Genomic DNA, 115,343 nt, shown 5'->3' on the forward strand with positions numbered 1-115,343 from the left:
CTGGCAGGTGTTGTTTTGGGTCTGATGACGCCGGTATTGTCCGGTCGCCTGAAAGAGCCGCCTTTAATGCTGGCGTCAGAGGCCATTAATACGTTTTCTCAACTCAATAAACAAGACGCTTCTCCCAATCACCTTGCAGAACCTGTGAAGCAGCTTAAGCGTGCCCAGCGTGAACTGATGGCACCGGTGACCCGCGTTCAAATGGCCCTGCATCCGTGGGTGGCTTATGGGGTTATGCCATTGTTTGCGCTGGCTAATGCAGGGGTTACCCTGGATGGGGTGGATTTGGCAATGGGGGGTTCACAATCGGTGTTACTGGGCATCTTGCTGGCATTGGTAATTGGCAAGCCGTTTGGCGTAATTGCCGCCAGTTGGCTGGTCGTCCGTTTGGGATGGTGTGTGCTCCCCCCCGGATTGAGCTGGGGTGGTATCAGTCTGGTTGGGTTGTTGGCAGGAATTGGTTTTACCATGTCGATTTTTATTGCCACGCTTGGCTTGGCAGATCCCAATCTGCTTGGGGCCGCAAAGCTGGGTGTATTATTGGCTTCCCTGACTGCAGCCATCGTTGGCCTAAGTTGGGGGTATCTCTACAAAAAAAGGCATAAGTAAGATACGCTGTTAACGAAAATACACGCAAATATTAAAAGATCTTGCACGGAGCATGCAATAAAATGAGGAAAGCAGTAGATGGCAAGGCCAGCGCAATTATGGTGTTGCTTTGCCTGATATGGGGGCTTCAACAAGTCGCCATCAAAGCCGTTGCCGCAGATATTCCTCCCCTATTGCAAGTTTCCATCCGCTCCGGCGTTGCTGCCGTGCTGGTTTTACTCTTTACCCGCCTGTTTTCACATGCTCAAGTAAACAGTTGGCGTAAATGGGCGTGAGATCATCAAGGCTGATAAAAGTGGCATTTGACTTGGATAATTTCAATAATGACTTGGCAAGGGCAAACTTGTAGGTGGCAGTGTTGGCACCCAATAAAAAAATCGATCGAAAATTGCTTTCTAGTGAGTGATCAGATAAGTAAGCGCTCATAAAACCGGGTTCATTCTTATAAAAAAGTGATTCAAATGCGCATGATTAAGCGCCTGCCTGTTTGCAAATATCTCCCGTCATGTATTTGTAAACTCAAAAGGACTCACCGGCTTGGCCTTATTCGCATCCAGAAAATCAGCCCACCACTGCATCATCAGTCGTCGTTCATCCAAGTGTTCTGCCTTATGAATATACGCCGCCCGGACCGAGTTTCGTTCCTGGTGGCTCATTTGCCGTTCCACCGCATCCTTCGACCACAAGCCCGACTCAATCAGCGCGCTGCAGGCCATTGTTCTAAAGCCGTGACCGCACACTTCCGTTTTGGTATCGTAACCCATTGTGCGTAGTGCTTTGTTTACCGTATTCTCGCTCATGGCAAGTTTAGGATTATGATCACCTGTAAAAATGAGTTCATGGTTACCCGTCCATTCATAAATGCGTCTCAATACGTTTATTGCTTGTTTACTTAATGGGACTAGGTGAGGAGTACGCATTTTTGCACCACGGTGAGAAAACTTGGCACCTTTTATGGCTTCCCGTTCGGCAGGGATGGTCCATATTGCACGATCAAAGTCAATTTCATTCCAGCGGCCAAAACGTAATTCACTTGAACGTATAAACACCAGTAATGAGAGTTCTACAGCCAGCTGGGTTAATGGACGGCCTTTATAGTTGGATATCCGTTCCAAGAGCTCTGGAATGCGTTCAAAATCCAGGGCAGGGCGATGCTTTACTTTGCTGGCAGGAATGGTGCCGGCGATGTCCTGGGCCGGGTTGTAGTCGATTAGGCCGCTTTGAACGGCATAGCGCATGATGGATGTAATACGTTGCTGTAGGCGTGAGGCGACCTCAAGGCGACCGGAGCTTGTGACCTTTCGGATGGGTACAAGGAGGTCACGCGTTTTCAGGTCTTTGATGCTGGCTTTTCCTATTGTGGGAAATACATCCATGGCTAGGCTTTGTAAAATTCGGGCACTATGTGCTTCTGACCATTTTTTATTATTGGCATGCCAGGCACGGGCAACTTCTTCAAATGAGTCGCCGTTGCTTTGTTCAAATTGATCTTGCTTTTTTTGTTCACCCGGGTCTATGTTGACAGCAAGCATTTTTTTGGCTTGTGCCCGTTTCTCGCGAGCAGCTGCCAGGGTGGTGGTGGGGTATACGCCAAGCGCCAGTGTTTTTTGTTTACCGCCAAAACGATAATTCAGCCTCCAATATTTGGAGCTGTTGGAATGGACTAACAAATACAGTCCTTCGCCATCCGTTAGTTTGTATTGTTTGTCGGTTGGTTTGGCTGCTCTGATCTGAACGTCGTTTAATGCCATATTGTGGTCCAATTGTTGGTACAAATAATATCGAACCAGTTTATACCAACATTTATACCAACAGCAAGTGCTTGATGCCGGTAGACTTCAATTGACTTCAGTAGACTGAAAATGCCCTGAGAGCCGCATAAATAAAGGGTTTTAGGCAAAAAAATAGACGTCTGTTGACGTCCATTGATTATCTTGTGGTGCCCGGGGCCGGAATCGAACCGGCACGCCTCGCGGCGGGGGATTTTGAGGGTTATAACACAAAACATAACATATTGATTTAATTGATTATATGCGTTTGCACATACAGCCTAAAACAGCATAATAACGCCTAATTCAGTCACATATTTGACACAAGAATGAACACCCCTACGGGTGTTTTTTTTCGTCTATAGGAAATGGAACAGATGAAAGAAGCGCATTTCAGGATTCGTAACCTGACAAGTGAGGAGTATCAATCATTAAAAAAACTGGCCAAACAAAACACTGGTAAATCTAGTATAGCCCAGCTTGCAAAACAGCTGTTAATGAAGCAGTTGGGTAAGCAGGGTTGCTTGTTGCCAGACGCTAACTTACAGGATACAGGTAATCGGATTGAGGTACGTTTGCAATCCTCTGATTTAAATGAGCTTCGGAACAGAGCGTTTAAATCAAAAATGACGGCCAACAAATATTTGGCAATGTTGTTCCAAGCGCATATACAAAAAACACCTGTAGTATCCACGAAACAAATTGAGTCGTTGTATCAATCAAATGCTCAGATGTTAAGGATTGGCCGGAACCTTAACCAGATAGCCAAGGCTTTAAATTCTGGTGCTCAAGCTGCTGTATCTACGCAAATGCTGGCAAATATTAAAGATGAACTGGATAAGCATACAGAAAAAGTGGCTGATGTTATTCAAGCAAATTGGGAGAGGATGCCGTAATGGGGTTTAACTATAGAGTAGATAACTGGTTTCTGGGCTTTGAGCGAAGTATAAAACCTAAAAAAAGTGGTGGGGGTAGTCATGGATTCAAGCCTGGTACCGGAATAACAAACTTAAAGGCAGCCGGGTTAAAAAAACCAGAGGTCATGATCAAAATCCCCAAACGTACAGGCAATTCTTCGGGGATGAAAGGCGTTAAGAGGCATCTTGAATATATCAGCAGAAATGGTTCTCTGGAACTTGAAAATCAGGATGGCCATAAAATCAACGGTACAAAAGAAATAAAAGAAACCCTGAGCGATTGGCGTAAGTTTGGGATACCGGAAAATAGTCCAAAAAGGGAAGCTTTAAATCTTGTTTTGTCCATGCCGCCCGGTACCGATCCGCAGGCTGTAAAGGATGCGGCCAGAGAGTTTGCCAAAGAACAATTTAATGGGCATCAATATGTATTTGTGTTGCATACTGATGAACAGCATCCACATGTACATTTGGCTGTAAGCATGCGTGATGAGCTGGGCAAACGTATGAACCCCAGGAAAAATGACTTATTCCACTGGAGGGTACGTTTTGCTGAAAAAATGCGGGAGCAGGGGGTGGATTGTGCAGCAACCAAACGGCAGCATAGAGGAAAGGTTCAGAAGGGAGAAAGTGCCATTGTTCGGAATATGCAAAAAAGAGGTGCTGTGTCTGAAGTTCAAAAACTACAGATCCAAGAATTGCTTATGGCCATTAAAGATAATAAACGTCCATTGCATCCTTTTTTGAAAGAGCATTTGGAAACGAAGAATATTATTATGAGCGAATACGCAAACTTAGCTAAAGAATTGTACAGAGCAGGCCATAAAGCAGAAGCAAAAATAATCTCACAACTAAACAGGGATGTATTGCGGGCTGAGATAAATACAAGGATACAGGATCGTTTTGATAATGTTATTGAACTTGTGAAAGAGCATGAACTAAATAGATGATGATTTAAATTATAAAGCCCGGTCAGTGTGTCGAAAGATGCGCTGGCCGGGCTTTTTTTGATTTTCAAGATTTAAGAAGGAGTCCTGAAGTTATTATTTTGTATGGTAATAAACTTACCTTGAGATGAAAAAATTACTATTAAAAGTTCAATGTGTTAAATATACCTTAAAAAAATAGAATAATTTTGTTTGTTTTTGATGCATTTGTTAATATCAAATAATGATCTAGGTTAATAAAATTTTTAATAAAACAGTGAGGTGTATTAGTGGATACAGGTGATGATGGATACTTACAGCAACTTGATGAGTTCTTAAGTAGACCGGATCAAATATGGCTACTTGGTGCTGGAGTAAGTTACAGCGCTGGAATACCTCTGATGCATCCCTTGACAGAGCGAATAATGCAACTGGTAGCTAAATCTATTCATAAACCATTATTAGATAAATTATTAGATGAGCTTCCAGAAAATACCCATATTGAGCATCTTTTAAGTCATCTTGGAGATTACGCCACATTAGCTAGTAGAAGTCGTTCTCAACAAGTCACTATCTCTGGCTCTATATACAGCATCAAGAATTTAGAAGATGCACATTTCGAAGTCTTGAAATACATATCTGAAACCGTACGTTGGGGTTATCGCGCTGCGGATGACAAAAAGGATGCTGACATTGGTTCATTTAAAAATCCTATAGTCTCTGCAGATTATCATTTGGGTTTTTTGAATGCTCTTCTTGGAAAACGACAAGCAGGGCTAGATAGTAGACGGCCACCGATTCGTTTTTTCACCACAAATTACGATACGCTTTTGGAAGATGCCTTGGCTCTTGGGTGCTTCCCATACTGGGATGGGTTTGTTGGAGGAGCGGTTGCCTTTAGAAATTATAGATACGGTGATAAAGAACCAACAACTGGTTTTCGCGGCCATGTTATTAAGCTACATGGTTCGATTGATTGGTATTTGGGTGATGATGGTAAGGTCTGGAGAGTTCGGGATCAGGATCTCTACCCTGATCGTGCAGGCAGGGTATTGATTTATCCGCAAGCAACCAAATACATTGCTACTCAAAGAGATCCTTTTGCTGCTCAATTCGATCTCTTTCGTCGTGCGTTATCTAATGGCAACGATAATATTTTTGCATTATGTGGCTATAGTTTCGGTGATGATCATATTAATCAAGAAATTGAGTTTGCATTATCAATGCCTGGAAGTAAAACAACTGTTCTTGCCTTTTGTTTTGAGTCTGATGGATTGCCATCTGTGCTTGAATCATGGCGTCAATCTTCTTGGGGAAAAAGGGTGTACGTTATGACTCAAAATGGTTTGTATGTTGGCCCGATTGGACCAATGCACAGTCGAAATGATGGAACATTGTTGGATTGGTGGACTTTTGAAGGTGTTACCAATGTACTTAAAAATGGTGTGGAAGGAACTGTGTAATGGTGAATTTTGAGGTGGTGCCTGATCTGAAAATAGGTAGTATTGTAGAAGTCACAGGAACAGCAGTTCGAGTAGAGTTAAGCGGTGAGGTCACTGAGCTAACTCGTAGTTATCAAGGCCGAGTTTATTCAATTGGGCAGATTGGTAGTATTGTCAAGGTTCATTTCGGACGTAGAATAGTGTTCGGATTCGTGACTTTGCTACGGATGCGATCAGAAGAATTAATAGAAAAGGGGCTACCCATTCCTCCCGAAGCAGATCAACGAGTCATGGAAATTGAATTGTTCGCTGAAGGGGTTTGGAAGGTTGCTAATAATGCACTGAAATTTATCCGGGGAGTCTCCACTTACCCATTGCCGCGCCAAGGCGTATATTTACTTACGCGTGATGAATCTGTTAATTTGTATAAATCAGCTGAAGGTGAATTTCACAATGATAAAATTGATCCATTAGTACCATTCGCCACATATGTTGGTGCTGAATCAGTTAGCTGTAGAGCTAACATAGATAAAATGTTCGGTATGCATTGTGCTGTCTTAGGATCTACGGGGTCCGGAAAATCGGGGGCAGTCGCCGCATTACTACATAGTGTTCTAGAGCACAAACCGAATAGCCAAGATATTTGTCGTCCTCGTATTATCGTTATTGATCCGCACGGTGAGTATGGACAAGCATTTGGGGATAGAGCTATTGTGTACCGAGCCTATGATCCTATTGGACATGATCAAACCCAAGGTGAGCCAATTAAACTACCTTATTGGTTGATGTCAGCTGATGAGTTTAGGTTCCTCGTAATTGGAAAAACGGAATTCGAAGCAACTTCCCAAAACAATGTTCTTTATAAAGCACTAACTCATGCAAGATTGGTTGCTGCTGATTTAGTGGAACCAGCACCTATAAGTTACGGTGGGGAAGCTCCCAACGATGGCAGTGCTCATGATGATCCGCGACCCAAACAGGGAGTTGATCTGCAAGATATTATTGAATTTGATCGAGATAAACCCTGTCCTTTCTCTTTGGATGAGTTAATTAATCATATAGTTTACTTGCAGGGGGCACGTATAAGCAAAACTAATGTTTTAGAACGTGTTCCAGAAGGTGATTTCACAAAAAATTTTAAATCTATATTGGATAAGCTCGCGATATTGCGACGCGATATGCGAATTAATTTTTTAATGACCAATTATGATGTGAATTCACCAACTCTTTCGCAGATTCTTTCACAGTTTGTTAGTGAAATTCAGCTCGGTGAGGAAAATAAAAAAGATATCCGCATATTAGATATTTCGGGCTTACCAAACGAAGTGGCAGGCCCACTTACGGGGATGCTAGCGAGATTATTGTTTCAATATAAGCTGTATCAGACGTTAGATGAGAGGAAAAGGGACCCAATTTTATTGGTTTGTGAAGAAGCTCATAGGTATGTTCCCGATCGAGGAGAGGCTGAGTATGCTACGGCACAGGTAGCAGTGCGAAGAATTGCAAGGGAAGGACGAAAATATGGCCTTGGATTGATGCTGGTTAGTCAACGTCCAGCTGACGTAGATAGTACAGTGATATCACAATGTGGCACGTGGCTTGTTTTACGGTTGACTAATCAAGCTGATCAACAACACGTTGCTCGCTTTCTACCTGATGGTCTTTCAGGAATGACTAAAGTGCTCTCAAATCTTGCACAACAAGAAGCTATTTTTGTCGGTGAAGGAGCGTCGCTACCCGCCAGAGTAAGGATACGAAATCTTTCAAATGAAAAGCTTCCTCGGTCACAGAGCGCAAAGTTTGCCGAAGGCTGGTCAGGTCAGGGATTAAGTTTGATTGACTTAGAAGTAGTCGCTAAACGAATGTCTGGTTTTGAATGACCAGTTATATGGTAACCCCTTTATTAATTCTCAATGATTTAAGGTGTATATCTTGTAATCAGATAATCGATTAATAAATTTATTTTAGAGAAATCAATGAGTTTCAGAACTGTAGAACCAGCCTTGAAGGATGTGTTAGATGACATCGCTAAAGGTATTATCCAACTACCAGACTTTCAGCGTGGTTGGGTTTGGGATGACAATCACATCAAATCGCTTATAGCTAGCCTATCAATGTCTTATCCGATTGGTGCAGTAATGTTCCTCGAGGCTGGAAGTGTTCCATTCAAACCACGCCTATTTGAGGGAGTTAGTTTACAACCGGCCCCTAAACCAAAAATCTTTGTTTTAGATGGACAGCAGCGTTTAACTTCGATGTATTTATCCCTACGTAGTGGCTTATCTGTTAAAACGAGAACAGAAAAAGGTGCGGAAACTCATCGAGTTTACTTCCTCAATATGATCAAATGTCTTGATCAAACAGTAGATCGTGAAGATGCCATTGTCTCTGTCCCTGAAAGTTTGAAAATCATATCTAATTTTGGGTATAAGATTGAATTGGATCTGAGTACTCCAGAACTCCAATATGCCCAATTTATGTGCCCTACTAGTCTAATTTTTGATCCCACTGGTTATATGAATTGGAAAATGGGATTTGCTAAATATCATGCAAAAAATCCAGATGCAGCGATGTTTTTGATGAAATTTGATCAAGAAATTTGGCTACGTTTTCAGCAATTTAAAGTGCCTGTTATTGAGCTGACGCAAGATACTCCTCGAGAAGCCGTCTGCCAAGTATTTGAAAAAGTGAATACTGGTGGCGTTACGCTGACAGTCTTTGAGCTCATGACGGCAACATTTGCTGCAGATGTGGGTGAGTTTAGTTTACGAGAGGACTGGGATGCCCGTAAAGAGCGTCTAATTGCTAAATATAATGTCTTAGAAGCTGTGGATGGAACAAATTTTCTGACTGCGGTAACGCTACTCAATAGTTATCGAAGACACCTCAAAAAGCAAACCACAGTGTCCTGCAAAAGAGCAGAAGTTCTTAAAATAACCTTACAAGAGTTCAAGGATCAACAATCCTTGGTTGAATTGGGATTTAAGCGAGCAGCAGAGCTGCTAGCCGAAGAAAAGATATTTGATGCGCGTAGTCTTCCTTATGCTACTCAATTGATTCCCCTAGCTGCTATTTGTGCTCATTTGGGTAACAGAACGACTGAGCACGGAGTCAAACAGAGTTTGCTACGTTGGTACTGGTCAGGTGTATTGGGGGAACAGTATGGTGGAGCCAACGAAACTCGTTTTGCTATGGATATTCAGGACGTGGTGGGATGGGTTAATGGTGGGTTAGAGCCACGAACTGTTCGAGACGCTAATTTTGCACCTGTACGATTGTTGACTTTACAAAGTCGATTATCTGCTGCCTACAAAGGGCTTGCAGCCCTTTTGATGAAGCATGGTGGCAGAGATTTCATTAGTGGAACTCCTATTGATATAAATTCTTATTTTAACAATGCAATTGACATACATCATGTATTTCCTCGATCATGGTGCGAGAATCAAAAATCACCTAAAGAGAAATGGAATAGTGTTATTAATAAAGCTCCATTGGCCGCGAGTACGAATCGATTTATTGGTGGTGATGCCCCAAGTTTGTATCTCTCACGCATCCAGAAAGTCAAAGGCATTAATTCGGTTAACCTCGATGAATTCTTAAGCTCTCATATTATTCCCGTGCAACAACTTCGTAGTAATGACTTTGATGGTTTTATTCGGTTGCGTGCCATCTCATTTTTAAACCTTATTGAACAAGCAATCGGTAAGACAATACCTGGCCGTGATAGTCAGGAGACCGTGAAGGCATTTGGTGGTTTTTTAATCGCGTAACGAAAGTAATTTGGTCTTGATAAGTAATTAGCCAACACATCTCGAAGATTTTCGGTCAGTACATTTAAATTATGTTAATTACATTTTTTAGCTGTACGATCGGAAAGCCTATCCGCTTGCTGATGGGGGCTGCTGAAAACTTGGACTGTTATATATCCCAAATGCGGTATACTTACTGGTACTTTCTATGTCTTTCTCTCGCTAAAGTGCTTTTATGTCCTCTAGAAATCTAAATAACGTTCAGGAGCAGACCAGATTTTCAAATGCGGAAATCGATACTATAGCGAAATTTGTTAAAGACCGCCTTTTTCAACCTAAAAACAAAAAGAAAATATCCGCATTTGTATGTGGTGCGGATATTAAGAATTCAGATACGGCTAGGTCGAGAATGGCTAAGATATTTTCTGAGTACCCCCGCTATGAAGTTCATTACCCTGAGAATATTTTTGACAATCTTCTTATGGGCCCAAAAGCACATAGTTTACTGAGTTTGGAGAATATATTAGCAGATAGTGTGGATGTGGTTATTATTTTTCCTGAAAGTGCGGGGTCGCTTGTGGAACTTGGAGCATTTGCTAATCATGAGAGATTGGTTGGTAAATTAATTTGCTTGCCAGAAAAGAAGTTTAAAAATAAAAAAAGCTTTATTAATTACGGACCCCATCGACTTATTCGCTCGTCAAGAACAGGGAAGATTATTCCTATAGACTATAACGATCTTATATGCCCACATAAAAAGTATGACATTTATAGGGAAATTGATGATGCTGTAACAAAAATAAAAAAACACCATCCTGCCAAGACTGGCATTTCCAATATCCTTGAGACAGAAGGCTTTATTCTTTCATTAATATTTATCGTAGATAATATTGGAAATATTGAACTATACAAACTTCTCAAGTCTGCTACATCACATGATGAGGGATTATGTGAAATTGCAGTGAAATCTTCATTAAGTCTACTTATTTCAAAGAGATTAATAACTCGGACTGCTTCCGGTTATTTGATTACCAATCAAGGGTCAATGCAAATTCGGAATGAATTTAAGCGTTCAGTTTTAGACGGAGCACGTTCAGAGCTTATGAATAAACTTTTTCGTAGAAATAGTGTTGTCATATATGATAGAATGCGAGATGATGCGCATCTTTAGCCGAGCGAGTTGTTCTCGCTGGATAGTGTTTCGCTGTCCTGCATTAAATCCAACTTTATGCCGCATGCAAATCTTCACAATACCTCGCCTGAGGTATTGCCTCAGATTTGCATACGTGCTTTTAAGACGTAAGGATGCGTATCACTATGAAAACTGAATCTACTGCGAATATATATAGACTAAAAAATCTCGGCCTGCCTCCTCTTGCAACAATAGAGGATATTGCAAATGCAACCCGCCTATCGCCTGAGTATATAAAATATCTGGCCTTCAGAACAAATTTTTTATATAAAACTTTTACAATACCAAAGAGATCTGGTGGTAATAGAAAAATTGCTAATCCATCACGTGCATTAAAAGGCATTCAGGGTTGGATACTCCGAAATATTCTTGATAAGCTGTCAAGTTCAGAATTTTCAATGGGGTTTGAGAAAGGAACATCGATTCTCGATAATGCGTTACCGCATACCGGTTCAACCTTCATCTTGACCATTGACCTAGAGGATTTTTTTCCTAGTATAACTGGGGAAAAAATATTTGGTGTTTTTAATTCTATCGGGTACAGCAGGTCAATAAGTCATATACTAGCCAACTTGTGTTTATTTGAAGGTAGACTTCCACAGGGTGCACCTACATCTCCAAAACTAGCAAATCTGGTATGTTCGCGTCTTGACTCAAGAATTAACGGATACACGGGGCCGAAAGGTATCGTGTATACGCGTTATGCTGATGATATTACGCTATCTAGCCAATCTCTGAACAAGCTGTATAAAGCGTATAATTTCATCCCGTTTATTCTTCAAGACGAAGGATTTTCCTTAAATCCAAATAAAACTATATTTTCTGGAACTAGGAAAAAAAAATCTGTGACTAGCTTAATTATTTCTGGAGATACTGTCGGAATTGGAAGAGAAAAATATAGAGAAATTAGATCCAAATTTCATAAGGAATTTACGGGCATAACTACAAATAAAGAACATTTGCATGGATGGATTTCATTTATTAATTCCGTTGATCGGAAATCATCTATAAAACTAAAGAATTATATTGCATGCCTGATAGAAAAATATCCAGATTCTGAAGCATCGAAGAACTTTCTAAAAATTACAGAAAAGAATAAAACCCAATAAGATTAAGTTAGTTTTTACTCTTCAAAGACTGCTTAACAGATAAATGCATTTCCATTGTCATAAAAAAGAATTAGTGTGATTACCGAGGGAAACATGACAGTTCATGTTTGAGTTGGTACAAAGAATATGAGCCAAATCTAATCTGACAGGCACTGGATAAAAAACGGGTAACTGTCAGATCATGTTTTAGCTAGTATAAGTTAGGTAATGAGCGGACAATTTTCATTGTTTCCAGACTGACAGTGATGACACGCAAGAAAAGCTCAAGCGGATATTTAGGATTGCCCATGGTTTCAATGGCCCAATCATTGGCATCGTTCACGATGCCGCTGTCTTTATGGGTACTTACGCCCTGGCGTTCAACAATCCAATCTAATGCCGGTTTACCGTTGACAACATATTCATACGCTTCCAGGGGAATACCGGTCACTGTAATTTTGCTGTTGTAGTGCAGAGTGGTTAAATCTTTTTTGGCCCCGTATTTCATTTTTTCAACGTAATAATCTTCTGGGTCGTTACCTGCGCCGATTACTGTTGCTGGGTATTTAGCCACTGTTTCATAATTTAAGTGTAGATCTGCCAACGCCTGGCCAGCTTTGCTAAATACCCAAAAGTCCTCTGCGGTTTTTACCCGTGGGATACGGGGTAACTCTTTTGAAAGGTTGTCCGCGTACCGGGATCGGTATTCTTCGGAATGAAGAAGGCCATACACGTAGTAGAAAATATTTTCTTTAGTAATTTCTTCACCCGGATAAGCTTCTTGAAAATGAGCAAGACCTTCATTTGTTATTGCATCCCGCTTTTTACGAGAACTTTCATTTCCTCCTAGTGCTTCAAATAGATCCTGAGTTTGGAATTCAGTAGAAATATCATTTCCTGTTTCAGCATCGTACAGGTAGAGGGGGAAGCATTGGGTCCCTCCATCTGATTGCAATTCAGGAATGCAATCTACCATCAGAGCAAAGCCACTGCCTTTTTGGGGACGTTGCTTCACCATAATCACCAAATTACTTGCCTCCGCATTTGGGAAGATGCGAGGCATTTGTCCAGTGCGATGATTAAAATCACCGTTGTAATATACAAATTGTTTTGTAAATGGACGATATAAACTTTTGGTAATATTTTTTAAATTAAATTTAAACTGATTCTTTTTAAGAAGAGCTTGTTTTAAGCTACTTGTCCAGCTAATTAATTCAGGATTATTCTCAATAAAATTATCAACTATTGAAATTGCCGATTTAGCATCAATCCCCTTATTTGTTTTCCAGAATTCTTGTACTTGATCATTATAAAAATCAATCATGCGAGACATATTATTGGAAACAGCCTCTTTACTGTAGTTATAACACCAGGCATCCCTGCCTGTTTCCAAACCTCTTGTATAGTTTTCAAAAAGACTAAGAACTAACTTATCCTTCTTATCACCCATAACAATATACTCATCAAAGCTTTCATCGCGCTGGTTTAGCCAGTCACCATGCTTGTCAGGAACAATCTGCTTCCAGCTTGGAATACCCTCAAGGCTTTTGTAGTCAGCAATCATTTTCAGCTTTTCAGGACGGTTCAGGTAATCACCAATGTCATGGAACAGAATGCGCCCGTGCTTTGCCGCTTTGGGGTTTTTGACCAAAATAGATATTGCTACCCCAGTCATTATGTTGAAGATATTTTGACCTTCCTTTTTCGCCAAGTCTCCAGATTTTCCTCTGATAGAGCCCCGCAAGTGGAAGATGTGAATGCTACTGAATTCATCTGCCAGGCATTTCCGTAAGCCATCTGCTGTATTCGCTTCTAAGAAACCTGCGTTCGTTACAAAACCAATAACACCGCTATGACCTATACGGTCACTGGCCCAACGAATGGCACGAATATAACTGTCGTAAAGTCCATTTTTGTTTGTAGCAGTCGATCTTTCCGCATAGGTTGTGCGAATTTTTTCATCTAGTAAAGGATAGGAGGTATTTGCATTATTATCATTGGCACTGGCTTGGCGGGCGCTGTAGGGTGGATTTCCAAAAATTACTCTAATATCCAATTTGCGTTGTCGCTTACGTCTTATGCTATTATCTTCCAGCAATTCACTAACCAGATCGTCCCTTTCGTACATTTCAAAGGTATCTGTCAAGCAGATCCCTTCAAATGGAACATATTCACCGCCTACGATGTCATGGTAAACCGCTTCAATATTAATGGCTGCAATGTAATAGGCCAGGAGAACTAACTCATTGGCATGAATTTCGTTTTTGTATTTCTTCTTCAATTGATCTGGAGTGATTAGCCCACTTTGTAGTAATCTAGTTACAAATGTACCTGTGCCGGTAAATGGGTCAAGTATATGGACTCCCTCACTTCCCAACGTCTGTCCAAACGTTGTCTTCAGAACGTCATTAACGCTATGGATAATAAAATCAACAACCTCAACAGGCGTGTAAACAATCCCCAGTCGTTCCTTCATGCGCGGGAAAGCATTACGAAAGAATTTATCATACAGCTCTACAACAATCTTTTGCTTTCCAATGGCACTATCAATGCCTGAAGCACGAAGTGCTACACTGTCATAGAATCGTTGAAGCGTATCCGCTTCTTTATCCAGCCGGTGTTCATTCAGGGCATCTAAAACACCTTGCATGGCCAATGACATCGGATTGTGTTCAGTAAAGCGATAAGACTCAAATAAGGCATCAAATACTGGCTTGGTAATCAAGTGTTGTGCTAGCATTTCAATTATTTCACCATCCGTAATACTATCATTCAGGTCATCACGAATAGCCACTGCAAAATTATCAAATGCCGCACGTTCACGGGTATTTGTCGGTTCCTCAATAATGGCGGTGATGCGGTCAATATGGGTCCTGGCAATTTTGGCAATATCATTAGCCCAATCTTCCCAATGGTGACGATTACCGATTTTCTGAACCAGCTTGGCATAGATGGCGCGTTCTATTTCACCGATTTCAAATTGAAGATCAAACTGCTCCTGGGTGGGTTGAGCAGACGCTTCACTGCCGATGGCATATTTCCCTTTTGCGTTTGGTTTGCTATTGAGTCCTTTTTTCTTTTCTTGTCTGCGCTGGATTTTATCTGTGATAGCAATGACTTCCATTTTGCTATTGTCTTTTCCAATCAAATCCAGTTTATTGATCATGGCATCAAACCGGTCATCATGGGAACGCAATGCTTGCAAGACTTGCCAAACGACTTTATAGGTCTGGTTGTCATTCAAAGCTTCGTGAGCTTCCACCCCTGCCGGGATCACTACCGGCAAAATAACATAGCCGCGTTTTTTTCCTTCTGCCCGGCGCATAACCCGGCCAACTGACTGAACGACATCAATTTGGGAATTACGGGGGGTCAAGAAAAGCACGGCATCCAAGGCCGGTACATCCACGCCTTCCGATAAACAGCGTACATTGCTTAAAATGCGACAGGTGTTGTCCGGTGCCTCAGCCTTAAGCCAGTTCAGTTTTTCTTCCTTTTGGCTGGCATTCATACTGCCGTCAACGTGTTCAGCTTCGCATTGCAGAGCGGCCACGGTTTCAAACTCTTCCGTTTTTTGATATTCCTCTAAAACTGCCTGAAACATGGACGCAATGTTCTTGGAGCTGACTTTGTGGGTCTTGCCTTTGTGGTTAGGTTCAATAACCTGGCAGAAGGCTACCGCCCGTTTCATGGGGTTTGGATCTTCGGCCAGGTCTTCGCTTAACCCCTGTTTGGACAAGGCTTTCCAGCACCCGATGATCTTGGCGGCATCGTCAACCTTTAATTGGTTATTGCCATCTGCCAAGAGCTTTTGAATTCTGCGGTTAACGTGCGTTTCTTCCACCGCCAGGACAATGACTTTGTAGTCAACTAACAAATCCAGTTTAACGGCATCAGAAAATGTAATTACGTATAATTCCCTGCCAAATAAGGCTTCATCATCCATTGAGGCCAGGGCTACATTATCCTTGTCGGCACTGGCCTTGGCTGAATCACCATAGATTCGTGGGGTGGCCGTCATGTAGATACGTTTGGCCGAACGAATAAAGTCTGAATTATGTACCCGGACAAACGCGCTTTCTTCCTGGCCATCAAAAGTAGCACCGGTCGTGCGGTGCGCTTCGTCACAGACAATCAGATCAAAGTCAGCTAAATCATATTCCTTTTGTGCCTGACTAATAACATCAATGGAATGGTAGGTGCCAAACACCACGCTCATGTGCTGGTTATCATGCCGTTTAGCCATTTCACTGGCCAGATTCTCTGGCTTGGTGGTGGCCGGGTAACGCAATTCATGGGTAAAGGTCTGAACTACATCATCATCTACTTTGCGTTTTTTACCAACATCAGTATCAGAACAGACCGCAAAACTGTGTAAGGGTATTGCAGACTCTTGTGTCCACTCGGTTAAGGTTTGTGAAAGCAAAGATAAACTAGGCACCAAAAACAATACACGACCACCTTCACCAGCAACCTGTTCGGCAATCTTTAAACTGGTAAAAGTTTTACCGGTACCACAGGCCATAATCAATTTGCCGCGATCAGCCGTTTTCAAGCCAGATACCACGGCTTGCAGTGCACTTTTTTGATGCTGTCTTAAGGTTTTCTTTTCCTGTAGTACAGGTGCCTTGTTGGGCTGGTATTTGGCCCAATCAATCTGACTGTTTTCTAAATCGTATAAGTCGATCTTGCTGACGGGAGGGTTCTGGTCTTGTAGGGCATCTTCAGCGTGGGTACTCCAATTGTTTGTTGTACTGACAATGATGCGGTGTTTGAAAATTGTCTTTCCGGAAGCGGTAAAGAAACTGTCTATATCTTTTTTCTCTATCCGCTCGTTTTCTCCATAAAATTTGCATTGAATGGCATGGTATTCATTGGTGCCGTGTGTTTTGGCTACCAGGTCTATACCGGCATCACGCGCGTCAAGTCCTTGTTCTTTTGCCCAATCCGCATAGGTACATACATCACTGTACAAATCGCGGTAGGTCGCCTCATTTCGCAGATACGTGAGCATCAGCTCTTCAAAATAAGTACCTTTTTCACGCTCGGAAACGGCAGCGTGGCGATAGGTGTTCAACAGGTTTGTAAGTGCGGACATAAATTTATCTCTCTGATTCTGGCCTGTGGTAGTTTACAGTTGTTTCAAGTGCTTTTCATTAGTAAACCCAGCTTTTGCGTGAACAGGTTATATTTCGCTTTAATACATGGTCTGAGGTCGCGTTGTTCTAAAAGAGAAGGGCGATTGTTGTCTAAAAGAACAATAGCCACGTAGTGACGTTTCTGGCTTAGAGCGGAATTTATTAAAAGTGTCCACTTTTAACGGCTTCAGCCTATCCTGCATGTAGTCTTAAAGGTCTGTCAACTTGGAAATAATTGCTTGTATTGTTTGAGGATGCTTGATTTTGGTTGAATTTGATTGTTTATGATTGAATATTATTTGAATTTGATTGTTTTAAGGTTGTTTTTATTTGATTTTATGTTGTTTATAGTTGTATTTAATTTATTTGTTATTGAATTTAGTTGATTTGTAATTGCATTTGGTTGATTTTTGATTGAAAATGATTGATATGTTTAATTTTATTGTTTTAATCAGAAATTATGATTTCAGCAGATGACTTTTTAAAAGAACGAAACCAAATTCAAGGCAAAGGCAAACTTCTCAAATTTAAAAATGACATACTGAAACTGAGAAAAGCAGGTTTAACATTGTCTGAAATTTGTGATTTTCTTGAACAAAATAATGTCTCCTCTTCGATTGAAGCGGTAAGGGTTTTTTGTAAAAAACATTCTGCTAGCTTCGAGTCCACCATCACACCACCGAAAAATAATAAAGTAGAGTTAGTAAAGCCTGCTACAGAAAAAAGATCTGTAAAGTCTGTGGTGCCGGACACCACAACAGTTAAGCCAGAAAGTTCCAAATCAAAGTCAGATTGGACGCCGCCATCCTGGGCACCAAAAGACTTAAATCTTGATGACTATATTTAAGAATAATTATGCTGACTGAAATTCACTCTGAGCTTTACCATGGTACGGCTGAATACTTTGATTCTTTCCGAGAGCCAGGCATTAGGAGAGATCGAGGAGCAGGGTATGATCACCAGGGAAGAGCAGTTTACCTAACTAGTGATCCAAACGGATATGGTCGTTTTTTTGCACGAGAATCTTCAGCAAAATTGGTAGTTAAGTTGCAAGCACAGAAAAAATACAAAGAAGCGGAAAAACTCTACGTTTCAGATGGAGTAGTTTTGTCAGTAAAAGTGAATGAAGGTGCTCGTATATTGGATATTACTCAGGCACCTGATTCTATTAGGGCATTGTTTGATAGTAGCGTAGGAAATGAGGGAGTTGGTCACCAATTACGTCAGGCTGTTTTAGAAGCAGGTTTTGACGGCATTGCTTTTAAAGAACCTAACTTTCCTGAAGGATGGGAAGTTGCTCATAACGCTATGACAGTGGTTGTATATAACCATAGTCAATTAACAATTACTGGCTGTAAAGAGGCAGATTTGTATGAGTTGCCTTCAGGGTGGGCACTACGTGAAGATAGCGGATCAAGACAATCAGAGCCAGTATTTGATAAATTTGATAATAAAACCTTTACTGATGAGATGTTCGAGGAGGCCCGTCGAGCGATTTTGGCAAACTTGAATGATCAGCGTCGAAGTGAAGTGCAAATTGAGTTTTCCCCTGGACTTGAAGATTAATCTGATTTGTAAATTCAAGCAGACCCCCTAACCAACCTGTCTGTAAAAAGTGGCATAATATACTGTATAAATAAACAGTATATTAAATCATGAATATTCCTTCAGAACTTTTACCGCTTGCTTCTAGCCCTGTAGCTATTAGGAAAATAGACGCCAAAACTCCAGCTGGGTTTCCTTCTCCGGCCCAGGATATGGCCGTTAATCGGATAGACATTGGTGAAATCCTGGTCAAGCACCCAACGTCCACCTATTACATGTGCGTCAAGGGTAACTCCATGGTGGAAGCAGGCATTGAAGATGGTGATCATCTCATTGTGGACCGCTCCCTTACCGCCAGGCATAACCACATTGTGATTGCCGAAATTAACGGAGAGGTCACGGTTAAGCGTTTGTTCAGCCGCAACGGCATTATCCGGCTAAAGGCGGCCAATGCCACTTACCCGGATATTGCACCCGAGCCAGGCCAGGAATGGACAATTTGGGGAGTGGTAACGCATGTTATCAAAGACCTTATATGACCTTCGCACTGATTGACGGCAATTGTTTTTATTGCTCCTGTGAGCGTGTTTTTCGTCCTTCCCTCAAGGGCAAGCCTTTAATTGTCTTAAGCAATAACGACGGCTGTGCCATTGCGCGAACCGATGAGGCCAAAGCCTTAGGGATTAAAATGGGCGATCCTTGGTTTAGGCTCAGGCATCTTGAAAACTCCCGTGGCCTAGTGGCGCTGTCGGCCAATTTTCCTCTGTATGGTGATATGTCAGACCGCATGATGACGGTTGTTGGGCGATTTTCACCCAAACAGGAAGTTTATTCAATTGATGAAAGTTTTATTGATTTATCCGGTTTTAACGTGGATTTGGCTGAATATGGCCAACGTATCCGGGCTGAAGTATTACGCGATACCGGTATTCCAACCTGTGTGGGTATAGGTTCAACCAAAACGCTGGCCAAGCTGGCTAATCATATTGCAAAAAAACAGCCCAAGTGGAAGGGCGTTTGTGATCTTACCCAATTGAATCGTTATGAACTGGCTGCGCTGATGCAAAGTATTGATGCCAAAGAAGTATGGGGTATAGGGAGAAAAATATCTAAGCGGTTAGAGGAAATGGGGGTGCATACTGTACTGGATTTGGCCAAAGTGAATCCCGATGCAGCCCGGGCGGAATTTTCTATTGTCACTAGTAAAACCATTCAGGAATTGCGGGGTATTTCACGTTTAGAACTGGAAGAAATGGTGGTGCCAAAAAAACAGATTATTTCTTCCCGCTCTTTTGGTTTTCCCATGACTGATTTTTTACAATTGCAAAGTGCTTTGTCAGAATTTATAGCCATTGCTTGCAACAAATTAAGGTCCCAAAATTCCATTGCAGGCTGCATGCAAATTTTTATTACCACTAGTCCCTTTGATAAGGATAGGCAATATGGGAATAGCAGAATGGTGATACCGCCTTGTCCAACCGCAGATAACCAGATTTTTACCAAGTATGCCCTGAAAGCCCTAGAAGCCATTTGGCGTCCCGGCTATAAATACAAAAAAGCTGGTGTGATGTTAATGGACATTTTGCCGTCACAACCAGTTCAGGGTGAGCTGTGTTTGGGGTATCCAGAGCAGGAAAAGCGGGCACAATTAATGGCAACGCTGGATAAGATCAATGCCAATTTCGGACGTGGTACTGTAAAAACGGGTAGTATTGGTTTTCATGAAAGAGAGCATTGGTATATGCGACAGGAACGAAAAAGCCCAAGCTACACCACCAATTGGTTGGAGGTGCCCATTGCCCGGGCTTGAGGTTTTTGTCATGTAAACAGTAGATATGGTGCGTAGAATTCAAATTAGAAAATAATAAACCCCCGATCTTCAGGCTCCCATTCGTGTATTGCAGCCTGTTTTGCCAGATTGTATTGGTTTTGGAGAAAGTCTTTGCGTTTCTGTTCATTGTTACCAGTTTGCAAGATTAGGGTTTCTCGCAACGGCAAATGACTATTAATGAAATATTCGTTTCGTTTATGTAATCTAGATAACAACTTAACGCTTGGTACTTTTGCAAATTTGCCATCAGCACCACGATTGCACTCGGCGCAGGCGAGCACTAAATTCCATACGCCATCTATATTATTAACAATATCTCGCAGCATCCAAGGAAAAAAATGATCAACGTCAGCCAGGTTAGGAGAACTTGGTTCAACACTAATACTGTCATGACAATAAAAGCAATGCCCTTTTTGATAACCATTTAAACTATCCCTGCAGCTGCTTATATTTACGCGACGTTCTTTGTCGGTTGTAAACAGCAACTTGAGATCTTGGTCATATTGAACGCCAATCAAATTGTGAGAGATTCCCAACTTCCATCCATGTTCAACCAGACGCCAACGAGCTTCGGTTTCATTTTTAAAACTTTCAAATTGCATACTTTCAGAAAGATTGAAAAAATTATCCGTTAAACGAATTCCTTTGTGAGTTTTGCGTTCATCAATAAAAAAACGATTAGAAATTTCTTGATTGTTAACAACATGAAAAGCATCAATTACGTTAATAAAACCAAGTTTCATCGTGGCGGAAATTAATGTATCTTGACTGATTGTGCCTTTGTTATAAGATAAACAATGATCAATAAATTTGCTCGAATTGGACGTTACTTGTTTTGGTGAGTGCTTTAAATGTTCACAAATATGACGGCTGAATGGTTCTGCCAATTCCTCTAATGTTATCAATTCATTAGACACCTTTTTAAGTTCATATAACGATCGTGCTAATGCGAATTTATACGAAGCAACGTTACGACCAAATAAAATGATGGCTCGCCAATAGTTTTCTAGAGAGGGATCAACTTGATAAAATTCCATATCAAACCAGGTGGTAATTGGTTGTCTGCTTTATTTAAATAAATATTATTTTAAGCATATCATGCCATTGAGAATTGAAGAGAGCTGACAGTTATTTGGTTGGAACTCTTTTGTTAATGGCCATTGACATCTTTCAACTGGCAAGACTAATTTAATTTTAATTTGATAGACGAAATCAATGAATTTCCTAACCAGCCATAAAAACTGAGTATTAGTTCATCGCTTGGCGCGCTTGTGATGCTGTATGCATGAATGACGGCCAATTCAAAAAGCTGAGATGCAGTCTCTTCATCAATTAACTTAAGAATATTTAATTTCATCCAGAGAGTATGGATTAATTTTTTATTTGATGAAATTCGTAATTTCCGATGATGATAAATTTGTAGACGTCTTGTTGATTTTTTTTTAAATTCAGCAATATTGGCTTTTAGATCTCTAGATCAGGACATGCCTATTGTTTGTTGGATATGAGATACTTGCCTTCGTTTTTGACATTACCCACCGCTTTATTGGCCTCATGAAACTGCATTTTTTCAGAGGAATATTGTCCGGTTATTTGTCTTAATAGCGCATTGTTGTCATTGGTAGCTTTCAACCAGTCTCCATAAGAGGCTGGTTCAAGAATGACAGGCATCCGGTCATGAATTTCTTTAGTCAAGGCATTTGCGCTGGTGGTTAAAATAGTAAAGTTCGGGATCTCTTCATAGTATTCAAGAAGACCAGCAAATCCAAAAAGGCCACTCCTCGGGTAAATAAAGTATGGTTGCTTTCCTGCAGCTGTGGTTTTCCATTCGTAGTAACCGCTTGCAGGGACAATAATTCTAGATCTTTTCCATGCATTCCTGAAAAAAGGTTTTTCAGCTGCGGTTTCCACTTTAGCGTTAATAGGCTGTGGCATAGCTTCAGTGGCCCAGGAGGGCTTCAAACCCCAAATGGCATGTAGTAGGCTGGGTTTTCCATTAATTTCCTTGATGACAGGTGCTATTTGGTGTGGAGCAATGTTGTATCGTTCCGGCATTTGTATGTCTGAATCTATATTGAATTGATTGTGCAGGTTTTTAAATTCAAACAGGGCATATCTTCCACACATTGTTGCCTCGCGATGTAATTAAGTTAACAACAATTATTAAGCCTGGTTCATCTTGTCAATCTAAAAATAGTGATTATTCTTACAGGTGTTTGGTTGTTGGTAAACAAGATAATAAGTAAGGGTAGTTGATTGGTAACAGGACAGGGTCAGGTTAAATGATAGCTGTTTGAGTATTTTTTGATCAATGTACACCAGTTAAGCTATTTGTTATTTACTTGTATATTACTTGCCAAAAATAATTTCTACGTAACTTACTGATTATAAGAAACAAAAATCTATTTATTCATGTTTTTGCGTGACCGATCTTACGTAATACCGTGACCGATCTTACGTGGATATCTTTTTGAGAAGCTCTTGAAAACGTTGCTGCATATAGCATTGAGCCATTTTGAAATATGCGTGACCGATCTTACGTGGAGAAAAAGAAAAATCCACAAACTTATGAACAGATTTTGTGGATAATTATTGTTTGATTCTGGCCAGGTTATTTGATGCCCGATGGATGTGTAGTTTTGCTGATCTTAGAATTAAAAAGCATTCATCGTGATCAATGCAATTGGCAATTTCAGGATAGAAAAGAATAACTTCTTTTAGGCGAATTAAAAATTTATGCCTAAAATCGCGCAGAGCCTGTTGCTCAATTTTTTTCTGATTGTTGGCAGTTAGTTTTTTACTATTTGACCCGTAGCCAGAACCAAACTGGGCTTGTAGGGCTTTCCAAGGTATTTTTACCTGAGGTTGTTTTTTCATTCGAAGTAGGAAAATACGATAAATTAACCAGGCATAAATATCCATTGCAAGAGGGGACTTTTTAAGCGCTTGCATTACTCTTAAATCGAGTGGCACTGGTGCTTGGGTGATCTCATCATAGAACTCGTTTGTGAGCATGATTTGCCCACCCCAAACCGGTTTGTCAGTTGTTTTGTCCCAGCATAATACGGCCTTTTTAGCGATCAGAATGTTATCAACCATGAATTTATCGTTATCAGAATATTCGATACTAATCAGTGATGAAAATAATCGCCTGGCTTGCTCATCCAATTGCTTGATATAGTAACCAGTGTTTTGCATGCCTAACATCCTTAAGAATTCGGCCTGTGAAGAACCGATATTTAGAATTGGACTTTGGGTTTTCACTGCTTGTGTGCATATCCAAGTTAATAGTAGTCTTGGAATTGAACCGTACGGCAATCCAATTTTGGGTTTTCCTGTAATCGATAAAGTTGTTAATCCGTTAGTTCTCTCGTAATAGTTCGTTTTGGGATCAGAATGGGGTATTGAGCTTTGAGCAAGCGTGCGTGCTAAAAAACCGATCATGCCGGTTTCTTTTGCTGCCTCTCGTTGGATCAGAACAGCTGTATTGATAAGGCTGTCCTGACGTTTAGTCATTTTTTACTATGTTATCTGGGTGAGGAATTTTTTCAGGATCCATATAATGAAATGCCAGCATCCAGGATCTAGGAATTTCATTATTTTTTACCCATTGTGAAATTCTACCTTTACTTAAACGTGTGATAGTTAATACTTTTTGAGCACCTCCCAGAGTTTGAATGATTTTTTTTGCGTCCATTTTTTGTTTCACTTATTAATCCATACAAAAGTTTAGAGTTTTCTAAACTTGAGGTCAAGAATTTTCTAAACCACAGACGAGCAATAGTTGTGTTTAATTAGGATATGGATAAAAGATATATGATTCGCCGAACTAGGTTACGCCAGCTCATTGATGAAAGAGCTGACGGAGTCATTGTTCGCTTTGCGGAAATGTATGAGTATTCAAAGTCCCAAATTGGTCAGTACTTATCAACCACATATAACAATGGTAAAAGCATAGGGGATAAAGCAGCCAGGGCTATTGAACAAAGGCTGGGCTTAGAACCTTTGTGGTTAGATGGGGATCAACATTCAGTTGAAACTAAAGATTGGCCTTTTATTGTTTCTTATGATGATTACATGTCATTGAGTGAACAAGATAAAAATGAAGTCAATACGTTGTTAAAACTTAAAGTAGATGCTGCCAATTCTCAAAAAACAGTAAAAAAAACTGCTTGAGCATACGTGTTTCTACTATGTAGATAAAAATGTCTACTACGTAGATTTCGTTGATTAAGAATCAATTTTCAAAATATTTGGATTAAAACAACAACAAAAAAACAAAGTTACAAAAAAGTTTAGAAAATTCTAATTAAAAGTTTAGAAAATTCTTGACCTAAAGTTTAGAAAATTCTAAACTTGAGTTATCGAGTAATCGGTAGCTCTTTAAAAATTAATTCAGGAATAACCGGTAGTCGTACCGGTGAAGCAGACACCATTCATATGTGAATCTGGGTGAAGTGATGCCCGTTTATATGTGAATGACGATATGCAGCGGTTCTGTCCGGATGGCCGCAACCAAACATCGTATTTGTGAAAAATAGCCACGCACAATGTGCCTGGTCGGAAAACACCAGTAAGACGATACTGACACGGAAAAAACAGCTGTGAACGTGAATATTCACGGTATGAAATAACCTGACAACCAGCAGTGTGAAACGTATTAATCTGTTTGACTGGCCGGAAAAGACGGCAGAAAAGCCCCTCATAGCGAGGGGGGCTTTGGTAAGTTCTTTTATTTAAAAGAGAATTTACAGAAGCAGGACACTTAGAGCAGCTAAGACTCTTGATGCAATCCGAGAAGGAATGATTGGGACGAATGCTGCTTTCCAGCGGAAAAAGGGAAATATGATGGAAAACTTTGATAAAAATTTTTTTGATAAAGAAAAATGCCATTCAAAAGGCATTCCTGCGCTTAAACGTTTATTGGCTATTGCACAGGGAAACTCAGGGCAATGCCGTATTGTCGCTAATTTTTTGTTAAGTCTTTATAACGGAGACCGGTTTAAGTTTGATCTAACTGATTTCCGTAGTTTGGATATCTCCATTTTTATAGATAGCATTGCTGTTTTAGGGATGGACTATAGACCAAAACAAGAGGTGCATTGTTATTTTGAAAATGGTGGAAAAATCTGGGAAGATTTGGCTGAAAAATGGAAATTAAATAAATAGTAATCAGGTGCTCATACCTGATTTTTTTTAGGGAAAAATATGAAAGCAGTTCATTTTGTTTTACAGGGCAAAGGTGGTGTTGGAAAATCGTATATTGCTTCTTTACTGGCGCAATTCATTAATCAAATCGAATTCCAAGCGCATTGTTATGATACTGATCCGGTTAATACAACATTTTCAAAATACAAAAAACTGGGTGTTGAAGTGGTCAATATTTTGACTGAACATCAAAGTATTGATGCCTCAAAATTTGATAGTTTAATTGAAAAAATTATTGAAAAAGATGGTGTGTCAGTGATTGATAATGGGGCAGCAACATTCATACCACTGATGCAATACCTGCGTGAAAACGACGTTGTTGGTCTTTTGGAAGAATCAGGTGTTGATGTCAATATTCACGTACCAATAACATCAGGGCAGGCAAGCAAGGATACATTAACTGGTTTGATTACAGTATTACAGCAATTGAATACTCACGTCATTGTATGGCAAAATAATTACTGGGGTAATGTTGAGCTGGATGGTAAGGAGTTTTTAGATTGGAAAGTTTACCAGGACAACGTTGAACAGATAGTAGGTGTTATTCAACTTGAAAACCTGAATCCTGATACGTTTGGCAAAGACATCAAACAAATGACGAGCGAGCATTTAACATTTGATGAAGTTATGCAGTCGTCCAATTATACGTTAATGCCTAAGCAACGGCTAAAACGGGTACAGCGTGATGTGTTTAACCAGCTGGCACAACAAACTATTTTTGTCCGGCAAGAAAGCCTTGGAGGGTTAGGATGAATATACGTTTAAGGACATTGATAATGCTGCCATTGGCGGCATTTTTTTTGGCTAGTGCGAATACGGTATATGCCCAGAATGAGCTAACAGGAGATACTCGACTTGCATGTGAAGCGGTGCTTTGTTTGTCCAGCAGTACTCAACCTGGCGAATGTGCACCATCGTTAGCTCGGTACTTTGGTATCAAATTCGACAAACCATGGGAGACGATTAAAGCCAGAATCGATTTTTTAAGTATGTGCCCAGCTCACAATGAACCAGGTATGTCATCACTAATTGTTGCTATTGCAAATGGGGCAGGGAAATGTGATTCAGCGTTTTTGAATCGGTTCAATAAAATTGAAATGGTTCGGAAAGAATGCAAAAAAGTCGGATGGTATGACCATGATCAAAGTTGCACAACAACTCAAGTTGAATTAATTAGTAATAAAAAACCAGACTATTGCTTGGTTTATGAAAACCATGAGTACACGGATTTAAATACTGGTTACGTAGGAGATATGTTGACTGGTGGTCGTTGGGCGGATGTTGATGAGTACGATCAGGCGCTGCAGCGCTATAAAGATAATTATCAGCCTATCCCTAGAGGAGTAACCTATTCCCCCCTAAATGACGGTAAATCTGAAAATGACAGTTGATAAAAACCTTGTGCCTGAAGCTATTGAAAAGGTTGATCCTGTAAATGCCGACATCAAACAGATTATTAGTGACGTGTTTAGCATTAGTGGTCTTAAAATTTCAGCAGATGATCCTATTGTTGCTATTTTGCTTTATCAAAAAAAACAGCTGGCCATAAACAGAAAGGGATTGGAAGAACATGATAATGCATTTTTTATAAATCTTGATCAGCGGTTTCAGAAAATAAGCCAACACTACGAAGAAATGCAAAATCAGAAAAACATCATATTGACCGAGCTGATGCAAAAAAATGAACGATTGGTAAAGGACGAGCTGCAAAAGCAAAAACCAAACCATGAAACCGTTTTTTTTGTCGTGCTGGGTATTTTGGTGACCTTACAGTTTTTGTTAATTCTATTGACACTATTCAAACCATGAAATTTAAGATTTTAATTACTCCATTGTTATTGTATGGAGGCACAGCCCTGGCAGCCGTGGAAACGGTTAATTTCAATGCCCTGGCCAAAGAGTGTGCCCCTGGCGTTCATGTTGCTACATTGCAAGCGATAGCACGCACGGAAAGCGGTTTTAATCCGTATGCCATTGGCGTTGTAGGCGGTTCAGTTAAACAGCCACAAAGCTTTTCTGAAGCCGTGGAAACGGCCAATAAACTACACGCACAGGGTAAAAATTTCAGTATGGGTCTTGCCCAGGTAAACCGGCATAACATTGATAAATATGAGCTGGATTATGAAAAAGTGTTTGACCCATGCTTAAATCTGAAAGCCGGTGCAGAAATCTTGGCTGAATGTTTTTCCAGGGCAAGTGGTAAACCACAACAAGCCCTGCAAAAAGCTTTGAGCTGCTATTACTCCGGCAACTTTCGTACGGGATTTACCCAAGACTTTGCCGGATTGCCCAGCTATGTGGACCGGATAAAAAATAGTGCCGTCGAGAATACAGATGGGCAAGTTATTAAACTGGCACAGGCTGATTTAAATAAAGAGCCTGAAACAATCATTCCGGCCATTGATCCAGCGGCACCGGCACCGGTGACCGTAAAAGTCCGGGGAAAGCCAAAGAAAACAGCACATGCACCGGTAAAGCCCGTTACCGAAAATAAAAGAGACCCAGATCAACCCAAGAAAAGCTGGGATGCATTTGGTGAGTTTTAATAATGTAGGAGGTCATCATGAAAGTACCAGCACTGGTGCTGGCAGGCGTGTGTCTTTGTTTTTCTTCATCGGTCTATGCCTGGTACAGCCCACCCTGGAACAACTGGAGCGGTAAAGGTGTTGATGCACACGTAACCATTCCGATTAAAAAACCAGACAACAGTCCGCAGCAGGACAGTTTTAAACAACAAATTGGACGTATTGATACAGGAGTAAGCATATACCCAACATCATATAAAAAAGTAAATGGATATACCCGGTTGTCCTTGGGTGATCTATTTGGCAGTTTTGGTTCACAGGCCGTTATCAACATTAATTGGTAACGGTTTTTTTATTATTAAATTTCAAAAGGTTAAATATGAGTATCGTTGTAAATAAAGAAAACCCTAAATCTCTGGATTTGAAAGCTGTTTTCAAAGAATCCTTGCTGTTTCTGCTTTTAGCCGTTTTCCTTTTTGTGTGTAGTGATGCTATGGCGCAAGTGGGTGGGGGTGGCGGGTTTGCTAATGAAGCTAAAAGAATGATTGAAAATGTACGGGACGGCATTGTAATTATTGTGGGTGTTGTTGCAATGATTGCACTGGTCTGGACAATGGCACAAGGCTTTCAGGGCAAGAAAACTTGGTCTGATGTGCTTGAAATGAGCTTGTGGATTTTTGGCGCTGGGGCGGCAGTATTAGCAGCAACATGGTTTTTTACCTCTGGCCAAAAAGTCACATTTGGATAAGTGAAAAATGCAGATGGAAGAAAAAACATTCCCAACGTATGGGGCTTTGTCTCGGTCTGCAATAGTGATGGGTATTCCATTAGTGCCGATGGCGGCATTAATCGGTTGCACTATGGTGGTAACAATGTTTTTTTTGACCTTTATTGGCGGAAAAGCATTGTTATTAACGGTGATTCCGATACCGATTCTCTTTGTATTTAAAACCGTTTCAAAAAATGATGACAGGGCATTGAATATCCTGGGATATGAATTGCTCTGTTTTTTTTATAGACGCAATGCCCGGCTTTTTAACAAAACAACAACGATTCTGGGCACCAAATACGGACAGAAATTAAATGATTATCAGCGATTTTTTGAACAACGCTCTGAAGCGGCAGGCAGGTCAGTCAGATTTTCTACCGAAAATATCCCAACACGTGACTGAAAACATTGTCCATTATAGTGATGGGTACTTTGCGTTTACGGTACGACTTGAAGGCATACCGTTTGAGTCAGTAAACGATAACTACTTGTACAACCAGTTTCACCAGCTGGCATTAACCTTTTCCGGTGCTGGCAAGAACCTGGGCAACCGGTTGGCGGTCTGGACAACATTGCAACGAAAGAAACGGGATTTCAACAGGCTATATCAACAGGAAAATATTTTTTGCCAGGAGTTCACCGAAAAATATATTTCACGGTTTCAGAAAGGCAGCTTTTTCAGCAATGCATTTTATATAACAGCGTTAATCAAGTATGAGGATTACGATGATGGTCTTAAAGAAATATTGGACCTGCTTGATGCCTTGATGCAAGACCTGCAAACTTATGATCCTTATGTACTGACCGTATATAAAAATAAGTTCGGTATTGTATTTTCTGAAGTTTATGAGTTCTTTGATTCTTTGATTAACTATGAATATGAACGAATACCTTTATCAAATATAGATGCCTGCGAAGTATTGGGTGATTCTGACCTGCATTTTGGTACAGACGTAGTTGAAATACGCACGCCTAACAATACAATGTACGCAACTTGTTGGGACTTGAAAGACTTTGGTGTATCAAAAGTCAAGGTATTGACGGGTGTTCTTGACTTGCCGTGTGAATTTAACTTCACGCAAAGTTTTTCTTACATTGAGAACCAGAAAATTCAGACTACGATAAATAAACAGATCAATAACCTGATTTCAGTTGGTGACCAGGCGCATGATCAGCATGATGAACTGCTGCAGGGTAAAGGCGGGGTGACGTCAGGCGAACTGATGTTTGGTGATTACCATGCCGCTTTGGTGGTATACAGTGACTCGCTGAAAGATGCCACCCGACTGGGCACTTTGGCACGTGCCCGTTTTCAAAACTCGGGCGGTTTTCAATTTAAAAAAGCGGGTTTTTCGGCACCGATTACTTATTTCAGCCAAGTCCCGGGTGCAAAAAAACGGCCACGCAGTGCGCCCAAAACAACGGTCAATCTGGCAACCACATTTGGCATGCATACCCATAGTCACGGTAAAACTATGGGTAATCCGATTGGTGACGGCAGTGCAGTCATGCCTTTGCTAACCAAGTCCAATACCATTTATGACTTTAATTGGCACTTCAGTAGTCCGAAAGAAGATAATACGGGCGATAAACTGGCCGGGCATACGCTTCTGTTAGGTGCTACGGGTGTAGGTAAAACGACCATGGAAACGGCCATGTTAACAATGACCCAACGTTTTAACCCGTTTTTGTTCGTACTTGATCTTGATTATGGCATGCAGATTTTTATGCGGGCAATAGGTGGTCAGTATTTCTCCTTAGAGGCTGGTAAGCCCACTGGCTTGAATCCATTCCAGTTGCCTGATACAGCAGACACCAGAGAGTTTTTAAACCGACTGGTGGGCGTTTGTGGGCAGAATTCAGAGGGAAAACTATCAGCTGAAGAAGAGCATCAAATTAAACATGCGATTGATACGATGTTCAACAACATTAATTTTGAAAATCGTAACTTCAGTGTCCTACTGCAAAGCATTCCGTTTTCTGCGGAAGATAATTCACTTCGTACTCGTCTGACTAAATGGTGCCGTAGTGAAGGAGGCCGTTATGCCTGGTGCCTGGATAACCCGGTTAACAAATTTGATCCTGATACATTCAGCAAGATCGGATTTGACCTGACGGATCTCCTGAAAGAAAACTATGCACCAACCGAACCGGTGCTTGCCTATTTGTTTTATTTACGAAATCTCATGATGCAGCGAATTGCCCAGCATGATGGCTTGATGATGACGGTTGTTGAGGAATGCTGGTGGCCGTTGCGCTTCAATGCAACCAAAGACCAGATCCTGAAAATCCTGAAAACAGACCGCAAGCTGGGGGGCTGGATTTTGCTGACAACCCAAAGCCCTGAAGATGTGATCCAGTCTGACATTTTTCCTGCCATTGTGCAGCAAACACCCACTAAAATCTACTTGCCTAACCCGGATGCCAAATTTGAAGGAGGATATGAAAAATGCGGCATGACCCGCAAGGAATTTGACGAATTAGTCAAGTTAACCCTGGATAGCAGAACATTTCTTGTTAAACAGGGGCAGCAATCATCATTTGCCAAGTTGGATCTGTACGGGTTTTCTGATGAACTGGCCGTGTTGTCCGGTTCAGCCAACAATATTGAAATCCTGAATCAATTGATGAGCGAACGCGATTTTGATAGTCCCAATGACTGGTACCCGATTTTTAAAGAACGGGTAAAGGTAGCCAGGAAAGCAAAACGAAAAATATAACCGTCTATTGGGCGGTTTTTTTTTACTCAAGGAAAGAGAATGAAACTTTTAAACAGTGTAGCCATTCTGGCCATGATGGGTTTTCAAACGGTTATGGCGCAGGGCATTCCCACGATTGATAAGGCCGCTATCCTGAAGTATGGCGAGCAAATCATACAAATGAAAGAGCAGATTGATAATCAGATTCAACAGATCACGGAACTGAAGAGCCAGGTTAAAGCCCTGACAGGAGGCAGGGAAATGGGTAACTTGCTAAAAGATACGGTTAAAGACCAAATCCCTGATGAATGGAACGATATTTATAAATTGGTGAACATAGATACCAGCAATCTAACTGACACTAAAAAGTTTGATCCAGAGGCTAATTTAAAGGCTTTGGCTGGTATCCAACAAATGACGGAAACGGCTTTTTCTGATACTAAAAGTAGGCAGGCCAATATTGATGGCCTTATGCGGGAATTGAATAACACGACTGATATCAAAGCGGCAGCAGACTTGCAGGGACGCATTGCTGCAGAACAGGCCACGATTGCGAATAACCAAACAAAGCTTGATCAAATGGCCCGCATGTATGAAATTCAAAAAGAAGTGAATGCAAGGCAACGGACGGCATACAACCAGTGTGTACTTGAAAATTGGGCGGTAAATGATGATGGTAATTGCAGATAGTTCAAGATGGTTACAAATTGCAATACAATAAGCCTGCATTATTATTACTTAATAAAGGTTTAACGATGAAATTATTTGTGGCAATCGCTTTAAGTGCAACTTTGTTTTTAACAGCTTGCGGTGAAAAAAATGATTCAGCGAAGTCAACAACCGCTGTATCAATCACTATTCCAGAGGGTACTCCAGTACCGCCCGGTGGATTAGGAAATGAAGATGAAATGAAATGCAAAACAAATTCAAATTATCATGGTAAAGACCATGAGCGCACGGCACAACTTTGTAAGTCAAGGTTAGGCCAGGAAAAATGTGAGCAATATTTCACTAAAGCAGCTTGCAATTCACCGCCTGAAAAAGAGGATAGTTAATCATGCATTCTGTTCTGATTGCAATGTCAGAATATATAACAGGTAATCTTGGCAGTAACCTATTTATGAAAACGGGTGCATTTATTTCAAATATTGCGCCCGTTTTTTCTATTGGGTTTGGGTTATACGTTGTTATTCTGGCTTTTTATTATTACAACCGTGGTCTTGATGAATCCATTTTGGAATTGACAAAAAAATCCATTGGCTGGTTGTTAATCATTGCATTTGCTTTTAATGCAAAAAACTATGCCTATCTGGCTAATTTGTTTTATGGGTTACCTGAAGCTATGGCAGGTTGGTTCAGTGGTGAAGAAGTGAATGCAACAGCCATCAAAGCCAGTGTAGGTCATATAAATGACACCATTGCCGCTCTCGACAAACTAATTGATGATGCAAGTTGGTATGAACTGCAACTTCAATTTACCGTGTTTTTAGCTAAAGTTGTGGTGTATTTATGTGGCACTGTACTGGTGTCGTTTGTATTTTTCTTTTACTTGATAGCAAAGTTATGCCTAGCATTAACATTAATGGTGGGCCCATTATTTATTGGGGCGGCTCTATTTCCGGCAACTAGGCAATATGCAATGAACTGGCTGGGACAAATCCTGAATTTTGCAGTCAGCGTAACTTTGTATTCAGTTATTTTTATTTTACAAACAAGCTTTGTTGAAGGGCAGCTTGAAAAATGGGGAACCAGTGGGATTAAAAATATTGCCGGTGCCTATGAAGTGGCATCAATCATGGTGATATTAACGATCTTGTTCATTATCGTGGTCCTGAGCATACCATCAATCACATCAGCCCTGACAGGTGGTGCCGGTGTTGATGGACAGGGCAGAACAATGGGTAGATTGGGTGCAAATGCAATTGGGGCAGGTAAATTTGTTTCACGTTTAGCCAGTAGTCTGCGGTCGAATGGCATGAAAGGGAATTAAAGGAAAACTATGTTGGAAGACAGACGTATCCAAAAGGCAATTAGCAGTTATGAGGTCAGTAAAGGCTGGTCTACGGTTTTTTTATTCTATGGCTTGTTGGTGTCAGGAGTTGTTGGCCAGCTTCTGTATTTGGGCTTACAGTATATTGGTGTTGAAAAGGCAGAGGGATACGCCTGGTTTTTAGGTATTCTGTTTTTTGTGGCCGCTATTTATTTCATAATAAATTTTCCAATTATCGGCTTACTTATAGGCGGTTTTTTAACTGTAAATGTGTCGGCAACAGCAGCCTATTTTACTTATGAATCTGGGGGCTTGGGTAGTTCACTAGCCGTTTTTGCCGTACTGTGTTTGATCAGTAGTGCGATTCATTACACTGCAATTGAAGATCTGAAAAATATCTAGTCTAGCTAAGTGTCCAACATAACCGCCTCAGGGCGGTTTTTTTATGTCCGAAAGGTTTTTATATGAAGATCAAAAAAAAATTGAGTATAGGGCTGTTAGCACTTGTATTAACGGGCTGTGCTGCACCCAAACCACCACCGGAACCCTCCGGTACCCCGTTCCCGATTAATCCAGCAGATTTGAAAAATGAGGCAGGTAATGCAGTCAAGAAAAAATAAAACACCCTCACCAAAACAATCAGCGATTGAATTTATCCAACAAGCCAATGAGTTTGAAAAATCAAGGATTGTGGCGGTCAAGCGCAACAATAAAATTGCCTGGGGCATAACGGGTGTAAGCACGCTTATGACAATTATGAGCGTAGCGGCTGTGATGCTGTTGGCACCGCTTAAAACCGTTGAACCGTTTGTTATTCGGGTAGATAACAATACCGGTGTTACAGATATTGTGACAATCATGAAAGAACAAAATAAAAGCTATGGCGAAATCATAGACCGCTATTGGTTAACCCAGTACGTCAAATTCAGGGAAAGTTACGACTGGTGGACGGTACAGGCTGGCTACGATGCGGCCATGCTGTTAAGTGGTGCGACAGAGCAGGGTGTTATAGGTGGCTTGTTTCAAAGCGAGGGGGCACCCTACAAGGTATTCAAAGATCGTTTCAGGGTTGATGTCAAAATTTTATCGGTTACCTGGATCGGTGAGGTTGCACAAATACGTTTTGAAAAACAGGTCAAACCCTTATCAGAATCAACCCAGCGGCCACCGGTTCAACGTTTAATGGCAACCTTAGGGTACCAATATATAAATACGCCTCAAGCGGATAAAGACCGGGAAATCAATCCGCTGGGGTTGCAGGTAATGCACTATCGTGTAGATACTGAAAGTTAAGGTGTTTTTATGAAATACAAAAATAGGGTAAAGCTGCTGATGGCAGCTGTTTTTTTTAGTACGGCTACTACTTCGGTTCATGCACTGGTAATCCCTAAAGGCTCACAATATGATGCCCGGGTGCAAACCGTGACATACAGCCCGTATAACGTTACGAAAATTACCGCACAAGTTGGTAAAACCGTCTTGGTGCAACTGGAAAAAGATGAGTTCCTAGCCGAAGATGACCCAGCCGCCACGGTAGCCATGGGCGATGCCCTGGGCTGGAATTTGTCGGTACACGGCAACAACATTGTGTTTAAACCTGCCGTTGAAAAATCAGATACCAATATGGTGATTGTCACGAATAAAAGAACGTATGTTTTTCAGCTTGAAGTCAATAATGAGGCATTACATCCTACTTATGTTTTGCGGTTTCATTACCCCGATACCGCAAAACAAAAGCGTGATGAATACAAAGAAAAACAAGATCAAGCGTTTGATATTCTAACTGGTAAAAATATGCGCTTGAATGTCAATATCCAGAATCAGGAATATTGGGGCTTTGGTGATGCGGGTATTGCACCCACGGCCATGTATGACGATGGTCTGTTTACATACTTTGAGTTCAATAACGGCAAGCACCTGCCAACGATTTATAAAAAAATGCCCGATGGCACAGAAGCCTTGGTTAACAAGCACGTACAGGGTGATACCGTCATTGTTCATGAACTGAATAAAGACTTTGTGCTGCGGCTTGGCCAGTCTGTCCTGGGCATCGAAAACCGGGGTTTTAATGAGCGAGGCCGGTTTAATAACCTGGGCACGAATAAAAAGAATGCCGTGCGTATTATCAAAAATAAAGGAACCAGAAAGTGAGTATTTTTGATAGAAATAATATAGAGCCTGTCATGCCTAATGAGTTGTCACCAGAACCGCTTTCTGAACAGCTTAATAATAAGGACGTTGAGCGTGGCATGCCAGAACTGCACATTCAAAAGAAAAGCAATACGGGCAAAGTGTTTATAGCAGCCGTTTTGGTCTTGGGTTTATTGTTGATTATTCTTGGGTATATGAGTTTTGGTGGTGGCGATGAAGAAGTTGTAGAAGAAGCACAGGCAGAACAGGTGCAGATAAGAAACACCCGGCCAATCGACTTTGAAACCGAACAGGCTGGGTTGATTGTCAAGGAACCGGAACAAGCACCCAGTGTCCCAGTTAATTCAGGTCAGTCAGCCTATCAGACTGCTGTCTCTTCAAGTACGGAAAGCTGGAGTGGTGAAAGCACTACCGTTCAAAAAGAACTGGCAGAGCCGGACAGACGACTTCAGGGTAACGCAACAATAGCAATAAGCCGCTCAGGTTCAATAGCATCACAAACCGTTGGAAGCCAGGAAATTGGCCGTGAAACGGTCTTAAGCAATCGGTTAAACCCTACCGTAACCACTTCTGCTGTTGCCCGACAACGGGCTGACTTGACCTATTTACTGAAGAAGGGCACCAACATTTCATGTACCTTGGACACAAAGATTGTGACAACCCATCCGGGTATTACACGTTGTATCGTTAATAAAGACGTGTACTCATCGAATGGCAAAGTATTGTTAATCGAAAGGGGTTCTGAAGTGATTGGTGAACAGACAGCAGCCCTATTGCAAGGGCAGGCACGGGTCTTTGTTCTATGGAATGCGATTGATACGCCCAATGGCGTGGCACTGGATATTAATAGTCCAACGGCAGATTCTTTAGGTGCTTCAGGTCAAGAGGCCCAGGTGGATACGCATTTCTGGAAACGCTTTGGCGGGGCAATCATGCTTAGCCTGATTGATGATGGTCTTGTTATTTTGAGTGACCGCATCAATGACGGCAGCAGTAATGTCAGTTATGACAGCACTTCAGATGCCGTGCAGAACATGGCGGCCGAGGCTTTGAAAAACACGATTAATATACCGCCAACTGGGTACGTTAATCAGGGAACGCTGGTTAATGTCATGGTTGCCCGTGATGTTGATTTCAGGCCTGTCTACGAGTTGGTTGATCCGTATTTTTATACGGTTAAATGATGTTTATGGAATTAAAAATTGATCATATGTAGCTATCAGACAGCTTTTTATGGATAAGAAATGAATGATTATGCACGTGATGTCAGTTCCAGGAACTTGCTGGATAAGCTTGGAATCACTGACTATCTGAACCGGGACGGGGTTACTGAAGTAATGATAAATCGGCCTGGTGAAGTATTTATCGAGACAAGCCAGGGCGTGGAGCGTTTTGAAAACAGGCTGTTAACGTATAACAGCCTGTATGAGTTAGCTAACGTACTGACGATTTACAACAACAAGCACATAACAATTAAAAACCCAATGCATTCCGTCACGCTTCCAGACCAGGAGCGGGGCCATATCCTGATACCGCCCAGTTGTGAGACAGGCACGATTGTATTTTCATTTCGTAAACCGTCTAAAAACCGATTTACATTCAGTGATTATGTTGATTCCGGCAGGTTGTCCGGATTTACGGATACGTCTGATTTAGTCAGAGACTCACGGATTGAAATTGACAGTAGCCAATACCGGGACCTTTCAGACTCTTTGAAAATCCCGGTAGATATTCATCTGGCAGAGTTTGAACTGGAAATGCTTAAGCATAAGGAAAACAGGGATTTGAATGCGTTCTTCCAACTGGCGGTAAAGCACAAACTGAATATATGTATGGTGGGCGGTACCGGTTCCGGCAAAACCACGTTTTCAAAAGCCATTGCAGACATGGTGCCGGTGGATACCCGGATCATAACGATTGAAGATACGCATGAGCTGGATTTACCCAATCACCCAAACCATGTTCATTTGTTTTACAAGGAGCATATAACAGCCAAAGACGTGATTTCATCGTGCATGCGTCTGAAACCAGACCGTATATTTCTGACGGAGCTAAAAGGTGATGAGGCATGGGATTATTTATCAGCCCTGAATACCGGTCATCCAGGAGGTTTAACTTCGGTACACGCCAATGATTCAAAAAGCGTTTTTTATCGGATTGCCCAACTGGCGAAAGAGTCCAGCACCGGCAAAACCATGGACTATGACTATATTTTGAAAACAGTCCAGTCAACCATTGATGTCGTTTGTTTTTTCAGTCAAACCTATATGACAGAGCTTTATTATGACCCTGTTCAAAAAGCACGGGCATTAAGAGGCTATTAATTTTTTAAGGATATAAAAGAATGAGTGCGTTTATTAACGAAATCACCTTGATGGGTAATCTTGGGCGTAAGCCTGAACTGCGTTATTTTCAAAATGGCACGGCTACTTTGCGGGTTTCACTGGCTACTACTGATAAATGGACGGATAAAGAAACTGGGGAAGTCAGGACAGCAACTGAATGGCATTCTGTCCTGTTGCGTGGAGGTCAGGCTGAGCGGGTTGCCGAATATATGGACGCAGGTGATAAGTTATGGGTGCGGGGCAAGGTTAAAGCCCGGCAATATACCGATAATGAGGGTGTTGAGCGGGTGATTAGTGAGATCCATACCAAGGAAATGAAAATTATCTTTACACGGCCACGGAACAAAAATAATGATCCGGTTCACCCTGATGATATTGATAGTCAAGAAGAGCCGATGGACGATGATCCTTTAGAGAGTTATATGTAATATGAAAAAAATATTTACCAGGTTGGGAGTAGCCATTGCGCTACTCCTTTTTTTTGGAACGTTGGGCCAACTGCTTGGAAGCTATGTTTTCATTAAATATGCACCGATGCCCAATGAAACGATTGGGCTAGGGGTGTTATTGCAGTATTACGAGCTTTCAGGCGGTGCCGTTCTACAGCACAACTGGCCGTATCGAATTGGCTTAGGCATAAGTGTCCTGTTGCCTGTCGTTATGCTTCTTGTGGTCATGGCTGCTGTATTCAGTAAGCCGAAACGGGAATTGCACGGTTCTGCCCGGTTTGCATTGCCAGGAGAAATTGCAAAGCATGGTTTATTGGAAGACAAGTATCGAGAACCGGATTTGTTGATTGGCCAACATAACGGCAAATATTTACGCTGGTCTGGAAAGCAGTTTGCCTTTCTTGCGGCACCGACACGGTCAGGTAAAGGGGTAGGGATCGTTATACCCAATTGCCTGCATTACCGTGATTCATTGGTCGTATTTGATCCAAAACTGGAAAATTTCAAGATAACGGCCGGGTTCCGAGCAGCCCATGGCCAGGAAGTTTTTTTATTCAATCCTAGTACAAAAGATTTTAAAAGCCACGGCTGGAACCCGCTTTCATACGTTAGCCGGGATCCAATATTTTCTACGGGCGGGGCATTTAATATTGCCAATATCTTATATTCAACCAATGGTAATGATAGTGGTAATACCCGGTTCTTTAATGAGATGGCGCAAAAACTATTTGTGGGTTTATGCCTTTTCTTGATAGAAACAGAGCATGAAACCGAAATCGTGCCTAGTTTGGCCGCCATGCTTAAACTCGCAACGCCAGAAAATGGTATGTCACTGTCCGACTGGATTAAAGAGCAGGTGTGTAGGCCGGATTTAAGTCCAGAGTGTAAAAATAACCTATTGAGCTATGCCGGGAACAGTGGGCAAACAGCGTCTGGAATTTTAGCCAATTTTCTGGCCCCTTTGTCGGTGTTTTCAGATCCGATTGTGTCTGAAATTACCAGCCGGGATGATTTTGATTTGCGAGATGTACGAAAGAAAAAAATGTCAATTTACATAGGCATCTTGCCAAACGATATTTCAAAGTTTTCCCGGCTTATTAACCTGTTTTTCAGTCAGTTGATTTCTGAAAACACCCAGGAACTGCCAGAAAATAACGTGGTGCTTAAATATCAATGTTTGTTGCTGATTGACGAGTTTGCGGCATTGGGCAAGGTAGATATTATTGAGGCTGGCGTGGCGTACATTGCCGGGTACAACATACGGATATTGGCTATTTTCCAGAATATGAGCCAGTTAAACCGTTTATATACCCAGGACGGTGCCCGGACATTATCCACCAACTTTGAGTGCCAGATTATTTATCCGCCCAGGGACAATAAAGATGCCCAGGAATATTCAGAAATTATAGGGTATGAAACGTTTAAAAGTACTTCGTTTTCCCGGCAAAAAGGAGGCATGGGAGATAAGAGCCAGTCCACCAGTGACCAAAAGCGACCGGTGCTGTTGCCACAGGAAGTCAAAACCCTGCCGACAACGGATTGTGTTGTTTGCCTGACAGGTATCCAGCCGATATATGCAAAAAAAATCGTTTATTACACCGATCCTGTTTTTAAAGCCCGACTAGGTTATCCAGAGCCAACTATTCCAACATTGGCCATTAAACGGTTTAAGCATGATGCTGATCCAGACTTGATTGAAGAAAGTAAACAAGGGAAACCAAATGGTGGGCAAGCCAGTAACAAGCATGAGATTTTAAAGGCATTAATCATGTCATTGTGTCCTCAAAATCCAGATAAAGCTTTTTTACAGGCTTTAAAAGCTGCCGTTGAAAAGACTTATGAAACAGCGGGTGTCAAGGCTTTTGAGTCTCTTTTTCAAGTTTAATAATCAACGATAGGAGTTATTGTCATGAGTGACTATAACGAGATCGAGCGGGCCTTGTCGTATGTGTCCAATTCAGATGACAGGGAATTATGGGTTCGTATGGGAGCTGGAATTAAAACTGAATTGGGTGAAGACGGTTTTGATCTTTGGGATCGTTGGTCGCAAACTGCTGATAATTATCAAAGCCAGTCTGCAAAAGCCGTATGGAAGAGTTTAAAGCCGGGTAGGGTCAACATTGGTTCTGTTTTTCATGAAGCAAAGAATGGAGGATACAAGCCAGATAAAACGCAGTTTAAGCCGGTTGATCCTGAAAATTTTAGGCGTAAGGCACAAGAGAGACAACAACGGGAGCAGCAGGCCATCACTGAAAGGCTGGAGGCAGCAGACAAAGCCAAAGATAAAGCCCAGGTATTATTTAATAAGGGTGATCCGGTTAATCCGAATCACCCTTATTTATTGAATAAAGGCATTGCAGACCCAGTCATTCTGGCAAATTTACGCCAGCAGGGGAATCACTTGCTGGTGCCCGTTAAACAGAATAAAGAGATAGTGGCCGTTCAGAAAATCAACCCTAACGGTAGCAAGTATTTTGGTAAAGATGAGATGTTGACCGGCAGTGCATTTTTGATTGGGGATGCGTCAAAATCCAAAGCCACAGGGCTGATCCTAACCGAAGGCTTGGCAACGGGTGCAAGTCTGCATGCTGCCACTGGTAAGCCTGTTCTGGTTGTGTTTGCGGCTCATAACTTGGTTGCAGTGGCTGAAAATATCAAAAAGGCGGATTTCCCTATTGTCCTGGCCGCAGATAATGATTCAAAAACAAAAAATGCCGGTTTGAAGTTTGCCCAAAAAGCAGCCGAAATTTTAGGTTCCAGGGCAGAAATTAAAATGCCGGTTTTTGATGATAAGGATACGGCCATTTATCAAGATAAACATGGTGTTGGCAAGTATCCATCGGATTTCAATGATTTACACGAAATCCGGGGACTTGATGCCGTCCGTCAAGTGATTGGTGAAACACAGGTTTTAATAAAAAACGATACGGAAAACGAAAAGGAAAGCACAATGAAATTGCAAGAATCTGACTATTTTAAAGGCTTGCCAGAGCCAGACCAGGAACAGAGTGAGCCGGTTGATCGAGGATCGGATCAGGCTGAAAATTATATTGAAGTTGATCTGGAACAGATTAAAGCAAAGGCTGTTCCGCTAAATAAGGAACTGGAAGAGGAGGCACTGACAAACCTTACCGGCAATAATACTAAAACCGCAGAAAAAGAGTCTGTTCAAGAACCGTTAAAGCCATCTGTACAGCCAAATAATCAATCAGTCGTTGAGCAACCGCCGCCGATCACTGATTTACAGTATAAGGCACCACCTGAGAGCCTGAAAAACAAATACCTTTATGCTGATGGAATGTATCTTGATGTCAATGGCCGGACAACCGTTTTTGTGGACTCAGGTAAGCAATTAAAAACATCCAAATCAGATTTGCAAACTGTGCATGACATGGTGGAAGTAGCCAAAGATAAAGGGTGGTCGCACATCAAACTTTTTGGCAATCATGAATTTAAACGCCAGGCATTTTTAGAGGCCGAAAGTCAGGGCATTAAAACAACTGGTTATCAGCCTACCCCTGAAGATTTAGCGGCATTAAAGCACCTGCAGGATGAGCGTGCATTGAATAAGCTGGAAAATATACCTGTCCTTGAAAAGGGGTTGGAAAAACCGGAACAGGGTGTTAAAGAGCGGGTAAGCAAAGAGGACTTGAATGCGGGGGTACTCGTCGATCATGGTGCAGCACCCTATATGCATGATGAAAAAAATAAAATGAATTATTTTGTGACGTTAAAACAAGGAGAAAAAGAGCATACCGTTTGGGGTCTGGGGCTTGAAGATGCACTAAATAAAAGTAATGCAAAAGTAGGTGATGAACTGTCTCTGAAAAATATTGGCAGGCAGGCTGTGGAAGTTGATGCCCCTATTTTTGATACAGACGGCAAAACGGTTATATCTCATGAAAAAATAGTTTCTCACCGTAATGAATGGGAAGCGACCATTTTTAATAAAAAGGAAGTGGAAACCGAAAAACAAGAGCCAATAATAAACAATCAATCGGATAAGCAAAACGATAAGTCGTTACAAGCCCAGGCTGCGGCCGAAGCGGATAAACTGAAAGCGCAAAACCAAATGCCAACGGCCGCACAAATTGAATCTTCACCCAAAGCAGACATTGACTCTGACGTAAGAATGACGGATATTGGCGGCCAATCGGTTAACAGTGAAGTCAAGATTATGGCTGATAAAATGGTCCAGTCTGGCGGTGTTAAGGGCTTGAATAAGGCTAATCTGGCCAAGTTCCAGGTATATAAAAGCATGGCCAAAGAGGTGGTGGCAAATATGAAGACCGATCACCGGAAAGATGCTATGCGTAATTTTGATACCAATATGGATAAGGCAATAAACGGTACAGCATTGAATATGCCTGACCCATTGCAAGCTAAAGTGGAAAAACAGCAGCAAAGGGAAAGGGAACAAATCAAACAAAATGAAATGGAGTTAGAGCGATGAGTATAGATAATGAACAGGACCAGCTTGATAACACAGAGCCTAAAGAAGAAACAGACGAAAAGCTGTTGGAAATTCTACTTCAAAACCCGGAATACCTTGCAGATGAATATGATCATCTAACCGAAGAAGAAAGAGACGCCTTGGCCAATAAAAATTAAGCCGGTCAAAACTGTTAAACGAAGCTGCCTTTAAGGCGGCTTTTTTTATGGATAAAAATTATGTCAGTATCAAAAAAATCACCACTTTATGAGCAAGTGGCCAATCGAATCATCGAGCAACTAAAACAAGGGACAGCACCTTGGCAAAAGCCGTGGGGTGAGGCGGCACTATCACGGCCATACAATGCGTTGACCGGCAAAGAGTACCAGGGCATGAACTCAATGAGTTTAATGAGCAGTGGATTTGAAGATCCCCGGTGGATGACTTTTAACCAGGCAAAAAATGAAGGGTACACGGTTAATAAAGGCTCAAAAGGCAGCCATATTCAATCAATCCGCTTTCATGATGAGCAAATTAAACGTGATGCAAGCGGTGCAGTGGTTAAAGATAGTACCGGCCAATCGGTTAAAGAAATGGTGAAATTGGATAAACCGATTATTAGAACTTTTGTTGTCTTCAATGCAGAGCAAATTAACGGTATTGCACCACTGGAAAAGAAAGTGCAGGAATGGAACCCTGTGGAAAGAGCAGAAAGTCTTCTGCAAGCCTCTCAAGCCGATATAGAGCATAAATCTGGTGATCGAGCTTATTACACCCCGATGCGGGACAAGATCGTTTTGCCAAACCGTGGGCAGTTTACCGATGCTGAAAAATATTATTCAACAGCGTTACATGAACTGGGGCACTGGACGGGGCATGAAAGTCGTCTTGATCGTCCGCTGATGAACGCTTTTGGTACTGAGGCCTATGCAAAAGAAGAGCTAAGGGCTGAAATTGCATCAATGATGTTGGGTCAGGAACTGGGTATAAGCCACGATCCGGGGCAACATGTGGCTTATGTGGATTCATGGATTAAAGCATTACAGGATGATCCTTATGAGATTGTTTTGGCCTGCCAAGACGCTGAAAAAGTTCACGATTATGTCATGGCTTTTGAGCGTACGAAAGCGCTAGAGCCGGTTGAAAATTTGTCTGCTAATCATATTAAGGAACATAAGAATTTAGAACCTACGGTAGCAAGCCAAATAGCAGGCATTGAATGGGAAATTTAAGATGTTGAAAACCTTAAATGTGGAAGATGTGGCGCAATATTGCCATTGCCATCCTGAGACTATAAGGGAGCATATTAGATCAGGAAAATTATTGGCCTGCAAAATTGGCCGTAGATACTTTGTAGAACAAGAGTCCTTGCAAAAATATGTTAAAAATAATCAGGCTGTATTGCTGCAAGCGTCGTACAGGAGAAATAAATGTCACTCGTCCTTAGAAACGGAATTTGGCACATTGACTTTTGCACCGCAAGCGGTAAAAGAATTAGACGTACTACTGGAACAAATTGCAAAAACAAAGCGTTAGAACTCCACGATAAACTCAAACATGAATATTGGCGAGTTGAACGCATGCAGGAGGTACCCAACAAAACATGGGATGAAGCAGCAAAACGCTGGTTGCTTGAAATGCAGCACAAAAAAGATTTACGTAAAGATGCTTCCAAATTGAAAATATTGTCTTCATTCAGAGGCTTATACCTTAAGGATATGAACCGTAATTTTATTATGGAGACCATCAATAATTTGCAGTGTGGCAGCGCTACAAAGAACCGTTATATTGCTTTGGTAAGGGCTATTTTACGAAAAGCCGAAAGAGAGTGGGATTGGCTTGATAAAGCACCTTTTTTAAAGCAGTTTAAAGAACCTAAAAAAAGAGTTCGTTGGTTAACAAAAGATGAGGCAGAACGGCTTATAGAGGCTTTGCCTGAGACGATAGCTGAAATGGTACGGTTTTCTTTAGCCACAGGATTACGTAAATCAAATGTGTTATTTCTTGAGTGGTCACAAATTGATTTAAAACATAAAGTTGCCTGGATACATGCAGATCAAGCAAAAGCTGAAAAGCCAATAGGTGTTGCATTAAATAGATTAGCCATGGATGTTTTAGAAAGACAATGGAAAAAGCACCCCCGACGAGTTTTTACTAATAAGGGAGTACCAGTGAAAGTGGTTAGCAGTACAACTTGGAGCAGAGCTTTAATCAAAGCAGGTATCGAAGATTTCCGTTGGCATGATTTAAGGCATACCTGGGCTAGTTGGTTGGTACAGGCAGGTGTGCCAATTCGTGACTTACAGGAAATGGGCGGTTGGGAAACAGTCGCAATGGTGCAAAAATATGCCCACCTTGCGCCATTTCATTTGCATAAGCACGCGGCATTGTTAGACACAAAAATGACACACGACCAAGTTTTAGTTAACCAAAATGCAATTTGCTCTGAACAAAAATAGAGGTGAATATATGAAAAATTTAATTTTTGCTAAACAAAAAATAGAGGTAACTATATGAAATTTATAATAAAAAAGGCCGTCTCTATTTTTATAGAGACGGCCTTTTAGAAACTGGTGCCCGGGGCCGGAATCGAACCGGCACGCCTTGCGGCGGGGGATTTTGAGTCCCCTGCGTCTACCAATTTCACCACCCGGGCAATCTGACGTTACAGGAAATAAACCTGTAACTGTAGGCAGGAAAGAAAAAATTATACCTGTTTTTTTGTTTTTTTACAGTACTGTTATCTTTATTTGGCTAAAAAATAAAATATTCATGAATAAATGTCGTTTATGCAACACAAAAAAACAAGCCGGCTATAAAGTATGGGTAAAAACATCTACCCCATAACTTCAAACCAGCAGGAAACTCATGGATACCGATCTTCAAGCTGAAATAGACCGTTTACACAATGAATGCCTTTCCCTGATGATGGCAACCAACAATAAGCAGGGAGAGCCAAATGCCAGCTACACCCCTTTCACATGGCTTAATAACCGTTTTTATATTCTGGTGTCCGGTCTGGCCACGCACACGGTCAATTTGCAGCAAAACCCCAATCTGGCTATTTTGCTGGCAGACGATGAAAGCAAAACCAAAAACATCTATGCCCGTGTGCGTTTAAGCTATCAGGCCAGGGCGGAAACGGTTGATAAAAACAGCGAAGAGTATGAAAGCGCACTGGCGGCCCTGACGGAACGGGCCGGTAAAACGGTAAGTTTATTGGCGTCCTTGCCTGACTTTGTTATGGTTCGGCTGCTGCCGTCAAAAGGCACGCTGGTGCAGGGCTTTGGCAAGGCTTTTGTTTTTGATCCACAAAAGCGGGAAAGCGCCACCCAGCTGACAAATCGTAATGTTGCCGATTGGCGCTAATGTATCAGGCATGCCAAGCGCTTGGAAATGATTTTTTGCCTGCCGTGGCTGTTGGGCCAGTGCAGGCAAGGGTGGGGGAGTGAAGCATTGTTTATTGTTTTTCCAGCCTGTCCCGCTCACGGAAAGAAGCAACATGGCGGCCATGCACAATATAAAACAGCAGCATGCATAACAGGGCCAGTCCGGCCATCAGCCAGTACAGGTTACGGTAGCCGGTTTCAGAAATAATAATACCTAACAGGTAAGGGCCAAAACCCAGTCCGGCATCCAGGCAAATATAAAATGTGGCGGTGGCCAGTCCCATGCGATGCGGCTTAACCACTTTAATGGCAACGGCCTGCAGGGCCGATTGCAGGCTGCCGTAACCCAGGCCAATCAGGGCGGCGGCGGTTAGCAGTGTTAAGGCGGAATGGCTTGTTGCCATGGTGGCCATGCCCATGGCAAGTAAAATGCAGCATGGGTACACAATCACGTTTGAGCCTTTTTTGTCCAGGATTTTTCCGGCAACCGGGCGTGAAAACAGGATAACGAAAGAATAAACAACAAAAAAGAAACCGGCTGCCGTAACCAGGTTCAGTTCAATCGAGTAGCTGTTCAGGAAAGTCAACACGCTGGCAAAGCACAGCCCCAGCAGGAACATGACCGTTGACACTGGCAAGGCCTTACGTTCAACAAGATCGCCTAGGGAAAAGCGGAAAGGGATTTCACCGGTGTGCTTGCTTGAGCTGGTTTTCAGGAAGGTTGAGGCCGCCAGGGCCAGCAGGCTGATAAACAGGCAAAATGCAAAAATCCACTGGAAATCAAAAGTCTGGCTCATCCACAACCCCAGGAATGGGCCAATGGCAGAAGCCAGCGTGGTGCTAAGGCTGTAGTAGCCAATGCCTTCGGCCTTGCGATGGGAGGGAATAATATGCGCCACAATGGTGCCGCAGGCGGTACTGGCCACGCCAATGGCCATGCCGTGCAGAAAGCGTGCCACCAGCAAGGAATAGATGGAGTCACTGATAAAATACAGGCCGGTGGTTATCGTGAAGGTAACCAGGCCAATTAACAGGGTTTTTTTCTGGCCAATCACGTCCACCATCTGGCCGATAATCAGGCGGCTGGTTAGGGCGCCAATAATAAAAATGCCTACCGCCAGCCCGGCCATGCTAATAGAAACCCCATAACGTTGGGTGACATAGTCACCCAGGGTAACAATCAGAAAGTAAAAGACGATAGAAATGAGTAAGTTGACCCCCGTGATGATAATAAAATCAGGGGTCCATAGTTTTTTGGATTGCATGTGTTTTAAGAAATAATTACCTGGCTTTTGCAGGAAAACAGCGTGTGCGTTTGCATGGGAAAGAGGGAGCAAACAGCGATGAAATGCTATTGATTATACGCCTGTTTCCCTGTTTACAATAAAATGCCCTTGAAAAAAGGCAGGTAGCCCCCAGTTAACCCGGTAGATTGCAGGTTTTTACTTGCCTGTTTTTATTCTAACTTTTTTCAAGCGAACAATTCTATGAGTCAAGAAGAAGCAACTGTTCAAGCCGGCCCGCAAACCATGGGCTTTCAAACAGAAGTCAAGCAATTACTGCATTTAATGATTCACTCCCTGTATAGCAACAAGGAAATTTTCTTGCGGGAACTGGTTTCCAACGCCTCGGATGCCTGTGACAAGCTGCGTTTTGAAGCCATCGACAACCCTGCCTTGCTTGAAGGTGGGGCGGACTTGCAAATTAAGGTCAGCTATGACAAAGATGCCCGCACCATTACCATTTCCGATAATGGCATTGGCTTAAGCAAAGAAGAAGCAGTGGCCAACCTGGGCACGATTGCCCGCTCTGGCACGAAAGAGTTTTTCTCTCAGCTAAGTGGCGATAAGCAAAAAGACGCCCAGTTAATTGGCCAGTTTGGCGTGGGTTTTTACTCTTCATTTATTGTTGCCGACAAGGTAAGCGTAGAAAGCCGCCGCGCTGGTGTGGCCGCCAATGAAGCGGTGCGCTGGACCTCCGAAGGTGAGGGCGACTTCACTATTGAAACGATTGAAAAGGAAGCACGCGGTACCGAGATTACCCTGCACTTGCGTGCCGATGAAGATGATTTCCTTAGCCACTGGAAATTAAGCGAGATCTTGCGCCGTTATTCCGATCATATTTCCCTGCCTGTGCTTATGCAGAAAGAAGAATATGATGAAGAAAAAAGCGAAATGGTTAAACAGGACGAGTGGGAGGCCGTTAACCAGGCCAGTGCACTATGGACCCGCAGCAAGTCTGACATTACCGACGAGCAGTATCAAGAGTTTTACAAGCATGTCAGCCATGATTTTGAAGATCCGCTGGCCTGGACCCATAACCGTGTGGAAGGCCGTAGCGAGTATACCCAGTTGCTGTATATTCCCAAGCGCGCGCCGTTTGATTTGTGGGATCGCGACGGCAAGCGTGGCGTAAAACTGTATGTGAAACGTGTCTTTATCATGGATGAAGCCGAGCAGTTGCTGCCATCGTACCTGCGTTTTGTGCGCGGTGTGATTGACTCTTCTGACTTGCCACTTAACGTTTCCCGTGAAATTTTGCAGGAAAGCCGCGATGTTCGCGCTATTCGTGAAGGTTCGGTAAAACGTATCCTGTCCCTGCTTGAAAACATGGCCGAGAACAAGCCCGACGATTACGCTGTATTCTGGGCCGAGTTTGGCCAGGTGCTTAAAGAAGGTACCGGAGAAGATCCGTCCAACCTTGAGCGGATTGCCAAACTGATGCGTTTTGCCTCAACCCATACCGATGAGCCTTTGCAGAATGTCTCCCTGGCCGATTACATCTCACGCATGAAAGAAGGGCAAGACCGGATTTACTACGTGGTGGCAGACTCCTTCAATGCAGCCAAGAACAGTCCGCACCTTGAGATCTTCCGTAAAAAAGGCATAGAGGTCCTGTTGCTGTCAGAGCGGGTTGACGAGTGGATGATGTCTCATTTCCGCGAGTTTGAGGGCAAGCAGCTGGTATCGGTTTCCAAGGGGGGGCTTGATCTTGCCGAGTTGGCCGATGAAGCGGAAAAGAAAAAACAGGAAGAAGTGGCCGAGTCCTTCAAGCCTTTGGTGGCGCGTTTGCAGGAAGCCTTGAAAGACAAGGTTAAGGACGTCAGTGTGACGCTGCGTCTGGTTGACTCTCCGGCTTGCGTGGTGGTTGGCCAAAATGAATTAAGTCCGCATTTGCTGCGCATGTTGCAGGCGGCTGGCCAGGAAACGCCCGATTTCAAACCTACCCTTGAAATCAACCCCGAACATGCCATTATTGCCCGTATTCAGGCGGCCGAAGAAGGTGCATTTGAGGATTGGGCCAATGTGTTGCTGGATCAGGCCATGCTGGCTGAAGGCGCTCAGCTGGCCGACCCGGCCGCGTTTGTTAAACGCATGAATGCCCTGTTGCTGAAGTCTGCGTAATCGCGATCTGAAGCAGGCATAATGCCAATGCCCGGCCCCGGTTTTTATTGGGGTTCGGGCATTTCCCGTTTGGTCCAGCCGCTTTCTTTTTGATATTGTTTCCAGTCAAAGTAAGGGCCCGGGTCTGTTTTTCTGTCTGGTGCGATATGTTCATGACCACGTACTGCCCTTAAGGTGTAGCGTGCCCTTAGCACTTTGCTTAACTGGCTTAGGGTTTCATACTGTTCGGGCATGAATGGCTCAAAATCGCAGCCCTCTAGTTCTATCCCGATAGAAAAGTCATTACAGCTTTCGCGGCCGTTAAAACGGGAGACCCCGGCATGCCAGGCACGGTTGTCGGTGCTGACAAACTGGATAGTTTCCCCGTTGCGGCGAATCAGAAAATGCGCCGACACCCGCAAGTGCTTGATGTCTTCAAAGAAGGGATGTACGTGTGGGTTTAGGCGGTTGGTAAACAGCTGCTCTATGTACGGGCCGCCATACTGGTATGGTGGCAGGCTGATATTATGAATTACCAGTAGCGAGACGGTTTCGTTTTTGTGGCGTTGGTCAAAGTTGGGAGATGGGACAAGGCGAATGTTGTCTGTGGGCTTTAGCCATCCATGGCGGTCCAGCTGCAAAAGTGGAAGGGCCATTATTTCTGACCCAGCCGGGCATGCTCTTCACTGCACCAGGTTTTACCGTTTATGAGGCAGGCTTCCGAGCGGGGCAAATGAATATGGCAATGGGCGCATTGCACCATGGATTCACTGGTCTGGTTTTGCCGGGTGGCGGGTGGCGGGCTGGTGTTTGACTGCATGTTCTTGAAAAGTGTCTGAACGCGTCCTGCAAATATGCGGATGGCCAGCATCAGGATAATGACCAGGATGATAAAAAGCAGAAATCTCATCAGACACCTTTGTTTATAACGACATCAAAGATAAAGCGGGTGCCGGTATAGGCCAGCATGAGCAGGGCAAAACCGGTAAGTGTCCAGCGCAGGGCCAGCCTGCCACGCCAGCCCCAAAGGCTGCGTCCAACCAGCAGTGTGCTGAATACCAGCCATGAAAGCAGGGTGAAAATGGTTTTGTGATCCATCGGCAGGAACTGGCCGGTTTTGTTTAGCGAAACCATAATGCCTGTGATAATAGACAGGCTAAGGACGCCAAAACCAATCCAGATTAGCTTGAACAGGATGCGTTCCTGTTGCATGAGCGGTGGCTGGGCTTCAAGGATGCGGGTGGTTAGCGAGGGGTTTTCCTGAAAATTGACAGGCTTGTGCAGGTATTGATCCATTGCGGTCATTAAGAAAGCCTGGATGGCGGCAATCGCAATAAGGCTATAAGCAAACAGGGAGATCAGGAAATGGATCTTGAACAGATGGGTTTGGGACGGAATAATCAGGCTTTGTGAGCCTGAGGGGAACAGGGCGGCCAACAGGCATATAACGCTGGCAATGGGCAGCAGCAGTAAAAGCAGGCCGTCTATTTTGTTCAGCCTGCTTTCTATCCAGAATACGATCATGCCCAGCCAGATGGTAATGGACAGGCCCAAGGACCAGTTTAACTGGATGTGATCTGTATGGACGATGGCCCAGTGCACGGCAATGCCGTGCAACACCAAGGTGGAAAACACACACACACTACGGACCGAGCCCGTTGGGGTGATGGTTTTTTGTTGCACAATGGGGCGCCAAATTGACAGACTAAGCAGAAGATAGGCCAATGCGGCCAGAGAGTGCAATACAATGTCAGCTGACATAAACTGATATCTTGATGGTAGGGGTTAGGTAATTTTTACGTTACAAAAACATAGTATAGCCTCTAATCCTGGTAATTCATTTATTAAAGTGCAAAATTCATGTTCGATAATTTAACTAATCGTTTGTCCCGGGTCATGAAGACCATCCGGGGAGAGGCTCGCCTGACCGAAGCCAACACGCAGGAAATGCTGCGCGAGGTACGTTTGGCATTGCTCGAGGCCGATGTATCTTTGCCAGTGGTGCGTGAGTTTGTTGCCAGGGTCAAAGAAAAGGCGCTGGGTGAAGAAGTTGCCGGCAGTTTAAGTCCCGGCCAGGCCCTGGTGGGGGTGGTTCACGAAGAATTAACCGCGCTGATGGGCGGAGACCTGGGGGCGCAGGCGTCTGAATTGTCGTTGGCAACGCAGCCTCCGGCCATTATATTAATGGCCGGTTTGCAAGGTGCCGGTAAAACCACCACCACCGGTAAGCTTGCCAAGCTAATTAATGCGGGTGATTTACTGCAAAACGGTCGCAAGGCCGGGCGTAAAAAAGTGCTGGTGGTTAGTGCCGACGTTTATCGTCCTGCCGCTATCGAACAGTTGAAAACGGTTGCTGCGCAGGTGGGGGTAGATTTCTTCCCGTCTGACATTAGCCAGAAGCCGCGTGATATTGCCCTGGCAGCGATCGATCATGCAAAACGGCATCATTATGATGTCTTGCTGGTGGATACGGCCGGTCGCCTGGGTATTGATGAGGCCATGATGGCCGAAATCAGCATGCTGCACGAGGTGCTTAAGCCCATTGAAACCCTGTTTGTGGTTGATGCCATGCAGGGGCAGGATGCGGTCAATGTGGCCAAGGCCTTTTCAGAGGCCTTGCCATTAACTGGCGTGGTCATGACCAAACTCGATGGCGATGCCCGGGGCGGTGCCGCCTTATCGGTGCGGCATATTACCGGCAAGCCCCTGAAGTTTATTGGTGTCTCCGAAAAACTCGATGGCCTTGAGGCTTTCCATCCCGAGCGGATGGCCCAGCGCGTGCTTGGGATGGGCGATATTGTGTCCCTGGTTGAGCAGGCGCAGCGCAATATTGACATTGCCGAAGCCCAGAAACTGGCCACCAAGATCAAGTCGGGAGACCGTTTTGACCTGAACGATTTTCGTGACCAGTTGCAGCAGGTCAAGAAAATGGGGGATATGGGTTCCCTGCTTGAAAAACTGCCTGCTCAGTTTGCCCAGGCAGCGGGCCAGCTGCAAGGCGGCCAGGCTGAAAAGCAATTGCGCCGTACCGAAGGTATTCTTAATTCCATGACGCCCCAGGAACGGGCCAAACCCGAGTTGCTGAAGGCTTCGCGCAAGCGGCGTATTGCAGCCGGTTCTGGCGTGCCGGTTCAGGAAGTGAACAAATTGCTTAAACAGTTTGAGCAGATGCAAGGCATGATGAAGCAGTTCAAGAAAGGCGGTATGGGGAAAATGATGCGTGCCATGGGCGGGCTTAAGGGCCTGAAGGGCATGGGCGGTTTTGGCGGGTTCAAGAAGTAAACAAAAAAAGTCCGCCTGTTTGGGCGGACTTTTATCGTAGATTAATGCCAGTGCATTATTGGGGAATGCGCAGAACCTGTCCAGGGTAAATTTTGTCCGGATGGCTAAGCATGGGTTTGTTGGCCTCAAAAATCTTCATGTATTGGTTGGCATCGCCATATAGTTCTTTGGAAATTTTTGAAAGGGTATCGCCTTTTATAACGGTATAGAAATTTGATTCCGCTTCAGCGTTGGCGGTGTTTAGCTGATTGTCTACCGTGGCAACGCCAAGGGTATTGCCCAGGGCAATGGCAATTTTTTCAGCATCGGCGGTTGTGGCGGCATTGCCTTTGACCGTCACTTTATCACCGTCTACAGAAATATCCAGGCCTTCGGCATTCAGACCGTGTTTTTCCAATTCTTTTTGCAGGTTTTCGGGGGAAGCGGCGTTAGCCTCACTGCCCCCAAAAATCTTCTCGCCAACGTCTTTAATGAAGTTTAATAAACCCATAATAACTCCTGATTGCTGATTATCTGAAATAAGAGATGGCAGCTTGTGCTGCCCCTTATGTATTATTCAACGAAAACAGGATAAAGCCCAGCGTGCATTCGTTAAGAAATGTCAGGTAGACCCGTTATCGGCAAATTTGTCGGTAGCGGCAATCAGGGCTTTCAGGATACCGGGTTCATTAAAGGCATGGCCGGCATCGGCAATAATCTGGAATTCGGCTTGTGGCCATGCCTTGTGCAGTTCCCAGGCAGTTTTGGCCGGGGTGCAGGCATCGTAGCGTCCCTGAATGATAATGCCTGGAATGCCATGTAGTTTGTGGGCGTTATCCAGCAGCTGGTTTTCTGTCATGAAACCGCTATTCGAAAAATAATGGTTTTCGATACGGGCAAAGGCAATGGCAAAATGGTCTTCTATATGGCTGCTGACATGGGATTCGTCCAGCAGCAGGCTGATGGTGCGGCCCTCCCATTGGCTCCAGGCCCGGGCGGCCCGGATTTGTTCTTCGTCATTGTTGCCGGTTAGCCGTTTGTGATAGGCGGCAATTAAATCGTCACGCTCTTCAGGTGGAATAGGGGCCAGGTAGTCTTCCCAGTAGTCGGGGAATAGCCATGATGCACCTTCCTGATAAAACCAGCGCAACTCTTCTTTGCGGACGGTAAAAATACCGCGCACCACCAGCTCGCTAACGTGTTTGGGGTGTGCCTGGGCGTAGGCCAAAGACAGGGTAGAGCCCCAGGAACCGCCAAAGACCAGCCATTTTTCTGCACCCATGATGTCGCTGCGCAGGCGTTCCATGTCTTCAATCAGGTGTGCGGTAGTGTTGTTGTGCAGGCTGGCATGTGGACGTGAGCGGCCGCAACCGCGCTGGTCAAACAATAGGACATTGTATTTGGTCGGGTCAAACAGCTGGCGGTGTTGGGCACCACACCCGGAACCCGGCCCGCCATGCAGGAATACCGCCGGTTTCCCGTGGGGATTGCCACAAAGTTCCCAGTAAACCTGATGGCCGTCGGCAGTTTCCAGAAAACCGGTTTTATAGGGTTCGATGGGTGGGTACATAGGGACTAATCCTTTTTCTTTTTAAACACCAGGTCCCACACACCGTGACCCAGACGCAGGCCCCGGGTTTCAAATTTGGTTTGTGGGCGATAGTCGGGTTTGGGGGCGTAATCGTTGGCGGTGTTTTCCAGCTCGGGGTTGGCCGACAAGACTTCCAGCATTTGTTCCGCGTAATTTTCCCAGTCGGTGGCGCAATGAATATAGCCGCCCGGTTGCAATCGGCTAACCAGCAGCTTTATAAATTCGGGCTGGATCAGGCGGCGCTTGTGGTGCCGTTTTTTGGGCCAGGGGTCGGGAAAATAAATATGCACGCCCGCGAGGCTGTTGGCAGGCAGCATGTCCTTGACCACTTCTACGGCATCATGCTGGATAATGCGTACATTGTTCAGCGAAGACGCTTCGATGCGCTTTAGCATGGCGCCTACACCAGCATTGAAGACTTCAACACCCAGGAAGTTTTCTTCATGGCGGGTCAGGGCAATTTTTTCGGTGGTTTCACCCATGCCAAAACCAATCTCAAGAATAGTGGGTGCTTGTCTGCCGAACACTTTTTCGTAGTTCAGGCAACGTGGTTGGTAGGCAAGAGACCATTGGTCCATGAGCCGTTCTATGGCCTGTTTTTGGCCAGGCGTCATGTGAGAGCGGCGGTGAACAAAGCTTTTGATGTGCCCGAACTGTTGTTCGGGCTTTTCGGTGCCTTCGGCAACCAGTTCGGGATTTGTGTTTTCAGTACTCATGTCGATTTCACTAGTTAAGCCGTAATTGTATTTGATACGGACCAACAAGTTGACAATATGGGTACTAAAACTTAAATGTCATGATTTTGGCAGGGGGAATGTTGCCCCAGACAATTTCACTGTGATACTGGCTGGCCTTGATGTGGGTTTTCCATAGGGGTGAGCGCAGGTTGTAGGTAAATTGAATGGCCAGGCCTTGCCCTTTTAAAAGGGTATGCCATTGCTGCAGAATCTGGCTACAGGTGTCGGGAGGCAGGGAAATCAGGGGCAGGCTGGAAACCACCGTGTTTATTTTTGCGTCGTGTGGAATAAGCGCGTCCAGATGGGCGGCATTGCCATTGATGACGGTGATATGAGGAAAACGGGCTTTTAAATGACGGGCGAAAGTGGGAGAAAACTCAACCACATAAAGTTTGTCGGGAGAAATGCCGTGATCCAGGATGGCCTGTGTGATGACGCCAGTGCCCCCGCCCAGTTCGATGACGATGCCATCGTTGTCCAAGGGTATGTGTTTGGCCATTTGCCGGGCCAGCTTTTTGGAGCTGGGGCAAATGGCACCGGTAAACTTAGGTTGGTTGATCAGCTCCTGGAGGAACATGAACGGACCTGCTGTTTTTACGATACTGCTGATCTTTTTGGCTTGTTGCCACCAGACTCCATCCATATGCGCATCCTGTTGCGAGATAAATTGATCTTGCCTTCTTGGTTTAGTGGATACGCATACCGGGTTGCGCGCCTTCCCAGGGCTCGAGGATGTAAATGCCGGGGTTGTTTTTTTCGTCGGCATGGCTGGCTGCAAGCACCATACCTTCGGAAACACCGAATTTCATTTTACGAGGAGCCAGGTTGGCAACCATAACGGTTAGTTTACCCACCAGTTCTTCTGGATTATATGCTTCTTTTATGCCAGAGAAAACATTTCTGTGACGGCCTTCTCCGACATCGAGTGTCATTCGTAACAGTTTGCTTGATCCTTCGACATGTTCGCAATTGACAATTTTGGCAATGCGCAGGTCAATCTTGCTGAAATCGTCAATCTTGATGGTCTCGGCAACGGACTCACCGCCGGGAATAACCACTTCCTCTGCAGGGGGCTCGAACAGGTCGTCCAGCATTTTGGGATCAACCCGTTGCATCAGATGTTTGAAGGGTGCGATGTGTTCGGGCAATTGAGTGGCATTTTGCCAGGTGAAGCCGCTATCCTGCTCGAAAAGTTCGGTTGCAATCTGTTTTGAAAGTGCTGGCAATACGGGCGTGAGCATTACCGACAGGGCTTTGAACCCGGCGAGTGCGCGTGAACAGATATCTTGCAGGTTTTCTTTTTGGGCGGCATCGGCGGTGCTGATGCCTTTGGCCAGGATCCAGGGCTGGGCATTGTCAAAGGCCTGGTTGACCTTGTCGGCATAAGCCATCAGGGTACGGATGGCGCGGCCATATTCGCGGGCTTCGAAATCGTTGCGAACGCTTTCGGTGACACTGGCGATTTCTGTGGTGAACGCGTTAATGTCGCCCTGGTAAGCCAGTTTCCCGTCAAAGTGTTTGCTGATAAAGTTGGCGGCGCGGCTGGCAATGTTAATGTATTTGCCAATCAGGTCACTGTTGACGCGGGCAATGAAATCGTCGGGGTTGAAATCAATATCTTCAACGCGTGCATTCAGTTTGGCGGCAATGTAGTAGCGCATCCATTCGGCATTCATGCCCAGCTCAAGATACTTGATGGGTGAAATACCGGTGCCACGGCTTTTGGACATTTTTTCGCCGCTCACGGTAATGAAACCGTGCACGAACAGGGCATCGGGCACTTTGCGGCCTGAAAACTTAAGCGTGGCGGGCCAGAACAGGGCGTGGAAATAAATAATATCCTTGCCAATGAAGTGAACCTGTTCGGTATTGCCATTGGGATCCAGCAGGCCGTCAAAATCAAGGCCGGTTTTTTGGCAATAGGCTTTTAAAGAGGCCAGGTAGCCAACCGGCGCATCCAGCCATACATAAAAATATTTACCGGGTTCATCGGGAATTTCAATGCCAAAATAGGGCGCATCACGAGAAATGTCCCAGTCGTTCAGATTGCTTTCGCTTTCGCTGTCGTTAGCGTTGCCAAGCCATTCACGGGTTTTGGCCAGCACTTCGTTTTGCAGGCGCTTCTGGCCACGGGCATTGGTACCGTTGGTCCAGTCTTGCAAGAACTCAACGCAGCGCGGGTCGGACAGCTTGAAGAAAAAGTGTTCGGACGATTTCAATACCGGGGTTGCATTGGTCAGGGTAGAGTATGGGTTGATCAGTTCGGTGGGGGCGTAAACGGCGCTACACACTTCACAGGAGTCGCCATACTGGTCTTTGGCATGGCATTTGGGGCACTCGCCCTTGATGTAGCGGTCTGGCAGGAACATGCCCTTGACCGGATCGTAAAACTGTTCAATGGTTTTGCTGCTGATGAAGCCGGCCGCTTTCAGGGCTTTGTAAATGTCGCCAGACAGCTGCACGTTTTCTTCACTGTGGGTGCTGTGCCAGTGATCAAATTTGATATGGAAACCATTCAGGTAGGTGGGGCGTTCATTGGCATAGCGTGCAACGAGTTCTTCCGGGCTGATGCCTTCTTTTTCGGCTTTAAGCATGATGGGGGCGCCATGGGCGTCATCGGCACCGACAAAATGAACGGTATGGCCCGACATGCGCATGGTGCGAACCCAGATATCGGCCTGGATATATTCCATGATATGGCCAATATGAAATGAGCCATTGGCATAAGGGAGTGCAGTAGTAACAAAAATCGTGCGTGTCATGAACAATTACAGTAAAAATTAAACAATTGAGTGAGTTTAGACGAAAATGCCGGCCTGGCGCCAATAAGTGCCTGTGGTATTTACTAAAGCGTGAGTGAAAAACGGTTTTTTATTTGATTTCACGTATTTCGACGTCGGTCACGTCTTTGGCGCTGGTGGAAAATTTGCGTTTGTGGAATTTTTCCTGGAAGTCGGTTTGCGTCTGGCGTGCCCGGGTACGGGATTGTGTCCAGAATTGGCCAGCTGAAAAGTTTTGGCCGCGAACGCGGGCAATAATGTACATGATACCCAGGGCAATGGCGGTTGATGCCATGAAGATGAACGCCATGCACAGGCCGACAATGGCCAGAATGACAAATAGGACGCTTTTCAGGATGCTGTCTAGAAAATCTTTCATTATGTGTGGAAACCCCATGAGAGTGGCAGGTTTATCTTCACCTGCTGATAATAAAAACGGTATGATTGACTATTCTACTCAAGTAAGTTTAAAAGTGATGAAATCATGAGTTTACAAATAAACACCATTCTTTCCGAACTGCAGTCTGTGCAGGATCCGCTTACCGGCACGTCCCTGGCTAAAAAATTCAAGGAAAGGGACCTGGACATCAAGGGCGATACTGTAGAAGTCAAATTGTTTCTGGGTTACTCTTCTGCCGAAGATAAAAACAATATCGAACAGCAGATTAAAGACGCCTGTGCCAGGGCGGGCGCCTCGAAAACCCAAATCAATTACTTAGATGGTATCAAAAGCCATGTAGTTCAAGGAGGCTTGAAACCAATTGCATCAATAAAAAATATTATTGCGGTGGCTTCAGGCAAAGGCGGGGTAGGTAAAAGTACAACTTCTGTTAATTTGGCACTTGCCCTGTCGCAGGCTGGCGCCAAAGTGGGTATCCTTGATGCTGATATTTATGGTCCCAGCCAGCCACTGATGCTGGGTGTTTCAGGCAAGCCAAAGTCCGTCGATGGTAAAAGCATGGAACCCCTTGAAGGGCATGGCATTGCGGTAAACTCGATTGGCTTCCTGATAGACGGCGATGCACCGGCTATTTTGCGTGGCCCCATGGTCGCCCAGGCTCTTGAGCAATTGCTAAGACAAACCAATTGGCCTGACCTGGATTACCTGATTGTGGATATGCCACCCGGAACCGGCGATATTGCCCTGACACTGGCGCAGAAAGTGCCGGTTGTGGGGGCGGTTATTGTTACTACGCCACAAGACATTGCCCTGGCCGATGCCCGCAAAGGCCTGCGCATGTTCCAGAAGGTTGATGTGCCCATTCTGGGTGTGATTGAAAATATGTCCATGCATGTATGTACAAATTGTGGTCATGTCGAGCATTTGTTTGGTCAGGATGGCGGTCGTAAGATGGCGCAGGAGCTGGGCGTGCCGTGGTTGGGCAGCTTGCCACTTACGCTGGCAGTCCGAGAGCAAACAGATTCTGGCAACCCGACGGTGGTGTCAGATCCAGACAGCGAGGCCGCCCGGTCGTATCGTCATATCGCCAGAAAACTGGCCGTTGCGGTTTCCGATTTGGCGGTAGATATGAGTGGCAAGTTTCCTTCAGTAGTGGTAAAACCGTTATAAAATTAAATTATATGTAGTACGAACCTGTTAACCATTTAATCCGATGTACTTTAAAGCCCGGCACGCCACTTTTTTACCGCTCATCCTGTTTGCCACTTCTGTAGTGTTTGCTGCTGGCAAACCCGAGGTGGTGATTGACCCCAGCGGTTTGAGTCCTGAAATTTTGAAAACGGTTAATGATGGCATTAGTGCTGTGGTTCGGCTGGCCGATGACCAGGACGGTGGCGAAGCCGAGCGGATTCGCAGCCGGGGGCGTGATGCCGTGATTTCCGCCCTTGCCACACAAGGATATTTTTCCCCCAAGGTGACCCTTGAAGTGGGTGAAGACGTGGGTGGTGAAACCTGGGATATTTATATAGAACTAGGTAAAGTGGCCAAAGTGGCGTCGGTGGAAAATCGCTTCGCTGGCAGTATTATCGGTGCCCAATATGCACAGCGGGTTGCGTCCCTGAAAAAAAACTGGGGCTTGCCCGTTGATGCCGATTTTATCAATGCCCGCTGGAGTTCTTCAAAAAGCGCTTTGCTTGATGGCGTCATGGGTCGGGATTTTTATCTTGCCCGCATGACGCACTCCCAGGCAGTGGTTAATCCCGAAACCTCAACGGTTAACACGGTGACAGAGGTCGATAGTGGTCCGGCAGTGACCTTGGGCAATATAGAGGTCATTGGCCTGCGTCGAGTTCCCGAAAGCCTGGTGCGTCGTTATATACGGTATAAGCCCGGCGACCCCTACACTCAGGAGCAGCTTGATGACTGGCAGCAGGCGTTGCAGTCAACCAATTTTTTCAGGGGCGCATTCGTTTCCCTTAAAACTCCCGAAGGCTCTGACGTTTACAACAGGGAGCAGGTGGAATTGCCGGTGTCTGTTCGGGTAACCGAAGGCCCGGCAAGTTCTGTTGCCGGCTCCTTGGGGGTGGACGACATCAGCGGAATCCGGATTGAGGGGCTTTATACGAAAAATGTTGTCTGGGGACTGCCGGTTATTATGGAAGCGGGGGCAGGTGCCGACTTTAAAAGCCAGCGTGCCTTTCTTGATTTTACCTTGCCGCCCAATTACGATGGTTCACGGGACAGTTTTGGGGTAATGGCCCGCCATTCCGATATTCAAAATGAAGAGGTCACGCGTTTTGGCTTAGGCTGGAAACGCAAACGTGAATTCAAACTGGACCCTGAAAGCCGGGTTGATTACGAATCCAACTGGGGGGTGTTAGTTGCTTACGACTCAATCAAGCGTGAAAACGAAGCGCGTTATTCTCTGCCAACGGTGGTGGGTACCTGGGATTTTTTACGACGGGATATTAACGACCGTTACGATCCCCGGGACGGTAACCTGATTGCCTTGGGGCTGGGGGCCGGCATGACGTTAAACAAGCAGCAGACTTTTGGCCGGGTTAGTTTACGGGTGCAGAAATGGTGGCCGGTGGGTAAAAGAGATGTCTTTACGCTACGGGCGGAAGCCGGACAGGTAGTGGGCTCTAAAAACACGCCTATCCCAGACGACTTTGGTTACCGGACCGGAGGAGCCCGCTCTATTCGGGGCTATAGATATAATAAGTTCGGTCGTGACACGGGGAATGCCGTTGTGGGCACCCGTTCACTGGGGGTGGTGGGTGCCCAGTACATGCACTACTTTGATGATCGTTTTGGCATGAGCGTGTTTCTTGATGCCGGTGATGCGGCCCCCTCTTTCCGGGAAATGAAAATTGCCGTGGGCTATGGGGTGGGTGCAATTGTCAAGACACCGGCCGGGCCTTTGTCACTTGATTTGGCCTGGGGGCAGCGCGACCGTAAATTAAGACTGCACTTTTCGTTAGGAGTGGCATTTTGAGCAGGGTCCGCAGGCATTTTAAAAAATGGCTTAACTGGAAAGTCACCCCTTTGCTGGTGCTTTTTCTGTTTGCCACTTTTCTGTTCTGGGCGCTGGGTACCAGCGCTGGCAGTAAATGGACGTTGCGCAATGTGCTGGCCCAGGTGGGCGGTGAAATGGGCGAGGTTGAAGGGACCATCTGGCGTGGCCTTAAACTTGAGCGATTGCTTATTGATACCCCCGAGGTTAACGTGGTGGCTACCAATGCCCGTGTGCAGGTCAAGTGGCTGGCGCTCTTTAACCGGCGTCTTAAAATCACGCAGATGGAAGTGGGCGACTTGGATGTTCGCCTGTTATCGGTGGCGTCTCCCGAGCCTGACACGGATACCGGGTCATTTACCATGCCCGGTTTGCCGGTAACCATAGAAGTGGATACGATTCGTATTGGCAGGTTTGCACTCGTGCAGGCCGATGGCAGTGATTTACCCATCGGACTAAGCGGGTTCTGGGTGACCAATTTGCTGCTTAACCAGGAACAGGCCAGGGCAAAAATAGACAGCCTGCATATCGCTCACGACCTGGTCAATAGCGATGTAAGCGGCAATCTTGAAGTTACCCAGCTCAAGTCGCCCTGGCCATTGGCACTGAATTTGCAAGCCAAGGCATCCAGCGAAAACCGGGACTCACCTATTTGCCTGGACCGCTTCCTGGTGACCTCGGTATTTCGGGGACAGCACAGTGGCCGCTGCACCTTTGATCTGAACTTGCAGGCACGGGGTTCGGCCGAAAACCTGGGGATTGATCTGGATGGCAAGGGGCAGGGGGTAACTCTGGACGCCAATACCACCTTAAATCTGTTTGCGCCGGTTCCGCTTGAAAACGCACATTTGGCACTGGCTCTTGAAAATGGTTCTTCACTGTCGCTGGATGCCGAACTGAAAGAAAAACAGGGTATTAATGGCAGTGACCGGTTGGAAGGAAGTTTGCTTAGCAACCGGCTGGCCTTGCATCAAGTACTGGCTGGTTCTGTACCAGAGTCATTATTAACTGCCCGTGTCGATTTTAAGGCAGACCTTGACGGGCCAGATCAACTGCATCAGCTTGACTTGCAGGCCAACATAGATGCAGCCAGTCGCTGGAACCGGCAAACCTTGTCGGGCGATATTAATTTACAGCTCAAGAACCTGTCTTCGGTCGATGGTCTTTATATTGACAATGCGCATATCGATCTGGTTCAGGGCAAGAATAAAATCCGCTCCTCGGGTGGTTTTGGGCATGCCGACAGCCGTTTGTTACTGGACATCAACCTGCCCGAATTGTCCAGCCTGTGGCCTGGTCTTGAAGGTAGGGGCAATCTACATGGTGAGGTAAATGGCTCGTTGGCCAAGCATGACGCGCTCCTGAAAGCCACATTTGCCCAATCGGATTCCCGTCAGTTAGGCAAGGCCCCCGTTAATCTGGAAACCTGGTTAGAAGGTGTATTGGGTCAAAATGAGCAGGGCCAGCCTGTTTGGCGGGCCGATCTGGCCGGCCTGACGGTACAGCATGGCAATATTCGCCTTGAGCAGCAGGACAAACTGGCGCTTTATCTGGCTCCGGATGCCCGTGACCAGGAACCGCAATGGTCAGCGGGTGCCTCGCAATTCAAGCTGGTTTTAAATGGCAAGCCGGGAACCCTGGAACATTTGTTGTCAGAAGGCGGCCAGCGCGGCTGGAAAACGCAAGGAGCGTTCTCTAACTTAACAATCAGTCATCAATTAATGACTGATATCCAGCAGGCATTGGCCAGTGGAAACGACCCCAAACCGGTGGCCGCGGCAAAAGCTAAACAAATAGCCGATGTCATTTACGATGGCAACTGGGATTTCCAGCAAGCGCAGGCCTTGTCGGGTGCGGTCAGTTTGCAGCGTACCGCAGGCGATAGCATCTTGCCGCTGGATGTGAACATACCACTAGATCTCAATACCCTGAGTATCCAGGTGAATGAAACTCAACAAGCTGACGCGCCTGCGCTGATGGTCATTAGCGGTACCGGGCAGGGTAGCCGGTCTTCCCTGGATATGCGCCTGAATCTTGATCTGGATTCGCCTTTTCCTTTACGGGATGGTCATGTCAACCTTGCCCTGACTGATAACTCCCGTCTGCAATTGAAAACCGAGGTGCATAAAAACCAGGGTGAACATAGCGCGGATAAAATCAGCACCACGCTGCGCATGGAAAACCTGGCGCTGGATAAATTGCTGGCGGGTGCGGTGCCCCAGGCCTTGTTGAATAGCGATATCCAGGTTGACATAGACTTGCTGGATCAGCAGGAAATCAAGAATGTGGTACTGGATGCCCGCTTTAACCAGCCAAGCCAGTGGAATAAGCAGTCCTTGGAAGGGCATCTGAAAACCCGCGTCAACACCAGTGGCCTGTTCCCGTCTGCTTCGGTTGTGATTGATGCAACAGCACCGCAACAGGGTAAGGCCAATTTTGAAAACCTGAGCATTTCGGATACCGATATTTACCTGGTGCTGGGCAATAACCGGATTGCCGGTTCAGGCGGTTTTGGTGAAGAACACAGCCAGTTGGCGCTTGATGTGAATGCGCCCATACTGGCCTCATTCTGGCCGGGCTTGCCAGGCAGTATTAATTTTAACGGTGTCCTGGATGGCAATTTGCACAATCACAAACTGGCCTTGCAGGCCATGTATGCCGATGCTGCCGATAATCGTCTTGGCAAGGCACCGGTAACACTGGATCTGGATCTTGGGGGGCGTTGGGCCCGTGCCAACGAAGGTAATAGTTGGGTGGGTACCCTTCATACACTGGATGCCAAACATGCCGGCATCCGTTTGCAGCAAACCTCACCTCTGTCGTTTTCGCTCTTGCCTTCTGCCGTTGGCGACCAAACCCAGTGGACGGTGGGCGCGTCGGCGTTAAGTCTTGAGTTGCCCGATAATCATCGGGTATCTATTTTTCAGGAAGGTGCCCAAGGGGGTGACGGAAAATGGCAAACCAGGGGGGCAATCAGGGATTTGGCGATTAGCCCCGAGCTGATTGATCAGGTCAGGCAATTACTGGACCCGACCCTGAAAGAAAAACGGGTGGCCGTCAATGGTAAAAAGAAAGAGGAACGAAAGGAAGTTGTGCTGGATACCAATTGGGATTTGGCATTTGACCGGGTTTTGCTGGGCAGTTTTAACCTTAAGCGAACCAATGGTACGGGTGTCTTGCCGTTTGCCACTCCGGTACCGCTTGATTTCCATGCGCTAAGCCTGAATATAACGCAGCAGCCGGGTAGCGATGGTAAAGGTGACCTTATTAATTTGACGGCTTCGGGCCAGGGTGAAAAATCAAGCCTTAGTGCCAATATTAATGCCGATATGCTGTCTGCCTATTATTTGCACGATGCCACTATCAGCCTGGGTTTGCCTGACGGCTCTGCTTTGCAGACCGAAGTCACGGTAACACCCAACGAGGCAAACCGCTCTTATCACATCCTTGGGTCATTGGCCACGCAAAAGCTGGCGCTGGGCAAGTGGCTTGAAGGTATTATTCCTCCTTCGGTGCTTAGCACAAAGCTGGCGCTGGATTCGGAGCTGTCTCCGGAGGTCGGCCTTTTGAGTGTGCATGTCAAGGGGGGTGTTGACGAGGGCAGCCAGTGGAACAATCAGAAGCTGGCTGGCAGTGTCGATGTTTCCTTGCTGCGTCAACTGGGTTCATCCGGAGGGGTGGCGCTTGGCGCCATTGATCCGCATATTTATACGATTCCCAAGGCGGATATCAACCTGAGGCTGGGCGGCAGTACCATCAAGTCATCAGGCGCTTTCGGACAAGCGGCAGACAAGCTGGCGCTGGCGGTCAATGCGCCCCGGTTTGCCGACTTCTGGCCTGGCTTGCCGGGTAGCCTGGTTGTAAACGCTAATCTGGATGGTTCACTGGCCAGTCATATTCTTGGGCTTAAAGGCACGTTTTCACAGGGTAAGTCCAAAGAGCTGGGCCAGGCGCCTGTCAGTTTTGATGTAGGCTTGAAGGGTTTCTGGGGAGAATTGTCTGCGGGAACCGATGGCTGGAAAGGTTCTCTTGACCGGTTTCAGGTTTCACATGCCGGCTTCTCGGCCAATCAGGAAAAACCGCTAGATGCCATGTTCCTGCCTGCAGGGGTGAGCGGCAAACCCGAATGGCAACTGGGCGCTTCTATATTGAAAATTGGCCTGCCAGGCAGGCATGATGTTGTGGTCAACCAAGAGGGTGCCAGTGGCCAGGATGGAAATTGGGCCAGCAAGGGAGCCATCAATCGCCTGTTAATTAACCCTGCCTTGGTCAAAGACCTGCAAGATGCACTGGGTATGCTGGAAAACAACAAGAACAGTAACGGCGGTATTGTTGATAATCGCAAGAAGCAGGTCATTGATGAAAACCTGTTCTTTGATCTTGACTGGGACTTGCAATTTAATGGTGCACTGGCGGGTACGGCTAACCTGAAGCGCACGGGTGGGGATTTCGTGGTTCCCCTTCAGAATCCCCTGGCTTTGGGTTTGACGCAAATGTCCCTGGGGGTCAGGGCTAATCCGGTATCGGGAACACAAAGCCAGGTCTTGGCCGATCTGCTGATTGATACCCGGGAAAACGGTACCTTGACGGCTCGCGTTAATAGCCGGATGAATGGTTTGGTGCCAGACCTGAATGGTGGCACCAATGTTGCCGTTAAAGGCAAACTGGGCAACATTGCCTGGCTCTCGGCCTTTACCGGAGATCTGCTTGACCTGGGGGGCAGCGTCAATATAGACATGATGGTGCAAAGCAGTGCGTCCGGCCAATGGGTCTCTTCAGGTACTGTCACGGGCGATAAATTAAGGGTTGTGCAGATTGACAATGGGGTACGCCTGCTTGACGGAACCCTTAGGGGAACCTTCCGTAATAACGAGTTTGTCATCAATTCCCTGCGTTTTCCTTCGGTAATCAGGGTGGTCCCAACCGAGTGGCGTACCCGGCAATGGATTGAAGAAAACCCACAGGCCCAGAACGGCAACATGAATATTACCGGTCAATGGAATCTGATGACAGCCAAGGGCAATGCAAAAGTGGTACTTGACCATTACCCGATTGTGCAAAGGGCAGACCGTTTTGCCATGGTCAGTGGTAATGTTGATATTGATGCCTCCTTGCCGAATATTGATATTGCAGGCAAGGTAACGGTCGATGCCGGTTGGGCCAGTATTGACATTCTGGGAACGGTGCCGTCGGTGGATAGTGACGTGGTTGTGCTGCAGCCGGGTCAGAAAGAAGTGGTGCCAAGCGAATCTACAACAAACCTGGATCTGGATTTTACGGTTGATCTGGGGCCACGGTTTTATCTGGCGGGGATGGGCCTGAACTCGGGTCTGGTGGGTGATCTGAATATTGTACAAAGAGATGGTCGATTGACGGGCTTAGGGGCATTTCGCACCCGTGGTGGTGCCATCGAGGCCTATGGGCAGCGGTTACAGATTCGCCGCGGGCTTATTACCTTCCAGGGTAATATTGCGAATCCTGTGCTGGATATCGAAGCCCTGCGGACTGGCCAAGAGGTGGAGGCCGGCCTGCGCGTAGTGGGTACCGCCCAACGACCAAAAATTACCCTGGTTTCTTACCCCGATGTCAGCGAAGTTGAAAAACTTTCCTGGTTGATTATGGGCAGGGGGCCGGATAGCAACGGCGGTGATATTGCCTTGCTGTTTTCTGTGGGTACCTCTATTTTGGGGGGCGGTGAACCGTTTTACCGGCAACTGGGCATTGATGATATTGCGGTGCGTACCGGTGACCTGGGTAAGTCTGGTAGTGTGCTGCCTGAACAAACCGTGGCTTCCGGCCTTGAATTTGATGCCTCCAGTAACCTGGCCACCCAGTTTTTTGTGGCCAGCAAGAAGTTTGGCAATGGGGTTACCGGTAGTGTAGAACAGGCACTGGCCGGAACCGGTACGGTGGTCAAGGCCAGTTATAAACTGCTTAGATATTTAACGGTTGATGCAAAAGTGGGTACGACTAATGGTATTGAATTGGTCTACCGGCGTTTTTTCAGGGATTAGGGTAAATCAGGGTTGCAGTCCTTCAGGTAAGGCTACAATTCCATTTTAAATTATAGGCTCGGTTTTGTAGAACAAGACGAAACCGGTCTGTGCAATTTCACTGAGAGTAAGGCAATGAGCATAAAGAATGATCGTTGGATCCGGGAGGCATCGGCTGCCGGCATGATCGAACCCTTTGAACCGGGGCAGGTTCGCTCGGTAAACGGTGAAAAAATCGTCAGTTATGGCACCAGCAGTTACGGTTACGACGTGCGGTGTGCCAGCGAGTTCAAGATTTTCACCAATATCAACTCCACGATTGTCGACCCCAAATCATTCGATGAAAAATCATTCGTCGATTTTGAGGGTGATGTATGCATTATTCCGCCCAATTCCTTTGCCCTGGCCCGTACGGTGGAGTATTTCAGGATTCCCCGTAACGTGTTAACCATTTGCCTGGGTAAAAGTACCTATGCCCGCTGCGGCATTATCGTCAATGTCACGCCGCTGGAACCCGAATGGGAAGGTCATGTGACGCTTGAGTTTTCAAACACTACCCCTTTGCCCGCCAAAATTTATGCCGGTGAGGGATGTGCCCAAATGCTGTTTCTGGAAAGTGATGAAGAGTGTGAAACTTCATATAAAGACCGTGGCGGCAAGTATCAGGGTCAACAGGGCGTAACACTGCCAAGAACATAATAGTTGCTCACGGTATTGTGAGTGAAGGAGTTTCGAATGAAGTTTCGCTTTCCCATCGTTATTATTGACGAAGATTTTCGCTCGGAAAGTGCTTCCGGGTTTGGTGTGCGCGCCCTGGCTGATGCCATCAAGGCAGAAGGGGTGGAAGTGCTGGCAGTCACCAGTTATGGTGACCTTAGCTCGTTTGCCCAGCAACAAAGCCGGGCCAGTGCCTTTATTTTATCCATCGACGACGAAGAGTTTGATGTGGACTCTCCCGAAGACGTCGCGTTTGCCATTAAAAACCTGCGTGCGTTTATTGGTGAACTGCGGTTTCGCAATGCCGAAATCCCTATTTACCTGTACGGTGAAACCAGAACTTCCCAGCATATTCCCAATGATATCCTGCGTGAATTGCATGGCTTCATTCATATGTTTGAAGATACGCCCGAGTTCGTGGCGCGTCATATTATCCGCGAAGCGCGCAGCTATCTGGACAGCCTGCCGCCACCGTTTTTCCGTGAATTGGTTAAATACGCCCAGGATGGCTCTTATTCCTGGCATTGCCCGGGCCACTCGGGTGGGGTAGCTTTCCTTAAAAGCCCGGTAGGGCAAATGTTTCACCAGTTTTTTGGTGAAAACATGTTGCGTGCCGATGTCTGCAATGCGGTAGAAGAACTGGGCCAATTGCTGGATCATACCGGGCCGGTGGCCGAATCCGAAAAAAATGCAGCCCGTATTTTTCATGCTGACCATTGCTTTTTTGTCACCAACGGCACCTCTACATCCAATAAAGTGGTGTGGCATGCCAACGTGGCATCCAATGACGTGGTGGTGGTAGATCGCAACTGTCACAAATCTATTTTGCATGCCATTACCATGACCGGCGCCATCCCGGTTTTCTTGCGGCCCACCCGTAATCATCTGGGTATTATTGGTCCTATTCCCCTTGAAGAATTCGAACCCGAAAATATTCTTAAGAAAATTGAAGCCAACCCGTTTGCCCGTAATGCGCTAAACAAGAAACCGCAAATCCTGACACTTACCCAAAGTACTTATGACGGTGTTATTTACAACGTTGAAATGATTAAGGAAAAACTGGGTGACATGGTTGAAAACCTGCATTTTGATGAAGCCTGGTTGCCGCATGCGGCTTTCCATGAGTTCTATAACAATATGCATGCCATTGGTGAAGGGCGCCCGCGCAGCAAGAATGCCATGGTGTATGCCACGCATTCTACCCACAAACTGCTGGCGGGTATTTCACAGGCTTCCCAAATTGTGGTGCAAGAGTCCCAAACCCGTGAACTGGACCGTAATATCTTCAATGAAGCCTACTTGATGCATACGTCAACCTCGCCACAGTACGCGATTATCGCTTCCTGTGACGTGGCGGCTGCCATGATGGAGCCCCCGGGCGGTACTGCGCTGGTAGAGGAAAGCATCAAGGAAGCCCTGGATTTTCGTCGTGCGATGCGCAAGGTGGCTTCCGAGTATGGTAAAGATGACTGGTGGTTCCGTGTATGGGGACCGAATCGTTTGGTGCCCGATGATATAGGCACGCAAGATGACTGGTTTTTGCGTTCCGGTGAAGAGTGGCATGGTTTTGGAGATCTGGCCGAAGGCTTTAACATGCTTGACCCGATCAAGGCCACTATTATTACCCCCGGGCTTAATATTAATGGCAGCTTTGAAGAAAACGGTATTCCAGCCTCGCTGGTGTCCAAGTACCTGACCGAACATGGCATCGTGGTGGAAAAAACGGGTCTGTACTCCTTTTTTATTCTGTTTACCATTGGCATCACCAAGGGTCGCTGGAACACCATGCTGACGGCCCTGCAGCAGTTTAAAGATGATTACGACCGTAATCAACCACTGTGGCGTATCATGCCCGAGTTTTGCGCAAAACATAAACAGTACGAACATATGGGGCTGCGCGAATTATGCCAGATGATTCACGAGGCCTACCGGGAGCATGACGTGGCCCGCCTGACCACCGAAGTGTATTTAAGTGATATGGTGCCTGCGCTTAAACCGTCTGATGCTTTCGACAAGATGGCGCACCGCGATGTTGAAAGGGTGAGTATTGATGATCTTGAAGGAAGGGTAACCGGTGTCTTGTTAACGCCTTATCCTCCGGGCATTCCCCTGTTAATTCCAGGCGAGCGCTTCAATAAAACCATTGTTGAGTATTTGCAGTTTGCCCGCTCCTTCAATAAGAAATTTCCCGGTTTTGAAACGTTTATTCATGGTTTGGGTAGTGAAGTTGATAAAAATGGCAATACCCGGCTTTACGTGGACTGTCTGAGACTTGATGAGTAACGGGGCCGTATTTGATGTTGCCATCATAGGGGCGGGGGCGGCAGGCATGATGTGTGCCGCCGTTGCCGGCCAGCGCGGCCGGAAAGTGGTGCTCATTGATCATGCCACCAAGCTGGCCGAGAAAATTCGCATTTCGGGGGGTGGCCGTTGCAATTTCACCAATCTGGGTACGACGCACCAGCAATTCATTTCCAATAATGGCCGGTTTTGCCGTTCGGCCCTGTTAGCCTATACGCCACAGGATTTCCTGGCTTTGCTGGCAAAATACAAGGTTGCTTGGCATGAAAAGCATAAGGGGCAATTGTTTTGTGACCACTCCAGCGAAGACATTATTCACGTCCTGCGGGCCGAATGTGAGCTGGGCAAGGTGGCCTGGCGCATGGGGTGTACGGTTAATGACATCAACCGGCAGGAAAACCAGTCATTTGTGCTGCAAACATCGACTGGCATCATTCGCGCCGCAAAGCTGGTTGTAGCCACTGGCGGGATGGCGATTCCCCAGTTGGGTGCCAGCGACTATGGCATGAAAATTGCCCGCCAGTTTGGCCTGAAAGTGGTGGAGCCCCGTCCGGCATTGGTACCGCTTACGTTTGATGCTGACACCTGGCGGCATTTTAGTACGTTGGCGGGCGTCTCCCTGGAAACCGTGGTGGCCACCGGCAGCGGAAAAAAGAAACCGCAATTTGATGAAGATTTGCTGTTTACCCATAGGGGTTTGTCGGGGCCGGCCATTTTGCAGATTTCCAGCTATTGGGAACCGGGCACGCCCATTATGCTCAATCTGCAGCCTGCACAAAATCTTGAGTCGGCCTTGATTGAAAAGAAATCGGGCAGCCGGCAGCAGTTGTTAACGGTGTTGGCTGGTATGTGGCCCAAACGGCTGGTAGAGTGCTGGCTTGAAAATATGGGGATTGCCCAGGATACGCGCCTGGCTGATATGCCCGATAAGAAAATAAGGGAGTTGGCCGCCCTGATTCATGACTGGCAATTAATACCCACCGGTACGGCCGGTTATAAAAAAGCTGAAGTCATGAAAGGGGGGGTGGATACCGCCGAACTGGATCAAAAAACCATGCAGGCTAAAAAAATGCCAGACCTGTATTTTATAGGTGAAGTGGTTGATGTAACAGGTTGGCTGGGTGGTTATAATTTCCAGTGGGCTTGGGCATCCGGGGTAGCTTGTGGGCAGGAGCTTTAAAAGCAGGCGGCCCGCAATATCCGTATAAAAGCCTATAAATCTATATTGGCTATTTTGGTGGCTTCAATCTTTATTTCCCGGCCGCTGGGTGAGTAGCCCGTCATTTCAAAGCCGGTTTCGGTTTTGATGCCGGTCAGGGACAGATCGAAAGAATCGTCTATGGTGCCAAATGTTGCATTGGGCTGGGTTTGATAGGCCCTGATTTTCAGGTTGGCAACCACTTCATCAGGGGTTGTTGCCTGAATGGTTCCCGAGTAAAGATAATTGGCGTCACCGCCGCGTATACGGGCATCTTCAATAACCGTAATGCCAGGGTTCGTTTTTGATTCTGCAATCAGGGTTGCGTAAAAACCATTGTCCATAGTTTTCTCCTTTTGGTTGTAATCGGGTCTACAGTAACAGATTTAGCATGACAGGGATATTGCAAAAGTATGTAGGCCCATTAAGTTTTAATGGTTGGTAAAACCAGGAGGTTAGTTTGTATCATGAATTTGTCTATAGGGCATCTCTGGTAAATACCTAGTAAACAGCTTATTTACCCCTGTAAATTAGTAATATAATTTTTAGAAATTTAACCAAGGTTTCCCCATGTCATCTGAAAATCTTCAATCTACCTCCCTGCACGGCATCCATCTCTCACTAGGCGCCAAAATGGTGGATTTCGGCGGCTGGGACATGCCGGTGTCATATGGTTCTCAAATCGAAGAACACCACGCGGTGCGCAATGCCGTGGGCATGTTCGACGTTTCTCACATGCTGAATGTGGATGTTTCAGGGCCGGGCACACTTGATTTTTTGCGTCGCGTGCTGGCCAATGATGTAGCCAGACTCACGGTGCCGGGCAAGGCTTTATATAGCTGCATGCTCAATCCTGACGGGGGCGTGATTGACGACCTGATCGTTTATTTCTTTGCGGTTGATAACTGGCGCCTGGTGGTGAATGCCGGCAGGGCCGGGGTTGATGTGGCGTGGCTGCAGGCGCAGGCCCAACAGGAAGGGCATGGCCGGGTGGTGATTACACCGCGACATGATCTGGCCATGATTGCCGTACAGGGGCCGCATGCCCGGGAAAAAGTCTGGAATATCCGTTCGGGCCTGAAAATGCAAACCGAATCCTTGTCAGCATTTACGGCTGTCTTTGTTGAGCCGGATTTCATGGTGGCCCGTACCGGCTATACCGGAGAGGACGGTTTTGAAATTGTTTTGCCCGCCAGTCAGGTGGTGGATTTCTGGAACGAGTTACTGGCGCAGGGAGTCAGGCCATGTGGCTTGGGAGCCCGTGATACCTTGCGCCTTGAAGCCGGCATGAACTTGTATGGCCAGGATATGGATGAAACTGTTCAACCCGCCCAGGCGGGCTTGAACTGGACAGTTAGTTTTAAAGATGAATCCCGGGATTTTATTGGTCGCCAGGCGATTAGCCAAGCGCCAAAGCGCAATGCCTTTATGGGTATAAAACTGAATGAACGTGGCGTGATGCGGGCACATATGAAAGTCAGGACCGAATTGGGTGATGGCGAGATAACCAGTGGTACCATGTCACCCACTTTGGGTTTTTCTATTGGTTTTGCCCGTTTGCCCGAAGGCGTTCAGGCCGGTGAGCCGGTGCAGGTGGAGTTGCGTGGTAAATGGCTGCCGGCTACTTTGTGCGCCTTGCCTTTTGTGCGTCATGGCAAGCCATTGGTGTCTTGAGGTATCTTGATCCGGCTGTATGACAGGCCATCATACATAAACCTTAAAAGTACATCACTAAAAATAAATTAATGCTAATGTCACGTGTGAAACGTGTTTTTTTATATAAATCAGGAGTTATCAATGAATTTGCCTACCGATCGTAAATACACTAAAACCCATGAGTGGATTTTGGTTGAGGGAGATGTTTTTGTAGTTGGCATTACCGACAATGCGCAAGATCAGCTGGGTGATCTGGTTTATGTGGGTGATGTCAATGTAGGCGAGACCCTGAGTGCAGGAGAAACGGCGGCGGTGGTTGAGTCGGTGAAGGCAGCTTCAGATATTTACGCGCCGGTGGATGGTGAAATTGTGGCTTTCAACCAGTCTCTTGAAGAAGAGCCCAATTTGATCAACGAAGATGCCTATGTAAACTGGATTTTCAAGATCAAACCCAATAATCCGGCCGATCTTGAAGGTTTGCTGGATGCCGCCGGTTATCAGGAACAGGCTGAATAGTCTCCATTTTTATGGGATAGAAAATATGTTGCGTACACATAAGGATGTGTCCCAGGCATTTATTGGTCGACACGTAGGGCCCACCGAGGCCGAGCAGAAAAAAATGCTGTCTGTTATTGGCGCTGAAAGCCTGGATGACTTGATTGAGGAAATTGTTCCTTCGGGTATCCGCCTTGAAGAACCATTGGCTTTGGATCATGCTCGCAGTGAAACCGATGTGCTTGGTGAACTTAAAAAAATCGCATCGGGCAACAAACTGTACAGAAATTATATAGGGCAGGGCTATTACGGCACACACACGCCTAATGTGATTTTACGCAATATTCTTGAAAATCCGGCATGGTATACCGCCTATACCCCTTATCAGCCAGAAATTTCCCAGGGCCGGCTAGAGGCCTTGCTCAATTTCCAGACGATGGTGGCTGACTTGACCGGCTTGCCAGTCGCTAATGCCTCTTTGCTTGATGAAGCAACGGCCGCGGCCGAGGCCATGACACTGGCTAAACGGGTATCCAAATCCAAAAGCAAGGTGTTTTTTGTGTCAATGCACTGTCATCCGCAAACCATCGCGGTGGTTCGTACTCGTGCCGAAGCCCTGGGGATAGAGGTGGTTTGTGGCAATGAGCTGGAAGATATCCCGGATTGTTTTGGGGTATTGCTGCAGTATCCGCATAGTCTTGGTGGGGTGCTTGATTACGTTGGCTTGACCACGGCCCTGCAGGCCAAAGGCACGGTGGTCGCGGTGGCTACCGATTTGCTGGCCCTGGCCATTCTGAAAGCACCGGGTGAATGGCATGCCGATATTGCGGTGGGCAGTGCGCAGCGCTTTGGCGTGCCCTTGGGGTTTGGCGGCCCGCACGCCGGGTTCATGGCTTGTAAAGATGCCTTCAAACGCAATATGCCTGGCCGTCTGGTGGGTGTTTCGGTTGATGCACAGGGTAACCCGGCATTACGGCTGGCTTTACAAACCCGTGAACAGCATATTCGCCGTGAAAAGGCCACGTCCAATATTTGTACCGCCCAGGTTTTGCTGGCGGTAATGGCCAGTATGTATGCGGTTTACCATGGCGCCAATGGTATTCGTGCGATTGCGCAGCGGGTTTATGTTTGCACGCTGGTGTTAAAAGAAGCCCTGGCACGTATGGGCTTGAGTGCGGTCAATGACACTTTTTTTGATACGCTATATATAAAAAACGCCCTGGCGACAGAGGTGATCAACGCGACCCTGAATGCGCAAATTAATATGCGCCAGCCTGACAGAGACAGTTTTGCCGTGTCTTTGGATGAAACGGTTACCCTGGAAGATCTTCAGCAATTGGTGGATGTGATTGCCAAAGGTGTTGAGCAGCAAGCGCCGGATGTGGCCGGGCTTTATGCCGAACTGGATGTTTTTGTGCCTAATAGTGTGGCCAGGCAGTCGGCTATTTTGTCGCATCCTGTTTTTTCCAGTATTCATTCCGAAACCGATATGTTGCGTTATTTGCGCAGTCTGGCCGATAAAGACCTGGCACTGGACCGCAGCATGATTCCATTGGGCTCTTGCACCATGAAGTTGAATGCAACGGCCGAGATGATTCCCATTACCTGGCCCGAGTTTGCGAACCTGCATCCTTATGCTCCCCGCGATCAGGCGGCTGGCTATCAGGCGTTGCTGGAACGCCTGTCACGGGCCTTGTGTGAAATTACGGGGTACGATTCGATTAGCTTGCAGCCCAATTCAGGCGCCCAGGGCGAGTATGCCGGGCTTTTGGCGATTCGTGCCTATCATCAGGCCAATGGACAACATCAGCGCAATGTTTGTTTAATTCCTGCCTCTGCCCATGGCACCAATCCGGCATCGGCCCATTTGGCGGGTATGGATGTGGTGGTGGTGGCCACCGATGAAAATGGCAATGTGGATGTGAGTGATCTTAAGGCGAAGCTGGAAAAGGTGGGTGAGCGGGTTGCTGCCTTAATGGTGACTTATCCTTCCACGCATGGGGTGTTTGAAGAGGCGATTACCGGGATTTGCGATTTGGTGCATCAGGCAGGCGGGCAGGTTTATCTTGATGGTGCAAATATGAATGCGATGGTGGGGCTGGCCAAGCCAGGTTTGTTTGGTTCTGATGTGTCCCACCTTAATTTGCACAAGACGTTTTGTATTCCGCATGGCGGTGGTGGGCCGGGTGTGGGGCCGGTTGCGGTGCGAGCACATTTGGCGCCTTTTTTGCCGGCGGTGTTGAATGCGCAGGGTCAATGTGACGCGGGTTCAGTTATTGGGCCGGTATCGGCAGCGCCTTTCGGATCTGCCAGTATTTTGCCCATTTCTTATGTGTATATTGCGCTAATGGGGGCCGAAGGGCTGAAGCGGGCCAGCGAGGTGGCTTTGCTGAATGCCAATTATATGGCGAAGCGGCTGGCGCCTTATTATCCGGTGTTGTATACGGGGCGTAATGGGCGTGTTGCGCATGAGTGTATTCTGGATTTGCGTCCTGTTAAAGAGAGCAGCGGCATTACGGTGGATGATGTAGCCAAGCGGCTGGTGGATTATGGTTTTCATGCACCAACGATGAGTTTTCCGGTGGCGGGTACGTTAATGGTAGAACCAACCGAGTCGGAGAGCCTGAAGGAGCTGGACCGGTTTATTAATGCGATGATTGCGATTCGCAAGGAGATTGAGCAGGTCGAGAAGGGACAGGTGGATGCGCAGGATAATGTGCTGGTGAATGCACCGCATACGGCGCAGATGCTGGTGGCGGATGTTTGGGAGCATGGTTATTCCCGCGTTGAGGCGGCGTATCCGCATTCGGTGTCGCCCGATGGCAAGTATTGGCCACCGGTGGCACGGGTGGATAATGCTTATGGGGACCGGAATCTGGTGTGTACTTGCCCGCCGCTTGAGGATTATGTTTGATGTTGTTGGTTTGGGTTCGTTCTTTTGGACATCCCCTTTACCTTAAAAGAAAACAGATAAATTCCCCTCCTGCGGAGGGGTGGCAGGCGAAGCCTGACGGGGTGGTTGTTAGCAAACCCCAGTTCGGGATGGTGGCACACAAACCTCAGTGCGAGGTGGTGGCACGAAACCCCAGTCTGTTACGCTTTTTCGTAAATAACAAAATCGTAAGTCAGACCGTTTTCTTCAGGCTGGGTTTGTCTGCTGGTTTCTTTCCAGCGGGTTTTGTCCAGGGCCGGGAAGTAAGTATCGCCGTCTATGTTGGCGTGGATTTCGGTGGCATATACTTTGTCGCATTGGTCCAGGCACAGGCGGAAGATTTGTTCGCCACCAATGATAAAAATGTTTTCTTTCCCGTCTATTGTGGCTGCTTTGATAGCCTCTTCAAGCGTGGGGACGCATTCTGCACCGGTGGCCTGGTAGTCTTGATTACGCGTAATGACGATATTGCGTCTGCCGGGCAGGGGGCGGCCAAGAGATTCCCAGGTTTTTCGGCCCATGATAATGGGGCTGCCCAGGGTGGTTTTTTTGAAGTTGGCCAGGTCGCCCGGGATGTGCCATGGCATGGTGTTGTCTTTGCCGATGACGAGGTTGTCAGTGTAGGCAACGATGAGGTTTAAGGATGTCATATGCAGGGTGTCTGGTGTTTATAGTGTACTTGGTGTAGTGCTAATTAATGATACTGCTGCTGCGCGTGTGTGTCTTGTGTGGGTTATACGGCAACGGGGGCCTTGATGTGGGGGTGGTGCTGGTAGTCAAGAATTTCGAAGTCTTCGTATTCGTATTCAAACAAAGAGGCGGGTTTGCGCTTGATGTTGAGTTTGGGGTAGGGGAAGGGGGCGCGCGACAGTTGCAGCTCGACCTGTTCCAGGTGATTGCTATACAGGTGGCAGTCGCCGCCGGTCCAGATGAATTCGCCCACTTCAAGGTTGCATTGTTGAGCCACCATGTGGGTGAGCAGGGCGTAGCTGGCAATATTGAAGGGCACCCCCAGGAAAATATCGGCACTACGTTGGTAAAGCTGGCACGACAATTTTCCTTCGGCTACGTAAAATTGGAAAAACGCGTGGCAGGGGGGCAGTTTCATTTTACCAATGTCCGCCACGTTCCAGGCGGAAACAATCAGGCGACGTGAGTCGGGGTTGTTGTTGATTTGTTCAATAACCTGACTGATCTGGTCGATGTGCTCACCGTTAGGTGTGGGCCAGGAGCGCCACTGAACGCCGTAAATGGGGCCAAGTTCTCCATTTTCGTCGGCCCATTCGTCCCAAATGCTAACGCCACGTTCTTGCAGCCATTTTACGTTTGAGTCGCCCCGCAAAAACCAGAGAAGTTCTATGAAGATGCTTTTGGTATGCAGTTTTTTGGTGGTTACCATGGGAAAGCCTTCTGCCAGATCAAAACGCATTTGATGGCCGAAGACAGAGCGGGTTCCGGTGCCGGTACGGTCGGTTTTGCTGACGCCTTTTTCATAGACGTGGCGCATGAAGTCTTCATATTGACGCATGGCTCAGTCCTCCAGAATTTTGGTTTCGTGCGTGATGTCGGCCGTTTTTTCCAGCATGGCAACGGCTGAGCAGTATTTGTCGTGAGACAGCTTGACGGCCCGTTCAACGACTTTTTCAGACAGGTTTTTGCCTTTGACGGTAAACACGAAGTGAATTTTGGTAAAAACCTTGGGATCGGTGTCGGCGCGTTCGCTGGTAATGGCGACGTTGCAATGGGCAACGTCCTGGCGGCTGCGTTTCAGGATAAGTACAACGTCGTAGGCGGCACAGCCACCTGCGCCGGTAAGGATCATTTCCATCGGGCGCGGAGCCAGGTTGTTGCCGCCGCCTTCGGGGGCGCCATCCATGGCGACAACGTGGCCACTGCCGGTTCTTGCAACAAAAAGCATGCCCTCGGGGCCATTCCATTCAACTGTACACTGCATGTTCGTAGTCCTGAAAAACGATTTGTGCAAGAACAAGAGGTCTTGCCTGTGTTTGATCGTGTGAAACCTGTAATTTTACCTGTATAAGACCCAAAAAAATGAAAAACACAGGATAAATAGGGGAATGTTAGCTGATTTTGTCCTGGATGTTGGCAGAGGTTCCTTATAACTCCTTATAAAAAGGCAAGATGCAAGATATAAACGGGTTTGTTGAACGGTTTATCGTGAAAGCAGGTTTCAATTGGCTAAAATAGATAACCAGGATTCCGAACCATTCAGGGATTCTGAACCCCTTAGTATTACCGGAGATGATTTTTATGACTCAACCTATCACTAACGCAGGAACCAGGCCCGCTTTTCGTCGCCAGCCATCAGGGCTGGATACTTTATTTATTGAAGTGAACAAGGCGCTCGAGGTGCTTTCGGGAGCGGCGCAGGCTACCCGTGCAAACCCGGCAGGTGAGCCCGACATGACTGATCCTGAGTTGAATGAGTCCGAAAAAAAACATGTGGCCGGTTTAATGCGGGTGAATCATGTGGGTGAGGTGTGTGCACAGGCGTTGTATCGTGGGCAGTCGATAATGTGTAAAGACCCAAAGATCAAGCGGGTGTTGCTGCATGCGGCTGAAGAAGAAGTGGATCACCTGTCCTGGTGCCACGACCGGCTTGGTGAGCTGAAAAGCCATACCAGTTTGTTGAATCCATTGTGGTATGCCGGTTCGTTTACGCTGGGAGTGATGGCCAGTGTGGCAGGGGTGCCTAAAAACCTGGGGTTCATGGCAGAAACCGAAAGGCAGGTTGAGCAACATCTTGAATCGCACCTGGTATCACTACCTGAACAGGATGCGCGTTCACGTAAAATAGTGACCCAGATGCGCGATGATGAAGTAGGGCATAGAACGACAGCAGAGGTAAATGGGGCTGAAGAACTGCCGGCACCGGTGAAACAGGCCATGCGGTTTATGTCAAAAATCATGACGACTTTGGCTTACCGCCTATAAACTTTGTTGTTTTTACAACATTTGTTACGATTTCATTAGGGTTTACCTGTAATTTTTCTTGCATTGCACCATGAGGTTCGGTTATAGTTACTACATCGGATGACGCAACACATTAAGAATTAAGAAAAGCATTCTAATGTGCGCTTTAAAAAAGCAGTCATGCCAAGGTTGTCTCCTCCACCCTCCTCCTTTGGTGGATTTTGCCCAAAATCGTAAGATTTTGGGCATTTTTTTTGCCTGTTCACTATACAATAAGTAATAACTCATTTCGGATTTAAAATATATAAGGGATACCTAGTATTTCCTGTATGATTCGGATTTGTTTTTCGCCAATGGTAAAACCGGGTTTTAACTAAATGGTTTGGTCTTTCATTGGTCCTGAATGTTTTTTTTGCGCCTTGGGTTTACTTTGACTTTTACTTGGCAATATTTATATATCAGCGTAGTGGCATTTATGGTGGGTGGCGTTATCGTTGCCTCCGAACGCTGGCACGGTGCCTACACGGGTGACCATGATCTTAGCAAGCCACAGGCTTCTCATAAGCGCTCAACTCCCCGGATTGGCGGGCTGGCGGTGTTTGCCGGTACCCTGGCCGGGTTGCTGGTGTTGGGCCGCCCCGATAACACCACCCTTAACTGGTTATGGCCTGCCTTGTTTGTGGCCGCCATGCCGGTGTTTGTGGCGGGCCTTTTAGAAGATATCACCAAGGATATTGGTTCGGGCAAGCGCCTGTTAGCCGCTTTTGCGTCGGCCGCCATTGCCTGGTGGTTCTTTGGCGGTGTCAGTCGGGTAGGTTTTGCATTTATAGACCAGATTCTGGCATTTTGGCCCATCTCCCTGTTGTTTACCATGATCGCGGTCGGTGGTTGCACTCATGCCCTTAATATTGTCGACGGTATGAATGGGCTGGCCGGCATGGTTGCCATGCTAATGGCCGCTTCTATTGCACTGGTGGCCTACCAGGTTAATGATTTGGCCATTTTTGCCATTGCGTTGGCCATGGCCTCTTCCATTGTTGGTTTTTTTGTCTGGAATTTCCCGTTTGGCCGAGTGTTCCTGGGCGATGGCGGTGCTTATTTTATTGGTTTCATGCTGGCCGAGCTGGCGGTTCTGCTGGTCATACGTAATCCTTCCGTGTCTCCGTTTTATGCCTTGGCCGTGTTGTTTTATCCTGTCTTCGAAACCCTGTTTTCCATATGGCGGCGCCGCTTCAAACGCGGGGTGCCGGTAGACCAGCCTGATGCCTTGCATTTGCATCAGCTTATTTTCCGTCGCCTGGTACGGGTCACCTTCAGTCGTACGGGGCGCGATGCCGTGCCCGCCTTGTGTAACGCGCTAACATCCCCCTATTTGTGGGTGCTTACCTTAATCGGTCTGGTGCCTGCCACCATTTTCTGGGATAACGCGATTTTGCTTTGTATCAGTATGCTGGTGTTTTCATCGGTGTATGTTTGGCTTTATGCCCGCCTGGTTGCATGGCGTTGTCCGCGTTGGCTGTTGCTGCCCTCGGTTTCACGTAAACGATGAATGAAATGAAAGATATATTTCATCCTCTTATGTTTTCTTGCTTTCCAGGTTAATCCTGATTGTTACAATCAATAAGTCTGCAAAATTATTAAGCTATTCCTTTGGGAGAAATTCGTGCAAGTTCAAGATATTAAATTGGCGGTTATTGGCCTGGGCTACGTTGGGTTACCTTTAGCCGTTGAATTTGGCAAAAAACGAGCGGTATTGGGATTTGATATCAACCAGAAACGTATTGCCGAACTGCAGGGTGGCCAGGATCACACGTTGGAAGTGAGTACTGAAGAGCTTGCCGAAGCGCCACACTTGCAATTTAGTGCCAACCAGGCCGATCTGGCCAAGGCCAATACCTATATCGTGACGGTGCCCACGCCTATTGATGAATACAAGCGTCCCGATCTGACACCGCTGGTCAAGGCCAGCGAAACCATTGGCAAAGTCTTGAAAAAAGGCGATATTGTCATTTATGAGTCTACGGTGTATCCGGGCGCCACCGAAGAAGATTGCGTGCCGGTGCTTGAAAAAGTCTCTGGTCTGACTTTTAATGTGGATTTCTTTGCCGGTTACAGCCCCGAGCGTATCAACCCGGGCGACAAGACACACCGTGTGTCCACCATCAAGAAAGTCACCGCTGGCTCTACCCCTGAAGTGGCCGAGGTGGTTGACCAGTTATATCGTGAAATTATTGTGGCCGGTACTCATAAAGCCAGCAGCATCCGGGTGGCCGAAGCCGCCAAGGTGATTGAAAACACCCAGCGGGATGTGAATATTGCTCTTATCAATGAACTGGCGCTTATCTTCAATAAAATGGGCATTGATACCCAGGCCGTGCTGGAAGCGGCGGGCACCAAATGGAATTTCCTGCCTTTCCGTCCGGGTCTGGTGGGCGGTCACTGTATTGGCGTAGATCCGTATTATTTAACCCACAAGGCCCAGTCTATTGGCTATCACCCTGAAATCATCCTGGCCGGCCGTCGCCTGAACGATAGCATGGGGCCTTATGTGGTTGCCCAGCTGGTTAAGGCCATGACCAAGAAAAGCATTCAGGTGCAAGGGGCCAGAGTGCTGGTGATGGGGCTTACCTTTAAAGAAAACTGCCCCGACCTGCGCAATACCCGGGTAGTGGATATTCTTAAAGAGCTTGACGAATACAACATGGATGTTGATGTGTACGATCCGTGGGTGGATGCCCAAGAGGCGCAACGCGAGTATGGCGTGACACCCGTTAAGGAAGTACAGAAGGGTGTGTATGACGGTATTATCCTGGCCGTTTCCCATCATCAATTTGTGGAAATGGGGGTTGATGCCATTCGCGCCTTGGGCAAACCCGATCATGTGCTGTACGACCTGAAATACGTATTAACGGCAGAACAAGCCGATATTCGCCTTTAATTGGGTAAAAGGAAAACAAAGCATGAGTCAGGCATTTGAAACATTGAAAACCGATTTGCAGCGCCAGCCCCGTACCTGGCTGGTGACTGGTTGCGCCGGGTTTATCGGCTCGAACTTGCTGGAAACATTGTTGCTGCTTAATCAGAAAGTAGTTGGACTGGACAACTTTGCCACCGGCTATCAACATAATCTTGATGAAGTCCAGGGGCAGGTGTCTGCCACGCAATGGCACAACTTCAAGTTTATCGAAGGGGATATCCGCAACCTTGAAACCTGCCGCCAGGCATGTGAAGGGGTGGGTATCGTGTTGCATCAGGCCGCCTTGGGCTCGGTACCGCGTTCCATCAATGATCCCATCACCACCAATGACGTGAATATTGGCGGTTTTCTTAATATGATGGTGGCGGCCCGTGATGCGGGGGTGACTTCTTTTGTGTTTGCAGCGTCCAGCTCTACCTATGGCGATCACCCCGATTTGCCTAAAGTAGAAGATAAAATTGGCAATCCCTTATCGCCCTATGCGGTCACCAAGTATGTCGATGAACTGTACGCCAGCGTATTTGCCCGTACCTACGGTTTCCGCTCTATTGGTCTGCGCTATTTTAATGTGTTTGGCAAACGCCAGGATCCGGATGGCGCTTATGCGGCCGTGATTCCCAAATGGACAGCGGCCATGATCAAGGGTGAAGATGTCCTGGTTAACGGTGATGGGGAAACCAGTCGTGATTTCTGCTTTGTTGAAAATGCCGTTCAGGCAAATCTGCTGGCCGGTGCCAATATGCCCGAAAATGGTTTCGAGGTGTATAACGTGGCGGTTAATGCCAGAACCAGCCTGAATGAGCTGTTTGCCCATCTGGCCGCAACCTTGGCAGCGCATGGTATCCAGTATGATAAAAAACCGGTTTACCGGGATTTTCGCCAGGGTGACGTTCGCCATTCACAGGCCGATATCGGCAAGGCCCAGGCACAGCTGGGTTATGCGCCGGGGCATTCGATTCTTCAGGGTATTGAAGTTGCCATGCCTTGGTATGTTCAGTTTTTGCAATAAATTTTTTTGAAACAGCTACGCACCAGACTTAACCGCCTGCACCCTGATCACAAACGTATTGCCCAAGGCGCAATGCGGGTTGCATTTTTTTTGCTGATCGGGAAAATGGCCGGTGCCATTAAGGAAATTGCGGTTGCCCACCGTTACGGGGTAAGTGATATTGTCGATGCTTACCAATTTACCTTAACGATGGCAAATTGGTTGCCGGTCACCATGGTGGGGGCATTTTCTATTGTTCTTATTCCCGCTTTAGTGAAGGTGCGGTATGCCGGACAGCCCGATCGAGCCCGTTTCATTCGTGAATTGCAAGGCTGGATTGTAGTGCTGGGGGTACTGCTTTCTGTAGTGACTTATTATTTCTGGCCACAAGTATTGCAATATATGGGCGGTAATTTAAGTAGTCAAACCAGACAGGCCAGTACCGAGCTGATTAACGCTTTTGCACCGGCTGTTTTGCTTACCCTTATTATTGGGCTATGCACTGCCCGCTTGCGGGCTCACGAGCGGCACATTAATAACCTCCTCGACAGCATACCTGCCCTAATGATTTTACTGGCTATCCTGATAACACCGGGTAATACCAGTGTTTATCCGCTGTTATGGGGCACGCTGCTGGGGTACCTGGTTCAGGCAGTATGGCTGTCTGCACTGGCCCGCAAGGCGGACGGCGGCAACGGGGGCTGGCCCAGGCCGGGTTTGCAGTCTGCCCAATGGCCCATGTTGCTTAGTGCGGCCGGTATAATGCTGGTTGGGCAAATTGCCATGAGTTTTGTGGGGCCGCTAGACCAAATGACGGCCGCCCGGTTGGGTGACAATGCCAATGCAACCCTGGGTTATGCCACCCGTTTGCTGTCACTGGTTATTGGTATTGGTGCCGCTTCCGTTGGCCGGGCCGCCTTGCCGGTGTTGGCCGATGTACAAAGCCGTGGCAATCCTGCCCAGGCACGGTCCATGGCACTGAAATGGTCTGCCTTAATGTTATTGGTGGGTATTGTAGCGGTGATGGTTGGCTGGCTTCTGGCACCCTGGATGGTAAAGCTGTTGTTTGAAAACGGTGCGTTTACCCCCGAAGACACCCAGAAAGTGGCGTCGGTTTTGCGTTGGGGGCTGTTGCAACTGCCATTTTATTTTGGGGTGTTAATCCTGGTTCAGTTAATGGCAAGCCAGAACCGTTATAAACTGATGGCCATTATTGCCATTGCTAACTTTGCACTAAAGGCCGGCATGAATCTCATACTTGCTCCCGTAATGGGCGCCGAAGGTATTATGTTGGCGACAAGTTTAATGTATTTGTTATCTTATCTCTGTTATTTTTTTGCCGTCCTGAAATATGGTGTGGCAACAAAAACTTCCTCAACCTGAATTAATATGTCTTTCGAGATCCATACGAAAACTCCTCCTTTGCGAATCATGCTATTTATTCATTCACTGCGCGGAGGAGGCGCCGAGCGGGTAGCGGTTGATTTGTCCGCGCGGTGGATTGCCAATGGTCACGATGTTTTGCTGGTGACCCAAACCGATGCTTCCGGGGATGCTTATGAGTTGCATAAACAGGTCCAGCGGATTTCCCTGAATACCGCCGGTTTCAAGGGGTTAATGGCCAACTTGCGGCGCCTTTTTATTTTGCGCCGGGAAATCAGGCGTCACCGCCCTGATATTGTAATCGGTTTTATGACCACCTCTTCCATTCTGGCTGTATTGGCAGGCACCGGAATACGCGGGTGTCATGTGATTGCCACCGAGCATACGCATCCACCTTCCCAGAAACTGTCTGGCCTGTGGCAAAAATTGCGGCGTTATACGTATCCCAGGGCCTCCAGGGTGATTGCCTTAACCCGCGGTACACAAGCATGGCTTGAAAAAAACGTGCCGGGTTCAACTGTTGCCGTGATTCCCAATGCGGTGCATTGGCCCCTTGAAAACAAAGAACCTGTGATTGAATGCGTAAAAACGCCAGGCCGCAAGCTTTTGCTGGGGGTGGGCCGCTTGCATCATGATAAGGGGTTCGATTTGTTAATAAAGGCCTTTGCGTCTATTGCCCACTTGCATCCCGAATGGGATTTGATTATTCTGGGTGAAGGCGACAAGCGGGAAGCCTTGCAAAAGCAGCTTGATGAGGCTGGTATGGGGCATCGTATTTCCATGCCCGGAAGGGCCGGCAATATGCGTGCCTGGGCCAAGTCTGCTGATATCTATGTGTTAAGCTCACGTACCGAAGGGCTGTCAAATAGCCTGCTTGAGGCCATGGCCTGTGGGGTGCCCAGTGTCGCATTCGATTGTGATACCGGGCCGCGAGAAATTATTCGTCCCGATCTGGATGGCGTACTGGTGCAGCCGGCTGAAGATGAAGAAGCCCTGGCGGCCCATTTGTCAGCACTCATGTTTGATCAGGTCAAACAGGTGGAATTGGGCAAACGCGGCATTGATGTCCGCGATCGTTTTTCAATGCGCCGGATCTCAGGGCTGTGGCAGGAAGTGTTTAACGACGTCCTGGGCAATAAAAAAGACGGCCAAAAGGGGTAAGCATGTGTGGAATAGTAGGTATTGCCGGAAGCCAGGAGGACAAGGAAAGCATACTGCGTGAGAGTTGTCGCAAAATTGCCTACCGTGGTCCCGATAGCCAGGGAGTCTGGCTAAGCCCGGAAGGGCATGTCGGGTTTGGCCATGTCAGGCTGGCCATTCAGGATTTGTCAGAACAGGGGCATCAGCCCATGCCTTCGGCAGACCAGCGTTTCATGATGGTGTTTAACGGGGAAATTTATAATCACCCCGAACTGCGTGCGCAGCTGGAAAAAAATGCCCAGGCACCGGCCTGGCGTGGCCACTCCGATACCGAAACGTTGCTGGCCTGCTTTTGTGCCTGGGGTATTGAACCAACCCTGAAAAAAGCCATTGGCATGTTTGCCATTGCAGTCTGGGACCGACAAGAAAAAAAATTAATTCTGGCACGTGACCGTTTTGGTGAAAAGCCTTTGTATTATGGCTTTGCCGGGCAGGGGCTGGTATTTGCCTCGGAACTCAAGGCGATCATGGGGGTGCCGGGGTTTGAAAAGCAGCTTAACCGGGATGCGATTACCTTACTGTTGCGGCACAATTATATTCCTGCCCCTCACAGTATTTTTCAACATATATACAAGTTGCCGCCCGGTACCTGGTTAAGCCTGTCCGAAGAGGACTGGCAAAACAGGCGCCAGGTAGAGCCACAGGTTTACTGGTCTGCCTACGAAACGGCCAGGCAGCAGCCCAAGGTTCACTACGAATCAGACGCCGCCGCTACCGATGCGCTGGCGGGCGTGCTGTCCAGGTCTATCAAATCCCAGTTAATTTCCGATGTGAGCCTGGGGGCGTTTTTGTCTGGTGGCACCGATTCTTCCCTGATTGTTGCCTTGATGCAGCAGCAAAGCGCACAGGCAGTCAAAACGTTTTCTATTGGCTTTCATGAAAAAAAATATAACGAAGCCGAATATGCGAAGTCTATTGCCAACCATTTGGGCACCGATCATACCGAGCTGTATGTCAGTGCCAATGATGGCCTGGCCTTGGTGCAGTCTTTGCCTGCCATGTACGATGAGCCGTTTGCCGATTCTTCACAAATTCCCATGGCATTGGTAACGCAAATGGCATCCCAATCGGTAACGGTGGCTTTGTCGGGTGATGCTGGTGACGAGCTGTTCGGGGGCTATTCCCGCTATCAGCGGGCAGCGTCATGGTGGGCGCGTCGTGAAAAAACCTTGCCTTTTATCCGTGTACTGTTGGCGGGTGCCGCCGGTAAGCTGGCCCCTGGCTTTAGTGGTAATAAAAAAGACAAGCTGCAAAAACTGAATGAAGTGCTGCGTGCCGCAGATGCCGTTGATTTTTACCGGCAGTTTGTTTCATACTGGAAAGACCCTTCAAGTGTGGTGTTGGGCGCTCAAGAACCGGCAACGGTTTTTACCTTGGCACCCATTGGTTCTTTTCTGGAAACCATGATGATTATAGATACGGTTTCCTATTTGCCTGACGATATTCTGGTTAAGGTAGACCGGGCAGCCATGGCCTGTTCGCTGGAAACCCGCGTTCCCTTGCTGGATCCGAGAATGTTTGAATTTGCCTGGGGGCTTGAAGACAAGTACCGGGTGCGCGATGGTGAAAACAAGTGGTTGCTGAAACAGCTTTTGTACCGCCTGATACCCCGTACTTTGCTTGAACGTCCTAAAAAGGGTTTTTCGGTACCTATGGGTGAATGGTTAAGGGGGCCACTTAAAGATTGGGCCAATAATTTGCTTGATCCTTCCCGCTTGCATAAGCAGGGTTTGCTTGATGCGGCGCAGGTGCAGGTGCGCTGGCAACAGCATTTGGCCCAGCAGTTTGACTGGAGCCCTCATTTATGGGGCATCCTGATGCTGCAGGCCTGGATGGATCATTACGATATACAGGGTTAACAGCCTGAAGCAGGGCCATAAGAAATAGGTTGGGTATTATGAAAATCATGTTGCTGGTCAGTTCAATGAATGCAGGGGGCGCAGAACGCGTGGCTGCCACACTGGCAAATGCCTGGGTTAAACAGGGGCATAACGTGGTGCTTGTACCCTGCTTTTCAACGGGCAGTGGTCATTCGTTTTACTCCCTGCACTCGGAAGTCCAGGTGAAATGGCTGGCCGAGGACCTGCCTCGCCAGCAGTGGCTGGGCCGGATCAGTAAACCGTTGGTACTCAGGAAACGCATCAGGACAGAACAGCCCGATGTGATTGTTTCATTTCTGACTAATGTGAATGTCACCACCTTGATGGCAACCAAAGGCATTGATATTCCCGTGATTGTTTGTGAAAGAACCCATCCGGTGATAAGCAAGAATATTGGTGGTTTCTTAAAACTATTACGCAAGAAGCTGTACCCCCGGGCGGATGCGGTCATGCTTCAGACTGAAGAGGCCGCCCGAGCGTTTGCCCGGGTCTTGCCGGGTCTGAAGCATGTTGCGGTTATTCCGAACCCCTTGCCCGAGGGGATTGAACAACTTATTACTTGCAATGGGCTGTGCACGGTAAGCGGACGCAAGACACTGGCGGCCATGGGTCGCTTTGTATCTGCCAAGCAGTTTGATCTTCTGATTGATGTCTTTGCCACCGTCAGTCATGATTATCCCGACTGGGATTTATGCATTTGGGGCGATGGGCCAGAACGTGCGGCCCTGGCAGATAAAGTGAAAAAACTGGGCTGTAGCCAGCGCATCACCTTGCCAGGAAAAACCACTGAACCTTGGGAAAAATTGTCACATGCCCATGCTTTCGTGATGACGTCGCGAGTGGAAGGGTTTCCCAATGTATTGCTTGAAGCGATGGCGCTGGGATTGCCCAGCATCAGTTTTGATTGCCCCAGCGGTCCGGCCGAGTTGACCCAACAGGGAACCACGGGTTTACTGGTGCAACTGAATAATAAGCTTGAGCTTGAAAAAGCGATCAGGCGTTTTTTGTGCGATGACGATTTCCGATGCTCCATGGGGGCACGTGGCAAGCAGTCAGTCTGGTCCCGATACCAGCTTGAAACCGTGTTGCAACAGTGGGATGAGTTGTTCGGGCAGGTAGGCGTTCCGGTTTCAGGCAAAATGGAATGAAGACAAATAAAAAAATACGTGTTGTGCATATGATTAGCGGTCTTTTGCAGGGAGGGGCCGAGTCGGTTCTGTTTCGTCTGGTCACCTGGCCAGATCCTGACGTGGAGCATATTGTGGTGTCATTTGCCGATGCCGGCATTTATGGCCAGCCACTTATGGACGCGGGGGTTGAGGTGAAAATGCTGGGCATGACCCCGGGGCGCCTGACCCCGGCAGACTTCTGGCGACTTAAAAAATGCCTGGTCCGGCTTAACCCTGATGTGATCCAGACCTGGATGTACCATGCTGACCTGATTGGTGGATTGGCGGCCCGCATGGGCGGGTTTCGGCATATCGCCTGGGGAATTCGCAATTCGGGGGCCAGTTTGGCCAAGAGCAGTCGTTCGGCCTATCTGTTTGCCCGGCTGAGTGGGTTCTTTTCACGCTGGCTTCCCCAGCAAATTATCTGTTGTGCTGAAGATGCCCGTCATCGGCATGTTCAATGGGGCTATGCGCCTGAAAAAATGGTGGTTATTCAAAATGGCTACGATTTGTCCCGCTGGGCTCGCAGTGAGCCGGCCCGCCATGCCTTGCGGACAGAATGGGGCCTTACTGAACAGACACCGCTAATAGGTTTTGTGGCGCGCTGGAACCCCCTTAAAGATCATGACAACCTGATCCAGGCCTTTGCCCAATGCCTTGAAAAACAGCCCGATTTGCGTTGTGTCCTGGTGGGCAAGGATATGGATGCCGGCAACCCGCCCTTAATGGCCTTGCTGACTCAGTACGGGGTTAAGGAACGCACCATTTTGCTGGGCATGCGTAACGATGTGCCGCAAATCATGAGTGCACTTGACTTGCATGTGCTGTCCAGTATTGCCGAGGGTTTTCCCAATGTGGTGGCCGAAGCCATGGCATGTGGTGTACCCAATGTGGTGACCGATGTGGGTGATGCCGCCTTGATTGTCGGTGACGATGGCTGGGTAGTACCGGCTTCCGATCCAGCGCAGCTGGCTGAAAAAATCATGCAGGCGCTGGACGTCATTGAAATGACCGATAAAAACATACTGGCGAAACAGGTACGGGCACGGGTGATGAATGCCTTCAGTCTTGAAAAAATGGTTACTGAATACCGGCAAACCTGGCTGGCCATGCTTGGTGCAAACGGCAAGGCAAAATAAACAAGGATAAATATGTCCAGAAAAATACTGTTTGTGGTGAATAATCCGGCTTTTTTCCTGTCGCATCGCCTGCCGATTGCCCTGAAGGCAAAAGAAGAAGGGTATGAAGTGGCCGTTGCCACCATGCCAGGAGAGGCCGTGGCACAAATTGTGGCGCACGGCCTGACGCATTTTGTGATTCCCATGTCACGCAGTGGCATGAATCCATTTGCAGAGCTAAAAACCATTTATGCCTTGTACCGCTTGTATCGCCGCTATCGGCCCGATTTAGTGCATTTGGTCACGATTAAACCGGTTTTATATGGTGGCATTGCCGCCCGCCTGGCCAGGGTGAAAGCGGTGGTTTATGCCATTTCAGGGCTGGGGTTCATCTTTACCCGCCAACGCAAGGGGGTTGATTGGGTCAGGCAAATTACCCAGCTGCTGTACCGTTTGGCACTGGGGCATGCCAATAGCCGGGTGATTGTCCAGAATGACAATGACCGGCAGATTTTGCTGGATATCGGTGCCATGCAAGAAACCCAGGCGGTAAAAATCAGGGGGTCGGGGGTGGATGTGACTGTCTTTGCCACACAGCCCGAGCCCAGCAAGCCAGTGGTGGTGACCATGGCTGCCCGTCTGCTGAAAGACAAGGGCGTGATGGAATTTGTTAAGGCGGCGGGTATCTCCGCCCGCTGTGGCAGTGATATACGCTGGCAACTGGCCGGTACGCCAGACCCGGGCAATCCGGCTTCGGTGAGCCTGGCTGATATGGAAAGCTGGGGTACAGAAGTGAACGTGTTGGGAGACGTCAGGGATATTGCCGGCCTGTATGCACAGTCCCATATTGTGGCGCTGCCTTCTTATCGGGAAGGCTTGCCTAAATCGCTGGTAGAGGCAGCAGCCTGTGGCCGGGCCGTGGTAACGACTGATGTACCCGGTTGTCGGGATGCCATCGCAGTAGGTAAATCGGGCTTGCTGGTGCCTGTCAGGGATGCGCAAAAATTATATGAGGCGGTTGCCAGACTAGCTGGTGATAACAACCTTAGGTTAAGCATGGGTAAAGAAGGCCGTATTCTGGCATTGGAAGAATTCGATATCCGCAAGGTGGTTGACCGGCACCTTGCGATTTATCGTGAACTTCTGTCCTGAGGCGTTAAGTCATTTTAATTTAATGTTAAATTAAAACGGTAGCTTGGCGTCAGGGGCATAGGTAGCAAATACCTGCCTGAATTCATCCTGGATGCGGGCCAGGGCAACGGGGTTTTCAGCTTCAAAACGCAGTACTACTACTGGTGTGGTGTTGGAGGCACGGGCCAGGCCAAACCCGTCTTCGTATTCGGCGCGCACCCCATCAATCGTATTAATATCTTGTGCGGTTGCAAATGAAGCCTGTTCTTGCAGGGTTTTGATCAGGGCATGAGGCTGGCCTTCCTGCATTTCAAGTTTCAGCTCGGGGGTGGAAATATCCTGGGGAATGGCATTCAGGATATCACTGGGATTATCATGCCGGGACAGGATTTCCAGCAGGCGGGTACCGGTGTACAGCCCGTCATCAAAGCCATACCAGCGTTCCTTGAAGAAAATATGGCCACTCATTTCACCGGCCAGCGGGGCGCCGGTTTTAGCCAGTTTGGCCTTGATTAATGAGTGTCCAGTTTGCCACATCAGGGGTTTTCCACCGGCCAGCGTAATGCCTTCGGCCACGTGGCGGCTGCACTTGACATCATAAATAATGGTTTCACCGGGGCAGCGCTCCAGAACATCGCGGGCAAACAGAATAAGCTGGCGATCGGGCCAGATGATAGTGCCGGTTTTGGTCACTACGCCCAGGCGGTCGGCATCGCCGTCAAAAGCCAGACCCAGTTCGCAATCGGTGTTTTGAACGTGTTTAATGAGGTCTTCAAGGTTGTGCGGATCGGCCGGGTCGGGGTGGTGGTTGGGGAAACTGCCGTCCACCTCGCAGAACAGTTCATCCACTTCGCAGCCCAGTTGCCTGAACAGGGCAGGGGCAACGTTGCCGCCTACACCATTGCCGCAATCAATCGCGATTTTCATGGGGCGTGCCAGTTTGACGTCGCTGCAAATTCGCTGGATATATTCGGGGATGATGTCAATGTTTTCCCGGGCCCCTTTGCTGTCGGCAAGCGGCAAGGATTCAATGGCCAGCATCTCGTTGCGCAATTGCAAAACGTCGTTGCCATACAGGGCCTTGCCCCCAACCATCATTTTAAAACCGTTATATTGCGAAGGGTTATGACTGCCGGTAATGGCGACTGCCGTGCCAATGTTTTGGGCGTAAGCAACAAAATAAACCAGGGGTGTGGGTACCTGGCCCAGGTCGATGCTCTTAACACCCTCATCATTAATACCCTGTTGCAGGGATTCGGATAGTTCCGGGCTGCTGGTGCGCCCGTCATAACCCGTAATAATAGTGAAAATATTTTGTTTTTTTGCCCGGGAAGCCAATGCCCGGCCAAGCAGATAGGCAAACTCCGGGTTGAGCTGTTCGGGAACCGTACCCCGAATATCATAGGCCTTGAATACACTTGCTGCTAATAATGACGCCACGGAAAAATCCTTATAAGGAAAACAATTCGTTTTGAATCATACGAGAAACTTAACGATAGTAAGCAATTTGAGTAGAATGATAGAATAAATTAATTGTATATATTATAAGTCCCTCGTCCTCATGGAGGGGGTATTGCAGACAGAACTTTTACAGGTTGTTATATGAACGTTTTGGCAGTTTTACAGGAAATCGTTGGGGCTGAGCATGTCCTTACCGGCGAACAGGCTCAAGCTTACTTAACAGACTGGCGCGGTCGTTATACGGGTAAAGCGCAAGCGGTGGTTCGCCCGGCTTCGGCCCAGGAAATTGCAAAGGTGGTAAAAACCTGCCTGCAGTACGATATTCCGATGGTGCCTCAAGGTGGCAATACGGGCCTGTGCGGCGGAGCCACCCCCAATAACAAAGGCGATGCCATTGTTATTTTGCTAACCCGTCTTAATAAAGTGCTTGATATTGATACCGATAACGACACCATCACGGTTCAGGCCGGTTGTATCCTGCAATCGGTCCAAGAGGCGGCGGTACAGGCCGGACGCCTGTTTCCACTAAGTCTGGCAGCCGAAGGCAGTTGCACCATTGGGGGTAATTTAGCCACCAATGCTGGGGGTACCCAGGTTTTGCGTTATGGCAATACCCGTGACCTTGCACTTGGCCTGCAGGTAGTCACGGCCGAGGGTGAAGTTTGGGATGGCCTGCGTGGTTTGCGCAAAGACAATACCGGTTACGATTTACGCAATTTGTATATTGGTAGTGAAGGAACGCTGGGTATTATTACTGCCGCTACCCTTAAGCTGTACCCGCAGCCGGTGGCCAAATGTACCGCACTGCTGGCGCTGGATGATATTGATGCGGCGGTTAAAATGCTGTCGCGTGCCCGTGGCGGATTTGCTGCTTCATTAACCGGGTTCGAATTGATGTCCAATTATTGCCTGCGTTCGGTTACCAATTTGTTTCCCCAGCAAAAAATGCCATTCGAAGGCCCCAGCCTTGAGTCCGCCTGGTATGCCCTACTTGAAATTTCCGATAGCGAAAGCGCAGAGCATGCTCGCGAGCGGTTTGAGCTGGTGGTAGGGGAAGCCATTGAGGCGGGTGAAGTGCAGGATGCCGTCATTGCCGAGTCAATCCAGCAAAGCAAAGACTTATGGCATTTGCGTGAAAGCATTCCGTTGGCGGAAGCAGAAATCGGCAAGGGCATCAAGCATGATGTTTCCATTCCGGTATCCAAAATTGCCGAATTCGTGGCTAAAACCAATAGTCTGTTACAGGCGTCTTTTCCGGGCGTGCGCCATATTATTTTTGGTCATCTGGGCGATGGAAACCTGCACTATAACGTGGGTGCGCCAATCGGTGAAGAGGAAGGTTTTCTTGCTCGTCAAAAAGATGTCTACGAAGTGGTGCACAACAGTGTGCATGCCTTTAACGGTTCTATCAGCGCCGAGCATGGTGTGGGCCAATTGAAAAAAGACCTGCTACCTAATTACAAGCCGGCGGTAGAATTGTCCCTGATGCGCAAGATCAAGCGCGCGCTTGATCCTAACGGCATCATGAATCCGGGAAAAGTCATCAATAACGTTGACATTTAGGACAAAAATAGGTGGCACGCTGGCCCTGGATGATTTTCCTGACCGGGGTGTCACATTTTTTGCAGGGTAGTTTTTCCCGGTCATAAACGGCAGCGTAAATGTCAAAATAAGCGCCTGCCTCGCCGTTGGTACCGGTGTAGTCTTTCAGGGTGCTGCCGCCCGACTCAAGCGCGTCATTCAGGGTTTCAATAATAGCCTGGTGCAGGCGTTTGCAGCGCGCCAGGGAAAGGGTTTGTGCTGTGGTTTGGGGGTTTATTCGTGCCCTGAACAAACTTTCCGAGGCATAAATATTGCCAACACCCACCACAATCTCACCATTTAGCAAGACGGTTTTGATCGCGCTTTTCTTGTCTTGCAATGCATTGTGCAGGTAAGTGGGCGAAAACTGCGGATCAAAGGGCTCAATGCCCAGCCTGGCCAACAACAGGTGATTCTGGATGTCCCCGTTTTCGGCCGGATGCCATAAAACAGCCCCAAAACGCCGAGGGTCGTTCAGGCGGAATTCGGCATTGTCAAAAACAAACTCAACATGATCGTGTTTAAGTAAAAATTCGCCTAGGGCAACACGGCGAATGGAACCCGACATGCCCAGATGAATCATTAAAACACCATGTTCAAAGGCCAATAGCAAATATTTGCCGCGCCGTTGACAAGCCTGTAAAACATGGCCTTGCAGGATCTCATTCAGATTTTCCGGCACTGGCCAGCGGAACTGATGCTGATGAACACGGACTTCGTTAAGTTGATGACCGCTAATGACGCTGTCAAGACCGCGACGGGTGGTTTCTACTTCGGGTAATTCTGGCATATTGATTAAGTGAAAAATGAGGTAAGTGTTGTTTTTGTTGTGCTGGAAAATGTTTAAACATTTGCTCAAAGGGGGTTTTACCGGAAATTGTACTGAAGAATGATAATATCAGTATTCTTGTATGAACTATTTCCGGTATGGCCATTTTTCCTGCTGTGACTGTTTTCAGAAAAATTCTTCTTGCCTGCGCGGTCTCTGTTTCTACCCTGTGGGGTAGCCTTGCCTGTGCCCAGGGCCAGATGACGCCAATCATGCCTCGTTTGCATGCCGCGCTGGATTTTATTCCCGCTTATAAACTTAAGCCTGTACAGTTGGTCGATCACACCAATGCAGATGATATCTTCAGCTTGCTGGTGGTGGAGTTTGCCATTCAGGATGAAAAGTTCGAGCTGGCTGCCCAGGCTGCCTTTGATTTTGCCAAAGAAAAAAATGATGTGCAAATGGCGAAAAAGGCCATGCAATTGTACTTGGCCAGTTCTTCAAGTCAGAAAGCGGCAGATGCGGCACGGCTGTGGTACAAACTTGATCCTGATAATGAAGAGGCGTCGGCAACCGCTTTGGCACTGGCTGCTTCAAACGGTGAAACCGAAGGCCTGGTCAATGCATTAAGGTTGCGGCTGCAGCAAGCCAAGAATAAAGAACAGGCGATTTACCAAACTGCTTCAATTGTTGCCAGAATGAATGATAAGAAAATGGCGCTGGACGTCTATGAAAAGACCGTCGAAGGGTTGGTGGATGACCAGTCGACCTCTTTTATGTTAATGGCTGATTTGGCCTATCAGGTCAACGAGCTGGAAAAAGCCTGGCAATCTTCCCTGAAAGCCCTTGAACTTGACGCAGCATCCGATGCCTCGGCCGAACGTGTTTTGCAATATGGCCGGGAAAATCATAAAAAAGAGGCGATGGAAATTGTCGGAAATTTCATTCAAACCAATGCGAATGCAAGGCGATTGCGGCTGCTTTATATCAGTGAAATGGTTAACGACAAGCAGTTTGATGCGGCGATCCATGAATTGAAGAAAATGGAAAAAACCTTTCCGGAAGACTTTGATTTACTGTACATGGAGGCACAGGTTTATTACCAGGCAAAAAAACTGGCTCAGGCCAAGAAACTGCTAAAACAGTTTCTGGATGTTCAGATCCAGCGTCGTGCAGCCCTGTCAGATGCCGAAACCGATGCACAGGGACAGGCTGCCGATGCCAGAATCATGTTGGCCCAAATTTATGAAGAAGAACAAAACTATCGGGCAGCCATCAGTCAGCTGGAAAAAATAGATGAGCCCGGTGCGCAAATGCAGATAAAAATGCAAATTGCCGTATTACATGGAAAAAATGGCAATGAGGCAAAGGCCACTGCGATGTTGCAATCGCTTAAGCCCGAAGAGGAAGAAGATGCCGTACGTATTCGCCTGATGCAGGCATTTATCTATCGCAATGCCGGCAAGGCGGATCAGGCGATTCGCTATTTGCAGCAGGCCGACAAGGAAATGCCCAAGAATGCGCTGATCAAGTATGAGCTTGCCATGATGTACGAGCAGCAGGGAAGTTTTGCAGAAATGGAAACCCTGCTCAGGGAAGTTATTTCCCTGAAACCGTCTTCTCCCGATGCTTATAATGCGCTGGGTTATGTATTTGCCGACCAAAATATGCACCTTGAAGAAGCCCAGCTGTTGCTAGACAGGGCGGTTGCGCTGGCGCCTGAAAGTCCATTCATTCTGGATAGTATGGGGTGGCTGCAGTTTCGTCTGGGTAACCTTGAGCTGGCGTTTGAGTATCTTGAAAATGCCTTTGAATTGTCCGAACAGGCGGATATCGCCGCGCATCTTGGAGAAGTGCTTTGGGTCAAGGGTGAAAAAGACAAGGCACGTGATATTTTCATGAAAGGCCGGGAGCTGGAAAAACAAAACGAGACACTGGAAGATACAATCAAGCGTTTGGGTATTTCTATGCGAGATAAAAAATGAAGCAGTTCAAACGGTTTTTTCGCTATGCGGGTGCGTTAAGCTTAATGGGGGCTCTGGTCGCTTGTGCACCAACCCTTAAACAAACCGCACAAGATGACGGTACCTACAGTCGCGCAGGGCGATTTGCCCTGAATGTATGGGATAAAACCATTGACCGTAATAAAGAGGCCGTGCAAGGCGGTTTTTTGTGGCTTGATACCACGCAACGGTTAGACCTTGATTTACGAAACCCGCTGGGTTCTACGCTTGCCAGGGTATCGGTAACGCAAGGCAAGGCCACACTGGTTCATGCCGATGGGTCCCGGGTAAGCGCCGAAACCCCCGATGCCCTGGTGGCTGAAGTCTTGGGTAGCGAGATCCCGGTTGCCGGCCTGCGTTACTGGCTTAAAGGTATTGTTGCCCCTGTAGCGGCCGAGCAGGAACAACGCGATGCACAGGGTAATCTGGGTTCATTTACCCAGGCTGGCTGGAAAGTCACCTTGTCTGATTATGATCATAAAGGCCCTCGTAAGCTGGGTATGGTACGCAATGAAACCCTTCAGACCATTACGGTCAGATTGGTCATTAACGAATAATCAAGAATAATGAAACATCTGTATGATGTGCCGGCGCCGGCCAAGCTGAACCTTTTTTTGCATGTTACCGGACGTCGGGAAGATGGCTATCATCTGCTGCAAACGGTTTTTGTGTTTATAGACCTAGCCGACCAACTGCAGTTTGAATTGCGTAATGATGGCGTTATTTGCCGGCAAACCAGCTTGCCGGGCATTGATCACGAGAGCGACCTGATTGTGCGTGCTGCCCGTGCCTTGCAAAAGGCAACAGGCACTGCCCAGGGAGCCACCATTCATGTACAAAAAAACATTCCGGCTGGCGGTGGCCTGGGGGGCGGCTCCAGTGATGCGGCAAGCACCTTGGTTGCCCTTAACCGGCTATGGAAAACCGGGTTAAGTCGTTGGGAATTGCAACAGCTGGCTTTGCCGCTGGGGGCCGATGTGCCGGTGTTTGTGTTTGGCCAGAATACGTTTGCCGAAGGCATTGGCGAGGCATTTACCGCCTGCCGGGTACCCAAACAGGCTTATCTGGTTTTTCAGCCCCGGCTGGGTATTTCAACACCGGCCATTTTTACGGATCCCGGTTTATGTCGTGACACACCGTTGGTCACGGTTCAGGATGTACAGCAAAGTCTGTCTTTACCGGTACCTGAAACTTCATTAATAAGCCAGCCTGCATTTTTTGGCCATAACGATCTTGAAACGGTGGCCTGTCGCCAGCATCCCGGATTGCAGCAGCTGGTAGACTGGCTTGCAGCCAGGCAGGTAAAGGCGCGCATGACTGGTTCGGGCGCCTGTTTTTTTGCACCGTTCCCGTCTTATGCCGATGCTTTGCGGGCCAAGCACGGGCTGGACGCTAATTTACCTGCATTTAACCAAGAGGTGTCTGTGCCTGTTGAGCGGCTCATTGCAGCTCGGGGTCTGGCCCGGCATCCTTTGTATGACTGGGTAAAAAATTAAGACAAAGTCATGAAATGTTATTGGAATTAAATTTAGATAAGGGTAAACCCTAGTCACAATTACAATAAATTTTAATTTAATCAATAGGATAAGAATTTAATTACATTATTTTCAGGGAGCTAAATCACAGGTATTTATATTGTTTTCAGTTTTATTTATATGTTGGGTCGAGAATCAGAATACGACAAATGACGGCTTCTCTGGCAATCTAGCGCAAAATTGACAGGAGTGTAATATGTCGGATTTTGATCTGATTGTAAAAGGCCATATCATATTGGCCCATAGCGAAATTGAAAATGGTTATGTTGCCATTAAAAACGGGAAAGTAGCTAAAGTGGGCGCCTGTGCACAAGGTATGCCGTCAGCCCGGGCTATTGAAGATCATGCAGGATGTTTGGTGTTTCCAGCCGCGATTGATTCCCAGGTGCATAGCCGCAGCCAGAAAGGACAGGAAGATTTCATCTGGTCAACCCGGGCCGCAGCCGCAGGAGGCGTCGGCACCATCGTTGATATGCCCTATGATGCGGGCCGGCTTATCTGCAATGCAGAGCGATTCAGCTTGAAAAAGCAGGAAGCTAAGGAACAGGCACGCGTAGATTTTGCCTTGTATGGCACGGTTCATCCCGATGAAGGTGCCGCGAAAATTCGTGAGCAGGCAGAGGCCGGCGCAATTGGTTTTAAATTCTCTACGTTTGGTACCGATCCCGAGCGTTTTCCCCGAATTCCTGCTTATACCATGCATGACTGCTTCCAGGAAATCCAGCAGTTTGGCCTCGTTGCCGGTGTGCATAATGAAGACGATGAAGTCGTCAAGCATTTAATTGAAAAAACCAAAGCATCTGGGTTGAGCGATTACCAGGCACATACGGCAAGCCGTCCGGTTTATTCTGAAAATCTGGCCATCCTGCAAGTGTATGAGTTGGGGGCCGCTACCGGTTGCCGTGCCCATGTGGTGCATTGTTCAAATGGCCGTGGCTATGAAATTTGTGCTTCATACCAAAAACAGGGTTTTCAGTCCACGATTGAAGCCTGCCTGCATTATATGGTCTTGACCGAAGACGATGATGTTAAGGAGCTGGTTGGCCGGGCCAAGGTCAATCCACCTATTCGTGGCCGTCAAGAGCGCGAGGCATTGTGGCATCACCTTGCCACCGGTAATTTAACCGTCGTGTCTACCGATCATGTCAGCTGGTCACTGGATCGTAAAAACAGTGCAAATATGTTTGAAAACGCATCGGGTGCAACCGGTCTTGAATTGTTATTGCCCCTGATGGTTTCCGAAGCAAGCCGTCGCGGAATTCCCTTAAGCAAAATCGCCCAGGTGCTTACCTACAATGTGGCGCGCCTGTTCAGTATTGATGATACAAAAGGGGCGCTTGAATTGGGCAAGGATGCCGACCTGGCCATTCTGAAACCGGAACCTTATGTGTATAGCGCCAGCGCCAGTGGCAATAATTTTTCTGACTGGAGCCCTTATGACGGGCGTCAAATTGACTTTAAAGTGGTTAAGTCCATGGTTCGTGGTAACTGGGTTTTTGATGGGCAAGATGTATTGGCCGAGCCGGGTTCGGGCAAGTTTGTCCATCCGGGCCTGCTGGGTTCCAGGGGGCAGGTATGAAAGCAAATAAAAGCCGTTACTGGGAGATGTTGATGGAACTGGGTACCATCACAGACCCTGGCCAGCCTTATACCCGCCGCTCATTCAGTGCCCGTTTTCTTGAAGGCCGGCAGTGGCTGACAGAAAAAATGCAGGCCCTGGGTTTGCGTGTTCATATTGATGCTGCCGGCAACTTAATTGGTCGCCGTGAAGGAACAGACCCAACCCTGGGAGCCATTGCGATTGGTTCGCATAGCGATACGGTACCCGGAGGCGGTCGTTTTGATGGCGTCGCGGGGGTTGTTGCCGGTCTTGAGTGCGTGGCGTCCTGGAATGAGCGTAATATCCAGTTGCGTCACCCGGTTGAAATTATTGATTTTCTGGCTGAAGAACCAAGTGAGTGGGGTAACTCCTGCACGGGAAGCCGGGGAATTTCAGGTTATCTGGATAACGGGCTGTTGAATACACCTCATCCTAAAACCGGAGAAACCCTGGCGCAGGCGATCAAGCGTATCGGTGGTGATCCTGATAATTTGTCGGTTCGTAAAGATATCGCTGCCTGTTTTGAAATTCATATCGAGCAGGGCAGTGTGCTTGAGCATGAGTCCCTGGATATTGGTGTGGTAAACGCCATTGTAGGGATTGTCAGGGTAAAGCTGGTCTTTAAGGGGCAGTCTGCCCATGCCGGCACGACGCCCATGCATATTCGCCGTGATGCGCTGGCTGCAGCGGCGCAAACGGCCTGTGAAATGCGCCGTCAGGTGCAGCAGATGGCTGACGATGGCAGCGGGCATTATGTTGTGGCAACTTGCGGGCAATTCAATGTTCGGCCAAATGCCAGTAACGTGGTGCCAGGTCTTGCTGAAATCACCATTGAAATGCGTTCTGATCATCGTCCTTGCATGGAAATCATGTATGCGCTTTTGCATGAAACCGCCAGGCAGGCTGCCCATGATATGCGGGTTGAGTTGGTGCAATTCGAAACCTTGACCGATACCCATCCTGTCTTGTGTGATACCGCATTGATGGCGCATATTGAAGCGGCGACAAAGTCTTTGGATTTGCCTTATCGGATCATGCCAAGTGGTGCCGGTCATGATGCCGCTTTCATGACGTATGTGGCGCCTTCCGCGATGATTTTTGTTCCCAGTAAAGAGGGTAAAAGTCATTGTGCAGAAGAGTGGACCTCGGAAAAAGAAATGGCTCAAGGGGTCAGTGTGCTTATTGAGGCAGTAGAGCGGTTTGATGCCGTTGGCAATCAGTAAAGAGCAACAGGCAGGATATTGCTGCACAAGACAGTAAATCCTCCTTTATTACTGGTGTTTTGCTGTTAACCATTTGGCACAAATCAGTCGATCATTAAATGATTGATTCATTAATATTAACAATTAAACAGATAGTCATTTTTCATGAAATGGACAGGCTATCTGTGCGATATGCATTAGGTTCAGGGAGAACTTTAGATGAATGCAAACGTAAAAAAACAGGGTTTGGATATCAGCCTTAACCTTTCAGGCGAGCAGGTGAATGTTGAAAAAAAGAACAAGGCTGGCAAGGCAGTAGCTGCCGCCTCTATCGGTAATGCGCTGGAGTGGTACGACTTTAGTGTATTTGCGTTCTTTGCCAGTTACATTGGCCATAGTTTCTTTGTAGAAGGTGATGAGGTTTCCGCCTTGTTAAAAACTTTCCTGCTGTTTGCCGTTGGCTTTATTGCCCGTCCCGTTGGCGCACTCTTTTTGGGCTCGTACGGTGACCGGGTAGGACGTAAGGCCGCGCTTACCTTGACCATTGGCATTATGGCGGTCGGTACGTTTATTATTGCCGTAGCGCCACCCGTCTGGGTGATTGGTGTGGGCGCGCCCATCTTGCTTTTGATTGGGCGTTTATTGCAGGGCTTTTCGGCTGGTGGCGAAATTGGTGGTGCAACCGCGTTCCTGGTTGAAAGTGCACCGCCAGAGAAAAAAGCCAGTTATGCTGCATGGTTGCAGGCCAGTATGGGCATTTCCAATATTCTGGCGGCATTTGTCGGCATGATGATCACGACATTTTTTACGGATGACCAGATAACCGGATGGGCGTGGCGATTGCCTTTCCTGGTCGGTTTGTTGATTATTCCAGTGGGTTACTATATTCGATATACCCTGGACGAAACCGCCGAATTCGAGGCGGAAAAGAAAACCATGGATTTGACGAAAAAGCAGCCGCTTTTTGATGTCATCAAGTTATATCCGCAGCACATGATCGTTGGCATTATGTTCTCTATCTTATGGACGGTCTGCGTTTACGTGTTGGTGATTTATATGCCAACCTATTATGCGGCTGCCAATATCGGCCTGGGATTCTCACGAAATGATGCCTTCACCGCTTCCCTGATCGGCAATATTTTCATGATTATCGGTTGTCTTTTCTCAGGAAGAATGGCGGATCGTTTTGGTGCTCCAATAGTGCTTAAACTTAGTTGCCTGGTTCTTGCTGTGGTTTCATTCCCCTTGTTGACATGGCTTCATGGCAGTCCCGAGTTTGGCAATCTGGTTGTGGTGCATATTATTTTGTGTTTTTCTGTTGCGCTGTTTTCAGGGGTCGCTCCTTCTGCCCTGGCTGGTTTGTTCCCAACCCAGGTGCGCTCTTCAGGCATGGCGGTTTCCTATAATATTGCGGCTATTTTCTTTGCCGGCTTCACCCCGGCCTTAATGACCTGGGCAACCACCATTGATATCATGGCACCAAGCTATTACCTGGCCATTGCTTCTTTCATTGGTTATCTGGCAACGGTCTGGATGTACAAACTGGTTAAATAGTTCATAATTGCGCTCATGGGCGTAAAAAATATTCGCTTCCTTCGAAGCGTTGATTTTCGGGCAATGATTCAGTTCTGCCATTTGTGTCAAACCCAACATTTGGCCAAATCGGCAGAACAGCTTCAGATTGCCCGTTCTGGTTTAAGTGAAACGGTCCGGTTTCTTGAAAATAAATTCAAACTTAAATTATTCAGGCGGACGAATAAAAAATTTTTGCCTACCGAGACCGCGCTGGTGCTAAGCAACGGGTTTCATCTATTGGGTTTGCTTGAATCATTCGCCAGGCGTAATGTCAATACAGCTCATCATGAGTTGTCATGGGTAAAAATAAAATTTCCAGTCCATTTTTATTGTGGTGATTTAAGCAAGGCATTTTTTCAAGCCCTTTATCAGTGTGCCGAAAAATTTCCCAAAACCTTATTCTGGCCCGAATTTACCAATAGCTATTTTGAAGGTGGGTTGACCGCAGAGGGGTGGGAGCCCGGGTGGTATAAAATTTCCCAATCTGACATTGTCATTAATGCTCAATCAGGACATATCTCCCATAGCGGTTTTCTGAAAACCGGGCAGTGGGTCATGCTGCATGCACAGAGCGTGCTTTTGGAGCAAGCTTCTGGGGTACAGGATATTCGCCAGCATAAATTGATATTACCCAGAATGCCCTGGTCCTTATTGCAGCAAGCGGCCAATATTTGTACCGAACATGATTTTTCATTCGGATACGATGAAAATGATTATATTCAACTCTTGTCAGATCCGCCGCGCAGTCATAAAGTTGTCTTGCTCAATGAGATTTTTCTGGATCCAGCATTTGACAGTCATTGGACAGTAACCCCTTTGTTGTGTGAAGAAAGGGCGGTGATGCAGGTGGCTCATTATGATGAGCATCCAGTGTTACGCTATTTTGAGCAGGTTTTTAGCCAGTGCCTGGCCGACGCTGAACCGGCAAGCTGCGGTTTTCAGCCCGCCACCAGTCTTAAGCAATGGCATTATTTTGACCGGGTGCTGGAGACTGGATCCATGAGAAAGGCAGCGCATGAGTTGTTTCTGGCCCAACCTGCCATCAGTACGCAAATCCGGCATTTTGAACAGGCCCTGAATACCGTTGCGATCAATCGTAAAAAAGGCAGCCGATCAATGGATATAACGCCAAGCGGCCTGTTTTTGGCGGATATTGCAAAAGGCATGCAAGAGGTGCTTGGTGGGCTGGAGACTTATCTTTCCAGTCAGCAACTCCAGCAGTGCAGGCATTTGTCTTTGGGTGTTTTGCCCAGTGTAGATGTGCATAGCAAGCTTAGCGAGCTGATTGTGAATCAGGTTGCGAAGTGGCAACAATATTATCCGGATGTGCGCCTGGAAATTCTAGAGGATAAGCAAAGTGTACTAACTGCCTTGTTGCGTAGCCAGCATATTCATTTAGCCTTCATAGAAACAAAAGTACCCTGGCTTATCCAGGATTCGGTGTCGGTTCCAGAGGAAATGGGGATTGTTATTTCGCCTGTTTTATTACAGGCCATTGATGCCGGTAAAAAAAAGAAGCTGGGTTGGCCTGATATCAAGCATTATCCATTGGTGTTACCAAGGCGAGGGTCTGGTCTGCGAACGTTAATAGACCAGCATTGTTTTGAGCAGGGAATTGTGTTGCAGGCAGAGGTTGACTCAGACAGCCTGAATATTAATCAACGCTGGATTGTAGAAGGAAAGTATGCCGCTATTTTGCCGCAATCGGCGGCCGATAGCCTGATTCAGGCAGGGCAGGCCGTGTTTTTGCCGTTGTATCCTTCGCTTAAACGTATTTTGCGTTTGTCCTACCTGAAAAACCGTCCATTAAATGATGTAGAAAAGAATCTGATTGATTTTTTGCGTTTTAGAATTGAAGCTTATTCAGATCTTAATTAAAGGTGTCATGCAAAAAAACCAGTCAAACAGGATAAAAAAACTTCTTTGTCGTGTATTTGATACAAAAACAACAGCATTATTAATAAAAGTACGAAAGGGGGTTCACAAATCAAGAAAAACAGATATAATTTCATCTTTCAGTTAACAAGCAATCTTTAGCAAGCTTGGTTAGCTGGCAGTACAAGAAATTTTGGGGCGTCGCCAAGCTGGTTAAGGCACTGGATTTTGATTCCAGCATGCGAAGGTTCGAATCCTTCCGCCCCAGCCAAAATCTCGTAAGTACATCATCGGAGCCGTCGGGCCTGGCCTATAAGTTGGGTTAAGGCTTCGCGGTTTTTTTTATTTCATCTCATCTCACAAAAAATCCTCTCTATCATGACTAACAACAACTTCATGATTTTCACTGGAACAGCAAACCCGCGTTTAGCTGTCAACGTAGTGAATCATCTTGACATGTCCCTTGGAAAAATGACTGTCGGGCGTTTCTCAGACGGGGAGGTGATGGTTGAAATTCTTGAACACGTCCGTGGTCGTGATGTATTTGTTTTGCAGCCCACCTGCGCACCCACTAATGATAATTTAATGGAAATCATGACCATGGTTGATGCCTTGCGTCGTGCTTCGGCCGGTAGCATTACTGCCGCCATTCCTTATTTTGGCTATGCGCGCCAGGATCGCCGTCCGCGTTCCGCCCGTGTTGCCATTTCCGCCAAAGTGGTTGCCAACATGTTGCAAAGCGTTGGTGTTGATCGCATTCTTACCATGGATCTGCACGCCGACCAAATCCAGGGGTTTTTTGATATCCCTGTCGATAACATCTATGCAGCGCCGGTTTTGTTGGCCGATATCGACCAGCGTAATCTTAGCAACCTGGTGGTGGTCTCTCCTGATATTGGTGGTGTGGTGCGTGCCCGCGCCCTGGCTAAACAGCTAGAGGCTGATCTGGCTATTATCGACAAACGCCGCCCACGTGCCAATGTATCTGAAGTCATGAATATTATCGGTGAGGTAGATGGCCGTACCTGTATCATTATGGATGATATGGTAGATACCGCCGGAACCTTGTGCAAGGCCGCCGCTGCCCTGAAAGAGCGTGGTGCCGGTGCCGTTTATGCTTATTGTACTCACCCGGTTTTGTCTGGCAATGCGATAGAACGCATTACCGAATCTGAACTTGATGAACTGGTGGTTACCGATACCATTCCTTTAGGCGAAAAGGCAGCAAACTGCCCTAAAATTCGTCAGCTTTCAACTGCGGCCTTATTGGGTGAAACCATTTTGCGTATTGCTCATGCCGAGTCGGTTAGCTCTTTGTTTGTAGATTAATTTTCTGCCCGATGCTGGTCGCGGCATCGGGATTCGTAATTAGGCCATTAATGGTTTAATTTTTTATATTTATACGTATTTAAAATACGTTTGTTTTGGAGTATTCCATGAAATTCACAGCCACATCGCGTAGTGTACAGGGATCGAGTGCGAGCCGCCGCCTGCGCCGCGCCGGCCGCGTTCCAGCCATCGTTTACGGTGGTAAAACTGACGCCCTTAGCATTGAGCTTGACCATAACGAAATCTTCCACGCATTGCGTAAAGAAGGTTTTCACGCTTCAGTCCTGAACATGGAGCTGGATGGTAATGTACAAAATGTATTGTTGCGTGCTGTTCAATGGCACCCTTACAAACCGCTGGTTATGCACGTTGACTTCCAGCGTGTTAGTGCTGACCAGGCCATTACCACCAAAGTACCCCTGCACTTCATCAATGAAGAAATTTCTCCAGCCGTTAAACTGCAAGGCGCACAAATTACCCGTGTTGCCAACGATGTTGAGATCACTTGTTTGCCTAGCAATTTGCCACAGTTTATCGAAGTGGACCTGGCTGGAATCGAAGCGGGTGGCGTATTCCACCTGAGCCAGATTGCAGCCCCTGAGGGTGTGCAGTTTGTTGTGATTGGTGATGATCCTGTCTTGGCGGCCGCTTCTACAGCAGTTGGCGAATCAGGTAACGACGCTGAAGATGGCGAAGCTGCTGAGTAAGTCGTAATATTACGTTCGAAATAAACAGGCAAAAAATTTATTCTGTCTGTTGTGTTTTGTTCATGAATAGCCCCCGTATTGCTTTTTGCTGTTCGGGGGCTATTGCTTTATAAGGTTGCTGATTATGTCTTTATCCATTCGCCTGATTGTGGGCCTGGGCAATCCGGGCGGTCAATATGAAGCCACACGGCATAATGCCGGATTTTGGCTGGCCGATCATATTGCCGATGACCTGAATGCGTCATTCAAGCCGGAATCGGCTTTTTTTGGGCAAGTTGCCAAGGCAAAATATCAGGGAACCAATATTTTTTTGTTGAAACCGGCTACTTACATGAATCGTTCGGGTCAGGCGGTAAGTGCCTTGGCCCGGTTTTACAAGATAGAGCCGGAAGAAATCCTTGTTTTGCACGATGAACTGGATTTGCCGCCCGGGCAGGTTAAACTGAAAAAAGGCGGTGGTCATGCGGGGCATAATGGTTTGCGGGATATTCAGTCAGCATTAGGCGGCCCGAACTTCTGGCGCCTGCGGTTGGGCATAGGGCATCCGCGCACAATGGGGCTGGCACAAAATGTGGCCGATTATGTGTTGCATATGCCACGTAAAGAAGATATGCCCCTTATTGATGATGAAATCCGGCGCGCCCGTGTTATTGTTCCTTTGCTGCTGCAAGGAGAGTTTTCAAAAGCGTCCAGTTCCTTGCAAGAAACAAAAGGAATTGCCTAGTCATGAAGTCACCCAGTTTTCGACAGGAGTTTGCCGAATTTTTCCGCTATATCAGGCGTCCGGTGTTGGCGCCCCGCAAACCTTGTCGTGGTGGTGGCAATGGTTGGTGGAAAGACTGGGTGCCATCTACTTCTTTTGGCCGGATGTTGCAGTGGGCAGCGTGCCTGTGGATAATTAACATATTTGTGTTTGCGCCCATTGCCCTGACGGTTGCTAATAAAACCGGTGCGGCCCATCGAATTGATATCAACAACATTCCATTTTTAATGGCTGCGCTGTGGGCACCTGTAGTTGAAGAGTTGTTATTCCGTTATTGCCTGCGTCGGCCACAGTTAAGCCTGTGGCTGATTCCCGTCATGACATCAGTGGTCATTATGGGCCCCGTGCTTCAGAGTATAGTGCTGCTATTGCTGGTGCTTATGCTAATTGTCATGCTGGATGTCTGGCAGCTTACTACTAATGAGCATGCGTTAAAATGGAGTTGGCGCGTGCATTACCAAAAATTTTTCCCTCTGGTTTTTCATGGGTCAGTGCTTGTGTTTGCCGGCTTGCATTTATGGAATTTCAGGCTCAATGAAATGAATTGGTGGCTGATGCCTTTACTGGTATTGCCACAATGGTTTACAGGCATGGTGCTGGGCTGGATGCGTGTACGTGACGGAATTGGTACTTCAATTGCCATGCACATGATTTTCAATTCAGGCCCTGTTTTTCTGGTTTGGTTTTTATTGCAGTTCAGTCCTGAACTTGCCGCAACTTGAGGTTTACTATGAAAAGTGTAAAAATAATTTCTTCAGCCTTGTTTCTGGCTGTCTTTGTAGCGGGCTGTTCCGGCTATCGTCCTATTGTAGACGGGCAAGGCCGCGATATGTCCAATTACGAGTATGATCTTCGCGACTGCCAGAATTACGCCCGTCAGGTTGATGGTGCCGGCCGTACAGGCGGTGGTGCCCTTGCCGGGGCCGCGTTTGGCGCGGTACTGGGCCTGGTGGGTGGTGGTAATAGTAGTAATATTGCCCAGGCTGCCGGTGTTGGAGCGGTAACAGGGGCTGCTGCCGGTGGTGTTTCAACGGCGGCTTCGCAAAAACAGATTATCCGTAACTGTATGGTTGGTCGCGGTTATCGTGTACTTGATTAACTCGCTTATTCTTCAGGGAAACGGGCCAATTCTCTGAATATGTGCCTCTCCCAGAGGTACAATAACGGGTTTCGTGCTTTGATTTATTAAGGATTTTCAATGGCTCTTCAATGTGGCATCGTTGGTTTACCCAACGTAGGCAAATCAACTTTGTTTAACGCGTTAACGAAAGCGGGAATTGCCGCCGAAAACTATCCGTTTTGTACTATCGAGCCCAACGTAGGTATCGTGGAAGTACCCGATACGCGGCTTGATGATCTTGCCATTATTGTAAAACCGGAGCGCGTCCTGCCGGCCACTGTCGAGTTTGTAGATATTGCCGGTCTGGTGGCTGGCGCCTCAAAAGGTGAGGGTCTGGGCAACCAGTTTCTGGCCAACATTCGCGAAACTGACGCCATTGTTCATGTGGTCCGCTGTTTTGAAGATGAAAACGTAGTGCACGTGGCCGGCAAGATTGATCCCATTTCAGACATAGAGGTCATTAATACCGAGCTGGCCCTGGCTGACATGTCTTCGGCAGAAAAAGCACTGCTAAAAGCCCAGAAAACCGCCCGTGCTGGCGATAAAGAAGGACAAAAACTGTGTTCTGTCCTGGAAAAAATTATTCCTGTCCTGAATGAGGCCCGCCCTATCCGTTCACTGGATCTGGATGAAGAAGAGCAGGCCCTGATTAAATCCTATTGCTTTATTACCGCTAAACGTGCCATGTATGTGGCCAACGTGAAAGAAGACGGTTTTGAAAACAACTCGCATCTGGCTGCCGTGCAGGAATATGCCAAAGCAGAGGGTGCGCCTGTGGTGGCCGTCTGTGCCGCTATTGAAGCGGAAATTGCCGACCTGGATGATGAAGATAAAGATGTCTTTCTGGCGGATATGGGCATGGAAGAGGCAGGCCTGAATCGTGTCATTCGTGCCGCGTACAACTTGCTGGGCCTGCAAACTTACTTTACCGCTGGCGTCAAGGAAGTCCGTGCCTGGACAATCCAGGTGGGCGATACGGCGCCCAGGGCGGCAGGTGTCATCCATACTGATTTTGAACGCGGTTTCATTCGTGCACAAACCATTGCATTTGATGACTTTATCAAATTCAAAGGAGAGCAGGGCGCGAAAGAAGCCGGTAAAATGCGGGCCGAGGGCAAAGAGTATGTGGTCAAGGATGGCGATGTCCTGAACTTCCTGTTCAACGTATGATCTAATCCCTACCCGATAAGTAAAACTTGGGTTAGTATTAAAGACTTGGGTATGCATTGGCGCATGTTGTGCCAATGCCGGTCTTTAAAATTTAGAGAGTGAAAAGAATCAGTCATGAAAAAATGGCTTAAGCGCGTGTTGGTTGGTCTGGTTGTGCTTCTGCTAGTCACCTTTGTAGGTGGTGCGGTCTTTTTACTTACCTTCGACCCAAATGCCTATAAATATAAACTGGAAGAAATTGTCAGGTCTAACTATGACCGCGATCTTCAAATAAACGGCGATATCGAACTATCACTTTTTCCTCGCATCGGCCTGTCGGTTAATCAGCTGTCGTTGTCCGAACCTGGTAATGATGACGTTTTTGTCTCTATTAACAGCGCTCGTTTTGCGGTGGCCATTTGGCCGCTTATCTCCAACCGTTTTGTGGTTGACCACGTAGCGGTAAGTGGTTTCAAGGCCTGGGTCGTGCGTGATGAAACAGGTCATCTGAATTTTGAAGACTTGTTCGAACAAAAAAACACCGCCGTGGTGGCAGATAGCCTTAAAGAATCTGTTAATGCCAATACCGTGCTGCCACAACCCTACAATACCGATTTCAAAATTGATATTGCCGGGCTTGAACTTCAGAACGGAGAGGTGTATTTCAGGGATATCAGCAGCCATCTGGATATGCGCCTGAAAAACATGACGATCAATACCGGCAGGGTTACTTTTGACCAGCCTTTTGATATAACCCTGGCCGCACAGCTAGAAGGTGATCGTCCTAAGGTAAACGCACAACTTAATGTTCAGGGCTTGCTTAAGCTAGATCCGGTAACCAAACTTTATAATGCCCAGAAACTGGAAGTCGCCTTAAAAGGCAGGCTGGGCGATATCGATGCCAGCAGCGCCACCCTTAAAGGCAGTTTCAATATAGACAGTTTTGCCCATGCCATAACCGGTTCCGGTATGGAGCTGGTGGTTGCGGGCAATGGGGTAGAAGGATCGGCGCTTAAAAAAATTGATATTAACGTGAGCGCTCCCAAGTTGAGCTTCGACTCATCCGCGCCACTGTTGCTGCTTGAGAATTTTTCAGTCAAGGGCAGCGCGCAAAATGTTAATGATCAGTCATATGAGTGGTCTTTTGAATCGCCCGCACTGGATATTTCTTCTACCGTAGCCGGTGGCAAGCCTTTAGTTGGTTTTCTCCGGATGAAGGGGCGTGAACAGGTTGGGGTCAATTTATCGCTTAAAGGAATTAGTGGTTCAGCCGATAACCTTAAAGTCGCGGAAGTTAAAATTGATGGCAAATACGCGCAAGCCAACAATCGGGTTATTGGTCTGAATATTTCTTCTCCGGCTCAGATGAATTTAATCGACCGGATAGTGATGCTTTCCGCGATTAGCGGTAATGCTAGTTTCAAAGATCAAGGGCTTGAAGAGCAGCTGGTTCCCGTGATTGGCAGCATTAATGCTGATTTTCAGAAAAGCCGGGCCAGTTTCAAGCTTGATGCGGTGGTCAATGCCGGTAAATTCAATCTGGATGGAGAGTTGCATCATTTTTCCAGTCCTAATGTGAATTTTGATTTAAATGCCGACTCAATCAATCTTGACCAGCTTCTGGGCCCCGTCCCATCGCTTGCCGTAGCAGAAAAAAATAATACCGGGAATGGCAAAGCCGTTACCACGCCAGAGTCTGCCTCCGCGCAAAAAGAAAAAACAGCAACCGCTCAAACCGCTGAAACCACCCAGGCACAACCGGAGCAACAGGCTCCTGCTTCTGTGACAAGCCTGAAGCGCGAATTGCTTCAGTCATTGCGGGGTATGGGTACCGTTAACCTGAAACAAATGCGTTATCAGGATGTTGTTTTTAATGATGTGCAGGCTATTTTCCGTTTTGATCGTGCCAATCTTGATATGACGTCGTTCAAATCCTGGGTTTTTGACGGGCAGGTAAGGGCTGATGCACAGTTTGACTTGGCCAAGGATGAAATTAAAGCTGGGATAGAGCTCGAAGCCATTGACCTGTCCCTAATGCAGCAGGCGTTCCATTGGACGCATTGGCTAAGCGGTCGCGCTTTTATCAAGCTACAGCTTGAAAGCAATGGGGCCAATGAGAAAATGATTCTGGAAAATATTAAAGGACAGGTTCAGGTAAAGGCGGAAAACGGTCTTGTTAATGGATTTGATATCAATCAGCTGGTGCATGATCCGTTGAAGTATCTGGATCTTGATACGCCAACGTATCCATTTGCCATGAATTATAAAGTCTCCACTCCTTATTCCTTAGTTAGTGTTGATGCGCAGGTCGATAAAGGGGTGGCACAGCTGGCTTCGCTGTTATTTGAAAGCGGGCAGTTTGCGGTTCAGGGCAGTCCGAATGAAATGGTTTTCAATTGGAATAACGGGGATTTCAAGCTTCCTGTCACCTTGAAAACACGCCAGCCAGTAAAAATCAGCCAAAACAATATCACGCTTTCCATTAAGGAAATAAACCTGCCAGTCATGATTGAAAGAGCGGGTCAAACACTAACCGTTACATTGCAATGGGATAAGCTCAAAGACTCCCCATTGGGCAAGTTGCTTGAAAAGAAAAAAGAGCAGGCGCTGAAGGAACAGGCGGCCAAAGAACAGCTTGATGTTTCTGTTCCAGAAGTGCCGGCATCCCCGACTGAAGCTGATACACAAGCTGTTTCTGGGGCTTCAGAAACATCGGTACCTGTACAACAGGCAGAAACTGAAAAATCCCAGGCAGTACCCGAAAAACCAGATGAGCCAGTGCCAACGCTTGAGCTACCCAAACCGCTAACAGATACGTCAACAGTACCAGATGAAACAGATGACACTGCCAATATTGAGCCGGCGGCTTCAACGGTAGAAACCAGGAAGACTGCCCCGGTAGAAGCCAAGCAATAGCCGTTTTGGTTTTTTCTTACAGACCAATGTTTTTAATTAATTATTTTTACACGTCTTGATATGAATAAAACAGTAAAATTCACGCCGGTCTTTTCATGTGCGGGCGTTAGTGATGCCGTACAAACCGCGTACCAGAATCGCTGGTTTCTGGTTGATGAAAACGGCCAGGTTTTGGAAGATACAACGGACAAGACGGCAGCATTGTCATTATCTATCCGGTTTGCATATCTGGTTTTCAAGGCACCAGGTATGTTGCGACTGGATATACCGATAGAGGTGCTGGAAGATGATGAGGACGCGTTTGAACCCATCACCCTTAATGGGCACTTAAAACGGGCGGTAAATGAAGGAGAGCTGGCCACGGCCTGGTTTTCCAACTATTATGGCAAAACCGTTCATTTAATGAAATTGCACCCTGAAGATCATCAGGCCTGAATAAAAGGCCTGCCATTTTAAAGACAGCGGTGCACCAGCCTTTAGGCCGTGAGCGTTTTGTATTTTTCCATTAGCTGATCTGCATCTTCTTTCCATTGCGGATCGGGTTCAATACAGTCTACGGGACAAACCTGCATGCATTGTGGCGTGTCATGGTGCCCAACGCATTCAGTACATTTTTCCGGGTCTATGACGTAATATTCGTCACCCATGGTGATGGCATCGTTAGGGCACTGCGGTTCACAGACATCACAGTTAATACATTCTTCAGTAATTAATAAAGCCATGATATTGAATTGCCTGTTAAGTGTTTACCCTAGCATTATATTCCATTTCAATGAATGACTGTTATATACGTACTGTTTTATTAGGGATAATAGGGTCTGGATAAATAAATCCGGAACTGCGAACGGTAAAACATTTAATAGATTCCCGTTTGTAAACAGCAAAAATCACCACAAAAGAACGAGGCCTGAATGCGTATAAATAATATAGAAATCAGGCCTGGATGGGGTGTTTTGAAATAATCCGCCACATTCCCCTATCTGAACCTTAATGGTCTGGTGGCGGGTCAAGGCGGGCGTTCATTGTCGTGAATGTATGTGTGCCGCCAATTGATGCAGTGCGCGGAAAACCTCACCCTTGAGGGTGGGTAAGCAATTATTCAGACTGTGCCGCCTTAGCCTCTTTTCTGGCCTTGGCTTTTTCTTGCAGCCAGCGCTCTACAGACGGGAAAACAAATTTGCTAACGTCGCCACCCAGTAGCGCAATTTCACGTACAAAAGTACCTGAAATGAACTGGTATTGGTCTGAGGGGGTCATGAACAGGGTTTCGACTTCGGGTAACAGGTGGCGATTCATGCCAGCCATCTGGAATTCGTATTCGAAGTCGGATACGGCACGCAAGCCACGGATAATGACACGTGCTTCTTCCTGGCGCGCAAAGTCTTTGAGCAGGCCATCGAAGCTTTTTACCGTTACGTTATTGTAGTGACCCAATACTTCGTTGGCAATTTCCATCCTTTCTTCAAGTGTGAACAAAGGATGTTTACCCGCGCTGGCGGCAACACCAATAACAACGTTGTCAAACAGACCTGCTGCACGACGAACCAAATCTTCATGGCCTCTGGTGAGTGGGTCAAATGTACCTGGATATACGGCAGTGATCATGGCAAATGTCTTTTGTAAAAAAAGGGATTATAAGATAATTTACTATACTTCATTATATTGGTGTAGCTGAAACAACACGTATCAGGGCTTTCTTTCTTTGTTAATTCAAAAGGGGGGCTTAAATGGGGTGTTTTAATTTAAAAAAAACGGTTTCCCTTCCAAACCTGAGTCAGCTTAAATGTTGTTTTCAATAAATTGGTATAACTGGTAAAACACAGCCCCGGCTTTTCCTTCTTTTAGTAATTCAAAAGGTAAATCAAGCGGGGTTTTCTTTTCTGATTCTATATACACCAAAGATCCCGACTTTAAAATGCCGGGCAGGTAAGGCACAACTTCCTGAATCAAATCTTTCTCGAAGGGAGGGTCCAGAAAAACCAGGTCAAAGCGGCTGGCATCCATGCGTTTGAGCACTAGCATGGCATCACCACTGTTAATACGCACTTGCGGCACATTGAGTTTGTCGCGAAGTTGCCTCAGGTTGAGCATGGCTTGCCGGTTTTGTTCAACCATTTGCACATGTCCGGCCCCGCGTGAGGCGGCTTCAAAGCCCAAAGCCCCCGTGCCTGCAAACAGGTCTAGGACCGATTTAACGCTGTAATCACTGTCCCATAAGTGGTTGATCCAGTTGAAAACGGTTTCCCGGACACGGTCAGGTGTAGGGCGCAGCCCCGGAATATCGGCCACTGGAATGGGGGTGCGTTTGAATTGACCGCCAATAATACGGATTTTATGTGGTGAACCAGCTGTTTTTTG

102 protein-coding genes and 2 tRNA genes (1 of these 104 running past the window's edge) are annotated in these 115,343 nt (G+C 46.7%); 78 read left to right on the forward strand and 26 right to left on the reverse strand.

Features of this window, described 5'->3' with window-relative positions; translation table 11 throughout:
- The coding region (locus tag JHL22_RS10160) for a Na+/H+ antiporter NhaA (RefSeq protein WP_200236809.1) at window positions 1-609 on the forward strand (609 nt) is incomplete at its 5' end.
- 62 nt (window positions 610-671) lie between these two features.
- Window positions 672-884: a DMT family transporter gene (locus tag JHL22_RS10165; protein WP_329610662.1), complete on the forward strand. Its 213-nt coding sequence runs from the start codon at window positions 672-674 to the stop codon at window positions 882-884.
- A 228-nt stretch (window positions 885-1,112) separates the two neighbouring features.
- Here JHL22_RS10165 and JHL22_RS10170 read toward each other — a convergent pair whose 3' ends face one another.
- A complete protein-coding gene (locus JHL22_RS10170) occupies window positions 1,113-2,360 on the reverse strand; it encodes a tyrosine-type recombinase/integrase (protein WP_200236812.1) in 1,248 nt (415 codons plus the stop codon).
- Window positions 2,361-2,755: 395 nt separating this feature from the next.
- On the opposite strand from JHL22_RS10170, the gene JHL22_RS10175 reads away from it, so the two are divergent.
- The 7 genes from JHL22_RS10175 (at window position 2,756) to JHL22_RS10205 (ending at window position 11,710) form a co-directional block, all read left to right on the forward strand.
- On the forward strand, window positions 2,756-3,274 hold the full coding sequence (locus JHL22_RS10175; RefSeq protein ID WP_200236815.1) for a plasmid mobilization protein: 519 nt from the start codon (window positions 2,756-2,758) through the stop codon (window positions 3,272-3,274).
- Window positions 3,274-4,242 carry a relaxase/mobilization nuclease domain-containing protein gene (locus JHL22_RS10180; protein WP_200236818.1) on the forward strand — a complete coding sequence of 323 codons (969 nt, stop codon included), beginning with the start codon at window positions 3,274-3,276 and terminating at the stop codon, window positions 4,240-4,242. The genes JHL22_RS10175 and JHL22_RS10180 overlap by 1 nt, the downstream gene beginning before the upstream one ends.
- Before the next feature lie 266 nt (window positions 4,243-4,508).
- Window positions 4,509-5,681, forward strand: coding sequence for an SIR2 family protein (locus tag JHL22_RS10185; RefSeq protein ID WP_200236821.1), 1,173 nt, complete (start codon window positions 4,509-4,511; stop codon window positions 5,679-5,681).
- Complete coding sequence (locus JHL22_RS10190; protein WP_234041235.1) at window positions 5,681-7,540, forward strand: ATP-binding protein; 1,860 nt, start codon at window positions 5,681-5,683, stop codon at window positions 7,538-7,540. The genes JHL22_RS10185 and JHL22_RS10190 overlap by 1 nt, the downstream gene beginning before the upstream one ends.
- 96 nt (window positions 7,541-7,636) lie before the next feature.
- Window positions 7,637-9,430 (forward strand): GmrSD restriction endonuclease domain-containing protein, encoded by a 1,794-nt coding sequence (locus tag JHL22_RS10195; RefSeq protein WP_200236824.1) that lies wholly within the window; start codon window positions 7,637-7,639, stop codon window positions 9,428-9,430.
- Window positions 9,431-9,644: 214 nt separating this feature from the next.
- Window positions 9,645-10,580: a retron St85 family effector protein gene (locus JHL22_RS10200; protein ID WP_200236828.1), complete on the forward strand. Its 936-nt coding sequence runs from the start codon at window positions 9,645-9,647 to the stop codon at window positions 10,578-10,580.
- Between the two features lie 146 nt (window positions 10,581-10,726).
- Window positions 10,727-11,710 carry a retron St85 family RNA-directed DNA polymerase gene (locus JHL22_RS10205; RefSeq protein WP_200236831.1) on the forward strand — a complete coding sequence of 328 codons (984 nt, stop codon included), beginning with the start codon at window positions 10,727-10,729 and terminating at the stop codon, window positions 11,708-11,710.
- A gap of 190 nt (window positions 11,711-11,900) precedes the next feature.
- Here the strand turns inward: JHL22_RS10205 and JHL22_RS10210 are convergent, their stop codons facing one another.
- Complete coding sequence (locus JHL22_RS10210) at window positions 11,901-16,787, reverse strand: DEAD/DEAH box helicase (protein WP_200236834.1); 4,887 nt, start codon at window positions 16,785-16,787, stop codon at window positions 11,901-11,903.
- 500 nt (window positions 16,788-17,287) lie between these two features.
- Between JHL22_RS10210 and JHL22_RS10215 the strand changes: the two genes are divergently transcribed.
- The 4 genes from JHL22_RS10215 (at window position 17,288) to JHL22_RS10230 (ending at window position 20,182) form a co-directional block, all read left to right on the forward strand.
- Window positions 17,288-17,674 (forward strand): hypothetical protein, encoded by a 387-nt coding sequence (locus JHL22_RS10215; RefSeq protein ID WP_200236837.1) that lies wholly within the window; start codon window positions 17,288-17,290, stop codon window positions 17,672-17,674.
- An 8-nt stretch (window positions 17,675-17,682) separates the two neighbouring features.
- Window positions 17,683-18,393 carry a hypothetical protein gene (locus tag JHL22_RS10220; RefSeq protein ID WP_200236840.1) on the forward strand — a complete coding sequence of 237 codons (711 nt, stop codon included), beginning with the start codon at window positions 17,683-17,685 and terminating at the stop codon, window positions 18,391-18,393.
- Window positions 18,394-18,482: 89 nt separating this feature from the next.
- The gene (locus JHL22_RS10225; RefSeq protein ID WP_200236842.1) at window positions 18,483-18,911 is read left to right on the forward strand and encodes a LexA family protein; all 429 of its coding nucleotides are present in this window, start codon (window positions 18,483-18,485) and stop codon (window positions 18,909-18,911) included.
- Window positions 18,908-20,182: a Y-family DNA polymerase gene (locus tag JHL22_RS10230; RefSeq protein ID WP_200236845.1), complete on the forward strand. Its 1,275-nt coding sequence runs from the start codon at window positions 18,908-18,910 to the stop codon at window positions 20,180-20,182. The genes JHL22_RS10225 and JHL22_RS10230 overlap by 4 nt, the downstream gene beginning before the upstream one ends.
- 44 nt (window positions 20,183-20,226) lie before the next feature.
- Here JHL22_RS10230 and JHL22_RS10235 read toward each other — a convergent pair whose 3' ends face one another.
- The 4 genes from JHL22_RS10235 to JHL22_RS10250 form a co-directional block, all read right to left on the reverse strand.
- Window positions 20,227-21,240 (reverse strand): HNH endonuclease family protein, encoded by a 1,014-nt coding sequence (locus JHL22_RS10235; RefSeq protein ID WP_200236847.1) that lies wholly within the window; start codon window positions 21,238-21,240, stop codon window positions 20,227-20,229.
- 451 nt (window positions 21,241-21,691) lie between these two features.
- Window positions 21,692-22,330 carry an SOS response-associated peptidase gene (locus JHL22_RS10240; RefSeq protein ID WP_200236849.1) on the reverse strand — a complete coding sequence of 213 codons (639 nt, stop codon included), beginning with the start codon at window positions 22,328-22,330 and terminating at the stop codon, window positions 21,692-21,694.
- A gap of 462 nt (window positions 22,331-22,792) precedes the next feature.
- Window positions 22,793-23,719, reverse strand: a complete 927-nt coding sequence (locus JHL22_RS10245; protein WP_200236851.1) for a replication protein RepA — start codon at window positions 23,717-23,719, stop codon at window positions 22,793-22,795.
- Complete coding sequence (locus JHL22_RS10250) at window positions 23,712-23,912, reverse strand: hypothetical protein (RefSeq protein WP_200236854.1); 201 nt, start codon at window positions 23,910-23,912, stop codon at window positions 23,712-23,714. Before JHL22_RS10250 ends, JHL22_RS10245 begins: the two co-directional genes overlap by 8 nt.
- A 107-nt stretch (window positions 23,913-24,019) precedes the next feature.
- Here JHL22_RS10250 and JHL22_RS10255 point away from each other — a divergent pair, with 107 nt between their 5' ends.
- The 26 genes from JHL22_RS10255 to JHL22_RS10380 all read left to right on the forward strand — a co-directional run bounded on the left by JHL22_RS10255 (window position 24,020) and on the right by JHL22_RS10380 (window position 45,230).
- Entirely contained in the window at window positions 24,020-24,379 is a 360-nt protein-coding gene (locus tag JHL22_RS10255; protein WP_200236857.1) for a hypothetical protein, read from the forward strand.
- Window positions 24,380-25,006: 627 nt separating this feature from the next.
- Entirely contained in the window at window positions 25,007-25,372 is a 366-nt protein-coding gene (locus JHL22_RS10260; RefSeq protein WP_200236860.1) for a DUF7673 family protein, read from the forward strand.
- A 39-nt stretch (window positions 25,373-25,411) separates the two neighbouring features.
- Window positions 25,412-26,164: a P-loop NTPase family protein gene (locus JHL22_RS10265; RefSeq protein WP_200236862.1), complete on the forward strand. Its 753-nt coding sequence runs from the start codon at window positions 25,412-25,414 to the stop codon at window positions 26,162-26,164.
- Window positions 26,161-26,802, forward strand: a complete 642-nt coding sequence (locus JHL22_RS10270) for a TrbM/KikA/MpfK family conjugal transfer protein (protein ID WP_200236866.1) — start codon at window positions 26,161-26,163, stop codon at window positions 26,800-26,802. Before JHL22_RS10265 ends, JHL22_RS10270 begins: the two co-directional genes overlap by 4 nt.
- The gene (locus JHL22_RS10275) at window positions 26,792-27,220 is read left to right on the forward strand and encodes a hypothetical protein (RefSeq protein ID WP_200236868.1); all 429 of its coding nucleotides are present in this window, start codon (window positions 26,792-26,794) and stop codon (window positions 27,218-27,220) included. The genes JHL22_RS10270 and JHL22_RS10275 overlap by 11 nt, the downstream gene beginning before the upstream one ends.
- The gene (locus tag JHL22_RS10280) at window positions 27,217-27,957 is read left to right on the forward strand and encodes a lytic transglycosylase domain-containing protein (RefSeq protein WP_200236872.1); all 741 of its coding nucleotides are present in this window, start codon (window positions 27,217-27,219) and stop codon (window positions 27,955-27,957) included. The genes JHL22_RS10275 and JHL22_RS10280 overlap by 4 nt, the downstream gene beginning before the upstream one ends.
- Window positions 27,958-27,974: 17 nt before the next feature.
- Entirely contained in the window at window positions 27,975-28,280 is a 306-nt protein-coding gene (locus JHL22_RS10285; protein WP_200236874.1) for a hypothetical protein, read from the forward strand.
- 35 nt (window positions 28,281-28,315) lie between these two features.
- Window positions 28,316-28,684, forward strand: a complete 369-nt coding sequence (locus JHL22_RS10290; protein WP_200236876.1) for a TrbC/VirB2 family protein — start codon at window positions 28,316-28,318, stop codon at window positions 28,682-28,684.
- Between the two features lie 7 nt (window positions 28,685-28,691).
- A complete protein-coding gene (locus JHL22_RS10295) occupies window positions 28,692-29,108 on the forward strand; it encodes a VirB3 family type IV secretion system protein (RefSeq protein WP_200236879.1) in 417 nt (138 codons plus the stop codon).
- A complete protein-coding gene (locus JHL22_RS10300) occupies window positions 29,101-31,425 on the forward strand; it encodes a VirB4 family type IV secretion/conjugal transfer ATPase (RefSeq protein WP_329610663.1) in 2,325 nt (774 codons plus the stop codon). Before JHL22_RS10295 ends, JHL22_RS10300 begins: the two co-directional genes overlap by 8 nt.
- A 39-nt stretch (window positions 31,426-31,464) precedes the next feature.
- Window positions 31,465-32,094 carry a type IV secretion system protein gene (locus JHL22_RS10305; protein WP_200236883.1) on the forward strand — a complete coding sequence of 210 codons (630 nt, stop codon included), beginning with the start codon at window positions 31,465-31,467 and terminating at the stop codon, window positions 32,092-32,094.
- On the forward strand, window positions 32,085-32,459 hold the full coding sequence (locus JHL22_RS10310; protein WP_200236885.1) for a hypothetical protein: 375 nt from the start codon (window positions 32,085-32,087) through the stop codon (window positions 32,457-32,459). Before JHL22_RS10305 ends, JHL22_RS10310 begins: the two co-directional genes overlap by 10 nt.
- Window positions 32,460-32,461: 2 nt before the next feature.
- On the forward strand, window positions 32,462-33,394 hold the full coding sequence (locus JHL22_RS10315) for a TrbL/VirB6 family protein (protein ID WP_200236888.1): 933 nt from the start codon (window positions 32,462-32,464) through the stop codon (window positions 33,392-33,394).
- Window positions 33,395-33,403: 9 nt separating this feature from the next.
- Window positions 33,404-33,796 carry a hypothetical protein gene (locus tag JHL22_RS10320; protein WP_200236890.1) on the forward strand — a complete coding sequence of 131 codons (393 nt, stop codon included), beginning with the start codon at window positions 33,404-33,406 and terminating at the stop codon, window positions 33,794-33,796.
- A 62-nt stretch (window positions 33,797-33,858) separates the two neighbouring features.
- Window positions 33,859-34,014 (forward strand): YdgH/BhsA/McbA family protein, encoded by a 156-nt coding sequence (locus tag JHL22_RS10325; RefSeq protein WP_200236893.1) that lies wholly within the window; start codon window positions 33,859-33,861, stop codon window positions 34,012-34,014.
- Entirely contained in the window at window positions 33,995-34,687 is a 693-nt protein-coding gene (locus JHL22_RS10330) for a VirB8 family type IV secretion system protein (protein WP_234041236.1), read from the forward strand. Before JHL22_RS10325 ends, JHL22_RS10330 begins: the two co-directional genes overlap by 20 nt.
- Before the next feature lie 9 nt (window positions 34,688-34,696).
- On the forward strand, window positions 34,697-35,545 hold the full coding sequence (gene virB9, locus JHL22_RS10335; protein ID WP_200236898.1) for a P-type conjugative transfer protein VirB9: 849 nt from the start codon (window positions 34,697-34,699) through the stop codon (window positions 35,543-35,545).
- Window positions 35,542-36,729 (forward strand): type IV secretion system protein VirB10, encoded by a 1,188-nt coding sequence (gene virB10, locus JHL22_RS10340; protein ID WP_329610664.1) that lies wholly within the window; start codon window positions 35,542-35,544, stop codon window positions 36,727-36,729. The genes virB9 and virB10 overlap by 4 nt, the downstream gene beginning before the upstream one ends.
- Window positions 36,730-36,789: 60 nt before the next feature.
- Complete coding sequence (locus JHL22_RS10345) at window positions 36,790-37,869, forward strand: ATPase, T2SS/T4P/T4SS family (RefSeq protein WP_200236900.1); 1,080 nt, start codon at window positions 36,790-36,792, stop codon at window positions 37,867-37,869.
- Between the two features lie 20 nt (window positions 37,870-37,889).
- Window positions 37,890-38,318: a single-stranded DNA-binding protein gene (locus JHL22_RS10350; protein ID WP_200236902.1), complete on the forward strand. Its 429-nt coding sequence runs from the start codon at window positions 37,890-37,892 to the stop codon at window positions 38,316-38,318.
- Window position 38,319: 1 nt separating this feature from the next.
- Complete coding sequence (locus tag JHL22_RS10355) at window positions 38,320-40,224, forward strand: type IV secretory system conjugative DNA transfer family protein (RefSeq protein ID WP_234041237.1); 1,905 nt, start codon at window positions 38,320-38,322, stop codon at window positions 40,222-40,224.
- Between the two features lie 24 nt (window positions 40,225-40,248).
- Window positions 40,249-42,792, forward strand: coding sequence for an LPD7 domain-containing protein (locus JHL22_RS10360; RefSeq protein WP_200236904.1), 2,544 nt, complete (start codon window positions 40,249-40,251; stop codon window positions 42,790-42,792).
- A complete protein-coding gene (locus JHL22_RS10365; RefSeq protein ID WP_200236907.1) occupies window positions 42,789-42,950 on the forward strand; it encodes a hypothetical protein in 162 nt (53 codons plus the stop codon). The genes JHL22_RS10360 and JHL22_RS10365 overlap by 4 nt, the downstream gene beginning before the upstream one ends.
- Window positions 42,951-43,010: 60 nt before the next feature.
- A complete protein-coding gene (locus tag JHL22_RS10370) occupies window positions 43,011-44,003 on the forward strand; it encodes an ArdC family protein (RefSeq protein WP_200236909.1) in 993 nt (330 codons plus the stop codon).
- Window position 44,004: 1 nt separating this feature from the next.
- A complete protein-coding gene (locus JHL22_RS16205; RefSeq protein ID WP_200236911.1) occupies window positions 44,005-44,307 on the forward strand; it encodes a helix-turn-helix domain-containing protein in 303 nt (100 codons plus the stop codon).
- Window positions 44,202-45,230 carry a tyrosine-type recombinase/integrase gene (locus JHL22_RS10380; RefSeq protein WP_234041238.1) on the forward strand — a complete coding sequence of 343 codons (1,029 nt, stop codon included), beginning with the start codon at window positions 44,202-44,204 and terminating at the stop codon, window positions 45,228-45,230. The genes JHL22_RS16205 and JHL22_RS10380 overlap by 106 nt, the downstream gene beginning before the upstream one ends.
- A gap of 112 nt (window positions 45,231-45,342) precedes the next feature.
- Here the strand turns inward: JHL22_RS10380 and JHL22_RS10385 are convergent.
- A tRNA-Leu gene (locus JHL22_RS10385) sits at window positions 45,343-45,427 on the reverse strand.
- A 212-nt stretch (window positions 45,428-45,639) separates the two neighbouring features.
- On the opposite strand from JHL22_RS10385, the gene JHL22_RS10390 reads away from it, so the two are divergent.
- Complete coding sequence (locus JHL22_RS10390; protein WP_200236916.1) at window positions 45,640-46,140, forward strand: HugZ family pyridoxamine 5'-phosphate oxidase; 501 nt, start codon at window positions 45,640-45,642, stop codon at window positions 46,138-46,140.
- A gap of 91 nt (window positions 46,141-46,231) precedes the next feature.
- Here the strand turns inward: JHL22_RS10390 and JHL22_RS10395 are convergent, their stop codons facing one another.
- Entirely contained in the window at window positions 46,232-47,425 is a 1,194-nt protein-coding gene (locus JHL22_RS10395) for an MFS transporter (protein ID WP_200236918.1), read from the reverse strand.
- Between the two features lie 222 nt (window positions 47,426-47,647).
- Here JHL22_RS10395 and htpG point away from each other — a divergent pair, with 222 nt between their 5' ends.
- Complete coding sequence (gene htpG / locus JHL22_RS10400; RefSeq protein ID WP_200236921.1) at window positions 47,648-49,564, forward strand: molecular chaperone HtpG; 1,917 nt, start codon at window positions 47,648-47,650, stop codon at window positions 49,562-49,564.
- A 44-nt stretch (window positions 49,565-49,608) separates the two neighbouring features.
- Here the strand turns inward: htpG and ampD are convergent, their stop codons facing one another.
- The 3 genes from ampD to JHL22_RS10415 are packed head-to-tail and all read right to left on the reverse strand — an operon-like array spanning window position 49,609 to window position 51,304.
- Window positions 49,609-50,199, reverse strand: coding sequence for a 1,6-anhydro-N-acetylmuramyl-L-alanine amidase AmpD (ampD, locus tag JHL22_RS10405; protein WP_200236923.1), 591 nt, complete (start codon window positions 50,197-50,199; stop codon window positions 49,609-49,611).
- Window positions 50,199-50,453 (reverse strand): PP0621 family protein, encoded by a 255-nt coding sequence (locus JHL22_RS10410; RefSeq protein WP_200236927.1) that lies wholly within the window; start codon window positions 50,451-50,453, stop codon window positions 50,199-50,201. Before JHL22_RS10410 ends, ampD begins: the two co-directional genes overlap by 1 nt.
- Window positions 50,453-51,304 carry a cytochrome C assembly family protein gene (locus tag JHL22_RS10415; protein WP_200236945.1) on the reverse strand — a complete coding sequence of 284 codons (852 nt, stop codon included), beginning with the start codon at window positions 51,302-51,304 and terminating at the stop codon, window positions 50,453-50,455. Before JHL22_RS10415 ends, JHL22_RS10410 begins: the two co-directional genes overlap by 1 nt.
- A 99-nt stretch (window positions 51,305-51,403) precedes the next feature.
- On the opposite strand from JHL22_RS10415, the gene ffh reads away from it, so the two are divergent.
- Window positions 51,404-52,825 (forward strand): signal recognition particle protein, encoded by a 1,422-nt coding sequence (ffh, locus tag JHL22_RS10420; RefSeq protein ID WP_200236948.1) that lies wholly within the window; start codon window positions 51,404-51,406, stop codon window positions 52,823-52,825.
- A 55-nt stretch (window positions 52,826-52,880) separates the two neighbouring features.
- Here ffh and lysM read toward each other — a convergent pair whose 3' ends face one another.
- The 6 genes from lysM to JHL22_RS10450 all read right to left on the reverse strand — a co-directional run bounded on the left by lysM (window position 52,881) and on the right by JHL22_RS10450 (window position 58,291).
- Window positions 52,881-53,315 (reverse strand): peptidoglycan-binding protein LysM, encoded by a 435-nt coding sequence (lysM, locus tag JHL22_RS10425; protein ID WP_200236951.1) that lies wholly within the window; start codon window positions 53,313-53,315, stop codon window positions 52,881-52,883.
- A gap of 111 nt (window positions 53,316-53,426) precedes the next feature.
- Window positions 53,427-54,374 carry a prolyl aminopeptidase gene (gene pip / locus JHL22_RS10430; RefSeq protein ID WP_200236955.1) on the reverse strand — a complete coding sequence of 316 codons (948 nt, stop codon included), beginning with the start codon at window positions 54,372-54,374 and terminating at the stop codon, window positions 53,427-53,429.
- A 5-nt stretch (window positions 54,375-54,379) separates the two neighbouring features.
- Window positions 54,380-55,111, reverse strand: coding sequence for a tRNA (guanosine(46)-N7)-methyltransferase TrmB (trmB, locus tag JHL22_RS10435; RefSeq protein WP_200236958.1), 732 nt, complete (start codon window positions 55,109-55,111; stop codon window positions 54,380-54,382).
- A gap of 64 nt (window positions 55,112-55,175) precedes the next feature.
- Window positions 55,176-55,775: a class I SAM-dependent methyltransferase gene (locus JHL22_RS10440; protein ID WP_234041239.1), complete on the reverse strand. Its 600-nt coding sequence runs from the start codon at window positions 55,773-55,775 to the stop codon at window positions 55,176-55,178.
- Between the two features lie 43 nt (window positions 55,776-55,818).
- On the reverse strand, window positions 55,819-57,894 hold the full coding sequence (gene metG, locus JHL22_RS10445; protein WP_200236962.1) for a methionine--tRNA ligase: 2,076 nt from the start codon (window positions 57,892-57,894) through the stop codon (window positions 55,819-55,821).
- Window positions 57,895-58,003: 109 nt separating this feature from the next.
- A complete protein-coding gene (locus tag JHL22_RS10450) occupies window positions 58,004-58,291 on the reverse strand; it encodes a hypothetical protein (RefSeq protein WP_200236965.1) in 288 nt (95 codons plus the stop codon).
- Between the two features lie 105 nt (window positions 58,292-58,396).
- Here JHL22_RS10450 and apbC point away from each other — a divergent pair, with 105 nt between their 5' ends.
- From apbC to JHL22_RS10480, 6 genes are all read left to right on the forward strand, one after another.
- On the forward strand, window positions 58,397-59,482 hold the full coding sequence (gene apbC / locus JHL22_RS10455) for an iron-sulfur cluster carrier protein ApbC (RefSeq protein WP_200236969.1): 1,086 nt from the start codon (window positions 58,397-58,399) through the stop codon (window positions 59,480-59,482).
- A gap of 43 nt (window positions 59,483-59,525) precedes the next feature.
- Window positions 59,526-61,310, forward strand: coding sequence for an autotransporter assembly complex protein TamA (locus JHL22_RS10460; protein ID WP_200236972.1), 1,785 nt, complete (start codon window positions 59,526-59,528; stop codon window positions 61,308-61,310).
- Window positions 61,307-67,342 (forward strand): translocation/assembly module TamB domain-containing protein, encoded by a 6,036-nt coding sequence (locus JHL22_RS10465; RefSeq protein WP_200236976.1) that lies wholly within the window; start codon window positions 61,307-61,309, stop codon window positions 67,340-67,342. Before JHL22_RS10460 ends, JHL22_RS10465 begins: the two co-directional genes overlap by 4 nt.
- A 114-nt stretch (window positions 67,343-67,456) precedes the next feature.
- Window positions 67,457-68,020, forward strand: coding sequence for a dCTP deaminase (gene dcd / locus JHL22_RS10470; protein ID WP_200236979.1), 564 nt, complete (start codon window positions 67,457-67,459; stop codon window positions 68,018-68,020).
- Window positions 68,021-68,056: 36 nt separating this feature from the next.
- The gene (locus JHL22_RS10475) at window positions 68,057-70,321 is read left to right on the forward strand and encodes an arginine/lysine/ornithine decarboxylase (protein WP_200236982.1); all 2,265 of its coding nucleotides are present in this window, start codon (window positions 68,057-68,059) and stop codon (window positions 70,319-70,321) included.
- Complete coding sequence (locus JHL22_RS10480) at window positions 70,314-71,519, forward strand: BaiN/RdsA family NAD(P)/FAD-dependent oxidoreductase (protein WP_200236985.1); 1,206 nt, start codon at window positions 70,314-70,316, stop codon at window positions 71,517-71,519. The genes JHL22_RS10475 and JHL22_RS10480 overlap by 8 nt, the downstream gene beginning before the upstream one ends.
- Before the next feature lie 32 nt (window positions 71,520-71,551).
- Here JHL22_RS10480 and JHL22_RS10485 read toward each other — a convergent pair whose 3' ends face one another.
- The gene (locus JHL22_RS10485) at window positions 71,552-71,881 is read right to left on the reverse strand and encodes a GrlR family regulatory protein (RefSeq protein WP_200236987.1); all 330 of its coding nucleotides are present in this window, start codon (window positions 71,879-71,881) and stop codon (window positions 71,552-71,554) included.
- Window positions 71,882-72,107: 226 nt separating this feature from the next.
- Here JHL22_RS10485 and gcvT point away from each other — a divergent pair, with 226 nt between their 5' ends.
- The 3 genes from gcvT to gcvP all read left to right on the forward strand — a co-directional run bounded on the left by gcvT (window position 72,108) and on the right by gcvP (window position 76,602).
- Window positions 72,108-73,211 (forward strand): glycine cleavage system aminomethyltransferase GcvT, encoded by a 1,104-nt coding sequence (gene gcvT / locus JHL22_RS10490; RefSeq protein ID WP_200236991.1) that lies wholly within the window; start codon window positions 72,108-72,110, stop codon window positions 73,209-73,211.
- Window positions 73,212-73,334: 123 nt separating this feature from the next.
- The gene (gene gcvH / locus JHL22_RS10495) at window positions 73,335-73,709 is read left to right on the forward strand and encodes a glycine cleavage system protein GcvH (protein WP_200236994.1); all 375 of its coding nucleotides are present in this window, start codon (window positions 73,335-73,337) and stop codon (window positions 73,707-73,709) included.
- Between the two features lie 25 nt (window positions 73,710-73,734).
- Window positions 73,735-76,602 (forward strand): aminomethyl-transferring glycine dehydrogenase, encoded by a 2,868-nt coding sequence (gcvP, locus tag JHL22_RS10500; RefSeq protein WP_200236997.1) that lies wholly within the window; start codon window positions 73,735-73,737, stop codon window positions 76,600-76,602.
- Between the two features lie 179 nt (window positions 76,603-76,781).
- On the opposite strand, the gene JHL22_RS10505 is transcribed toward gcvP, so the two are convergent.
- The 3 genes from JHL22_RS10505 to JHL22_RS10515 form a co-directional block, all read right to left on the reverse strand.
- On the reverse strand, window positions 76,782-77,270 hold the full coding sequence (locus JHL22_RS10505) for a dihydrofolate reductase (RefSeq protein ID WP_200237000.1): 489 nt from the start codon (window positions 77,268-77,270) through the stop codon (window positions 76,782-76,784).
- 83 nt (window positions 77,271-77,353) lie between these two features.
- Window positions 77,354-78,148 (reverse strand): thymidylate synthase, encoded by a 795-nt coding sequence (locus JHL22_RS10510; RefSeq protein WP_200237003.1) that lies wholly within the window; start codon window positions 78,146-78,148, stop codon window positions 77,354-77,356.
- Between the two features lie 3 nt (window positions 78,149-78,151).
- Window positions 78,152-78,574: an OsmC family protein gene (locus JHL22_RS10515; protein WP_200237006.1), complete on the reverse strand. Its 423-nt coding sequence runs from the start codon at window positions 78,572-78,574 to the stop codon at window positions 78,152-78,154.
- A 317-nt stretch (window positions 78,575-78,891) separates the two neighbouring features.
- On the opposite strand from JHL22_RS10515, the gene coq7 reads away from it, so the two are divergent.
- From coq7 to JHL22_RS10565, 10 genes are all read left to right on the forward strand, one after another.
- Complete coding sequence (gene coq7 / locus JHL22_RS10520; RefSeq protein WP_200237008.1) at window positions 78,892-79,575, forward strand: 2-polyprenyl-3-methyl-6-methoxy-1,4-benzoquinone monooxygenase; 684 nt, start codon at window positions 78,892-78,894, stop codon at window positions 79,573-79,575.
- A gap of 382 nt (window positions 79,576-79,957) precedes the next feature.
- Window positions 79,958-81,103, forward strand: coding sequence for an MraY family glycosyltransferase (locus tag JHL22_RS10525; RefSeq protein WP_200237011.1), 1,146 nt, complete (start codon window positions 79,958-79,960; stop codon window positions 81,101-81,103).
- Between the two features lie 114 nt (window positions 81,104-81,217).
- On the forward strand, window positions 81,218-82,492 hold the full coding sequence (gene tviB, locus JHL22_RS10530; protein ID WP_200237015.1) for a Vi polysaccharide biosynthesis UDP-N-acetylglucosamine C-6 dehydrogenase TviB: 1,275 nt from the start codon (window positions 81,218-81,220) through the stop codon (window positions 82,490-82,492).
- Between the two features lie 22 nt (window positions 82,493-82,514).
- Entirely contained in the window at window positions 82,515-83,540 is a 1,026-nt protein-coding gene (locus JHL22_RS10535) for an SDR family oxidoreductase (RefSeq protein ID WP_200237018.1), read from the forward strand.
- Window positions 83,541-83,546: 6 nt separating this feature from the next.
- Window positions 83,547-84,902: a murein biosynthesis integral membrane protein MurJ gene (gene murJ, locus JHL22_RS10540; RefSeq protein WP_200237021.1), complete on the forward strand. Its 1,356-nt coding sequence runs from the start codon at window positions 83,547-83,549 to the stop codon at window positions 84,900-84,902.
- A gap of 6 nt (window positions 84,903-84,908) precedes the next feature.
- Complete coding sequence (locus JHL22_RS10545) at window positions 84,909-86,063, forward strand: glycosyltransferase family 4 protein (RefSeq protein WP_234041240.1); 1,155 nt, start codon at window positions 84,909-84,911, stop codon at window positions 86,061-86,063.
- A 2-nt stretch (window positions 86,064-86,065) separates the two neighbouring features.
- Window positions 86,066-87,961: an asparagine synthase (glutamine-hydrolyzing) gene (gene asnB, locus JHL22_RS10550; protein ID WP_200237023.1), complete on the forward strand. Its 1,896-nt coding sequence runs from the start codon at window positions 86,066-86,068 to the stop codon at window positions 87,959-87,961.
- 38 nt (window positions 87,962-87,999) lie between these two features.
- Window positions 88,000-89,130 carry a glycosyltransferase family 4 protein gene (locus JHL22_RS10555; protein WP_200237026.1) on the forward strand — a complete coding sequence of 377 codons (1,131 nt, stop codon included), beginning with the start codon at window positions 88,000-88,002 and terminating at the stop codon, window positions 89,128-89,130.
- Window positions 89,127-90,290 carry a glycosyltransferase family 4 protein gene (locus JHL22_RS10560; RefSeq protein WP_200237028.1) on the forward strand — a complete coding sequence of 388 codons (1,164 nt, stop codon included), beginning with the start codon at window positions 89,127-89,129 and terminating at the stop codon, window positions 90,288-90,290. The genes JHL22_RS10555 and JHL22_RS10560 overlap by 4 nt, the downstream gene beginning before the upstream one ends.
- 12 nt (window positions 90,291-90,302) lie before the next feature.
- Window positions 90,303-91,421 (forward strand): glycosyltransferase family 4 protein, encoded by a 1,119-nt coding sequence (locus JHL22_RS10565; protein ID WP_200237031.1) that lies wholly within the window; start codon window positions 90,303-90,305, stop codon window positions 91,419-91,421.
- Between the two features lie 30 nt (window positions 91,422-91,451).
- Here JHL22_RS10565 and JHL22_RS10570 read toward each other — a convergent pair whose 3' ends face one another.
- Entirely contained in the window at window positions 91,452-92,840 is a 1,389-nt protein-coding gene (locus tag JHL22_RS10570) for a phosphomannomutase/phosphoglucomutase (protein WP_200237033.1), read from the reverse strand.
- A 162-nt stretch (window positions 92,841-93,002) separates the two neighbouring features.
- Between JHL22_RS10570 and JHL22_RS10575 the strand changes: the two genes are divergently transcribed.
- Window positions 93,003-94,424: an FAD-binding oxidoreductase gene (locus JHL22_RS10575; RefSeq protein WP_200237036.1), complete on the forward strand. Its 1,422-nt coding sequence runs from the start codon at window positions 93,003-93,005 to the stop codon at window positions 94,422-94,424.
- Here JHL22_RS10575 and mutM read toward each other — a convergent pair.
- Entirely contained in the window at window positions 94,405-95,232 is an 828-nt protein-coding gene (mutM, locus tag JHL22_RS10580; RefSeq protein WP_200237039.1) for a bifunctional DNA-formamidopyrimidine glycosylase/DNA-(apurinic or apyrimidinic site) lyase, read from the reverse strand. The genes JHL22_RS10575 and mutM overlap by 20 nt on opposite strands.
- Before the next feature lie 137 nt (window positions 95,233-95,369).
- Here mutM and JHL22_RS10585 point away from each other — a divergent pair, with 137 nt between their 5' ends.
- The 16 genes from JHL22_RS10585 to JHL22_RS10660 all read left to right on the forward strand — a co-directional run bounded on the left by JHL22_RS10585 (window position 95,370) and on the right by JHL22_RS10660 (window position 113,420).
- Window positions 95,370-97,196, forward strand: coding sequence for a tetratricopeptide repeat protein (locus JHL22_RS10585; RefSeq protein WP_200237041.1), 1,827 nt, complete (start codon window positions 95,370-95,372; stop codon window positions 97,194-97,196).
- Window positions 97,193-97,771, forward strand: a complete 579-nt coding sequence (gene lolB / locus JHL22_RS10590; RefSeq protein ID WP_200237044.1) for a lipoprotein insertase outer membrane protein LolB — start codon at window positions 97,193-97,195, stop codon at window positions 97,769-97,771. Before JHL22_RS10585 ends, lolB begins: the two co-directional genes overlap by 4 nt.
- A 9-nt stretch (window positions 97,772-97,780) precedes the next feature.
- The gene (gene ispE / locus JHL22_RS10595) at window positions 97,781-98,710 is read left to right on the forward strand and encodes a 4-(cytidine 5'-diphospho)-2-C-methyl-D-erythritol kinase (protein ID WP_200237046.1); all 930 of its coding nucleotides are present in this window, start codon (window positions 97,781-97,783) and stop codon (window positions 98,708-98,710) included.
- Window positions 98,711-98,945: 235 nt separating this feature from the next.
- Window positions 98,946-100,328 carry a hydantoin-5-propionate amidohydrolase gene (gene ertD / locus JHL22_RS10600; protein WP_200237049.1) on the forward strand — a complete coding sequence of 461 codons (1,383 nt, stop codon included), beginning with the start codon at window positions 98,946-98,948 and terminating at the stop codon, window positions 100,326-100,328.
- Entirely contained in the window at window positions 100,325-101,572 is a 1,248-nt protein-coding gene (gene ertE / locus JHL22_RS10605; protein ID WP_200237053.1) for an N-carbamyl-l-glutamate amidohydrolase ErtE, read from the forward strand. The genes ertD and ertE overlap by 4 nt, the downstream gene beginning before the upstream one ends.
- Window positions 101,573-101,770: 198 nt before the next feature.
- Window positions 101,771-103,105: an MFS transporter gene (locus JHL22_RS10610; RefSeq protein WP_200237056.1), complete on the forward strand. Its 1,335-nt coding sequence runs from the start codon at window positions 101,771-101,773 to the stop codon at window positions 103,103-103,105.
- Between the two features lie 63 nt (window positions 103,106-103,168).
- Window positions 103,169-105,004, forward strand: a complete 1,836-nt coding sequence (locus JHL22_RS10615) for a LysR family transcriptional regulator (RefSeq protein ID WP_200237059.1) — start codon at window positions 103,169-103,171, stop codon at window positions 105,002-105,004.
- Between the two features lie 191 nt (window positions 105,005-105,195).
- Window positions 105,196-105,272, forward strand: a tRNA-Gln gene (locus JHL22_RS10620).
- 107 nt (window positions 105,273-105,379) lie between these two features.
- Window positions 105,380-106,330 carry a ribose-phosphate pyrophosphokinase gene (locus JHL22_RS10625; protein WP_200237062.1) on the forward strand — a complete coding sequence of 317 codons (951 nt, stop codon included), beginning with the start codon at window positions 105,380-105,382 and terminating at the stop codon, window positions 106,328-106,330.
- Window positions 106,331-106,437: 107 nt separating this feature from the next.
- On the forward strand, window positions 106,438-107,037 hold the full coding sequence (locus tag JHL22_RS10630; RefSeq protein ID WP_200237065.1) for a 50S ribosomal protein L25/general stress protein Ctc: 600 nt from the start codon (window positions 106,438-106,440) through the stop codon (window positions 107,035-107,037).
- A gap of 124 nt (window positions 107,038-107,161) precedes the next feature.
- On the forward strand, window positions 107,162-107,761 hold the full coding sequence (gene pth / locus JHL22_RS10635) for an aminoacyl-tRNA hydrolase (protein WP_200237068.1): 600 nt from the start codon (window positions 107,162-107,164) through the stop codon (window positions 107,759-107,761).
- A 2-nt stretch (window positions 107,762-107,763) separates the two neighbouring features.
- Window positions 107,764-108,522 (forward strand): CPBP family glutamic-type intramembrane protease, encoded by a 759-nt coding sequence (locus JHL22_RS10640; protein ID WP_200237071.1) that lies wholly within the window; start codon window positions 107,764-107,766, stop codon window positions 108,520-108,522.
- Window positions 108,523-108,530: 8 nt separating this feature from the next.
- Complete coding sequence (locus JHL22_RS10645) at window positions 108,531-108,899, forward strand: glycine zipper family protein (RefSeq protein ID WP_200237074.1); 369 nt, start codon at window positions 108,531-108,533, stop codon at window positions 108,897-108,899.
- Between the two features lie 99 nt (window positions 108,900-108,998).
- Window positions 108,999-110,090, forward strand: coding sequence for a redox-regulated ATPase YchF (gene ychF, locus JHL22_RS10650; RefSeq protein WP_200237077.1), 1,092 nt, complete (start codon window positions 108,999-109,001; stop codon window positions 110,088-110,090).
- A 114-nt stretch (window positions 110,091-110,204) separates the two neighbouring features.
- Complete coding sequence (locus tag JHL22_RS10655) at window positions 110,205-112,985, forward strand: AsmA family protein (RefSeq protein ID WP_200237080.1); 2,781 nt, start codon at window positions 110,205-110,207, stop codon at window positions 112,983-112,985.
- Between the two features lie 60 nt (window positions 112,986-113,045).
- Window positions 113,046-113,420, forward strand: a complete 375-nt coding sequence (locus JHL22_RS10660) for a hypothetical protein (protein ID WP_200237082.1) — start codon at window positions 113,046-113,048, stop codon at window positions 113,418-113,420.
- 41 nt (window positions 113,421-113,461) lie between these two features.
- On the opposite strand, the gene JHL22_RS10665 is transcribed toward JHL22_RS10660, so the two are convergent.
- The 3 genes from JHL22_RS10665 to rsmD form a co-directional block, all read right to left on the reverse strand.
- Window positions 113,462-113,707, reverse strand: coding sequence for a YfhL family 4Fe-4S dicluster ferredoxin (locus JHL22_RS10665; protein ID WP_200237085.1), 246 nt, complete (start codon window positions 113,705-113,707; stop codon window positions 113,462-113,464).
- 373 nt (window positions 113,708-114,080) lie between these two features.
- Window positions 114,081-114,590 carry a pantetheine-phosphate adenylyltransferase gene (coaD, locus tag JHL22_RS10670; RefSeq protein WP_200237087.1) on the reverse strand — a complete coding sequence of 170 codons (510 nt, stop codon included), beginning with the start codon at window positions 114,588-114,590 and terminating at the stop codon, window positions 114,081-114,083.
- 174 nt (window positions 114,591-114,764) lie between these two features.
- Window positions 114,765-115,343: the 3' portion of a 16S rRNA (guanine(966)-N(2))-methyltransferase RsmD gene (gene rsmD / locus JHL22_RS10675; protein ID WP_200237090.1), read on the reverse strand. It continues 15 nt past the right edge of the window; only the last 579 of its 594 coding nucleotides appear in the window; the start codon falls outside the window, past its right edge; it ends in the stop codon at window positions 114,765-114,767.

It is taken from the genome of Advenella mandrilli, assembly GCF_016595155.1.
Lineage (GTDB): Bacteria > Pseudomonadota > Gammaproteobacteria > Burkholderiales > Burkholderiaceae_B > Advenella > Advenella mandrilli.

Coding starts and splice junctions, on each gene's coding strand:
- JHL22_RS10165 (WP_329610662.1), top strand. CDS start 672: ATGAGGAAAGCAGTAGATGGCAAGGCCAGCGCAATTATGGTGTTGCTT.
- JHL22_RS10170 (WP_200236812.1), bottom strand. CDS start 2,360: ATGGCATTAAACGACGTTCAGATCAGAGCAGCCAAACCAACCGACAAA.
- JHL22_RS10175 (WP_200236815.1), top strand. CDS start 2,756: ATGAAAGAAGCGCATTTCAGGATTCGTAACCTGACAAGTGAGGAGTAT.
- JHL22_RS10180 (WP_200236818.1), top strand. CDS start 3,274: ATGGGGTTTAACTATAGAGTAGATAACTGGTTTCTGGGCTTTGAGCGA.
- JHL22_RS10190 (WP_234041235.1), top strand. CDS start 5,681: ATGGTGAATTTTGAGGTGGTGCCTGATCTGAAAATAGGTAGTATTGTA.
- JHL22_RS10195 (WP_200236824.1), top strand. CDS start 7,637: ATGAGTTTCAGAACTGTAGAACCAGCCTTGAAGGATGTGTTAGATGAC.
- JHL22_RS10200 (WP_200236828.1), top strand. CDS start 9,645: ATGTCCTCTAGAAATCTAAATAACGTTCAGGAGCAGACCAGATTTTCA.
- JHL22_RS10205 (WP_200236831.1), top strand. CDS start 10,727: ATGAAAACTGAATCTACTGCGAATATATATAGACTAAAAAATCTCGGC.
- JHL22_RS10210 (WP_200236834.1), bottom strand. CDS start 16,787: ATGTCCGCACTTACAAACCTGTTGAACACCTATCGCCACGCTGCCGTT.
- JHL22_RS10215 (WP_200236837.1), top strand. CDS start 17,288: ATGATTTCAGCAGATGACTTTTTAAAAGAACGAAACCAAATTCAAGGC.
- JHL22_RS10220 (WP_200236840.1), top strand. CDS start 17,683: ATGCTGACTGAAATTCACTCTGAGCTTTACCATGGTACGGCTGAATAC.
- JHL22_RS10225 (WP_200236842.1), top strand. CDS start 18,483: ATGAATATTCCTTCAGAACTTTTACCGCTTGCTTCTAGCCCTGTAGCT.
- JHL22_RS10230 (WP_200236845.1), top strand. CDS start 18,908: ATGACCTTCGCACTGATTGACGGCAATTGTTTTTATTGCTCCTGTGAG.
- JHL22_RS10235 (WP_200236847.1), bottom strand. CDS start 21,240: ATGGAATTTTATCAAGTTGATCCCTCTCTAGAAAACTATTGGCGAGCC.
- JHL22_RS10240 (WP_200236849.1), bottom strand. CDS start 22,330: ATGTGTGGAAGATATGCCCTGTTTGAATTTAAAAACCTGCACAATCAA.
- JHL22_RS10245 (WP_200236851.1), bottom strand. CDS start 23,719: ATGACTAAACGTCAGGACAGCCTTATCAATACAGCTGTTCTGATCCAA.
- JHL22_RS10255 (WP_200236857.1), top strand. CDS start 24,020: ATGATTCGCCGAACTAGGTTACGCCAGCTCATTGATGAAAGAGCTGAC.
- JHL22_RS10260 (WP_200236860.1), top strand. CDS start 25,007: ATGATTGGGACGAATGCTGCTTTCCAGCGGAAAAAGGGAAATATGATG.
- JHL22_RS10265 (WP_200236862.1), top strand. CDS start 25,412: ATGAAAGCAGTTCATTTTGTTTTACAGGGCAAAGGTGGTGTTGGAAAA.
- JHL22_RS10270 (WP_200236866.1), top strand. CDS start 26,161: ATGAATATACGTTTAAGGACATTGATAATGCTGCCATTGGCGGCATTT.
- JHL22_RS10275 (WP_200236868.1), top strand. CDS start 26,792: ATGACAGTTGATAAAAACCTTGTGCCTGAAGCTATTGAAAAGGTTGAT.
- JHL22_RS10280 (WP_200236872.1), top strand. CDS start 27,217: ATGAAATTTAAGATTTTAATTACTCCATTGTTATTGTATGGAGGCACA.
- JHL22_RS10285 (WP_200236874.1), top strand. CDS start 27,975: ATGAAAGTACCAGCACTGGTGCTGGCAGGCGTGTGTCTTTGTTTTTCT.
- JHL22_RS10290 (WP_200236876.1), top strand. CDS start 28,316: ATGAGTATCGTTGTAAATAAAGAAAACCCTAAATCTCTGGATTTGAAA.
- JHL22_RS10295 (WP_200236879.1), top strand. CDS start 28,692: ATGCAGATGGAAGAAAAAACATTCCCAACGTATGGGGCTTTGTCTCGG.
- JHL22_RS10305 (WP_200236883.1), top strand. CDS start 31,465: ATGAAACTTTTAAACAGTGTAGCCATTCTGGCCATGATGGGTTTTCAA.
- JHL22_RS10315 (WP_200236888.1), top strand. CDS start 32,462: ATGCATTCTGTTCTGATTGCAATGTCAGAATATATAACAGGTAATCTT.
- JHL22_RS10320 (WP_200236890.1), top strand. CDS start 33,404: ATGTTGGAAGACAGACGTATCCAAAAGGCAATTAGCAGTTATGAGGTC.
- JHL22_RS10325 (WP_200236893.1), top strand. CDS start 33,859: ATGAAGATCAAAAAAAAATTGAGTATAGGGCTGTTAGCACTTGTATTA.
- JHL22_RS10330 (WP_234041236.1), top strand. CDS start 33,995: ATGCAGTCAAGAAAAAATAAAACACCCTCACCAAAACAATCAGCGATT.
- virB9 (WP_200236898.1), top strand. CDS start 34,697: ATGAAATACAAAAATAGGGTAAAGCTGCTGATGGCAGCTGTTTTTTTT.
- JHL22_RS10345 (WP_200236900.1), top strand. CDS start 36,790: ATGAATGATTATGCACGTGATGTCAGTTCCAGGAACTTGCTGGATAAG.
- JHL22_RS10350 (WP_200236902.1), top strand. CDS start 37,890: ATGAGTGCGTTTATTAACGAAATCACCTTGATGGGTAATCTTGGGCGT.
- JHL22_RS10355 (WP_234041237.1), top strand. CDS start 38,320: ATGAAAAAAATATTTACCAGGTTGGGAGTAGCCATTGCGCTACTCCTT.
- JHL22_RS10360 (WP_200236904.1), top strand. CDS start 40,249: ATGAGTGACTATAACGAGATCGAGCGGGCCTTGTCGTATGTGTCCAAT.
- JHL22_RS10365 (WP_200236907.1), top strand. CDS start 42,789: ATGAGTATAGATAATGAACAGGACCAGCTTGATAACACAGAGCCTAAA.
- JHL22_RS10370 (WP_200236909.1), top strand. CDS start 43,011: ATGTCAGTATCAAAAAAATCACCACTTTATGAGCAAGTGGCCAATCGA.
- JHL22_RS16205 (WP_200236911.1), top strand. CDS start 44,005: ATGTTGAAAACCTTAAATGTGGAAGATGTGGCGCAATATTGCCATTGC.
- JHL22_RS10380 (WP_234041238.1), top strand. CDS start 44,202: ATGTCACTCGTCCTTAGAAACGGAATTTGGCACATTGACTTTTGCACC.
- JHL22_RS10390 (WP_200236916.1), top strand. CDS start 45,640: ATGGATACCGATCTTCAAGCTGAAATAGACCGTTTACACAATGAATGC.
- JHL22_RS10395 (WP_200236918.1), bottom strand. CDS start 47,425: ATGCAATCCAAAAAACTATGGACCCCTGATTTTATTATCATCACGGGG.
- htpG (WP_200236921.1), top strand. CDS start 47,648: ATGAGTCAAGAAGAAGCAACTGTTCAAGCCGGCCCGCAAACCATGGGC.
- ampD (WP_200236923.1), bottom strand. CDS start 50,199: ATGGCCCTTCCACTTTTGCAGCTGGACCGCCATGGATGGCTAAAGCCC.
- JHL22_RS10410 (WP_200236927.1), bottom strand. CDS start 50,453: ATGAGATTTCTGCTTTTTATCATCCTGGTCATTATCCTGATGCTGGCC.
- JHL22_RS10415 (WP_200236945.1), bottom strand. CDS start 51,304: ATGTCAGCTGACATTGTATTGCACTCTCTGGCCGCATTGGCCTATCTT.
- ffh (WP_200236948.1), top strand. CDS start 51,404: ATGTTCGATAATTTAACTAATCGTTTGTCCCGGGTCATGAAGACCATC.
- lysM (WP_200236951.1), bottom strand. CDS start 53,315: ATGGGTTTATTAAACTTCATTAAAGACGTTGGCGAGAAGATTTTTGGG.
- pip (WP_200236955.1), bottom strand. CDS start 54,374: ATGTACCCACCCATCGAACCCTATAAAACCGGTTTTCTGGAAACTGCC.
- trmB (WP_200236958.1), bottom strand. CDS start 55,111: ATGAGTACTGAAAACACAAATCCCGAACTGGTTGCCGAAGGCACCGAA.
- JHL22_RS10440 (WP_234041239.1), bottom strand. CDS start 55,775: ATGGATGGAGTCTGGTGGCAACAAGCCAAAAAGATCAGCAGTATCGTA.
- metG (WP_200236962.1), bottom strand. CDS start 57,894: ATGACACGCACGATTTTTGTTACTACTGCACTCCCTTATGCCAATGGC.
- JHL22_RS10450 (WP_200236965.1), bottom strand. CDS start 58,291: ATGAAAGATTTTCTAGACAGCATCCTGAAAAGCGTCCTATTTGTCATT.
- apbC (WP_200236969.1), top strand. CDS start 58,397: ATGAGTTTACAAATAAACACCATTCTTTCCGAACTGCAGTCTGTGCAG.
- JHL22_RS10460 (WP_200236972.1), top strand. CDS start 59,526: ATGTACTTTAAAGCCCGGCACGCCACTTTTTTACCGCTCATCCTGTTT.
- dcd (WP_200236979.1), top strand. CDS start 67,457: ATGAGCATAAAGAATGATCGTTGGATCCGGGAGGCATCGGCTGCCGGC.
- JHL22_RS10475 (WP_200236982.1), top strand. CDS start 68,057: ATGAAGTTTCGCTTTCCCATCGTTATTATTGACGAAGATTTTCGCTCG.
- JHL22_RS10480 (WP_200236985.1), top strand. CDS start 70,314: ATGAGTAACGGGGCCGTATTTGATGTTGCCATCATAGGGGCGGGGGCG.
- JHL22_RS10485 (WP_200236987.1), bottom strand. CDS start 71,881: ATGGACAATGGTTTTTACGCAACCCTGATTGCAGAATCAAAAACGAAC.
- gcvT (WP_200236991.1), top strand. CDS start 72,108: ATGTCATCTGAAAATCTTCAATCTACCTCCCTGCACGGCATCCATCTC.
- gcvH (WP_200236994.1), top strand. CDS start 73,335: ATGAATTTGCCTACCGATCGTAAATACACTAAAACCCATGAGTGGATT.
- gcvP (WP_200236997.1), top strand. CDS start 73,735: ATGTTGCGTACACATAAGGATGTGTCCCAGGCATTTATTGGTCGACAC.
- JHL22_RS10505 (WP_200237000.1), bottom strand. CDS start 77,270: ATGACATCCTTAAACCTCATCGTTGCCTACACTGACAACCTCGTCATC.
- JHL22_RS10510 (WP_200237003.1), bottom strand. CDS start 78,148: ATGCGTCAATATGAAGACTTCATGCGCCACGTCTATGAAAAAGGCGTC.
- JHL22_RS10515 (WP_200237006.1), bottom strand. CDS start 78,574: ATGCAGTGTACAGTTGAATGGAATGGCCCCGAGGGCATGCTTTTTGTT.
- coq7 (WP_200237008.1), top strand. CDS start 78,892: ATGACTCAACCTATCACTAACGCAGGAACCAGGCCCGCTTTTCGTCGC.
- JHL22_RS10525 (WP_200237011.1), top strand. CDS start 79,958: ATGTTTTTTTTGCGCCTTGGGTTTACTTTGACTTTTACTTGGCAATAT.
- JHL22_RS10535 (WP_200237018.1), top strand. CDS start 82,515: ATGAGTCAGGCATTTGAAACATTGAAAACCGATTTGCAGCGCCAGCCC.
- JHL22_RS10545 (WP_234041240.1), top strand. CDS start 84,909: ATGTCTTTCGAGATCCATACGAAAACTCCTCCTTTGCGAATCATGCTA.
- asnB (WP_200237023.1), top strand. CDS start 86,066: ATGTGTGGAATAGTAGGTATTGCCGGAAGCCAGGAGGACAAGGAAAGC.
- JHL22_RS10555 (WP_200237026.1), top strand. CDS start 88,000: ATGAAAATCATGTTGCTGGTCAGTTCAATGAATGCAGGGGGCGCAGAA.
- JHL22_RS10560 (WP_200237028.1), top strand. CDS start 89,127: ATGAAGACAAATAAAAAAATACGTGTTGTGCATATGATTAGCGGTCTT.
- JHL22_RS10565 (WP_200237031.1), top strand. CDS start 90,303: ATGTCCAGAAAAATACTGTTTGTGGTGAATAATCCGGCTTTTTTCCTG.
- JHL22_RS10575 (WP_200237036.1), top strand. CDS start 93,003: ATGAACGTTTTGGCAGTTTTACAGGAAATCGTTGGGGCTGAGCATGTC.
- mutM (WP_200237039.1), bottom strand. CDS start 95,232: ATGCCAGAATTACCCGAAGTAGAAACCACCCGTCGCGGTCTTGACAGC.
- JHL22_RS10585 (WP_200237041.1), top strand. CDS start 95,370: ATGGCCATTTTTCCTGCTGTGACTGTTTTCAGAAAAATTCTTCTTGCC.
- lolB (WP_200237044.1), top strand. CDS start 97,193: ATGAAGCAGTTCAAACGGTTTTTTCGCTATGCGGGTGCGTTAAGCTTA.
- ispE (WP_200237046.1), top strand. CDS start 97,781: ATGAAACATCTGTATGATGTGCCGGCGCCGGCCAAGCTGAACCTTTTT.
- ertD (WP_200237049.1), top strand. CDS start 98,946: ATGTCGGATTTTGATCTGATTGTAAAAGGCCATATCATATTGGCCCAT.
- ertE (WP_200237053.1), top strand. CDS start 100,325: ATGAAAGCAAATAAAAGCCGTTACTGGGAGATGTTGATGGAACTGGGT.
- JHL22_RS10610 (WP_200237056.1), top strand. CDS start 101,771: ATGAATGCAAACGTAAAAAAACAGGGTTTGGATATCAGCCTTAACCTT.
- JHL22_RS10615 (WP_200237059.1), top strand. CDS start 103,169: ATGATTCAGTTCTGCCATTTGTGTCAAACCCAACATTTGGCCAAATCG.
- JHL22_RS10625 (WP_200237062.1), top strand. CDS start 105,380: ATGACTAACAACAACTTCATGATTTTCACTGGAACAGCAAACCCGCGT.
- JHL22_RS10630 (WP_200237065.1), top strand. CDS start 106,438: ATGAAATTCACAGCCACATCGCGTAGTGTACAGGGATCGAGTGCGAGC.
- pth (WP_200237068.1), top strand. CDS start 107,162: ATGTCTTTATCCATTCGCCTGATTGTGGGCCTGGGCAATCCGGGCGGT.
- JHL22_RS10640 (WP_200237071.1), top strand. CDS start 107,764: ATGAAGTCACCCAGTTTTCGACAGGAGTTTGCCGAATTTTTCCGCTAT.
- JHL22_RS10645 (WP_200237074.1), top strand. CDS start 108,531: ATGAAAAGTGTAAAAATAATTTCTTCAGCCTTGTTTCTGGCTGTCTTT.
- ychF (WP_200237077.1), top strand. CDS start 108,999: ATGGCTCTTCAATGTGGCATCGTTGGTTTACCCAACGTAGGCAAATCA.
- JHL22_RS10655 (WP_200237080.1), top strand. CDS start 110,205: ATGAAAAAATGGCTTAAGCGCGTGTTGGTTGGTCTGGTTGTGCTTCTG.
- JHL22_RS10660 (WP_200237082.1), top strand. CDS start 113,046: ATGAATAAAACAGTAAAATTCACGCCGGTCTTTTCATGTGCGGGCGTT.
- JHL22_RS10665 (WP_200237085.1), bottom strand. CDS start 113,707: ATGGCTTTATTAATTACTGAAGAATGTATTAACTGTGATGTCTGTGAA.
- coaD (WP_200237087.1), bottom strand. CDS start 114,590: ATGATCACTGCCGTATATCCAGGTACATTTGACCCACTCACCAGAGGC.